This window comes from Kosakonia sp. CFBP8986 (assembly GCF_034044935.1).
Lineage (GTDB): Bacteria > Pseudomonadota > Gammaproteobacteria > Enterobacterales > Enterobacteriaceae > Kosakonia > Kosakonia cowanii.
This window is the reverse complement of record NZ_JAXCXB010000006.1, coordinates 228,978-343,348: the sequence shown is the minus strand read 5'-3', so window position 1 is coordinate 343,348 and position 114,371 is coordinate 228,978. Positions and strand designations below refer to the sequence as shown.

Below are 114,371 nucleotides of genomic sequence, written 5' to 3'. Positions count from 1 at the left end.
GCGATCGACGTAGATAAAGCCGTAGCGTTTTGACATCTGCCCCGTTCCGGCGCTGACCAGATCTATCGGCCCCCAACAGGTGTAACCAAGCAGTTCAACGCCATCTTCAATCGCCTCGCGAACTTCCAGCAGGTGGGCATGAAGATAGTGAATGCGATAGTCATCCTCAATTGAGCCATTCAGCTCCGGCACATCTTTCGCCCCAATGCCGTTCTCCACGATAAAGAGCGGTTTGCGGTAGCGATCGTAAAGTTCGTTGAGCAGAAAACGCAGACCCTTAGGGTCGATCTGCCACCCCCACTCCGACGCAGAGAGAAAGGGGTTGGGGATCATTTTGAGGAGCGTGCCGTGACCGCGTTGATAGAGATCGGGCCTGGCCGCGGCGCAGCTGCTCATGTAATAGCTGAAGGAGATAAAATCGACGGTCTCTTTGAGATCTTCCCTGTCCTGCGGTGTCACACGCAGCGTAATGCCATTTTCACGAAAATAGCGCGCAATCCACGCCGGGTACTCTCCCCGCGCCTGAACATCGCCGAAGAAAAGCCACTCGCGGTTCTCCTGCTGCGCTTGCAAAAGATCCTCTGGTTTACAGCTGATCGGGTAGCGCACCGCCCCCAACAGCATGCAGCCAATCTTCGCCTCCTCGATAATGTCATGACAGGCTTTGACGGCCCGCGCACTGGCGACCAGCTGATGATGAAGCGCCTGATAAATCTCCTGTTTGCTGCGCTCTCCCATCAAACCTGCGCCGGTAAAAGGGGCGTGCAGCGCCATATTGATCTCGTTAAAGGTGAGCCAATATTTCACTTTATGACGATAACGGGTAAACACCGTGCGGGCGTAACGTTCAAAAAGATCGATAACCTGCCGGCTGCTCCAGCCGTCATATTTTTTCACCAGACCAAAGGGCATTTCATAATGTGAAAGGGTGATGAGCGGCTGAATACCATACTGCGCCATCTCATCGAAAAGCCGATCGTAGAACGCCAGCCCCTCTTCGTTCGGCTCCGTTTCATCACCGTTCGGGTATATTCGCGCCCAGGCAATCGAGGTGCGCAGGATGGTAAATCCCATTTCAGCGAAGAGTTTTATGTCCTGCGGGTAACGGTGGTAAAAATCGATGGCGATATCTTTGAGGTTGCCGTTTGTGCCCGGGCGCACTGCAATTTCGCCATCGATTCCCCGAGGTTGCAGATCGGCGGTTGAGACACCTTTCCCCCCCTGATTCCATGCCCCCTCGATCTGGTTGGCGGCGACCGCTCCCCCCCATAAAAACCCGTCGGGAAATACCATTTTCATCGCTTCTCTCTCCTTGTTGTCATAGCGCCTCGACGCGAAACGTCGAACGACAGGCGAAAAAAAACCTGATTCCCTTAACGCCTGGCAGGTATTAAGGGGATCAGGTTTCGCTCGGTTTATCGATGACGATCCGGGTGGACTTTTATAACGAATCCCATTATCTGGCTCAAGCGCTCAAAACGGGAAATGTGATGATAATCAAGGATGACGGGGAGAGGAAAATAACGATAAATTGATGAAGACGCCCATTCGGGCTGCTTCATCAATGCGGGGCTAAAGCGTTAATCTGCTTCTAACGCATCCTGAATCGCATCGGCAAGCGTAGCGACTTCCTGCGAGACATTACGTAAATCCATCTGGCTGCGAATACCGGAATTTGCCGTTGTTGCAGAGACAGCCGCCTTCGAAATTTCCAGTGCTGCCTGTACGGCCAGTAACCGTTTTCTGTTTTCCAGCGCGTCATTACCGGTCGCGCCATCCAGATCAAAATATCCTTCTAACACTGTTTGCTCCTCAGTTTTCATTTCCAGTGGTCGGATATAACACCATCAGGTGCAGCAGGATGCAATCACATCCCTTTAAGATGTGAATAAAAATGCCGCCTGCCGATTAAAGGGGTAAAAAAAAAGCCGCTCGGGAAGAGCGGCGCAGAAACAGTATCAGGGTTAATAGGGGTTAATGATGATAGCTATTCAAATCATAGCGTTATATTAAAAACCTCGCTTAATATTGGGATTTATCCTGGAGGTGCCTGAGCGGCTAAGTTATTAGTTAAGATAATGATATCGAGCTATGCGCAGCAGAATCGTGTATGGTTGCCGGCCATTCATCAGGAAAAAATCTATGTCACAACGCAAAGATGCCAAAAGCCGCCGTAACTACCTCGTAAAATGTTCCTGCCCTCACTGCTCACAACATTCCGAACACAGTTTCTCCCGCGTCCAGAAAGGGGCAATGTTAATGTGCCCGCACTGCAGCAAAATTTTCCATCAAGATAAAAACGCTCTCGCTCAGGCAACAAGCTGAGTGTGCTATCACCTTCGGTGATAGAGATAAGGCCCGCATGGGCGGGCCTTAGCATGTGATTAAAAACGTCACAATTATGCCTGGTGCTCAATCACCTTCTGACTATTCTCAATAGCGATTTTGCGTGGTTTTTCACTCTCGGGGATCTCCTGATAAATGGAGACCTCCAGAATGCCGCTCTCTAATTTCGCGTTGCTCACTTTGGCATGATCGGGCAGCGAGAAGCTCAGGCGGAAATCCGCGCGCCGTATGCCTTTATAGATCCACCCCTGCTCTTCCTCGGAAGCCTCTTCACTGCGCTTACCGGAAATATGCAGGTTGCCGCCTACCGTCTCGATTTCCAGCTCCTCCTCCTTCCAGCCAGGCACGCTGACATGCAACAGGTAGTTGTTGGCATCGACTTTTTTCAGATCGTAGGCAGGCGTCGCCGCCACAGGCGTGTTGCCGGTGAGCTGGCTAAAAAGCGAATCAATACGGTTAAAACGATCGGCAAAAAGCGAATCTGAAAAGCCAGGGAGTGCTGACAAGGTTCTGAGTGCCATAAGTTAACCTCCTGAATAATGAATTCAAAAGCTCAAGTTAAAGGCAAGCCTTGCTTGTCCGCTAATAAAAATAATGCCATCGGCACGTTTTTCAAGAGTGGGTAAAAAAATTTTTTTTGCGGCTGTGCAATGTGCAGAAAAAGCGATGGGGAGAGGAGTACGCGATGCCGGGATCGGCGGGAAAATGGTACGCCCTACAGGGTTCGAACCTGTGACCTACGGCTTAGAAGGCCGTTGCTCTATCCAGCTGAGCTAAGGGCGCATTGCGCGAATGTCACCGCCTTTACGGTGGAAACGCCTGGAATTATACGGTGAGCACCAGGTGAGTCAATGTATTTTAGGCGGGTTGCCTGCGAAGTGAACGCGCCTGCGCGTTTTCCCGGCAATCCGCCAGTTTATGCAGCGTTACGCCTACGTCCCCGCCTTAACCCTGCCCCACTTATTGGGAAATGTCGCAGATGGCTTTAAGTATCTGTACCTGTTTCTGCATGAATCAGATTGTAAAAATGTTGCTCTTAACAGGGCATAAAACAGGACATGCAGCGTGGGTTTGCTGCTGACAAAGCCTCAATGGACAGGGCGTTTTAGCCGAATAATAAAATACGTTGGCGAGGGAAAAATGCGAAAACGTATCCGTAGAGAAAAACATCGCAGCGATAAACCGACACATCGGGTTCTACCTTACCGGGGCGCAACGCCTCCCCTTTTCGATACGCTGGAACAACTGGTTCAGCAACTCAATTTCGCACTGCCGGAATATATGATTAGCCAGACGCTAATCTCTACCGATCACTATCTGAGCTATGCCTGGCGCAGCTGCCTCTTCTCCGGTAAACGCAATGCGGTCTTTCCATCGCTTGAGATGGCAAATCATCAGCTTTGCGAACCCTATCTGTCGCACTTAATTGTCGATATGGAGACTCTGACCACCTCCCGGCTGGAGGCGCTTGAAACCCTGCGGCAGCCCAATTTATGTAATCGCGGTCTGCACATCTATCTCTTAACGTCAAAAGACGATCCGGCGCAAATGAGCTTTCTGCGCGCAGCGGGCCCGTTTCATGTTATTGCCCGCGATCTCTCCGTTGTTCCGTTCCGCCAGGCGCTGTTGGTGCCCCCTGAAAGAAGTATTCACGCTCCGCTCTTTCCGGCCACAGAGTGGAAAATTCTCTCTTCACTGGCGCGAGGATTAACCATGAAACGCATCGCACGACAACTCAACCTTCCCTATCACCGCGTTGTTTACCGACTCAATACCCAACTTAAGCTGCTTGGCCTTCCCGATCGACAAAGTCTTATTCATCTCCTGCATCGTCTGACCCTTAACAGGCATCACCAGACGCTATGAATAAAACCACTCCTCATCTTGCCCTCGGGGTTAAAAGGGAGAAGAACGTACAGCTCGGCAGTTCTTTTTTCACAAGACAATAACAATTCAAACAAATCCTGGAACCAGAGAGAGCGCCTGTCTTTCTCTGGTATCCGCTCTCCACACTGCTTTGCCCACTCAGGCTGCGAATAATGTGCCATTCATCTTCTTAACACGCTGAAAACAATCAGTTTGTTATTTTGTTTTGCTCGCCGTAAAAATGATAATTCACTAAAACAAGAAAAATTGATAACAGATAGATTCAAATATCTTTTATGCGCTTTTATTCTTCAGGATTTCCTGTCGGCAAATAACTCACGCTAACTCATAAGACCTCTCCATACATATTTACCAGGTATAATTGATCTAGCGCATTAACTCGCACGCCATTTCTCTTGCGTTAATACGGAATAGATTATTTCTCCCCTTCGCAGTCTGCGAGGGGAAATAGTCTGGCAGACACCAGGATGCTACCGGTTTTCCCATGAAAATTATCTTCGTCACAGAAAACGTCAACGGCAATTACTCTTCTTAACGTCTGTGGCACACCTGCGTAGACGAGGCATAAAAAACAATCAGAGGCTAAAAAAGATGAAACCGGCTTCCGTCATTATTATGGATGAACATCCTATCGTCAGGATGTCGATAGAAGTTCTGTTACAGAAAAGCCAGAATGTAAAAGTCGTTCTGAAAACAGATGACAGCCGCAGCGCGCTTGATTTTATTCGCGCTAATAAAGTTGATCTGGTTATTCTGGATATTGAATTACCGAAGACTGATGGCTTTACTTTATTGAGAAAAATCAAAGCAGTACGCGAAGACGTCAACGTGCTTTTTCTCTCTTCAAAATCAGAGTCGTTTTATGCCGCACGTGCAATCCGCGCAGGCGCGAATGGTTTCGTCAGTAAAAGAAAAGATCTCAACGATATTTATAATGCGGTAAAGATGATTCTTGCCGGATACTCTTTCTTTCCTTCCGAAACGCTCAATTACATTAATCACCCCGGCAAACGTAAAGGGGAAACGCGGGATATGCCGCTCTCTAATCGCGAAGTCACGGTATTACGCTACCTGGCTAACGGTTTCTCGAACAAAGAGATTGCGGAACAATTGATTCTCAGCAACAAAACCATCAGCGCCCATAAATCAAATATCTTCTCTAAACTAGGCGTTCATACCATCGTTGAGCTGATTGATTATGCCAAGGCCCACGAACTCTTATAAAAAAGGCCGCAACAGGTGCGGCCTTTTATAAACGCTCGCGTTAAAAGAAAGCTTAATAATAATTAATGGTAAACATAGCATCTGATTTAGCAATGCCAGGCGTAGGGTTATTCACCAGCGCAATGTAATTGGCAAAGAACTGCAAAAGCGAATTGCCATTATAATCCACGCTAATTGCCTGGCTGGGAGCCTCAAGATCTAAAGGCGACAGATCGTGGTCGCGCAGTTGGATCGCCACCTGATGCGCCATCTTATCGTCGCTGAGCGCCAGCCATGCAGGATTACTGGCGGCTTTTCCCGAAAAGGTTATCGAAACACTTCCCGGCGGGCACCCCTTCAGTTTCAACGAAAAGGCGACCGGGGTGGTGATACTCCCTGCCATCTGCAACTTCCTGACCGGCCAGCGTCCTAACGAAACGGTTTTGTGGTTATCGCTGCTTTCCACCGCACAACCGGCGTGAATAACCCTCGCGCGCAGTTCAATGTTGCTTTGCGCAGCGGCAACATTGATCCCGTAGCCGAGCAGCAAGAAAAAGTGTAAAAACCGGGGCATTACGGCTCCTTAATTATATTCCACGCGTAAAAATCCGCGGGCGCTGAAGGGCCCCTCTGCCGGTTTCTTGCCGGTAACGCTGACGGGCCAGGCACGAATACCGACCTGTGCCGCAGCATTCTTATCGAGCTGAAGTGGGATCACACTGAAAATATTATTGGGCGTAAAGGGCTGGCCCATCTCATTGGCGACCACAAAGCCCAGATCCGGATTATCTGAGAGCAGAATGTGGTTATCCGACTTTTCCGCTTCGAGCCGCACCGAGATGTACGCCCGGGCGTGAACATTGGTACAGCTGATTGACACCGTTTGACTTTGCGGCGTCACACCGCGTGGGCGATTCCCCGCTCCGGCCTCGCTAAACAGTGCGGCGCGAATATCACCAAAATCAAACTCCACCACCTGCCCGGCATTCACCTCGCAGCGCTGCGGCACTTCCACCACCCCGCCGAGGCTGATGGTATAGACCGGCGTGATCAGCGGATCGTTTACCCCGGTGGTGACGTAAACGGTAAAGAGGGTCTGCTGCGGGATAGTTACCTGGTTCATAAAGCGCTCGGTCACCCGCAGCTTGAGCAGCAGCTGCGAGTCCATCACGCCGAATGGCCGCTGCTTCGCCACATCCTCCTCCTGCCCCATGCGGATATAGTTACCCGGCGGATAAAATTCACCGGCAAAGCTGTCGCGGATGCGCATCGCCGCCTGCAAATGCGGGGAAATTTGTAGATAGTGGTAACCGTGCGCAGTAAATTCCACCGGGAAACGCGTTACGTAACTGCGGTAGGTATGCGTTTGTTGGGTTCCCGCCGGGCAGATTGCCCGTACGCCGATCCACGCTGATTTCTCCGATCGCGTAACCACTTTATTGAGCCGGTTACTGCTGCCATCGAAGCTGTTCGACAAATCATATGTAATATCGGTTGGTGTACCATTGGCGTTGTAACAACTGGCGGCAAAGGCCTGCGTTGCCGCAAGCCATAACACGCCGGCAAAAATCGGTCGCATCGCGTTATCCTTTACTGACACAGTGTGCACTGGCGAGGGTGATGGGCTGCTGCAGGCTGGCTTCTGGCAAGGTATACGGGGCGAAACAGCGTTCGTGATCGCGCTCCCCCCACTGCACCAGTAACTCTCCACGCAGCGGTAATCCGCTTAAAAAGATCTGTCCCTCCTCGCCCACCATGCTGCTGACGCCGCTGCCGCGTTCAGTGACCAGCGAGCCAAAGGGAACCGCGCGGTCTCCGCGCATCACGGTAAGCAGCGCACGCACGCCAATACGGGTCGTGAAACTGGCGCGCACCAACGCGCCCTCGGTGGGGACGACGCTGCCGACATTATTCTCAATATCGGTATGATCGCTGAGCGTCGCCGTATCAAGCGCAATGCGATTTTGGCGATAGACGGTGGCATACGGCACCACAGCGTAACCGCGCCAGTCGGTAGTAATTGCCGGCTGATTTTCAATACGTACCCCCTGCGCGCCCGGCGCTTTTATCAGCACATTGGTATCGCCAAGCGGCTGGGCAAACGTGAGGCCATCGGCATGGGCTACCGCGCCGCCACCGAATTGCCAGTTATAGTCGCGCTGCTGTTTATCGTAGTTGTAGCCGAGATTAAGCCTGCCCCATGCCGCCTGCCAGTGAGCATTGGCACTGCCGTTATAGCCGCGGGAATTACTGCTCCCCTGATTGAGGTTGTAGCTGAGGTTGCCGTCCTCCAGCAGTGTCCCGCCAATGCCGGTCTGCCAGCTGGACTGCCCGCTGCTGCTGCGGTTGAAGTTGGCGCTGGCGTAGACGTTTTGCGCCGCACTGCCGCCCGCCCCCAATCCGAGGGCGCTAAAGGGAACAGAGATATTGAGCGCTGCGATACGTTCCGCCCGCCTGTCGCCGGAAGCGTAGCTCCACGACCACGACAGGGCGTAGCTCATCCCTCGCCAGCCATCGGCATAGCCAAGCTGCAACCAGCGTCGGCTACGCGATTTATCCCAATAGGTTTGCTGCATGCCGGAGATATAGAGCGATCCATAATCGGTCAAGCTATGCGTGACATTGGCCTGCAAGCGCCGCTTTTTGTTCGCGCTTCCCTCTCCTGATGGTTTGACTTCACCGACCGCGTTTTCGCTGGCCGGATACGCCACCTCGTCCAGCGTGTGAAAACCGCGCGTCGAGTAGCGCCATGCCAGAAACTGAAAGTGTGTGCCGAGTTGATTGAGGGAGTTGGCATACATAAAGCGCAGCGACTCGCCCTGCTCTTTGCGAGCGTTGGCAAGGCGGCTGCGCGCATGGGTAAGATCGAGTGAGAGCGCTCCCAGATTGCCCAGATTCACGCCTGCACCGCTGGCAAACGCCGTGTAATCGCTGGCAAGCTGCGTGCCACCGTACAGGGTATAGCCATTTGCCAGCCCCGCCACCATCGTTCCCTGGGTAAAAAAGGGCGAAGCGTACTGACGGTTGCCGCTGCGATAACGCCCGGCGACCACATCATATTTGATACGTCCTTCACGCTGTAGCAGCGGCAGCGTCGAATAGGGGACGCTATAACGCTGTTCGCTGCCATCTTTCTCCTCCAGCACAACGTCAAGATCGCCGCTGGAGGAGGTCGGATTGAGATCGGTGATGGTAAAAGGCCCGGCGGCAACCGTGCTTTGATAGATGACATAGCCATTCTGGCGAATGGTGAGTCTCGCCGGCGTTCGCGCGATGCCGCGCACGGTGGGCGCATAGCCCTGCTGGCTATCGGGGTACATAGCGTCCGCTGAAAAGAGGCGCAGGCCGCGAAAACCAATGCTATCAAACAGTGCATTCTGCGTATTACTGTCCCCCATCACCAGCTCGCTTTTCAGCGGTACAACCGTCCGCTGTAGCCAGCTGGCAATGCTTTCCCAGCGTCGGTTGCCGGTGCCTGCGTTGCGCAACGCCCCACTGTTACGCAGCCGCCAGGGACCATAATTTAGCCCGCTCTGCAGAGCCACAAAATAGCTGTCGCGCTGCGTGCCGTGGTTACCGCTAAAGCTGTAATTTAACAACGCGGCGGGAATGCCTTCATCCCATGATTCCGGCGGGATGTAGTCGCGGGCGTGAAGATGCATTGAGGCCTGCGGCAGGCCGATATCGAGCCGCATAGTTGAAAAGGTAAAGGCAGTTTGTGCCCCGGGGATAGCCTGGCTTATGTCAATACAGTCGCGATCCCGCTGGAGCTTCACCGCAGGGAGTGCAGCCATATTGACGCCAAGGCGCGCTAATAGCGCTTCTGAGAAACAGGGCGTTAACCCGCCCGATGCTTCACCAGCAGCGCTGTTTGCCTCACGCTCAAAGCGGATATCCTGTGTGGTAATAAATTCATCGTTGCGCCAGATATCGACGCGGTAACTGCCCGGGCGCTGAAACCCTTTTTCCAGCAGCGATAAATCAGCGACCGAGCCGGGATCGTCAGATAAGAAAGCCGGATTGAAGTAGCGTTCAGCATAGAGATCCAGCGGGCATAGCGCGGCCAGCATGGGGAGCGCGAACCGGCGCGGAGGATATTTTATGGTCATAAATGTTTACCACTCGCCCGTCTAACGCAGGCTAACCGTTCTTACTGCCGTCACGGCACCGTAGTCATTGACTGTCTGAAAAGTGAGATCGCCCGGGGCATCGGACGGCAACGCCACCTGCGTACTATTTTTTGGCGCAACCATGACGTTGTTTAACTTCCGCTGGTTGATATGCACATTCACCAGCGAAAGATAGTAGGGCGAATTATTGGTGATCTTCAGCGCGTTCCCTTCGCGCGCAAAGCTCAGTGCCGCCGGGGCATCGCTTGCCGAATCGACGAGCATTGAGGGGCGCACAAAGAGCTTAATGCGGGACAAAATCGCCAGATGCAGTACGTTTTTGCCCGCCATGCTCTCCTTATCCACCGAGGGGATCGCTTTGACATTGAGCCAGAACAGCGACTCCCGGTCGCCGGGCAGCGGTGGGCCGACATAAATAATTCGTAACGTATTTTCACTGTTCGGTTCACTAACGAATAATGGCGGGGTAACAGCAAATGTTTTTACTCTCTGCCCCTGCTCATTTTCAACCCATGAATTAATTAAAAAACGGGATTTCTTGTCACTATTATTCACCGCGAGAGAAGTCTGTTTCGCCTCGGCCGGATATATAACACGCGTGGCACCTAAAGAAATCCCACCTTCCGCATTTACGGCACTGGAAATAATAAATATAGCCGCAATACCCATTCGTAATAAATTCTGCATGGTCAACTTTCTTGTAATAAGAATATTCAAGACAAAATAAACAGATGTCCACAAGAACTCATCCCTGAGAGTGTAGCCTCCTGTCCCCCATTCCTTATTCGTACTTCATAATAAACATCGTGTCAGCATTGGCCGAACCCGGCGTTACTTCTGCCGAGGTTGCTTTATAGCGGGCGGCGAAACGCAACGTATTGCTTCCGGTCGCCAGGTTTTGCGCAACAGAGTAAGTTACACCGTCGGGTTTCAGCTTTTGGGAATTACTGTCGAGGATCTCAATAGCCACCCCTTTCGCGCTGGCGCCGCTGTCGCCCGCAGTAAGCGCTAACAACGTCGGATCGACATCATCAGCCTTTCCTGCGAAAGCGACAGACGCCTGCGTGGCAACGCTGCGATCGCAGTCATTTACCGTGAGTGTAAACGGCACCAGAGGCGTCGTATCACCGACATTGCTAAACAAGGTCGTATGATATTGGCCCATGGCAACGGTCTGGGAGTTTGACTGCACGCTAATCGCGCAGGCAAGCTGTACCATTTCACCTTCAAAATGAATATTACCACCCGGAATAATGACTGGCCCGCGGGCCTGCGCTACACCGGATAACAGCATCATGCTAACTGCAAGCGAAATAACTATGGGTCTGGTGTTCATATCATATCCTTATAATTCTTCTGGCGATCTTCATCATCCTGTTGAATTTCGCCGATGACTGAAGGCATTAACTGCCCGAAAGATATTCTCTTCCGTGAAAATATTACGAAGTACTCCTCATTCGTATGCCCCCCTGGTCAAGCAAAACGAATTAAAGTTATGTAATTATCATTATTACTTGCTGCTCTATTAAATTATCCCTGTCGCAAATTTTAAAATAGACACAAATGCTGCATTTCCCCTAAGTGGTTTCTTAAGAAGAGCTAAGAAATAGCCCTGCCATATTTTATTGGAGGCTTATGAAATAGCGGCGAATACCGCATAGACGCAGGCTTAACCTTACGTTTCTTAGGGGTGATGAGTTGTTTCTTTTTTGTTAATTGATGATCAGAACTTTTCGCCTCGTCCAGGCTGGCAAGTGAAATCCGCAAACGGTAACTGACAGCGCGGCGTGCTTCTGACAGAATAGCGCGCATCCCCTTTAGGCAATTTAACAGATGGATCTTCTCTCTGATGGCAGCAAAAATTATTGATGGTAAAACGATTGCGCAGCAGGTGCGCTCTGAGGTTGCTGAAAAAGTTCGTGCCCGCGTTGCCGCCGGTTTTCGCGCGCCCGGTCTGGCCGTCGTTTTGGTTGGCAGCAACCCGGCCTCACAAATTTATGTCGGCAGTAAACGCAAAGCGTGCGAGGAGGTAGGTTTTATCTCCCGCTCTTACGATTTGCCGGAAACCACCAGCGAAGCCGAGCTGCTGGGGCTGATTGATAAGCTTAATGCCGACAGCGCAATCGATGGCATTCTGGTACAGCTGCCACTGCCCGCGGGCATCGACAACGTTAAAGTGCTCGAGCGTATTGCACCCGATAAAGACGTAGACGGCTTTCACCCTTACAATGTCGGACGTCTGTGTCAGCGTGCACCGCGCCTGCGGCCCTGCACGCCGCGTGGGATCGTCACCCTACTTGAGCGTTACAACATCGACACTTTCGGTCTGAACGCCGTGGTGATTGGCGCGTCGAACATTGTTGGCCGCCCGATGAGTATGGAGCTGCTGCTGGCCGGCTGCACCACCACCGTAACGCACCGCTTTACTAAAAACCTGCGCCACCATGTGGAAAACGCCGATCTGCTGATCGTCGCGGTGGGCAAACCGGGCTTTATTCCCGGCGAGTGGATTAAAGAGGGCGCGATTGTTGTCGATGTCGGTATCAACCGGCTGGAAAACGGCAAAGTAGTGGGTGATGTGGTGTTTGAAGAGGCCGCTGCGCGTGCCGCTTACATTACGCCTGTCCCCGGCGGCGTCGGTCCAATGACCGTGGCAACCCTGATCCAGAACACGCTGCAGGCGTGTGAAGAATATCACGATGTAAAAGGCAATTAAGATGGCAACATTTTCCCTTGGTAAACACCCGCACGTTGAGCTGTGCGATCTGCTGAAACTGGAAGGCTGGAGCGAGAGCGGCGCGCAGGCGAAGATCGTTATCGCCGACGGTTATGTGAAGGTCGACGGCGTAGTTGAAACGCGTAAGCGTTGCAAAATTGTCGCCGGGCAAACCGTGACCTTCGACGGACAGAGCGTCACCGTCACCGCGTAACCTCCTGTGCCCGATGGCGCTGCGCTTATCGGGCCTACGATTTCTCCGCTTTCCTTCTGCGGCGAGCCTGCCCGATGGCGCTGCGCTTATCGGGCCTACTATCTCCCTATGCTGATCCGATCCGCGTAGGCCGGATAAGGCGCAGCCGCCATCCGGCAATGCCCACTCAATGCCCCTTCACCGATAACGGTCAATTACCGATCAACCTCAAAGAATCACCAATTCCTCTGGCTGAACACCAAATTTCTGTTGCGGCGTTTTAAGAGTTATCTCACGATAAGTAGAACGTTCTACTAAAACGTTCTACTAACAAAAATAACGCGCAAAATGCGCAACTTCGGGGGAAGTCAGCATGAGTCTGATATCTGGATTTGTTAAATCGCTCTCTAAATTGTCGATGATTGGTCGCGCCTTAATGCTGCCTATCTCGCTGCTACCCGCTGCGGGCCTGTTACTGGCCTTTGGCGATAAATTCCACCTGCCGTTAATGATGAATGCCGGTGGCGTTATCTTTGACAACCTGCCCATGCTCTTCGCCATCGGCTCTGCGGTCGGTCTGGCCTCGGAATCGGGCATAGCCGCCCTCTCTGCGGCGGTCTCGGTATTTATTACCAACATCACCATCGGCACCATGCTCGGCATTACGCCGGAGATGGCCTCCCAGGGCGGCAAATACGCGATGGTGGTCGGCATTCCGACATTACAGATGGGCGTCTTCGGCGGCCTTATCTGCGGTATCCTCGCCGCGTGGTGCTATAACCGCTTCCATACCCTGCAATTGCCCGAGTTTCTTGGCTTCTTCTCCGGTAAGCGTTTTGTCGCCATCGCCACCGCGTTTCTTTCGTTCTTACTCGGTCTGCTGCTGCCCTATGTCTGGCAACATATTCAGGCCGGTATCGATGCGCTGTCGGTAGTGGTCAACGGCGACAACCAGGCGGCATCGACCTTTATCTTCGGTCTGGTCGAACGCGCGCTGATCCCGCTGGGCCTGCACCATATCTGGTACCCCTCTTTCTGGTACTCGTTTGGCGATTACACCACTCAGGCAGGCCAGGTGATCCACGGCGATCAGACAATCTGGTTCAAAATGCTGGAAGAGGGTGTGAAATCCTTCAGCAGCGACAGCTACCACGACGCCGGTAAGTTTATGCAGGGCGAGTTCCCACTGATGCTGTTTGCGCTGCCGGCGGCCTGTCTGGCGATGTACCACGAAGCGCATACGCGCAACAAAAAGATCGCCTTCGGTATTCTCTTCTCCGCCGCGCTGACCTGCTTCCTGACGGGCATCACCGAGCCGGTTGAGTTCACCTTTATCTTTGTGGCCCCGATCCTTTATGTCTTTAACGCCATCATGGCGGGCCTCGCCTATATGTCGATGTACCTGCTGCATGCCCACATCGCCAAATCCTTCTCCGCAGGCTTTATCGACTACCTGTCGTTCGGCATCCTGCCATCGTTTAACGGCTATCAAACCAACTACCTTAACGCAGTGATTGTCGGTATCCCGATGGCGGTGATCTACTACTTCACCTTCCGCTTTGTGATCCGCCGTTTTGATGTCAAAACGCCGGGGCGCACCGACGTAACGGCGACGGCAGATGATAAAACCGACAGCGAGCTGGCCGGTGAAATCATTGGCCTGCTGGGCGGCGAGCAGAATATCGCCTCCGTCGGCTCCTGCATCACCCGTCTGCGTCTGGAAGTAGCAGATAGCAAGAGAGTGGATAAAGATGGGCTGAATAATCTTGGCGCGCGCGGCGTGGTGTTTGTCGGCGACAGCGGCATCCAGGTCATTTTTGGCGCAAGGGCACAATTTATTGCCCAGAGCATGTCCACACAGATCGGCAAAGCATAAGATAACGGCCTGGCACGCACCGGCGTGTCAGGCCCGGCTGAACAGCGTAAACGACAGGGAGCAGCGTTGAAGAAAGTCAGCATTATTGATGTGGCAAAGCACGCGGGCGTCTCCGTTTCCACGGTCTCGCTGGTGCTGCGCCAGAAAGGGAAAATCTCCGACGCGACCATCGAAAAAGTGCAGGTAGCGATTGCCGCACTCGGGTATGTGCATAACGTCGCGGCGGCGAATCTGCGCGCCAACACCTCCAATCTTATCGGTCTTATCCTGCGCGACTTCAGCGACAGCTTCTCAATCAAAGTGATGGCCAGCATCGTACAGGAGCTGGAAAAGCACGGCTTTATGGTCTTTCTCGGCCAGCCGCTGAATGATGGCGAGCACCTCGAGCGCAGCCTGCTCTCCTTTAAACAACAGGGTGTGGCTGGCGTGATTTACCTCTCGTGCGATACGCGATCGCTCACCCTGCCCGCGCAACTGCAACAGTGTGCGCTGCCGCTGGTGGTGGTCTCGCAATCACTGCTGGAGGAGCCCTGCGATCTGGTGATGCGTGATAACCGCCAGGCCGCTGCGCTGGCGACCCGCTACCTGATTGAACGCGGTCATCGCAATATTGCCTATATCGGCGGTATTGAGGGAGATGTGATCCGCCAGCAGCGGCTGCTCGGTTTTCGCCACGCCATGGCGCAGCACGGCCTGGTACTGCGCGACGGCGCGACGCCCGCCTGCCACGGCGACACGGAAGCCGCCAGCCGCGCAACTCGTCAACTGCTGGAACAGCACAACACCATCACCGCCCTGCTCTGCCACTCACCCGATGCGATGATTGGCTCGATAAGCGGCATTCATCACACCGGGCGCACCGTCGGTAAAGATCTCTTTTTGACCCAGCAGGTGGCGCTGGTCGGCTTCGAGGATATGCTGCACATCAATCTCACCTCGCCAGCGTTTACCTACGTCTCCTCCGCCAGTGAAGAGAGCGGTCGCCAGGCCGCCGGGCTGATGATGCGCAAGCTTAAGGAGCCGCAGTTACAGACGCAGCGCATTACCCTCTCCGGGCAGCTCATCGTGCGTGAATCCGCCTGACGCGCAAATCAGGCGTGAAGAGTGCGCGTTTTAGCTATAATCCCTTTTTTCTCAGGGAGATGCTTTATGCCAACTATCGTCACTCACGCTGCTGTCCCGCTCTGTCTCGGGCTTGGGCTCGGCAGTAAAGTCATCCCTCGGGGTTTGCTGCTGGCGGGTATGGGGCTTGCCATGCTGCCGGACGCCGATGTGCTGGCGTTTAAATTCGGCGTTGCCTACGGCGATGTTCTCGGCCACCGCGGTTTTACCCACTCCCTGCTCTTCGCCTTTGTCGTCCCGCTACTGGTCGCCTGGCTCGGCCATAAGCGCTTTAAGGCAAGCCTGACGCGCTGTTGGGCATTTTTAACCCTCTCCCTGCTGTCGCACAGCCTGCTGGACTCCATCACTACCGGCGGGAAAGGGGTTGGCTGGCTCTGGCCCTGGTCTGATGAACGCTTTTTCGCGCCGTGGCAGGTGATAAAAGTCGCGCCATTCGCCCTGTCACGCTATACCACGCCCTACGGGCATCAGGTGATCCTCTCTGAGCTAATGTGGGTATGGCTGCCGGGCGTGGTGGTGATGGGTTTGTTGTGGTGGCGCAGGCGGTAAGGTCGGGCTGTAGAAAGAAAAAACCGCCATCCGGCACAACGCGGATGGCGGCTTCGATAAGCGGACAGCGCGATCGCCTGCCCGTTATGCGGGATTACTTACGGCGCCAGGTGGTGCCCTGCGGGCCATCTTCCAGCACGATGCCCATCTCGTTCAGGCGATCGCGCGCGGCATCGGCCGCCGCCCAGTCCTTCGCTTTACGCGCATCCAGACGCTGCTGAATAAGCTGCTCAATCTCCGCGACTTCGCCGTCATCCGCCTGCGCGCCGCTCTGCAAGAAGAGATCCGGGTTCTGCTCCAGCAGACCCAGCACGCCCGCGAGTTTACGCATATGCGAGGCCAGCGCGTTTGCTGAATGAGCATCTTCCGTTTTCAGGCGGTTCACTTCACGCGCCATATCAAATAGCACCGAGTAGGCTTCCGGCGTGTTGAAGTCATCATCCATCGCTTCAATAAAGCGCGCTTCAAAGGCTTCACCACCCTCAGCCGCAACCGATTCGTCGGTTCCGCGCAGCGCAGTGTAGAGACGCTCAAGCGCCGAGCGGGCCTGCTTGAGGTTCTCTTCGCTGTAATTGAGCTGGCTGCGGTAGTGGCCGGACATCAGGAAGTAGCGAATGGTTTCCGCATCGTAATACTTCAGCACGTCGCGCACGGTAAAGAAGTTACCCAGCGATTTTGACATCTTCTCGCGGTCAACCATCACCATACCGGAGTGCATCCAGTAGTTAACGTACTCGCCATCGTGCGCACAGGTCGACTGGGCGATTTCATTTTCATGGTGCGGGAACATCAGATCCGATCCGCCGCCGTGAATATCAAAATGCGATCCCAGCTGTTTGCAGTTCATCGCCGAACACTCAATGTGCCAGCCCGGACGCCCTTCGCCCCACGGCGACGGCCAGCTCGGCTCGCCCGGCTTGGACATCTTCCACAGCACGAAATCCATCGGGTTGCGCTTGATATCCGCCACTTCGACGCGTGCGCCCGCCTGCAGCTGGTCGAGATCCTGGCGCGAAAGCTGGCCGTAATGCGGATCGCTTGGCACGGAGAACATCACATCGCCATTATCCGCCACATAGGCGTGGCCGCGAGCCAGCAGGCTCTCGGTGATCTCAATGATTTCGTGAATATGGTGCGTCGCGCGCGGTTCGTTATCCGGGCGCAGAATATTGAGTGCGTCAAAATCGGTGTGCATTTCGGCGATCATGCGATCGACCAGCGCAACGAAATCTTCGCCGTTCTCATTGGCACGTTTGATGATCTTATCGTCGATATCGGTGATATTGCGCACATACTTCAGCTTATAGCCGAGGAAGCGCAGATAGCGTGCGACAACGTCAAAGGCGACGAAAGTACGGCCATGACCAATGTGACAGAGATCGTAAACAGTGATACCACACACGTACATGCCGACTTCCCCGGCATGGATAGGTTTGAATTCCTCTTTTTGGCGCGTCAGTGTATTAAAAATTTTTAACATCGAAGATTCCGTGTAGACGTGTGTGGGCGTGAAAACCGTATATATTACCTGTAATTCAAACCCGAAGCAGCTCACTTTGCAAGGTGATCCAGCCTCGCGGTTATGCTATAACAAGCCACTATCTCTGACCCAAACGCGGGTCTACGCACCACTCTATCAGAACAGGATGCAATAATGGTTACTTTCCACACTAATCACGGCGATATCGTAATCAAAACCTTTGATGACAAAGCGCCTGAAACAGTTAAAAACTTCCTGGACTACTGCCGTGAAGGTTTCTACAACAACACGATTTTCCACCGTGTGATCAACGGCTTTATGATTCAGGGCGGCGGTTTTGAACCGGGCATGAATCAGAAAGTCACGAAAGACGCGATCAAAAACGAAGCCAACAACGGGCTGAAAAACACCCGTGGCACGCTGGCAATGGCGCGTACCCAGGCTCCGCACTCCGCAACCGCACAGTTCTTCATCAACGTCGCGGACAACGACTTCCTGAACTTCAGCGGTGAAAACCTGCAGGGTTGGGGCTACTGCGTCTTCGCAGAAGTGGTTGAAGGCATGGACGTGGTCGACAAAATCAAAGCGGTCTCTACCGGTCGCAGCGGCATGCACCAGGACGTTCCGAAAGAAGATGTGATCATCGAAAGCGTGGACGTCAGCGAGTAATTCGTGGCAACACTCTTTATCGCAGATCTGCATCTGCACACGGAAGAACCGGCGATCACCGCCGGTTTTCTCCATTTTTTAGACGGCGTTGCCCGTGAGGCCGATGCGCTCTACATTCTGGGCGATCTGTTCGAAGCCTGGATCGGCGATGACGATCCCAACCCGCTGCACCAGCGCGTCGCAGCCGCCATCCGCGCCCTTGTCGACAGCGGCGTCCCCTGCTATTTCATCCACGGCAACCGCGATTTTTTGCTCGGTAAACGCTTTGCCCGCGAAAGTGGTATGCAGCTTCTCCCGCAGGAAAAAGTGCTTGAGCTGTATGGGCGTAAGGTGCTGATTATGCACGGCGACACGCTCTGTACCGACGATGCTGGCTACCAGGCCTTTCGCGCCAAAGTGCATCAACCGTGGCTGCAAACTCTGTTTCTCGCCCTGCCGCTGTTTATTCGCCACCGCGTGGCGGCAAAAATGCGCGCCGACAGCCGTGCCGCCAACAGCAGCAAATCGCTGGCGATCATGGACGTCAACCAGCAGGCCGTAATTGAGGCGATGGAAAAGCATCGCGTCCAGTGGCTGATCCACGGTCACACGCACCGCCCGGCCGTTCATCAACTGACCGCGAATGAGGCTCCAGCCTTTCGTGCCGTACTCGGTGCCTGGCACAGCGAAGGCTCAATGATCCGCGTCAGTGAAAGCGACGTAGAACTGGTGCAATTCCCCTTCTGAAACCCCAACTGCCTTACCCACGAATCAGGCAAACTTCACTGCGCAACCGTTTTCCTTGCCTTTTTTCCATGCTATTCTCTCTGCCCTCTGAAGTAGTCTGAAGCACACCCACAGGAGTTTTGAGACGCATGTCTTTAAGCAACCAACCGGCGCGCATCGCCATTGTTATGGGTTCTAAAAGCGATTGGGCCACCATGCAATTCGCCGCAGAAATCCTCGATACCCTGAATGTCCCGCACCACGTTGAAATCGTCTCTGCCCACCGTACGCCCGATAAACTGTTTAGCTTTGCTGAACAGGCGGAGCAAAACGGCTTTCAGGTGATTATCGCAGGCGCCGGCGGCGCGGCGCATCTGCCGGGCATGATTGCCGCCAAAACGCTGGTGCCGGTGCTGGGTGTGCCGGTACAAACCGCAGCATTAAGCGGCGTCGACAGCCTCTACTCCATCGTGCAGATGCCGCGCGGTATTCCCGTCGGTACGCTGGCGATTGGTAAAGCGGGCGCGTCAAACGCGGCGCTGCTGGCAGCGCAGATCCTCGCCCAGCACGATGCAGAACTGCATCAGCGCCTGGCCGACTGGCGCCAGGGGCAGACGGATGAAGTGCTGGATAACCCGGATCCACGGGGTGCGGCATGAAACAGGTCTGTATATTAGGCAACGGTCAGCTTGGGCGCATGCTGCGCCAGGCGGGTGAACCGTTAAGCATTGCCGTCTGGCCAGTCGGGCTGGACGATGCGCCGGAAGCGGTGCCGTTTCAGCAGAGCGTGATTACCGCTGAGATTGAGCGCTGGCCAGAAACCGCGTTAACCCGCGAGCTGGCGCGCCATCCGGCGTTTGTGAACCGCGACGTTTTCCCGGTGATCGCCGATCGCTTCACGCAAAAACAGCTGTTCGACAAACTCAACCTCGCTACCGCGCCGTGGCAACTGCTTGCCGATAAAAGCGAGTGGCCAGGCGTGTTTGAGCGCCTGGGCGATCTCGCTATCGTGAAGCGCCGCGTTGGCGGTTATGACGGTCGCGGCCAGTGGCGTTTACGCGCAGCCGATATCGATCAGTTGCCGGATGAGTGCTACGGCGAGTGCATCGTTGAGCAGGGGATCAACTTCTCCGGCGAAGTGTCGCTGGTCGGCGCCCGCGCCCACGATGGCAGCACCGTTTTTTATCCGCTGACCCACAACCTGCATCAGGACGGGATTCTGCGCACCAGCGTGGTCTTCCCGCAGCCGAATGCTAAACAGCAGCAGCAGGCGGAAGCGATGCTGTCGGCGATCATGCATGAGCTGAATTATGTCGGCGTGATGGCGATGGAGTGTTTCGTTACCCCTGGCGGTCTACTGATCAATGAACTGGCACCACGTGTGCACAACAGCGGTCACTGGACGCAAAATGGTGCCTCGATCAGCCAGTTTGAGCTGCATCTGCGCGCGATAGTCGATTTACCCCTGCCGCCGCCGGTGGTCAACAGCCCGTCGGTGATGATCAACCTGATCGGCAGCGATCTTAACTACGACTGGCTGAAGCTGCCGCTGGTGCATCTGCACTGGTATGACAAAGAGGTGCGCGCCGGGCGCAAAGTGGGTCATCTCAACCTGAATGACAGCGATACCGGCCGCCTCAGCGCGACGCTGGAAGCGCTGGTGCCGTTACTGCCCCCCGAATACGCCAGCGGCATTGCCTGGGCGCAGTCGAAGCTGTAAGGGTAACAGCTGCCGGATGGCGGCTTGCGCCTTATCCGGCCTACATTGCATGATGCTGATGGCTTTGTAGGCCTGATAAGCTAAGCGCCATCAGGCAAAATCCCCCTGCCCCCACACCGTAGGCCGGATAAGCGTTAGCGCCATCCGGCAAAATTCCCCCACACCCGACGCATTCCGGCGTAAAATCGGCACCAGTTTTTGCAGAAGGACGCCCGATGAACGACGCCACCGATTATCTCGCCATCCTGCGGGATAACACGCCCCTTATTGATCTCCGCGCCCCGGTTGAATTTGCCAAAGGCGCGATGCCCGCCGCCATCAACCTGCCGCTGATGAACGACAGCGAACGCGCTGCCGTCGGCACCTGCTATAAACGCGACGGTGCAGAAGCCGCGCTCAAGCTCGGCCACAAACTGGTTAACGGCGACACCCGCGAGCAGCGAATTGCGGCGTGGGTTACAGCCCATAAAACCGCGCCACAAGCCCTGCTCTGCTGCGCACGCGGCGGCCAGCGCTCGCATATTGTGCAGCAGTGGCTGCGCGAGCGGCAGATTGACCTGCCGCTGGTCGCAGGAGGCTATAAAGCACTGCGCCAGGCGGCAATTGAGGCGACGCAGGCACGCATTCAGCGCCCGCTACTGCTGGTGGGCGGCTGTACCGGCAGCGGCAAAACCCTGCTGGTGCGCGAGCACCCTAACGGAATCGATCTGGAGGGGCTTGCCCACCACCGTGGTTCCTCGTTTGGCCGTACGGCTAAGGCACAGCACGCGCAGGCGACGTTTGAAAACCACCTGGCGGCCGCGCTGCTAAAAGTGTCGCCACCATTCTGGCTGCTGGAAGATGAAGGCCGGGCGATTGGCGCAAACCATCTGCCCGAAGCCCTGCGCGAGCGCATGGCGCAATCGCCGCTGGTGATTGTCGACGATCCGTTTGAGCTGCGCCTTGAGCGACTGCGCGAGGAGTATTTTGTGCAGACCCTACAGGCTTTTATTGACCGTGACGGTGAAGAGGCAGGATGGGAGACTTATGCGGAGTATCTGCGCCACGGGCTGTTTGCCATTCGCCGCCGGCTCGGTTTACAGCGCTATGAGCAACTGACTGTCCATCTGGAAGCGGCGCTGGCTGAGCAGCGAAGCCGCGGCACCACGGAGGCGCATTTCGCCTGGCTCGCCCCATTGCTGGAGGTCTATTACGATCCGATGTATCGCTACCAGCTGGAGAAACGCGCGCCGATCGTCCATTTTCGCGGCACATTCAAAGAGGTTTCTGCCTGGCTGGCAGCACAGTGAAGCGTGCCGGATGGCGCTAACGCTTATCCGGCCTACATACCGTGACGTCGATGGGTTTGGTAGGCCTGATAAGCGAAGCGCCATCAGGCATATGCCGCACCGTGCCCGATTGCCGGATGGCGGCGGTGCCTTATCCGGCCTACATACCGTGATGCCGATGGGTTTGGTAGGCCTGATAAGCGAAGCGCTATCAGGCATGAGCCGCAACCGTGCCCGATTGCCGGATGGCGGCGGTGCGTTATCCGGCCTACATACCGTGATGCCGATGGGTTTTGTAGGCCTGATAAGCGAAGCGCCATCAGGCATTTACCGCACCGTACCCGATTGCCGGATGGCGGCGGTGCCTTATCCGGCCTACATTTCGTGATGTCGACGGGTTTAGTAGGCCTGATAAGCGTTAGCGCCATCAGGCACATCTCTTTCGGGTCTAATGCCGGTCGCGTTTATCGGCCCGTTTTGCCAGCCAGTCGCCGACGACCTGCACAATCTGCACCAGAATAATCAGCGCCACGACAGTGACGATCATCACCTGGGTTTCATACCGGTAATATCCGAAACGAATCGCAAGGTCGCCGACCCCGCCGCCGCCGACAATCCCCGCCATTGCCGAATAGCCAATCAGGCTAACCAGCGTAATGGTTAAGCCGCGCAGCAGACCAGCGCTGGCTTCCGGCAGCAGCACGGTGCAGATAATGCGCAGCGGGCTGGCACCAAACGCTTCCGCCGCCTCAATAATTCCCTTGTCCACCTCACGCAGCGCGCTGTCCACCAGCCGCGCATAAAAGGCGATAGCCGCCACCGATAACGGCACCGACGCCGCGATAGGCCCAATCGTGTTACCGAGCAGCCACTGCGTCAGCGGCAGGAGCAGCACCAGCAGGATGACAAACGGCACCGAGCGGATAATGTTCACCAGAATGGAACTCAACAGGTAGACGGCACGGTTTTGCCAGAACAGATGCCTGTCGGTAACGAAAATCAGGAAACCGAGCGGCAGGCCGCCGACAATCGCCAGCACCGTTGAGATGCTGAGCATCTGGAATGTTTCGCCAAACGCGAGGCTCAAATCAGCCAGTAAATCATCCACGGATCACCTCCACCTGCGCCGTCCGGCTGTGAATGTACGCCACGGCATCGCTGACTGCCTGCGGGTTCTCCGCCGTCAGTTGTACCACTAAAATGCCCAACGCGCGCTCGCCGATATACTCGATTTTGCCGTGCAGAATATTGACCGCCACGCCGAATTTTACCGCCGCGTCCGAAAGCACCGGCTGCTCGGCAGAGTCGCCGATAAACAGCACCTTCAGCAGCTGGCCTGGCAAATGTTCATGCAGACGCGCGGGCAGTGTCAGGTTGAGAGTGTGCGACACCAGTTGCTGCGTAAACGCGTGCTGCGGATGGGCAAAAATATCGAACACCTCGCCCTCTTCCACCACTTTGCCCGCCGACATCACCGCCACGCGATCGCAGATGGTTTTGATGACATTCATCTCATGGGTGATCAGCACAATGGTGATCCCCATCTGCGCATTAATCTCTTTTAGCAGCGCCAGAATGGTGGCAGAAGTTTCCAGATCCAGCGCGGAAGTCGGCTCATCGCAGAGCAGCACATCCGGGTGGTTAGCGATAGCGCGCGCAATGCCGACGCGCTGCTTCTGCCCGCCGCTAAGCTGCACCGGGTAGCGGTTCGCTTTATCGCTTAAGCCTACCAGCGCGAGGATCTCCGCCACACGTGGCGCAATTTTACTCCGCTCCCACCCCGCGGCCTTCAGGCTGAAGGCGACGTTTTGCGCCACCGTGCGGGTGTGCATCAGGTTGAAGTGCTGGAAAATCATGCCAATGCGCTGGCGCGCCTGGCGCAGCGTCACGCCCTCTAAATCAGAAATGGTGACGCCGTTAATATTGACTCGCCCTTCGCTTGGGCGTTGCAGAGCATTAAGCGTGCGCAGAAGCGTACTTTTGCCCGCGCCGCTGGTACCGACAATGCCGAAAATCTCTCCGGCAGCAATGCGCAGCGAGACCGCCTCGACGGCGCGCGTCGCGCCGCTGCCACCGCGCCCGGCCGGAAAATCGACGCAAACGTTATCTAGTTCAATCATGCCAACCTCAAACGGCAAAAAACAAAAGGCAGGCCGCAGCCTGCCTGATCATCAATCCGCTGTTATTGTTTATCCGCGCTCTGCATCCAGTCGGGTTTCTGGAAAGCGGCAAAGATATTTTTCGGATCGTCGATCACCGCGCGGTAAGCCGGGGATTTCACCACCGTCACGATATCTTTCGCGAAGGGCTTGTCGGCATCTTCACTGCGCACGGCAATGATGTTTTTCAGGTTCTCGTCGAGCTTCTCCTGCTTGATCGCCGAAGCGAGATCCATCCCGGCGGCGACCGCAAAGTTGCCGTTTACCAGCGAGGCGGTAACACCATCGAGCGTACGCGGCAGCTGCGCGGCTTCCAGCGGTTTAAACACCAGCCCTTTCGGGTTGCTGGCGATATCGCGCTCGGAGGCTTTGGTCGGATCGATAGCGTCTTTGATGGTAATCAGCCCCAGCGATTGCAGGAAGCGCAGCCCGCGCGCCAGGTTAGTGGGATCGTTTGAGAGGGTGATGATGTCGCCCTTCTTCAGCTCATCGAGGCTTTTGATTTTGTGCGAGTAAAAACCCATCCCGGCGGTCGGCACGGCGATCAGCTTGCTGAGCTTGAGACCTTTATCGGCGGTGAATTTGTCGAAATAGAGGCTGTGCTGGAAGAGGTTGGCGTCGATGCTGCCGTTAGCCAGCGCCATGTTTGGCTGCACGTAATCGCTGAACTCGCGCACCACAACTTTGTAGCCCTTCTCTTTCAGCGAAGGGGCAATCGCCTGTTTCACCATATCGCCATACGGACCCGGCGCGACGCCGAAAACGATGGTGTGTGGATCGCTGTTGGCCTGCGCGAAAGGCAGACCGCAAACCAGAAGTAGAGCGCCAAAAAGCGCGCGTAAACCGAGACGAGGTCCCATACATTCTCCCTGATGGTAATGATGTGCTGTGTGACGCGGCGTGCAGTGCGTCGCGTTCAGTGTGCGCCTTGTCGATAAGGCCGGGGAATAAGATGGCACAAAGCCAGCGCAGCGGTAATTGAAAAAAATTCAACTTGTCAGGGAGAGGGAGGAGAAATGCCGGATGGCGGCGATGCCTTATCCGGCCTACGCTGGTACATTTCCGTAGGCCTGATAAGCGAAGCGCCATCAGGCATTTATGGCAACCGAGCACAATGCCAGACCGCTTGCCGGATGGCGGCGGTGCCTTATCCGGCCTACGTTGGAACATTTCCGTAGCCCTGATAAGCGAAGCGCCATCAGGCATTTGCAGCAACCGGGCACAATGCCAGACCGCTTGCCGGATGGCGGCGATGCCTTATCCGGCCTACGTTGGCACAGTTCCGTAGGCCTGATAAGCGAAGCGCCATCAGGCATTTGCAGCGTGCTGTGCGGCCTGCGCATCAGAGGCAGGCCGCACAGGTGTCGATTAGAAATCGTAACGCAGACGGACCAGGTTCATATCGCCCAGGTTGTCGGTGCTGGAGGTGAAGACGTGTTCGTAATCAACACGGAAACCATAATCCAGCTGCACGGTTACACCCACGCCATTATCGATACGCTGATAATTACGGCCGCTGGTGAACTCCAGACGGTCACCCATCACGTACGGCTGAATGTATTTCACCGCGTACTGTGCGATCGGGAATTTATACCCGGCAAAATACTCAACGCCCCACGCATCGCCCGCGAAGTAGTTATGCACATCCTTCTTCTTGGTCAGCATAAAGTTTTGATACCAGCCGCCGCCCAGGGAGAAGGTCCAGTTATCTGGGGTCCAGCTCAGCGCGGTGCCGAGGATGTTCTGATCGTAGGTTTTGCTGTCGCCGGTAGAAGGCTGACGCATATCCGCACGAGTGTAGTTCCACGCCGCGCCCCAGGTCAGATCGTCGGTCAGGTGATAATCGAGACCCAGTGAACCGCCGCTCTTACGTTTGTAACGGTTGCCGTCGGTCGCCAGGTAATCATCGCTGAACAGGTAAGAAGCATAGATATCCGCGTCACCCTCGGTTTTCTTATATTTCAGCATTTTGCGTGAACGATAAGAGCCGTCGTAATCGCCTTTGATGCCGTTACCCGGTGCCTGCGCCAGCATGTCGTAGTCCCAGATATCGGTTTTCGCGCCAACCACGTCGTAATAAACGCTGTTCTGCTGACCGAATGTCAGCGTGCCCCAGGTCTGGCTTTTCAGACCGGTGTAGAGCATACGGCGCGTGGTGTTGTGCGCGGTTTCCGCGTAGTGGTTATCCCAGTCGAACAGTTTCGGGATATCAACGCCCAGCTCGTAGTAGCTGACCCAGCTGATGTCATCGAACAGGTAGTAATCCGCTGCGAAACGGAAGCGGGAGCCGCCGTCAAAACCGTTACGTTTAAAGGCGTTTTTGCCATCGTTACCGGTCATATTCTGGAACTGCGGGCGAATCGAGCCGCCGACAGTGAAGTTCAGGCGGCTAAGGGGATCACCCGCCTGCGGGTTTTGTTTCAGAACAGTAATTTCTGCTTGTGCTGTGAAAGACGCCAACGCCACTGCTGCGCCAATGGCTGTCGCCAGGGCGCTTGTTTTTATTTTCATTGTTTTTCCTTGGGAATAGATACAACTAACTGTTAATTAGCGCGGGCATCATAGCTTTTATAAGATTCTGGTGGGCGAAGTTTTTTTAATGTTTTGTGCTACTAAACAACTATCGATTACTTGTTTACACGTTGAAACAGCGCGACACCGATTGAATTATCGGTGCCGCTTTTTCAGGCAGGATTAACCACTAAATTGACGAAACAGCGCTTTGCCTTTTAATAACCGGCTGCCTAACCACCCGCCGCACAGGGAGAGCAGCAGTGCGCCGCAGAGCGGCAGCGTGATCCACAGCCGCCAGTCGGGCTGCCACGGGAAGTCAAACACACGGGTTTGCAGCAGCGCCAGCGCCGTTTCCGCGCCGATAGCGGCAACCAGCCCGGAGACCAGCCCCAGCAGCGCAAACTCACACCACAAGGTGGTGCGCAGCAGCCGTTTGCCCGCCCCCAGCGTGCGGTAGACCACCAGCTCCTGGTGACGCTGACGCATACCGACCTGCACCTGCGCCAGCAGCAGTAGCACGCCGCAGGCGGTAACCAGCACCACCATCACTTCCAGCGCCCGGCTCACCTGCTCCAGCACCTGGCCGACCTGTTTTAAAATCGCGCCAATATCGAGCAGGCTGATGGTCGGAAAGGCGCGGTTAAGCTGCGTTAACATGCCGTTGTTCCCCTCCAGCCGGAAGCTGGTCAGCCAGCTCTGCGGCTGCCCGTCGAGCGCACCCGGCGGGAAGATAAAGAAGAAGTTGGGCCGCAGGCTCTCCCAGTCCACCTTGCGCAGGCTGGAGATCTTTGCGCTGAACGCCTGCGTATCGCCGGTAAAGGTGACCGTATCGCCCAGCTTCAGACCAAGCCGCTCAGCAAGCCCCTCCTCCACCGACACTTCACCCGCTTTTGGCGGCCAGTTGCCTGCGGTAAGCGGGTTGTGATCCGGCCGCTGCTGCTGCCAGGTGAGGTTAAGTTCGCGGTTCAGCGCCTCGTCGGCGTTACCCTCCGTCGACTGGTCGTTAATTTGCGTCATCCTCGCCCGCACAATCGGGTAGAACGCCGCCGGGATCACCTGATGCTCAGCAAGGAAGGTTTTCAGCGGCGCAATCTGCTCCGGGGCGATGTTAATCAGAAAGTAGTTCGGGCTTTCGGCCGGCAACTGCTGCTGCCAGCGATCGAGCAGATCGCCACGCAGCACCAGCAGCATCGCCAGTAACATAAACGAGAGGGAGAAGGCCGATAGCTGGCTCAGCGTCGCCCACGGCTGGCGCAGCAGGCGATTCACCGCCAGACGCAGCGGTAGCGCTTTCAGGGTCAGGCGCTTCAGCACATTGAGCAGCAGCCAGCCGACCACTCCACAGAGCATTGCCAGCACCACCGCCCCCGCCAGCACCGCCCACAGCAGCATGCTGCCGCCCATCAGCCAGGCGAGCAGCAGCACGGTGATAATCGCTACCGCCGGAAGATAGATCTTAAGCGGCCAGACATTCGCCACCGCATCGCGGCGCAGCACCCGCAGCGGCTGCGTCGCCAGCAGCAGACGATAGGGACGCAGCCCCACCAGCAGCGAGATCACCACGATCGCGCCGATGGCCCACAGCCACGGCCAGTAGCTTGCGGGCGGCAGCGCAGCGGGCAACACCGGTTTGAGAAGGAGCATCAGCACCTTTTCAAACAGCAGCCCCAGCGCGCCGCCGGTGATCACCGTCAGCCCAAGCAGCAGCGCCCACTGGCCGACAATCAGCTTTTGCAGCTGTGCGCGACCGGCACCGAGGGTTTTCAGAATCGCCACCAGATCGTAGCGGCTGCGGCAGTAGTGGCTCATCGCCACCGCAACGGCGGCGACTGCCAGCAGCAGCGTCAGCAGCGCCGATAGCAGCAAGAACTGCTGCGAACGCTGTAAGGATTTCCCCAGCGCGCCGTCATCCTGCTCCAGCCCGTACCAGCGCTGATCCGCGCCAAGCTGCGGCAGCAGCCACGTTTCATACTTCTCTAACTGTGCGGGCGTACCCGCAAACTTCACCCGCCAGCTGACGCGGCTGCCCGGCAAGACAGCGCCGGTTTTTGCTACATCAGCGCTGTTCATTAACAGCCGCGGTGCCATCTGAAAGGGGTTAAAGCCGGAATCGGGCTCCTGCGTCACTTCGCCAGCGATGCGCAGCGTGGCGTCGCCCACCTCAATCGTGTCGCCCGGTTTAACACTCAGTAAAGCCATCAGGCGCGGAGCGAGCAGCGCCGTGCCCGGCTGCGGCTTCAGCCCGGCGGGCTGCGTTTCCAGCTCACCATAGAGCGGGTAGCGATTATCCACCGCTTTAACACTCGCCAACTGCGGTGTGTCGCCGGCAAACGTCATGGTGCTGAAGCTCACCTGCTCACTCACTTGCAGGCCGCTTTTACGCGCCTCCTCCAGCCAGCCAGGCGGAATTTCACGCGAGCTGCGCAGGGCGCGGTCGCCGGCCATAAAATCGCGGCTCTGCTGGCTTAAGCCCTTCTCCATGCGATCGCCGATGGTGCCGAGCGCCAGCACGCAGGCCACCGCGAGGCTCAGCGCCATCCAGACAATCAGCAGGGACGGCGAGCGCCATTCGCGCCAGAACCAGCGGGCAATCATGCTTCCTCCCGCAGTTCGCCGTTGACCAGCCGCAGACGCCTGTCACAGCGCGCCGCCAGCTGCGCATCATGGGTCACCAGCAGCAGCGTGGTGCCGTAGTGTTGATTCATGGAGAAGAGCAGGTCAGCGATTTTGTCGCCCGTTTGCCGATCGAGATTGCCGGTCGGCTCATCGGCGAAGAGCACTGCCGGGCGACCGTTGAAAGCGCGGGCCAGCGCCACGCGCTGCTGCTCGCCGCCGGAAAGTTGTGCCGGGAGATGATCGAGGCGTTTGCCCAGCCCCAACTCCTCGAGCAATGCTTTGGCGCTGCTGCGGCTTTCACTGCTCTTCTCGCCACGCAACAGCGCAGGTAGTTCCACGTTTTCCAGCGCGTTAAGGGTCGGGATTAGCATGAAGGATTGAAAAACAAACCCGACATTTTGCGCGCGTAATTGTGCGCGCGCCTCTTCGTCCATTTTGTGTAACGGTTTACCGAGCAGATGCACTTCGCCGCTGCTGCCATCATCCAGCCCGGCGAGGATGGCGAGCAGCGTCGACTTCCCGGAACCGGACTCGCCAATCAGCGCGATGGTTTCAGCTGGTTTGACAACCAGCTCAACTCCGGTAAGGATTGAAAGCTCCTGCTCCCCCTGACCGACGGACTTCTTAAGATGATGAACTTCAACAATGTTTTCCGCTGGCATTTGCCCTTCCTGTTTTTGCTTTTGTTAACCTTTCGCGCCGCGGCGGCGGACACGCTATTGATTCTTGGCGACAGCCTGAGTGCGGGCTATCGGATGGCGGCAACGGCGGCCTGGCCTGCGCTGCTCAATAACAAGTGGCAGCAACAGCCTGTGGTGGTGAACGCCAGTATCAGCGGCGACACCTCGCAGCAGGGCCTGGCGCGCCTGCCCGCGCTGTTAAAAGAGCATAAACCGCGCTGGGTGCTGGTCGAACTCGGCGGCAATGACGGCCTGCGCGGTTTTCCGCCGCAGCAAACGGAACAGACGCTGCGCCAGATTATCCAGACGGTAAAGAGCGCCGATGCGAAGCCGCTGCTGATGCAAATACGGCTGCCCGCCAACTACGGTCGTCGTTATACTGAGGCCTTTGGTGCCATTTACCCGAAGCTTTCCAGCGAGCTGGATGTTCCTCTGCTGCCCTTTTTTATGGAAGAAGTCTATCTGAAACCGCAGTGGATGCAGGATGATGGTATTCACCCCAATCGCGATGCCCAGCCGTTTATTGCCGACTGGATGGCCACGCGACTGGCTCCTTTAGTTAATCACGCCTCCTGAATATTCAGGCGCGTCCCCAGGTAAAGTTATGCAAAAAACGGTCTTAATAACAGGATGTTCCAGCGGTATAGGTCTGGAGAGCGCCCGCGAGCTAAAGCGCCAGGGGTTTCGCGTGCTGGCGGCCTGCCGTAAAGCCGACGATGTGGCGCGGATGGATCAAGAGGGATTCACCGGCGTTTTGCTCGATCTTGATGACGCGGCGAGCGTGGATCGCGCAGCAGATGAAGTGATCGCCCTGACCGGCAATCGCCTCTACGGCCTCTTCAATAACGCCGGTTACGGCGTGTATGGGTCTCTTGACTCCATCAGCCGTGAACAGCTGGAGCAGCAGTTTTCCAGCAACTTTTTCGGCACTCACCAGCTTACGCTGCGTCTGCTCCCGGCTATGTTGCCGCACGGCGAAGGGCGCATTGTGATGACTTCATCGGTGATGGGCCTGATCTCCACGCCCGGTCGCGGTGCCTATGCCGCAAGTAAATATGCGCTGGAAGCCTGGTCCGATGCGCTGCGCATGGAGCTGCGCCACACCGGCATTAAAGTGAGCCTGATTGAGCCTGGCCCCATCCGCACCCGTTTTACCGATAATGTCAACCAGACACAGCGCGATAAACCGGTAGAAAATCCCGGCATCGCCGCGCGCTTTACCCTCGGCCCGGAGGCGGTGGTCGCCAAAGTGCGCCATGCTTTTGAGAGTAAACATCCGAAATTACGCTACCCCGTCACGCTGGTGACCTGGGCGGTCAGCCTGCTGAAACGGCTGCTGCCCGCGCGCATGATGGATAAAATTTTGCACGGATGAGTTGAAGGCGCGTGTCGCGTCCCCATCTCATTCTTACTTGTTTAAACAGAGAAATTGCCATGTCCGTACAGAATATCGTCAATATTACCGAAGCGAACCTGCAACAGGTGCTGGAACAGTCCGTTGCGACCCCGGTGCTGTTCTATTTCTGGTCCGAGCGCAGCCAACACTGTCTGCAATTGACGCCGGTCCTGGAAACGCTGGCCGCGCAGTACAACGGGCAGTTTATTCTGGCGAAAGTGGATTGCGATGCCGAGCAGATGGTCGCTTCGCAGTTTGGCCTGCGCGCCATTCCAACGGTCTATCTCTTCCAGAACGGTCAGCCGGTCGATGGTTTCCAGGGCCCGCAGCCGGAAGAGGCGATCCGCGCCCTGCTCGACAAAGTGCTGCCGCGCGAAGAAGAACTAAAAGCGCAGCAGGCGATGGAGCTGATGCAGGCAGGCAACCACGCGGAGGCGCTGCCGCTGCTGAAAGAGGCGTGGCAGCTCTCTAACCAGCAGAGCGAAATCGGCTTCCTGCTGGCGGAAACGCTGATTGTGTTAAACCGTGCCGACGAAGCGGAAGCGGTGCTGAAAGTGGTGCCATTGCAGGATCAGGACACCCGCTATCAGGGGCTGATCGCGCAGATCGATCTGTTGCGCAAAGCGGCCGATACGCCGGAAATCCAGCAACTGCAACAGCAGGTTGCTGATAACCCGGAGGATGCGGCGCTGGCAACCCAACTGGCGCTGCAACTGCACCAGGTCGGACGCAACGAAGAGGCGCTGGAGCTGCTGTTTAACCACCTGCGTAAAGATCTGGGTGCGGCTAACGGCGACGCGCGCAAAACTCTGCAAGAGATCCTCGCCGCGCTCGGCACCGGTGATGCGCTGGCATCAAAATACCGTCGTCAGCTCTACTCGCTGCTTTACTGATCACCCTGCTAAATTTGGCGATCGGGCTGCTTTCGTCGCCAATTCGGGCTAAGATGGCATCAAATTAAACAGGAGGTTTTTTTTGATGCCAATCGTCATTATCGTTCTTATCGTCGTCGCGCTGGTTATTGTCTTTTCCGGTGTAAAAATTGTCCCCCAGGGCTTCCAGTGGACCGTGGAACGCTTTGGCCGCTTTACCCGCACACTGCAACCGGGTCTTAGCCTTGTCGTGCCGTTTATGGATCGCATTGGTCGCAAGATCAATATGATGGAGCAGGTGCTCGACATCCCTTCCCAGGAGATCATCTCCAAAGATAACGCCAACGTCACCATTGACGCCGTCTGCTTTATTCAGGTTATCGACGCGCCGCGCGCCGCCTATGAGGTGAGCAATCTGGAGCTGGCGATCGTCAACCTGACCATGACCAACATCCGTACCGTGCTCGGCTCAATGGAGCTGGACGAGATGCTCTCCCAGCGTGACAGCATCAACACCCGCCTGCTGCACATTGTCGATGAAGCTACCAACCCGTGGGGCATCAAGGTAACGCGTATTGAGATACGCGATGTGCGCCCGCCGGCGGAGCTGGTCTCCTCAATGAATGCGCAGATGAAAGCGGAGCGTACTAAACGTGCCTACATCCTAGAAGCCGAAGGGATCCGCCAGGCGGAGATCCTGAAAGCCGAAGGGGATAAACAGTCGCAGATCCTGAAAGCTGAAGGTGAACGTCAGTCTGCCTTCCTGCAGGCAGAAGCGCGTGAGCGTTCGGCGGAAGCGGAAGCCCGCGCCACGCAGATGGTTTCTGAAGCGATCGCCTCCGGCGATATCCAGGCGGTGAACTACTTTGTGGCGCAGAAATATACCGAAGCGCTGCAGCAGATCGGCTCCGCCAACAACAGCAAAGTGGTGATGATGCCGCTGGATGCCAGCAGCCTGCTGGGTGCCATCGGCGGTATTGCAGAGCTGGTGAAAGATAGCGCCAACGAGCGTAAAAAATGATCGCCGAACTGCTGCTTGAACATACCTACCTCGCCTGGCTGACGCTGGGTGGGCTGCTGCTCGCCGCCGAAATGCTCGGCGGCAACGGCTATCTGTTATGGAGCGGCATTGCGGCCGTCGCCACCGGTTTGCTGGCGTGGGTCATCCCGTTTAGCTGGGAGTGGCAGGGGGTGCTGTTTGCCCTGCTGACGCTGCTGGCCGCCTGGCTCTGGTGGCTGTGGTTGTCAAAACGCGTAAAACAGCAAAACCCCGCCGACGCCTCGCTTAACCTGCGCGGGCAACAGCTGCTCGGTCGCCGTTTCACGCTCGATAATGCGCTGGTCAACAGTCGCGGACATATGCGCGTGGGCGACAGCTCATGGCCGGTCTGCGCCGATGCCGATCTCGCCGCCGGTACGCGCGTCGAGGTCATCGCCATTGAAGGTATTACGCTGCGTATCACTCCCGTAAGCGACTAACTTAACCCAAGGATCCCGGCTATGGGCCCGCAAAAACAGCTCGCGCTGGGCATCCTGCTCGCGCTTGGCGCCAGCGCATCCGCGCTGGCCTCTTCCGATATTGATGATTGCACATGGGGCAGCCCCGGCTGCTACCTCTCCACGCCGCCGGTTATCGCCATCCATACCGATACCCGCGACAACCTGCTGCGCCTGCTGGGCGACAGCAAAGGGCTCTATCCGCTGCGCCAGCCGATGCCGGCAGATGTTACCCGCAGCCGCAACGTGTACTTCGGCGTGCATCATGATGACGCGCCGCCTGCCGCTGCGACAGAAGCCTCAACGCTTGCCGCCACGCTGCGCCAGCAGATGAATGCGCTGGGCGTCGCGAGCGACAACACGCTGCCGCCCGCCCTGCTGCGCCTGCTTGCCGACGGCAATGACGCGCAAACCGCAACAGCGGTTGATGACGTGGGCAACGACGGTGAAACCCGCTTTGTCTCACAAAACAACGCGACGCTTTCAGCCTTCTTCGCCGCCCTGCTTGAGGATAAATCCCTGACCGCGCCGCAGCGCCAGGCGCTGGCGACCGCGCGTATCGCGGCTAATGAATCTTCGCAGAGTATAGAGGCGATCAGCGCCCTCTCCTTCCCGGAGAATTCAGCGGCGGCGGGTTTTCGTACCTATCTTCAGGCCGCCAATAGCTTCTATGCCGGTGATTATGCCGCCGCCGAGCCGCTTTTCACTTCGCTGACAAAGAGCGCGCAGCCGTGGCTTGCCGAGACGGCGAGTTACATGCTGATGCGTAATGCGCTCAACGCCAGCAGCGAAAACGCCAACGGCGAATATGGCGATTTTGACGTTACGAAAATTGATAAGCCCCACGCTGAGCAGGCGCGAAGCGCGGCGGAAAGTTACCTCAAGCAGTGGCCGCAGGGGCGCTATGCCGCCTCGACCCAGGGGATGCTGCGCCGTATTGACTGGTATCTTCAGCAGTGGGACAGCCTCGCGGTGCGCTATGAAAACGCGCTCTCTGCCTCCACCAGCGGCGATGCGCTGGTGACGCTGATCAATGAGAGCGACAACAAGCTGCTGAGTAAGGATGTTAGCTGGGGAGGCGATGCGTTTGTCAGCGCGCCGAATGCTTCGCTGATGACCTTTATTGCCGCCCTGCGCTGGATGCGCGAATCGCCCTGCCGGGAAAATATGCCCTGTATCGATAACGCCTGGCTTGAGAGCCATAAAGCGGAGTTCGACAAAAACCAGCGCAGCGCGCTGTGGAACTATCTTCAGCTACAACTGGCTTACAGCTCGCAGGATTACGCTGCGGTGGTCAGCGGTATCACCCCGGCAAACGCGCTGGCGGAGCATGACGTTCTCGCTTTTAGCGAACAGGTGCTGTATGGCGATGCGCTGATGGCGCAAAAAGCCTGGCCCGAGGCGCAAAGCCACTGGCTGCGCCTGCTCGATTTAAGCCGTGACGTCGAACAACAGCAGTTGTTACAGGCCAAACTGGCGGCCACGCTGGTGTCGAGTGAGAAGGTTGACGAGATCTTCGCAGCGAAGAGCCGGGTCACTAACCTGCGCTTTCGCTCGCTGGTGCTGAAAACCAAAGCCTCGCGCCCGCTGCTGCTTGCGCAGGCACAAAACGGGCCGAACAGCGAAGAGCGCACGATCGCCCTGCACACCCTGCTGATGCGCGATTTGACCGCCGGAAACTACGCCGACTGGTTACAGGATAAAAAGCTGATTGCCGCCATTACGCCGCCGGTAAAAGATGAGGCATTCTCGGATGTCGATCTGAACGTCTTTAACTGGCAAGGCAGCGATGAGGCGAGCCGCTACACCTGTGCCGCGCTGGATAAGACCGTCACTACGCTGAGCAAGACGCCAACGGATGGGCATGCGCTGAACTGCCTCGGCGAATTCTTCCGCACCACGCAGGCGAGGGTCTCGCTGGGCGCCGATCGCGGCGGCAATGATGCCCTTGACGATGCCACCACAATGAAAGCGCTGCCCGGCGTGCCGCAGCGGCTGGCCGCCTATCAGCAGGTAATTAACGACCCGAAAGCGGAGCCGGAAGATAAGAGCTATGCCCTCTACCGTGCAGTGATGTGTTATGCCCCCTCAGGCTATAACGATTGCGGCGGCGAGGACGTGGAGAAATCGGTGCGCAAAGCCTGGTTCCAGCAACTGAAGAGCCGTTACCCCGGAAGCGTATGGGCCAACGAACTCCGTTACTACTGGTAATTGCGCTTGCTGCCCTGCTCGCTTCATTAAGCCCGGCGAAGGGGCAGGAGCAGGCGTTCTGGCTCTGGTCCGGCGTGCACCCGGGTGAGGCGTTGCGCCAGGCCGACGTGGTCTATCTCCATCAGGGCGAGGTGGTGATCCACGGCGGTAAAGCGGTGTTTGAGCGCAAAGGGCTGCCCGTTAACCGGCTGGTCTTTCCGCGCATCTGGTTGACGGTGCGCTTTGCCACTCTCGACGTGCCGGATACGCTGCTGCTGCGCCTGAACAGCCTGCTGGCGCGCTGGCAGGCGGCGGGAAACGAGGTGGTGGGCTTGCAGATTGATTTCGATGCCGCCACCTGGCGGCTCGATGAGTACGCCCGCTTTCTGCAACGGCTGCGGCACACGCTGCCCGCGCACTATGCGCTGGGGGTAACCGGCCTGCTGGACTGGGCGAAAACCGGCAGCGTGGCCACGCTGAATGCCTTACCGGTGGATGAACTGGTGGTACAGAGCTATCAGGGACGCCGTACGGTGGCGAATTTTACCGATTATCTGCCGGCGCTCGCAGGCCTGCGCATTCCGTTTAAACTGGGCGTCGTGGCGGGCGGGATTTGCGATGAGCAAGAGATTGCGAAGCTTGCCGCCTCGCGCTGGTATCGCGGCACAGTGACCTTTCTGCTTAACCCTTCGCGCGGTGATGACAGCAGCCGGAGAGGTTGTCCATAATCGGGCAGTCCGCACCCTCGTCGCCGGGGCAGGCTTCCGCCAGCGTCAACAACTGGGTGCGCATCGCCTGCAATTCGCTGATATGGCGCTCGATCTCGGCCACTTTCTGTAACGTACGGGCTTTCACATCGGCGCTGTGGCGGGCGGGATCGTTAAACAGATTAACCAGTTCGCCGCACTCCTCAAGGTTAAATCCCACCTGGCGCGCCTGGCGCAGCAGCGTCAGCTCATTGAGATGCTGCTGGTTGTAGCTGCGATAGCCGTTTTCCCCGCGCAAAGGCGGCGTCACCAGCCCCTTCTGCTCATAAAAACGGATCGCTTTACTGGTTAAACCGGTCTTTTTTGCCACATCGCTGATATTCATCATCTTCCCCATCATTTACACAGACTCAGAGGGCGGCAAATAGTGCGACGCCTGTTATGAGGCCGGGAAATAATATTAATCCTTACGATATCGCAAAACAAATATATGCATGTGGTAAATATTTCTATTTGCTCATCTGCCGCTTCGCTATACCATAGCGCGGGATTTTCAAATAATGATAAAAGTTCGACACACAGGAGTTGTTTATGAGTGATATGGCTTTTTGCCGCGGTTGCGGAAAGGAGATACATAAAGAAGCGGTGGCATGCCCGAGCTGCGGTGCGCCACAGAGCACCGCTGGCAAGAAAAGCCGCATCTCCGCTGCGCTGTTCGCCTTCTTCCTTGGCGGCTTCGGCGCGCACAAATTCTATTTAGGTAAACCGGGACAGGGCATTCTTTATCTGCTGTTCTTCTGGACCTGTATTCCGGCAATCATCTCCTTTATCGAATTTATTATTTACCTGTGTAATTCCGACGAAGAATTCGCGCGTAAATATGGCTGAGTATTAACCGCCAAATGATGCCAGACCCCGCTCAATGCGGGGTTTTTTATTTCTGGCGGCGTTTTTTGCCGTGTGAGCTATTTTGTGTAGCCCTGAACTTGACCTTCCCCTCGCGGGAAGGTTTAAGCTTATTGCGTGTTATCAAACGTCTCATCCCTGAGGAGAACGCGTATGTCTCAAACCATAGAGCTAAACCTGGATGGCCTCACCTGCGGCCATTGCGTTAAACGTGTAAAAGAGAGCCTGGAAAAGCGCCCCGACGTTGAGGCGGCCGATGTCACCATCGAGCATGCCCATGTAACGGGCAGCGCCAGCGCCGAAGCGCTTATCGCGACTGTCGAAGAGGCCGGATACGGCGCGAGCGTCAGCCACCCAAAGGCTAAACCGCTGGCAGAGTCATCACTCCCGTCGGAAGCACTGACAGCGGCCACTCCAGAGCTTCCGGCAGCACACGATCTTGATGACAGCCAGCAGCTGTTGATCAACGGCATGAGCTGCGCCAGCTGTGTCTCCCGGGTACAAAAAGCCTTACAGGCGGTTCCGGGCGTCACGCAGGCACGGGTAAACCTGGCGGAGCGTACTGCGCTGGTGATGGGCAGCGCGCCCGCCGCAGAATTGGTCAGCGCCGTTGAGCAGGCGGGCTACGGCGCGGAAGCGATTGAAGATGATATTAAGCGTCGCGAGCGCCAGCAGGAGACGGCGCTCGCTACCCTGAAGCGCTTTCGCTGGCAGGCGATTGTCGCCCTGCTGGTCGGCGTGCCGATCATGCTGTGGGGGATGATCGGCGACAATATGATGGTTACCGAGGTTAACCGCTCGCTGTGGCTCGGCATTGGCGTGCTCACGCTGGCAGTGATGGTGTTTGCCGGTGGGCACTTCTACACCAGCGCGTGGAAAAGCCTGCGTAACGGCACCGCGACGATGGACACGCTGGTTGCCCTTGGTACCGGCGCGGCCTGGCTCTACTCGATGAGCGTCAATATCTGGCCGCAGTGGTTTCCGATGGAAGCCCGTCACCTCTATTACGAAGCCAGTGCGATGATTATCGGTCTGATTAACCTCGGTCATATGCTGGAAGCGCGCGCTCGCCAGCGCTCGTCAAAAGCGCTGGAGCGGCTGCTCGATTTAACCCCGCCAACGGCGCGGGTGGTCACCCCTGAGGGCGAAAAAAACCTCCCGCTGGCCGAAGTGCAGCCGGGCATGACGCTGCGCCTGACCACCGGCGATCGCGTACCGGTGGATGGCGAGATCCGCGACGGCGAGGGGTGGTTTGATGAAGCAATGCTGACCGGCGAGCCGGTGCCGCAGCAAAAAGGTGCGGGCGAGACGATCCACGCTGGCACCGTGGTGCAGGATGGCAGCGTCCTGTTTATCGCCAGCGCCGTGGGCAGCCACACCACGCTGTCGCGCATTATCCGCATGGTGCGCCAGGCACAGAGCAGTAAACCGGAGATTGGCCAGCTTGCCGATCGTATTTCAGCGGTGTTCGTTCCGGTGGTTGTCGCCATCGCCCTGCTGAGCGGTGCCATCTGGTACCTCTTCGGCCCGGCCCCGCAGATTGTCTATACGCTGGTGATCGCTACCACGGTGCTGATTATCGCCTGCCCCTGCGCCCTTGGGCTGGCGACGCCGATGTCGATTATCTCCGGCGTCGGGCGTGCGGCGGAGTTTGGCGTGCTGGTGCGCGATGCCGATGCGCTGCAACGCGCCAGCACCCTCGATACGCTGGTGTTTGATAAAACCGGCACCCTGACGCGCGGCAAACCGGAAGTAGTGAGCATCACCGCGCTGGAGGGGGATGAAACGAGCGCCCTGCGCCTGGCAGCAGCGCTTGAGCAGGGCTCCAGCCACCCGCTGGCGCACGCGATTGTGGAAAAAGCCGCAAGTGATGCGCTGCCGGAAGTGAAGCAGTTCCGCACCCTGCGTGGGCTGGGGGTCAGCGGCGAGATTGACGGGCAGCGCGTGCTGCTCGGCAACCAGGCGCTGCTGGCGGAACAGCAGATCGATACGCGCGCGCTGGATGAGGAGATTGCCGCCCAGGCCAGCCGTGGCGCGACGCCAGTGCTGCTGGCAGTAGAGGGCAAAGCGCGGGCGCTGTTCGCCATTCGCGATCCGCTGCGTGACGACAGCGTGCAGGCACTACAACGCCTGCACCGCGCCGGTTACCGGCTGGTGATGCTGACCGGCGATAACCCGTCGACGGCAAATGCGATTGCCAAAGAGGCGGGCATCGATGAGGTGATTGCCGGCGTATTGCCGGATGGCAAAGCCGAGGCGATCAAACAGCTCCAGCAGCAGGGTCGCCAGGTGGCGATGATTGGTGATGGCATCAACGATGCTCCGGCGCTGGCGCAGGCCGATGTCGGTATTGCGATGGGCGGCGGCAGCGATGTGGCGATTGAAACAGCGGCGATCACGCTGATGCGCCATAGCCTGATGGGTGTGGCCGATGCGCTGGCAATTGCCAACGCCACACTGCGCAATATGAAGCAGAACCTGCTCGGCGCGTTTATCTATAACTCGCTTGGCATCCCGATTGCCGCCGGGATTCTCTGGCCGCTGACCGGCACACTGCTCAACCCGGTGGTAGCCGGAGCAGCAATGGCGCTCTCCTCAATTACCGTGGTGAGTAACGCCAACCGGCTGCTGCGCTTTACCCCGCGCGACTAAGCCCCCGCCCCGCCGCTACCTGTGGCGGGGTTTACACCCTCCCGCTTCGCGCGTTAGCATGCCTTTTTACTCTCAGGAAGCGCGTATGAGCCTGTTTCAACGATTGAAAGCTTTTCTTCTCGCGCTTCGTCAGCGCCGCTACCCCTGGCCTGCATTAGACGTTGAGTTGCCCGGTGACCGGCACCTTCACCTGGTCGGAAGCATTCATATGGGCACCCACGGCATGGCGCCGCTGCCCGCCGCGCTGCTGCAAAAGGTGCGCGAGGCCGATGCACTGATTGTCGAGGCGGATATCGCCGGTTCCGACTCGCCGTTTGCTAACCTTCCTGACGCCGACCCGCTCGACACCCGCCTCAGCCCGGCGCTGCTCGATTCGTTAGAGAGCACGCTGGAGAGCCTGTCGTTAAGCCGTGCGGCATTTGAGACGCGCCCGGCCTGGCACATCGCGCTGGTGCTACAGGCAACGCAGGCGCAGCGGCTCGGGCTGCGTTCCGACTACGGCATTGACTACCAGCTGCTACAAGCCGCACAGCGTTTTAACGTGGCGATCATGGAACTGGAGGGCACCACCAGCCAGCTCGATATTTTGCGCCAGCTGCCGGACGACGGTAGCGAACTGTTGCAGGACACCCTCACCCACTGGCATGAGAATGCGCGCCTGTTACAGGTGATGATGAGCTGGTGGCTGGAGAGCCCGCCGCGTGATGAAAACCTGAGTCTTCCCTCAACCTTCAGCCAGCCGCTGCACGATGTGCTGATGCATCAGCGTAACCGCGCATGGTGCGACTATCTGTTCCGCCTGCCGCCGGGGCGCTATGTGGTGGCCGCAGGCGCGCTGCATCTCTATGGCGACGGCAATCTTCCCTCACTGTTAGCGGAAAAAATGGCCCATTAGCGCAAGATGCTACTATTTTCCCGGGGGGAAGCAGGCGTATGCTTACGGCGTGAAAACGCTTGATAAGAAGGATTATTATGACGCCCGCCGTAAAGTTACTGGAAAAAAATGGCATCGCTTTTCAACTCCACAGCTACGATCACGACCCTAACGAGACCAACTTCGGCGATGAAGTGGTGCGTAAGCTGGGGCTGGATGCCGACAGGGTTTATAAAACGTTGCTGGTGGCGGTCAACGGCGATATGAAGCAGCTGGCCGTGGCGGTGACGCCGGTGGCCGGGATGCTCGATTTGAAAAAGGTCGCCAAAGCGCTGGGCGCGAAAAAAGTCGATATGGCAGATCCAATGGTGGCGCAGCGCACCACCGGCTATCTGGTGGGCGGCATCAGCCCGCTCGGGCAGAAAAAACGCCTGCCGACGCTGATCGATGCGCCCGCACAAACCTTCGACACTATCTATATCTCTGGCGGTAAGCGCGGGCTGGATATTGAACTGGCGGCGAGCGATCTGGCGAAACTGCTGGGTGCGCAATTTGCCGATATCGCCCGCCGTGAGTGAGGCGTTACTGCCAGCTCACTTCGCCTTTCGGTTCGTAAGCATTCACATCCAGCGGTGAGTTGTTCTGGATGAACTCTTTCAGCACTTCAGCGTCGATAAAGCCGGTGTTCACGTACCCGGCTTTATCATCCAGCCGCGGATAACCATCACCGCCGGTGGCGTTGAAGCTCAGGGTCGCCAGACGGTAGCTTTTCGCCTCATCCAGCGGTTCGCCTTTGATCTTCACGTCGCTCAGCTGGCCGCCTTTCGCTACAAAACTGACGTTGGCAAACTGCGGATAGGCGCCGGAATCGGGCTTCATCTGCGCTACTGCTGTCAGGTAATCCAGCAGCTCTTTACCCGTAAGATTGACGTAGGCGACGGTGTTACCAAACGGCTGCACTTTCAGCACATCTTTATAGGTGATATCGCCCGCTTCAATGCTGTCGCGAACGCCGCCGCCGCTCATCACCGCCAGATCCGCGCCGGTGCGCGCCATCTGCGCCGCAAGTAGTACCCGCGCCAGGTTGGTCTGCACAAAGCGCACTTTGCTGCGATCCCCCTCAAGGCGGCCCGTCGTACTACCAATCTTCACTCCCAACTGCGCTTTGCCTTTGTTCTGGAACGGCGTCAGCAGCGAGAGCATCTGCGCGTTTTCGGCAATTTCCGGCGTGTAGAGCACGCGTTCGCTTTTGCCGTTGTCGTAGGTCACTTTCTTCTTCAGGTTGACCGGGATGAGCTGGTAGCGCACCAGTTTCATCTCGCCGTTACGGAACTGGAAATCCGCGCGACCAACGTATTTACCCCACTCATGGGCCTGCACAATCCAGGTGCCGTTTTGCTGATCCGGTGCGCACGGTGTGCCGGGCACATAATCGGCCTGTTTTTTATTCTCCGAGGCCATGCAGACCGGATCCTGTGAGTGACCGCCCACAATCAGCGCCAGCGCCCCTTTCGGCAGGCTGCGCGCCATTTCGACGTCGCCCGGCGCGTTGGAACCATGCTCGCCGTTGTCGTAATGACCCATATGGGTGGTGGCGATAATGACATCCGGTTTTTCATTTTGATTCAGTTCATCAATGACCAGCTTCGCTTCGGCGGCCGGTTGGCGGAACTCGATATCAGTGAAGTACTCCGGGTTGCCGATTTTGGCCGTGTCGTCGGTGGTCAGGCCGATAACGGCAATTTTCAGCCCTTCGCGGTTGAAGATCATCCACGGTTTGAAGAGGCGCTGATTGGTGCTCTTCTGATAGATATTGGCGGAGAGGAAGGGGAACTTCGCCCACTTCTCCTGCTGGCGCAGGACGCTCATCGGGTTATCGAACTCGTGGTTGCCGACCGCCATTGCGTCATAACCAATAAGGTTCATGCCGCGGAAATCGGGCTCGGCATCCTGTAAATCGGACTCCGGTACGCCGGTATTGATGTCACCGCCTGAAAGCAGCAGCACGCTGCCGCCCTGCGCCGCCACCTCTTTGCGAATACCGTCCACCAGCGTCTTCTGCGCCGAGAGGCCATATTCGCCATACTCGCTGCGCCAGAAGTGACCGTGGTGGTCGTTCGTGTGCAGGATGGTGATGTTATAGGTTTTATCCTGCTCGTAAGCCTGCGCCGGCAGGCTTAATGCGCCCAGCGCCGCCAGCAGGCTCACCGTAATACTCTTCTTTAACACGCTCATGCTTCTCTCCCTGACCCCATTGGTGAAAGGAGAAAATACAGCGCTCGTCAATAATAGACAAATAAGTTCTGGTGACTATGACGGGCAGCGTTTATTGCGCGTCACTTTTTATTTCCCGCCTGCCGCTTCATTGTTCATAAAAGAGGCGCAACCGCAATCTTGCAGGCGCGTGAGCGCAACAAGCGTAACGATGCGCGGTTGCATTGCATGAGCAGGCAGAAAGCGCATCTTCCCCTGTTTGCACAGGATGATCACCATATTCGCTCACCATCACGCTGACTTCCCTGCCTTTCTGCTCGGGGAAAGCCCTGGTTTTCTCTGCCATTTATCCTTTAAAACGGCGTTAGCGCACTTAGTTATGTTATGGCAGAGCCGGTTGGCGATTTTTTTCATCCAAATTGCTGTTTTCTTCATAATTCAACAATTATTAACAAACGCGGCCGGCAAAATTGTCATAAACTGTAACTCAGCTATCGGTCGACGACCGTGGGATCCACGCATCAACGAAAGGAGACGGAATGCATCACGCCACACCGCTTATTACCACCATTGTCGGCGGGCTTGTGCTCGCTTTTATCCTCGGCATGATTGCCAACAAACTGCGCATTTCCCCTCTGGTGGGTTACTTATTAGCGGGCGTGTTATCGGGGCCGTTTACGCCAGGTTTTGTGGCGGACACCAAACTGGCACCTGAACTCGCAGAGCTGGGCGTGATACTGCTGATGTTCGGCGTCGGCCTGCACTTCTCCCTGAAGGATTTGATGGCGGTAAAGGCCATCGCCATTCCCGGCGCGATCGCACAGATAGCCGTGGCGACGCTGCTGGGTATGGCGCTCTCTGCCGGGCTTGGCTGGTCGCTGATGACCGGCATCGTCTTTGGTCTCTGTCTCTCGACCGCCAGTACCGTGGTGCTGCTGCGCGCCCTTGAGGAGCGACAACTGGTGGATAGCCAGCGCGGGCAGATAGCTATCGGCTGGCTGATCGTTGAAGACCTGGTGATGGTGTTAACGCTGGTGCTGCTGCCCGCAGTAGCAGGCATGATGGAGAAAGGCGATGTTGGCCTTGCCTCGCTGGCGGTGGATATGGGTATCACCATCGGTAAAGTGGTGGCCTTTATCGCCATTATGATGCTGGTTGGCCGCCGCCTGGTGCCGTGGATCATGGCGCGCAGCGCCGCAACCGGCTCCCGCGAGCTGTTTACCCTTTCGGTGCTGGCGCTGGCGCTCGGCATCGCCTTCGGCGCGGTTGAGCTGTTTGATGTCTCCTTCGCCCTCGGTGCCTTCTTCGCCGGCATGGTGCTTAATGAGTCCGAGCTGAGCCACCGTGCGGCCCACGACACGCTGCCGCTGCGCGATGCCTTTGCGGTGCTCTTCTTCGTCTCCGTCGGCATGCTGTTCGATCCGATGATCCTTGTCGATCAGCCGCTGGCGGTGCTGGCAACGCTGGCAATTATTGTCTTTGGTAAATCGGCGGCGGCTTTTCTGCTGGTGCGCATGTTTGGCCACTCGCCGCGTACCGCATTAACCATCGCCGCCAGCCTCGCGCAGATTGGTGAGTTCGCCTTTATTCTTGCAGGGCTGGGGATGGCGCTGGATCTGCTACCGCAGGAGGGGCAAAACCTGGTGCTGGCAGGGGCGATCCTGTCGATTATGCTCAACCCAATCCTCTTTACGATCCTCGAGAAGTATCTCGATAAGACCGAGACGCTAGAGGAGCAGACGCTGGAAGAGGCGACGGAAGATGAGAAGCAGATCCCGGTTGATATCTGCAACCATGCGCTGCTGGTCGGCTTTGGCCGCGTCGGCAGCCTGCTCGGCGAGAAGCTGATTGCCCAGGGCATTCCGCTGGTGGTGATTGAAACCTCCCGCACGCGGGTGGATGAGCTGCGCGAGCGCGGTGTCCGCGCGGTGCTGGGCAACGCGGCGAATGAAGAGATTATGAATCTGGCGCATCTGGATTGCGCCCGCTGGCTGCTGTTGACCATTCCGAACGGCTATGAAGCGGGTGAGATTGTCGCCACCGCGCGCGAGAAGTGCCCGAACATCGAGATTATCGCCCGCGCCCATTATGACGATGAGGTGGATTACATCAGCGAACGCGGTGCAAACCAGGTGGTGATGGGTGAGCGCGAGATCGCCAACACGATGTTGAATATTTTGGCGAATACGCCAGCGGGAAATGAAGCCGCGGAAACCGCGTAGGCCGGATAAGCGGTTGCGCGCCATCAGGCAATGGGTGCGGCACCCTTGCCGGATGGCGGCTTCGCCTTATCCGGCCTACCAAAACGAGCCTACAGCCACACCGATATTGCTTTTACCAGCGGTCTCGCAGCGAGGGGGTTGTGTCCCCGCTGAAATCGGCGAACCGAAGCGTGAATGACAAGGTCTGGACGCCATGGATGGCGGACAGAGGCGAACCGAGACAGGATGTCGAGTCGAGCCGGCCGCAGTCAGGCACGCGGGAGGTGAGCGCAGTGCGCAGCACCGATTTCCTCGCGGGGCCGCGGGGATTGACAAGGGGGGAGCGGTCCCCCCCTTGTCCCGTTCACCGCATAAGAGGTCAATGAAACCCCACCACGTATGGTGAACGGAACCCTTCCACCGAGGCAACATGCCGCACCCATTGCCGGATGGCGCTAGCGCTTATCCGGCCTACGCCGTTTCAGCGGGCTCCGTTTTTGTAGGCCGGATAAGGCGAAGCCGCCATCCGGCAATCGGTGCCGCGGTGATAATGCCGGATGGCGCGTAACCGCTTATCCGGCCTACGCCGTTTCAGCAGATTCGTTACTGGCCTTATCCTTACCGCTCCCAGTACGCCTCTTCGAGGCTATCTTCCCGCTCCGGCAGGCCGCGGGTTAAGCGCGGGGAGTGCTGGTTCAGCACCTGGTAACTGACGCGGTTCGCGTATTTGCATACCTGCGCCAGCGACGAGTAGGTCAGCCAGCTGAAGTTATGCTTACTGGAGTTTGGCACGTTGTTACGGTGATAGTTATTAGCGGTAATATCATGCAGCAGCGCCGCCAGCGCGCCATCGCCTGCGCCGTTAGTGTTCATGATCTTCTCCGGCCCGCCCATATAGGGGGCGATATGGGAGTAGATGCGCAGCGGATGCTCGCAATCCTTATGGCGGATCGCACGGCTAAACTCATACTGGTTAAATTCGGCAATCGCGCCCGGCAGCAGCGGGTGCTGGGTTTTGCGCTTCGCCTCATCTTCGGTAAAGCCCGCCATATATAAGCCGACCGGCCCGGCGGTGCAGAGCACCAGATCGACCCAGTCCAGCGCTTTATCCGCCGCCATCAGCGGATCGCTCTCACCGGTCAGGGCGTGCCCCTCCTCTTCATTCATCGCCAGAATCGAGACGTTCTCTTTAAGGAAGTCGCGCCACCACGGCACATTGTCGGCGATAACGTATTTGGTACCCAGCGTCAGCACCACCGGCACATTGTGCTTTTTGGCATAGGCCACCGCCTGCATGGTCGCCTCCGGCATCGGCTCGCCGGGCTTACAGCGCACTAAATAGGAGGAGAGCACCAGCGCGGAGGCACCAGCAATCACCTCTTCAGGAATACTTTCCGGGCGCAGCTGGTTCATATGACCGGGGCTGATGGCGAAGGTGCGCTCACCGCTGTCGCTGACCAGCGTAAAGCAGCGGCCAATTGCCCCCTCAACGCCCTGCAGGTAGTTAAGATCGGTACGGCTGGAGGTGTTGCAGAGGTAACGGTAAGCGTAACCGCCGATTTGCACGTTGTCACACATCACGCCCAGCAGCACCGAGCGGTCATCGGCCAACACCGAGTAGTTGTGCAGGGTGTTGCCAATGGTGCCGCCGGCAAACTGGTGGGTAATCAGGTTATTGCTCACCAGCTCCTGATAGAGCGCTTCGGCGACATCATCGGCGATCACCAGCGAATGGCCCGCACTGAGGCCGAAACGTGCGATAAACGCATCATCCACTTTCGCTTCGATATCCACCAGCGTCTGGTCGATGCCGACCACCCAGCTGGTGCCGGTTTCGCTCTCAGGCTGGATTTGCTGCAATAAGGGGTCGCGGGCGTTGACGGGGAAATAGTGTTTGGACTTACGTTTACCGGGAAATTTCATCTTTGTGCTACGTGCAATACATTCGGGCCGTGCATGGTATCACACTCGGCCCGCGCAGCGATCAGCGATATTTGGCCGTTAAGTTGACCATCATCTCAATATGTTCCGGTGAATCATTCAACGCAGGAATGTATTCATACTTTTCACCCCCGGCTTCGAGGAAGAACTCGCGGTTCTGCACAGCGATCTCCTCCAGCGTCTCCAGGCAGTCGGCGGCAAAGCCCGGTGACATCACCTGAATATGCTTCACGCCCTTCTCACCGAGCATTTTCAGCGTCTCATCGGTGTAAGGCGTCAGCCACGGCTCGCGGCCAAAGCGCGACTGGAAGGTCATCATCACCTTTTCCGGCGGCAGGTCGAGAGCGGAAACCAGCTCACGGGTGGTATCGCGGCAGCGCTGCGGGTAGTCATCCCCCTGCGAGGCGTAACGCTGTGGAATACCGTGGTAGGAGAGCAGGAGCAGATCCGGTTCGCCATGCTGCGCAAATGAGGCGCGCACGCTGTTCGCTAACGCCGCGATGTAGTCTGCGTTATCAGCGTAGTCGCGAATAAAGGAGATGCCGGGGATAAAACGTTTTTTGCCGAGAATACGCGCCAGCTCATCCCAGACGGCGGCAACCGTCGAGCAGGAGTATTGCGGGTAGAGCGTGAGCACAACGATATGTTCCACACCCTGCGCCATCAGCGCCTCGACGGCGCTCTCCAGCGACGGTGAACCGTAGCTCATGCCGAGCGCAACAGGCACATCCGGCAAGCGAGCGGCTAACGCCTTTTCCTGCCTGCGGCTGTAGACCATTAATGGTGAGCCCTCTTCCATCCAGACGGATTTATAGAGTTTCGCCACGCGGGGAGAACGAATAGGCAGGATCACGCCGCGTAACAGCGGCCACCACAGCAAGCGGGGCGTATCGACCACGCGTCTGTCGCTTAAGAACTGCCGCAGATACCGTTTAACGGCCTGGGGGGTGGGTGCATCGGGGGTGCCGAGATTGGCCAACAAAATGCCCGTTTTTGCCTGACTCATTCGCGCCTCTTAACCATTTAACTGGTTGATTATTGTAGCCGAAAAGCGGGTAAACGGAACCAATTGCTGTGATTGATAGTTTCCCCCGACACATAGCCGGGGGAAATGGAAATTACCCGAGGATTTTTTCCAGTTCAGCGCGTACGTCGCTAACCGCTTTGGTGCCGTCAACTTTAACGTACTGGGTGTTACCCGCTTCCGCTTCTTTCTGATAGTAACCAATCAGCGGAGCCGTCAGCTGATGGTATTCGACCAGGCGCTTACGCACGGTCTCTTCCTGATCGTCTTTACGGGTGGTCAGCTCGTCGCCGGTCACATCATCTTTCCCTTCCTCTTTCGGCGGGTTGTATTTGATGTGGTAAACGCGGCCAGAGGCGGCGTGAACGCGACGACCGACGATGCGATCGACAATCAGCTCGTCCGGTACGGCGAATTCCAGCACGAAATCGACGTTGATGCCGGCTTCTTTCATCGCATCCGCCTGCGGAATGGTGCGCGGGAAACCGTCCAGCAGGAAGCCGTTGCGGCAATCTTCCTGGGCGATACGCTCTTTCACCAGCGCAATAACCAGTTCGTCGGTGACCAGCTTGCCGGCGTCCATGATATCTTTCGCCTGTTTACCCAGCTCGCTGCCGGATTTTACTGCGGCACGCAGCATGTCACCCGTAGAGATTTGCGGAATACCGTATTTCTCCATGATGAACTGCGCCTGAGTTCCTTTACCTGCGCCCGGAGCGCCCAGCAGAATAATACGCATTGCGAAAATCCCCTCAAATGTTGGTTCAATTTTTCAAAAGCGCTAAAAGATACCATCAAGAGGAGGCAGGCTCAAGAAAGGCGCGGACGCTGAAACGGTAATGCTACCTTTTTCTTAAACGGCAAAAGCGGGAATAAAAAAGGGAGGCGCGGTGGCCTCCCTGGTGCAGCTTACGAAACCAGCAGCTGGTTCATACGGCGAATAAACTGGTTTGGATCTTCCAGCGTACCGCGTTCGGCGAACAGCGCCTGGTCCAGCAGCAGCTCAACCCACTGGTTAAACTGCCCTTCGTCCTGGGTATCCGCCGCGCGTTTCACCAGCGCGTGATCCGGGTTCAGTTCGAAGATGTATTTCACTTCCGGTGCGCTCTGGCCAGCCGCGGCAAACAGCTTCGCCATCTGCGTGCTCATCTCATCAGCATCGGTCACCACAACGGCCGGAGTATCGGTCAGACGGTGAGTCAGACGCACCTCTTTCACGCGCTCACCAAGCAGGGTTTTCACGCGCTCAACAAACGGCTCCAGCGCTTTTTCCGCTTCTTTGGTGGACTCATCCACTTCGTCAGCCAGCTTGTCCAGCGAGGCATCGGCTTTCGCTACAGACTGGAACGGCTTACCGTCGAACTCGGTCAGGTAGCTCATCATCCACTCATCAATGCGGTCGGAAAGCAGCAGCACTTCGATGCCTTTCTTACGCAGCAGCTCAAGGTGCGGGCTGCTCTTCGCCGCGGCGTAGCTGTCGGCGGTGATGAAGTAGATCTTCTCCTGACCCTCTTTCATGCGCGAGACGTACTCTTCCAGCGACACGGTCTGTGCGGAGGAGTCGTTGTGCGTGGAGGCGAAACGCAGCAGTTTGGCGATGGTTTCCAGGTTGCCGCTGTCTTCGCCGGTCCCCTCTTTCAGCACCAGGCCGAACTGCTGCCAGAAGGTCTGGTATTTTTCCGCGTCATCCTTCGCCAGTTTTTCCAGCATCTGCAGCACGCGTTTGGTCAGCGCAGTGCGCAGGCTGCGGGTAACGCTGCTGTCCTGCAGAATTTCACGGGAGACGTTGAGCGGCAGATCGTTGGAGTCGACCAGCCCGCGCACGAAACGCAGGTAGTTCGGCATAAACTGCTCAGCTTCATCCATGATAAAGACGCGCTGAACGTAGAGTTTCAGGCCGTGCTTGTGATCGCGGTTCCACATATCCCACGGTGCCTGCGACGGGATATAGAGCAGGCTGGTGTACTCCTGCTTCCCTTCAACGCGGTTATGGCTCCAGATCAGCGGATCGCTGTAATCATGGGAGATATGTTTGTAGAACTCGTTGTACTCGTCATCTTTGATTTCAGACTTGTTACGCGTCCACAGCGCCTGTGCCTTGTTGATCTTCTCCCAGGTGACAACGGTTTCGCCGTCTTTCTCTTCCTGTTTTTCGATCTCAACCGGCAGCGCGATATGGTCGGAGTATTTGCTGATGATGGAGCGTACGCGCCAGTCGTTGAGGAAATCATCTTCCCCTTCGCGCAGATGCAGGGTGATCTCGGTACCGCGATCGGCTTTGGTGATATCAGCAACGGTGTATTCGCCCGCGCCTTCCGATTCCCAGAAGACACCGTTTTCCGCGCTTTCGCCCGCCGCGCGGGTGCGCACGGTCACTTTGTCGGCAACGATAAATGCCGAGTAGAAACCAACGCCAAACTGGCCAATCAGCTGGCTATCTTTCGCCTGATCGGAACCCATCGATTCGAGGAAGGCTTTGGTGCCGGATTTGGCAATCGTCCCCAGATGGTCGATCACTTCATCGCGGTTCATACCGATACCGTTATCGGCGATGGTCAGGGTACGTTTCTCTTTGTCGAAGGAGACGCGCACGCGCAGGTCGCCGTCGCCTTCATAGAGATCGGGTTTAGAGAGCGCGCGGAAACGCAGTTTATCCGCCGCATCCGAGGCGTTGGAGATAAGCTCACGCAGGAAGATTTCTTTGTTGGAATAAAGAGAGTGAATCATCAAATGCAGAAGCTGTTTTACTTCTGACTGGAAGCCACGTGTTTCTTGTCCTTTCATTGGGAAAACCTCAACAATGCCATTTACAAGGTGGAAAAAGCGTTGAGGGAGAAGTGGGGATAACGGCGGGGAATTTCAAGCGGAGGCAAAAATTTCTGCCCCCGTCTGGTTAAAAACGAATCTTGTGACGCCCGGCGAGAGAGTGGGAAAGCGTGGTGCCATCCACCATCTCCAGCTCGCCGCCCACCGGCACGCCGTGGGCGATACGGCTGGCTTCCACGCCATATTGCCCGCACAACTCGGCAATATAGTTAGCGGTCGCCTCCCCTTCCACCGTCGGGTTGGTGGCGAGGATCACCTCCTGAATCTTTTCGGACTCAAGGCGCTGCTCCAGCCGGTCGAGACCGATATCATCCGGCCCGATACCGTCCAGCGGCGACAGGTGCCCCATCAGCACAAAGTAGCGACCGGAAAACTGACCGGTTTGCTCAATGGCGTAGATGTCCGCCGGGCTTTCCACCACGCAGATTTGACCGTTTTCCTGACGTCGCGGGTTGGTGCAGATGTTACACACCTCCTGCTCGGTAAAGGTGCGGCAATCCGCGCAGTGACCAATCTCCGACATCGCCCGGGTAAGCGCCTGCGCGAGGCGCATGCCGCCGCTGCGATCCCGCTGCAGCAGCGTAAATGCCATGCGCTGCGCCGACTTCGGGCCAACACCCGGCAGGCAGCGCAACGCTTCCATAAGCTGCGTTAACAGCGGACTGGTCTGCATCAGAACGGCATCTTAAAGCCTGGCGGCAGGGACATACCGGAAGAGACAGAGGCCATCTTATCTTTCTGCGTCTCTTCAATGCGGCGTGCAGCATCGTTGAATGCAGCGGCGACCAGATCTTCCAGCATCTCTTTGTCGTCTTCGAGCAGGCTCGGATCGATCTCCACGCGACGGCAGTTATGCGCGCCGTTGATGGTCACTTTCACCAGACCCGCGCCTGATTCGCCGGTCACTTCCAGCTGCGCGATCTCTTCCTGCACTTTCTGCATCTTTTCTTGCATCTGCTGGGCCTGTTTCATCAGGTTACCCAGACCGCCTTTTCCAAACATAGGCTTCTCTCTTTAGCTGTGGTGACTCACCAGGGTGATAAGTCACATTCAGGGTTGAAAACGGGAAGTATCGCTCTTCCTGTCAAAGGGGGCGGATACTCTCTTCATCCAGATCCGCATCGAAAAAGCGCTGCAGGGTCTGGATATTGCTATCCGCAATAATCGACTCGCGCGCCTGCGCGAGCTTCTCTTCATAGATGGCCTGACGCCACTCCAGCGGCGTACGCACCGCCGGATTATCATCTTCAATAATAGTCAGTTCAACCGTCGAACCGTGCAATTCGCTAAGCGCCTCGCCGAGCGTCTTCACCGCGCCGGGCGAATGGAGATGGCGCTGGGCGCTGCGAAGGTGCAGACAGATGCGCGCGCCATCCTGCTCTTTCCAGGCATTCAGCGCCACCTGCTCGACCAGTTTAGGCAATTTCAGCAGACTCACCTCTTTTGCCCACGCGTCGCGCTCGATCGCCTCTTCTGCCAGCTTCTTCGCCAGCTCCGGCGTTTTCTCGTGCTCAAGCGCCTTTTTCAGCGCTTTTGGCGTGGCGATGACCTCTTTTACCGTCTCAACGACGGTGGTCGCTTTCCAGCGATAGGCCTCTTTTTTCACCGGCTTGTTGTCGGCCGTTGCCGCCGCCGGGCGGGACTGTACGCGCTCGGTGACAGAGGCGAGCCTCTCCAGCGCGGCGTTACTCACCGGCCGCGCGCGGGTTGCGGCTGCCGGTTCACTCTTTTTTGCTTTGTCTGCTCCCTGCGCCTGCTGCAGCTGTCTGCGCGCCGCCAGCACCTGGCTGGTAGAGGGCGGCAGCGAAACATCTTGCTGGGGCGCGGACTGCGCCTGCGGTGCAGGAGCGACCTGCTGCGGCGACATCACCGCCGTCGGCGCGACCGGCGCAAACGAGGCCTGCTGCACCTCTGGCGCAGGCAACGGCGCGCGCGGATGGAACGCCAGCGCGCGCAGTAGGGTCATCTCAACGCCCATCCGTCTGTCGGGCGCGAAGGGTAACTCTTTGCGGCCAATCAGCAGCGTCTGGTAGTAGAGCTGAATATCGGCAGGCGGTACGGTGCGCGCGAGTTCACGCAGACGGTGCTCCACCGACGCCATATCGCTGCCGAGTGCCGCCGGGGTGAGCTGAACCATGGCGATGCGGTGCAGCAGGCTCTGCATCTCCAGCAGCAGCGCGTCCCACTCGACGCCACGCGAGGCGGCATCATGAACCAGCGCCATTGCCCGCTCGCCGTTGGCAGCAATCACCGCTTCCACCAGGGAGAGCGCCTGATCGTCATTCAGCGTGCCGAGCATGGCGCTGACTACCGCAGCGGAAAGCTGGCCGTTGCCGCTGGCGATCGCCTGATCGGTCAGGCTCAGGGCATCACGCAGGCTGCCGTCGGCGGCGCGCGCCAGCAGTTGCAGCGCGCGCGGCTCAGATTCGATCTTCTCGTCAGCGAGAATATGTTCAAGCTGGGTGCGGATCTGATCGACATCCAGCGCTTTAAGATGGAACTGCAGGCAGCGGGACAGGATCGTCACCGGCAGTTTTTGCGGATCGGTGGTCGCCAGCAGGAATTTAACGTGCGCGGGCGGCTCTTCAAGGGTTTTCAACAACGCGTTGAAGCTGTGACGCGAGAGCATGTGCACTTCGTCAATCAGATAGACTTTGAAGCGGCCACGCGCCGGCGCGTACTGGACGTTGTCCAGCAGATCGCGGGTATCTTCCACTTTGGTACGCGACGCGGCGTCGATCTCAATCAGATCGACAAAGCGGCCCTGCTCGATTTCACGGCAGTTATCGCAGACACCGCACGGTGTCGCCGTAATGCCGGTTTCGCAGTTAAGCCCCTTCGCCAGCAAACGGGCAATAGAGGTTTTTCCGACGCCGCGGGTGCCGGAGAACAGATACGCATGATGAATGCGTCCTGATGTTAAGCCGTTCGCCAGTGCGGTCAGCACATGCTCCTGGCCGACGACGTCAGCAAAAGTTTGCGGTCGCCATTTTCGGGCTAAGACCTGATAACTCATTGGCAGGCTCTGAAACGCTGGAAGGTGGATTCACGAGGGGTAATGCTAACACAGCATCGGCTGAGAATGCACTTCATCCCTCAGGTGTGAGGGATGAAGGTACGCGGGATCAATGCCCCGGGAACGAGACCAGGCTGTAGCTAGTAACACCCTGTTTTTTCAGGCGCTCTTCGCCGCCCAGGTCGAACAGATTAATAATGAACGCCGCGTCGGTAACCTCGCCACCCAGACGGCGGATCAGTTTCACCGTCGCTTCGATGGTACCGCCGGTTGCCAGCAGATCGTCGACCACCAGTACGGTGTCGCCAGCCTGGATCGCATCAACATGGATCTCTAACTGATCGGTGCCATACTCCAGCTCATAACTCTCGCTGATAGTTTCACGTGGCAATTTACGCGGCTTACGTACCGGCACAAAGCCAACGCCGAGGCCTAACGCCACCGGCGCGCCGAACAGGAAGCCACGCGCTTCGGTACCAACAACTTTAGTGATCCCGGCGTTTTTGTAACGCTCAACCAGCAGTTCAATGCTGAGGGCGTACGCCTTCGGGTCTTCCAGCAAACTGGTGACATCACGGAACAGGATGCCCGGCTTCGGGTAATCCTGAATGCTTTTGATGCTGTTTTTGAGAAATTCAAGCTGCTGCGCAGTCGCTGTCATGGATATTTGCCTGATAGAAACGGTATTACTCACGGGACGTATGATAACGGCTCAATTGGCCCCTGGTTAAGCTTTAACCAGTCGACCCCGTGCTCGAAAACGCTCGAATTTACTGGCAGTGAGCGAGAATTGCAACTGCCATCGCAGCGCATTAGGTTTTTTGTTGCTTTGCATCAACCACCGGTATCCGCCACAGGAAAATCAGCAGACACGCGAGGATGATCAGCAGCAAAACGCGCACCCACATCATCTTCACAAAATAGAGCGAAACCGCGAAGGTCAGAAGCGTAATAACTATCGCACGCGGCTTTGCGCCGGGCGGCATGGCGCGATACTGCTGCCAGTGCCGCAGATAGCCGCCAAACCAGGAGCGGTAGAGCAGCCAGTGATGAAAACGCGGCGACGAGCGGGCAAAACACCAGGCGGCCAGCAGAATAAAAGGTGTGGTCGGTAAAACGGGCAGAACGACACCCAACGTGCCAAGCACTACCGCCAGCCAGCCAATGATGATTAAAATAGTGCGTTGCATAGTGCTAATCGTTGCCGGAATAAGCGGCTAATGTACCATAATCGCCGTGAAAAAGAGGGAATGAGAGATGAAAAGCGACGCGCTTTTAGAGAGGCTGGAGCAGCAACTCGCCCGGTTACGCCAGCAGGCCGCGCCGCTGGCGGATCACTTCACCGTCAGCGCCCGTTTTGATCGCCATCTTTTTCAGACAAAAGATACGCGCATGCGTGCTTATCTTAATGAGACCGATAAAAACCTGGCGGCGCTGCGCGAGACCGTGGCGCGCAACCATCTGCCGCAGGCGCTCTGGCTTGCGGAGCATTTAACCGCGCAAATCGCCGCGCTGACGCGGGAGAGCGCCGTCTGGCCGCTGCGCCAGTGGGATCACGCCTCGCCCGGCATTACGCGCTGGCAGCGGCGGCGCTTGCAGCATCAGGAGTATGAGCGCCGCCTGCAGGCGATGAAAAATGAGCGTAACGTATGTTTAGCGTCGGTCACCACTCTCGCCGAGCAGCAGAAACTGCATAAAGAGGTGGAAGCATTGGATGTCCGGCTCGGCCGCTGTCGCAAAGCGCTGGAGAACATTGAGCGCGTGCTGGCGCGTTTAACCCGTTAACCAAGGAGAGAAGATGTCGCTGGAAAATGCCCCGGATGAGGTCAAGCTGGCGGTCGATCTGATCATGCTGCTTGAACAGCATGAGATCGCACCCGATCTGGTGTTAAAAGCGCTGGAGATTGTCAAACGGGATTTTGAACAGAAGCAGTTACAGCCGGCAGCCCCCCTTCCCTGAGGAAGAGGGGCTAACCATTACGGAGCTTCAGGAGTCGGATCGTCGCCCTTTATCTCGCGCTTCACTTCCGTTAACGCATCACCCTTCTCATTGCGCAGGTGCACTTCGAGCTGGTTAAAGGCGATATTGATGTCGTTTTCCCGGCACATGCGATCGATGGTGCGGTTAAGCTCATCCACCGTATAGCTGCGATCGCGCAGTTCACGCACATAGAGACGCAGCTCGTGATCCAGCGTGCTCGGCCCGAAGGTGGTAAAGAAGACCGCCGGTTCCGGGTCGTGCATCACTTTCGGGTGATCCATCGCCGCTTTCAGCAGCACCTTCTTCACTTTCTCCAGATCGGAGCCATAGGCCACGCCGATACGGATCACCACGCGGGTGATGGTATCGGAGAGCGACCAGTTGATCAGCCGCTCGGTCACAAAGGCCTTGTTCGGGATAATCACCTCTTTGCGATCGAAGTCGGTGATGGTCGTCGCACGAATACGGATCTTGCTTACCGTACCGGAGAAGGTACCGATGGTGACGGTATCGCCGATACGCACCGGGCGCTCAAACAGGATAATCAGACCGGAGACAAAGTTACCGAAGATCTCCTGCAACCCGAAGCCGAGACCGACCGACAACGCCGCCGCCAGCCACTGCAACTTATCCCACGAGACGCCAAGGGATCCGAAGACCGTTAGCGCTCCAACCGCGATAATGACGTAGTTCAGAATAGTGGTGACGGCGTAGGAGGAGCCCTGGCGCATATTGAGCCGCGACAGGACTAACACTTCCAGCAGACCCGGCAAGTTGCGGATCAGCGCCCAGGCCACCACAAAGGCGATAATCGCAAACAGCAGGCTGCCGAGGGTGACGCTCTTGGTCACCGCCGCCCCCGCTTCGGTGCTGTTGTAGTGCCACAGCGTAATGCTGTCGAGGTAGGCAAACACAGTGATCAAGTCTGACCAAATCGCCCAGAAGACCACGCCAAACAGCGCCACCATCACCAGCATGGTGATGCGCAGTGTCTGCTGGTTAACCTGCTCCAGCGCAATGGTCGGCTCTTCCGGCGGCTCGGCGCCTTCCGCGCCCTCTTTCACCATATTCTGACGACGTGCCAGCGCACGGCGATAGGCAATACGCCGCGCCGCCACGCTCAAACCGCGCAGCACCGTCTGGTAGAGCAGGTTCCAGATAATCACCAGATAGACGGTTTCAATCCAGCGTCCGGCAAGGCGCAGCGTGGTATAGAAGTAGCCGGTAGCGGTCAGCACCATTAAGGCAATCGGCACGATCGCCAGCACCGTGACGGTGACCAGGCGCAGCGCATGCGACTCTTTATCGTGCCAGCTTTCGCGGAACATCGGCCACACCAGCGCGGTGATCACCAGCAGGTTCAGCAGAATGACAAACTGCCCGAGCACGTCATCCATCAGATGCAGCGGCGACAGCTCCGCAACCACTGACCAGAAGTGGAGCGGCAGCAGCGCGAGGCTGATGCGTACAATCTGCCGCCGCCAGTGGCTGGTCAGTTGCGCCGGCATGCCAAAGTGATTAACGGCGACGCCCTCTTTTTCCAGCACTTTCCAGCACAGGCCAAAGACCAGCCAGAAGAGCGCCAGCTTCTTACTGAACGCCCACAGCAGCTCGCTGATATTAAGCTGCATGGTCAGCAGAATCAGCCCCGCCGCCAGAATAAGCAGGCAGATCGGCAAGGCGCGGATCAGATCGATGAGGATCGCTTTTGGCGTATGCAACTGGCTGTCGCTGCGTAGCTGTCCGACCTGCTCTGCCAGCTTGACCTGGTAGTTTTTCAACCAGCGCAGACGCCAGCGGATCAGCCCGGCAATCAGCAGCAGCGGCAGCCCGGCGAGAAACGCGATCGCCACCGCCGGCAATGCTTTTTCCCAGTTGACGGTGATGTGGGTGCCTTTGACCTCATCGCGCAGCGTTTGCGGGAAGGCTTTGAACCACTCCCAGTCCATCGGCTTGTTGCTGTTCACCCAGAAAATTTGCTGGGTCAGGATCTCTTGCAGGCTTTTCGACACGCTCATCAACTGCTGCTGATTGACCTGCAGGTTAATGGCCATCATTAGCTGGTTACCGAGCTGCTTGTTCAACTGATCGAGCAACTCACGGCGCATATCGACCACCTGCAGCAGCGCGTCGTGTACTTCGTCGTTGACTTCGCTCTGGTGGCCCTCTTCCAGTTTGGCGACGAAGTTCTCGTTCTGGAACAGCGCGTCACGCTTCTGGTTGATGTCGAACTGCTCCAGACGCAGATCCGCAATGCGGTTGGTCATATCCTCAAGCTCATCGGCTGAGGGCAGCGTTTGTTGTTGCTGATAGAGGATGCGCGACAGCAGCAGGCTCCCCTTCAGCACCGAAATTTGTTCTTTAATATTGCGCTCGGATTGCAGCGCACGGTCGAGCCAGTTCTTCACTTTGATATTCTGCTGCACCAGCGCGTTGCCGCTTTCGGTGGCTTCAATCAGCTTCTGGCTCAGCTGGTGGTTAATCTCCAGCTCCTGGCTTACCAGCGGGTTCGCCTGAATGCGCGCGGTATCATCCGGCGTTACCGCTTCCTGCGCCGTTTTTTCTGTCAGCGTCAGGCGTTTGCTGTTAACCGCTTCCTGCAATAACTGAAGCTGGTGTTCGAGGCGGTTACTGTTTGCGGTGACGTAATCCCGCTGCTTTTGCAGCGTATCCTGCAAGGTGGTATTGCCTTCAAGACTTTTGCGCAGCTGTTCAATCTGCGCATTGAGCAGGGTTTGCTGAGCCTGTAACAGCGTTTGCTGCGTCGGGCGCAACGCCCCTTCGCCGGCGAGCGTGCCGTTCAGACGGTTGCGGATCTGCTGCAACTGCTGCGAGGCGCTGTACATCGCATTCTGTACGCGCTCTGGCTGCGTCTGCAGCGACACCAGCTGGCTGTTGTAGTTGGAGAGATCGTTCTGCGCGGTTTGCAGATCTTCAAGCAGTTGCGAAACGCGGGACTCCAGTTGACGAAGCGAGAGCGTGGCAAGGGTTTTGCGCGTCTCCTCATCGCTGTCTTTATCATTAAGCGCGTTGAGAGCATCGGTAGCCTGACGCAGCTGTTCCGGCGCCTGCGCCACTTTCTGCTTCAGCAGCGCGGTCTCCTGCTTGACGCGGTCGATTTTATCCAGCGTATCAAGAGTCTCATTGAGATCCTGAATAACCAGCTTCTCCTGCGCGGAGTGATCTTTTTGTTTATTGAGTGCGTCGAGCTGATTCTGCACTTCGCTGCGCGAAGGCAAATCACTTCCGCTCTGTGCGGACGCCGCCAGGCTTGAGAAGCTGATAAAAATAAGAAACAGTGCGGCGGCAAATGCTGCGAACGGGTTAGGTGTGCGATTGGTGTGCAACATAATTTGAGCGATCGTTGTCTGTTCGGGAAAGCGGCCGGAGTGGCCACGCGCGAAGAATATCACGCGTGCAGACAACTACCTAGAAGAGTGAGCGGCCTCCAGGAGAAATCCTGGCGGCCTGCTTATGCCTTGAGAGCCGGCGTGTCGTCGCGCAGCGTCGGGCAGAACTGGCACATCTCCAGCAGGATGGCGACGTAAGCGCGCGCCTCTTTTTTCAGATCGAAAGATTGCGGCGCAAAGAGCCAGTTTTCCATAATTCCGGAGACATAGGCGCGCATCAGCACCGCAACACGGCGGGTTAAAAGATTGGCGGGCAATAATTTCGCCTGAATGCATTCGGTGAGCGTCGTTTCGATGCGGTCATAACTTTCCAGGCATAAATCGCGCTGCGCCTCCTGCACCACCGCCATCTCGCCGACAAACTCGCATTTATGGAAGATGATCTCCATCATCAGCCGACGCCGCTCTTCAACAACCGTGGCTTCAAGAATATAAACCAATATTTCTCTTAATACTGAGAGTGGATCGCCAGGGAATTTTGCCCGATACTCAGTTTCAAGATCTCCAATACTGGATTCCGACAGTTCCCAAATTTCACTAAACAAATCTGACTTGTTTTTGAAATGCCAGTAAATCGCGCCGCGAGTTACTCCTGCCGCCTGCGCAATTTCAGCCAGCGAAGTTGATGAAACGCCCTGCCGGGAAAACAGCCGCATGGCGACATCAAGAATGTGTTGTCGCGTCTCAAGCGCCTGTTGTTTGGTTTTTCGTGCCATATGTCGGTGAATTTACAGGAGTCAGATTTACATACATTTGTGAATGTTTGTACCATAGCACGACCATAATATAAACGCAGCAATGGGTTTTTGGGCCTTTGATCCATTGATCAATTTGAAATCGGACACTCGAGGTTTACTTATGAACATAAACAGAGGGCTAACGCCTCTGGCGGTCGTTCTGATGCTTTCGGGCAGCTTAGCGCTTACAGGATGTGACGATAAACCTGCACAGCAGCAGCAGGGAGCCGGCCAGGCGCCGGAAGTCGGCGTGGTAACAGTGAAAGCGGCACCTCTGCAGATCACCACCGAGCTGCCGGGTCGCACCACTGCATATCGCATTGCTGAAGTCCGTCCGCAGGTTAGCGGCATTATTTTGAAGCGCAACTTTACCGAAGGCAGTGACGTCGAAGCGGGTGTCTCGCTCTATCAAATTGATCCGGCGACCTATCAGGCCGCCTACGACAGTGCGAAAGGTGATTTAGCCAAAGCGCAGGCAGCGGCGAATATCGCGCAGATGACCCTGAACCGTTATAAGAAACTGTTGGGCACCAAGTACATCAGCCAACAGGATTATGATACGGCGCAGGCAGACGCGCAGCAGGCAAACGCCTCGGTTATCGCCGCGAAAGCTGCGGTCGAGAACGCGCGCATCAACCTGGCTTACACCAAAGTCACCTCCCCAATTAGCGGCCGCACCGGTACCTCTACCGTTACCGAAGGTGCGCTGGTGCAGAGCGGGCAGACCACTGCGCTGACCACCGTGCAGCAGCTTGACCCGATCTACGTCGATGTCACCCAGTCCAGCAATGATTTCCTGCGCCTCAAGCAGGAGATGGCTAACGGCTCGCTGAAGCAGGATAACGGCAAAGCGAAAGTGGAGCTGGTGACCAACGACGGCATGAAGTATGACCAGTCCGGTACCCTTGAGTTCTCTGGCGTAACCGTCGATCAGACCACCGGTTCAATCACCCTGCGCGCCGTGTTCCCGAACCCGGACCACACGCTGCTGCCGGGCATGTTCGTGCGCGCCAAGCTGGAAGAAGGGGTTAACCCGAACGCCCTGCTGGTTCCGCAACAGGGTGTGACCCGTACGCCGCGCGGTGACGCAACGGCGATGGTGGTAGGTGAAGGCGACAAAGTTGAAATCCGCAATATCACCGCGACCCAGGCCATTGGCGACAAGTGGCTGGTTACCGATGGCCTGAAAAGCGGCGATCGCGTGATCATCGAAGGGTTACAAAAAGTCAAACCTGGCGTGCAGGTCAAGGCCCAGGAAGTGACATCTGACAAGAAAGAGCAAGCCCAGGCCAACGGCCAGTCAGAGCAACCGAAGTCTTAACTTAAACAGGAGCCGTTAAGACATGGCTAAGTTTTTTATCGATCGCCCCATATTTGCGTGGGTTATCGCGATTATCATCATGCTGGCGGGGGCGCTATCGATCCTCAAATTGCCGGTGGCGCAGTATCCAACGATTGCGCCACCTGCGGTTCAGATCACCGCTTCTTATCCAGGTGCTGATGCGAAAACGGTGCAGGACACCGTAACGCAGGTTATCGAACAGAACATGAACGGTATCGATAACCTCCTTTATATGTCCTCCACCAGTGACTCCTCTGGTACGGTCCAGATCACCATCACCTTTGATTCCGGTACTGATGCGGATATCGCGCAGGTTCAGGTGCAGAACAAACTGCAGCTGGCGATGCCGCTTCTGCCGCAGGAAGTGCAGCAACAGGGCGTGAGCGTTGAGAAATCTTCCAGTAGCTTCCTGATGGTGCTCGGTATGATCAGTACCGACGGCTCAATGAAGCAGGAAGATATTGCCGACTATGTGGGCGCGACCATTAAAGATCCGGTCAGCCGTACTACCGGCGTGGGTGACGTTCAGCTGTTCGGCGCGCAGTATGCGATGCGTATCTGGATGGACCCGAACAAGCTCAATAACTTCCAGCTGACGCCAGTCGACGTGATCACGGCTATTAAAGCGCAGAACGCCCAGGTCGCGGCCGGGCAGTTGGGCGGTACGCCGCCGGTGAAAGGGCAGCAGCTGAACGCCTCGATCATCGCGCAGACCCGTCTCACCTCGACCGACGAGTTTGGCAAAATTCTGCTGAAAGTGAACAGCGATGGTTCGCAGGTTCGCCTGCGCGACGTGGCGAAGATTGAACTGGGCGGCGAAAGCTACGACGTTGTCGCACGCTACAACGGTCAACCGGCGGCAGGTCTGGGTATCAAACTGGCGACCGGTGCTAACGCACTGGATACCGCAGAAGCGGTACGCGCGACCATTGCCGGTCTCGAACCTTTCTTCCCGCACGGCCTGAAAGTGGTTTACCCGTACGACACCACCCCGTTCGTTAAGATCTCCATTAACGAAGTGGTTAAAACGCTGGTTGAAGCGATCGTACTGGTCTTCCTGGTCATGTATCTGTTCCTACAGAACTTCCGCGCGACGCTGATCCCGACCATTGCGGTGCCGGTGGTGCTGCTGGGTACCTTCGCCATTCTTAACGCCTTTGGCTACTCGATAAACACCCTCACCATGTTTGGTATGGTGCTGGCGATAGGCCTGTTGGTGGATGATGCCATCGTGGTGGTGGAGAACGTCGAACGTGTGATGATGGAAGAGGGTCTGCCGCCAAAAGAGGCAACCCGGCGTTCGATGGATCAGATTCAGGGCGCGCTGGTCGGTATTGCGCTGGTGCTGTCGGCGGTATTTATTCCGATGGCCTTCTTCGGCGGCTCTACCGGCGCAATCTATCGTCAGTTCTCCATTACCATTGTTTCCGCGATGGTGCTGTCGGTGATTGTAGCGTTGATCCTGACGCCGGCACTCTGTGCCACCATGCTGAAACCGGTCGCCAAAGGCGATCACGGCGAGCATAAAAAAGGCTTCTTCGGCTGGTTTAACCGCATGTTCGATAAGAGCACGCATCACTACACCGACAGCGTGGGCAATATCCTGCGCAGCACCGGTCGTTATCTGCTGCTCTATATTGTTATCGTTGCGGGCATGGCGGTGCTGTTTGTCCGTCTGCCGAGTTCGTTCCTGCCTGATGAAGACCAGGGCGTGTTTCTGACCATGGCCCAGTTGCCTGCCGGCGCGACGCAAGAGCGTACGCAGAAGGTGCTGGACGAAGTGACGAAATACTACCTGGAGAATGAGAAAGCCAACGTTAACTCGGTCTTTACCGTTAACGGCTTCGGCTTCTCGGGCCGCGGGCAGAACACCGGTCTGGCGTTCGTCTCCCTGAAAAACTGGGATGAGCGTGCGGGTGAGGAGAACAAAGTGCCGGCGATTGCAGGTCGTGCCAGCGCGCACTTCTCGCAGATTAAAGATGCGATGGTCTTCGCCTTTAACCTGCCGGCAATTGTTGAACTGGGTACCGCGACCGGCTTCGACTTCCAGCTGATTGACCAGGCTAACCTCGGTCACGATAAGTTAACGCAGGCGCGTAACCAGCTGTTTGGCGAGATTGCGCAGCATCCGGATCTGCTGGTGGGTGTGCGTCCGAACGGTCTGGAAGATACGCCGCAGTTCAAGATCGATATCGATCAGGAGAAAGCGCAGGCGCTGGGCGTGTCGATTAGCGACATCAACACCACGCTGGGCGCAGCCTGGGGCGGCAGCTACGTGAACGACTTTATCGACCGCGGTCGTGTGAAGAAGGTTTACGTTATGTCGCAGGCGCAATACCGCATGCTGCCAAACGATATTGGCAACTGGTATGTGCGCGCAACGGATGGTCAGATGGTGCCCTTCTCCGCGTTCTCCACTACTCACTGGGAGTATGGCTCACCGCGTCTGGAGCGTTACAACGGTCTGCCGTCAATGGAACTGCTGGGCCAGGCTGCACCGGGCCGCAGTACCGGTGAAGCGATGGATCTGATGGAGCAGCTGGCAAGTAAATTGCCAACCGGTATCGGGTTTGACTGGACCGGCATGTCCTATCAGGAACGCCTCTCCGGCAACCAGGCACCGGCGCTGTACGCCATTTCGCTGATCGTCGTCTTCCTCTGTCTGGCGGCGCTCTATGAGAGCTGGTCGATTCCGTTCTCGGTGATGCTGGTGGTTCCGCTTGGCGTTATCGGTGCCCTGCTCGCGGCGACGTTCCGCGGTCTTGGCAACGACGTTTACTTCCAGGTGGGCCTGCTGACAACCATTGGCTTGTCGGCGAAGAACGCGATACTTATCGTCGAATTCGCCAAAGATCTGATGGATAAAGAGGGCAAAGGGCTGATTGAAGCGACGCTTGAGGCGGTCCGTATGCGTCTGCGTCCGATTCTGATGACCTCGCTGGCGTTTATCCTTGGGGTACTGCCGCTGGTTATCAGTACCGGTGCGGGCTCCGGCGCGCAGAACGCCGTCGGTACTGGCGTAATGGGCGGGATGATCACCGCGACCGTGCTGGCCATCTTCTTTGTTCCGGTATTCTTTGTGGTGGTTCGCCGCCGCTTCAGCCGCCGCAACGACGATGTTGAACACAGCCACAAGGTTGAACAGCACTGATCCTCTCTGCTGATATAAGAAAAGGCCGCGCATAGCGGCCTTTTTCTTTTTTACATCGTTGTGCTTTCCAACTCATCGGATCATTAAATACGTTATTGTTTAACTGATTAATTTATGCGTTAGCATTAAGGCATATAATCACTGTGTATTTGCGAATGTGCTATATTTTCCAGTAATAATCTTAATTTCTCTTAATATTACTTTAAGTCAGAAAAATCCTGGCAGAAAAATATTCTTATAAGCGGAATAATCGGACTCATGCTAACTTAATGAATTGTAAGGCAGTCCGCTGACTTACTTAGCCTGATGAGACGATTCGCATCGCTACTTTTCTCTGTGCCGCGCCGCTTTTTCCGCAGGAAAAGATATTATTTGTAATTTTTCGTGATAGCTCAATGAAATCCTATTCATAGTGGCTTATAGTTATATCAACGAACATAAATCAGCATATGTCTCTGGTCAGAGCAGAAGTTCCCATCCTGAATCAGCCTTTGGTTAGTAAAAAAATTACCACTCAGAAGGGGATGCGTTATGGACGAATACTCGCCGAAAAGGCATGATATTGCGCAGCTTAAATTTCTCTGCGAATCGTTGCACCAGGAGTGCCTCGCCAATCTGGAAGAGAGCCATCATGGATGGGTTAACGATCCCACATCAGCCATCAACCTGCAGTTAAATGAGCTGATTGAGCATATTGCAACCTTCGCGCTGAATTATAAAATTAAGCACGACAAAGATAATAAACTGATTGAATTGATCGACGAATACCTTGATGACACGTTTATGTTGTTCAGCAGTTACGGTATTAATACACACGACTTACAGAAATGGCGTAAAACAGGCGGTAAGCTGTTTCGCAGTTTCGACAATGTAAGCAAGGCTAATCCAGTAAGTCACTCTTGTTAATTTTTCAACACTAAGGTGAAGACATGTCCGAAAAACCATTAACAAAAATTGATTATTTGATGCGTTTAAGGCGCTGCCAATCAATTGATACGCTCGAACGCGTTATTGAAAAAAATAAATACGAACTGACCGACGATGAGCTTACGGTGTTTTATTCAGCGGCCGATCATCGTCTGGCTGAACTGACCATGAATAAGCTTTATGACAAAATCCCCTCGTCGGTGTGGAAATTTGTTCGCTAATTCTTCTCAATGTTAAGAGATGTTATTTCTGCCACAGTCAATCGTTCAACCTCCGTACCAGGTACACTCTAAAAAATGAATGATGAAAAACAGAAAATGATCGCCGGTCTTCCCTACCGGGCGGGCGACGACACTCTGCGCGCCGATCGGCTGCGCGCGCGGCAGCTGCTGCACCGTTACAATCACTCCAGCCCCGATGAAAAAGCAGAACGTAAAGCGATTCTTGCCGATCTGCTCGGGCAGAGCGAAGGGGCTTATATCGAGCCCACTTTCCGCTGCGACTACGGTTACAATATTTTTCTTGGCGAAAGCTTTTACGCTAATTTCGATTGCGTAATGCTGGATGTCTGCCCGATTCATATTGGCGATAACTGCATGCTGGCCCCGGGCGTTCATATCTATACGGCGACGCACCCGCTTGATGCTGTCGAGCGAAACAGTGGCGTGGAATATGGTAAGCCGGTCACGATTGGTCACAATGTGTGGATTGGCGGACGCGCGGTGATTAATCCGGGCGTTACCATCGGCGATAATGCAGTGATTGCCTCCGGCGCGGTGGTGGTGAAAGATGTACCTGCCAATGTGGTCGTCGGCGGCAACCCGGCACGTATTATCAAACATCTGACCGAAGCAACCGTTTAGTAACTGTTATCTTTTTTTGTGGCAAAACTGTTACTTTTTTCACACTGGACGGCAACTTAAAATAGCGTGTCCACCTGCAAATCAGTATCAATAAAGGCCCAAGATGACAGAAATACAGCGGCTGCTCACCGAAACGATTGAAGAGATCAACCAGCGCGAGAAACGGGACAACCGACCGCGCTTCAGCATCAGTTTTATTCGCAACCATCCGGGTCTGTTTATCGGCATGTATCTCGCCTTCTTTGCGACCCTGGCGGTGATGCTGCTGTCCGACACCCTTATCGGCTCCGTCTGGCTGCTGGTGGTGCTTTTCATCGTCCTGAACGGTTTCTTCTTCTTTGATGTTTACCCGCGTTATCGCTTTGAAGATATCGACGTGCTCGACTTCCGCGTCTGCTACAACGGCGAGTGGTATAACACCCGCTTTGTGCCGCAAAGCCTGATCGACGCCATTATGCAGTCGCCGAAAGTCAGCGCTGAAGAGAAATCTCAGCTGGAAAAGATGATCACGCGTAAGGGCGATCTGTCGTTTTATGACATTTACACCCTCACCCGCCCGGCCTCTGCGCAACCCACTGCGTCTGTGGCTCAGCACTCTGCCGGTTAAGCAGGCATGCTGCCGCGCGTAGCAGCGCGGCACGCTCCTTTCCTCCCTCTTTTTCAGGAATATCTCTCCTTTGCGATTTGTGGTCTGATAAAAACCGACCGCCACCCGCCTTCTCAAGGAGAAACGATGACTCAGCTGAATCAATATCAACAACCTGTCGGCGAAGCCCTGCCCGACTGGCAGCCCCGCCCTTTTCCGCAACGTCTCACTTTTGAAGGCCGTTTCTGCCGCCTTGAACCGCTTAACGTCGATCATGCTGCCGCGCTGTTTCAGGCGCACCAGCAGGCGCCGGATAACCGAAGCTGGACCTGGCTCACCCGCGAGCCGGAACAAAACGAAGCGGAGTATCTGCACTGGGTTGAGAGCAACTGTGCGCTGCGCGATCCCATCCATTTTGCGGTGATCGATCTGCGCACCGGCAAACCGGTCGGCAGCCTGGCGCTGATGCGTATTGATACGGAGAATGGGGTGATGGAGGTAGGACACGTGCATTTTTCGCCGCTGCTCAGCCGCACGCCTGCGTCGACGGAAGCGCACTGGCTGTTAATGCGTTATGCCTTTAGCACGCTCGGCTATCGCCGCTATGAGTGGAAGTGCCACAGCCTGAATGAACCGTCGCGCCAGGCGGCACTGCGGTTAGGTTTTCAGTTTGAGGGGCGCTTTCGCCAGGCGATGGTGCGTAAAGGGCATAACCGCGATACGGACTGGTTTTCGATTATTGATGGCGAGTGGCCCGCCGTTGACCAGGCGCTGCAACGCTGGCTTGCCGCCGATAACTTTACCCCCGACGGCAAGCAGCGCGCTTCGCTGGCATCGCTTCGCGCTTAACGTCTCTTCTTCTTACCCTGCACCGCTTTAAAGCGCGGGTTCGATTTGCAAATCACATAGATACGCCCCTTGCGCCGGACAATCTGGCAGTCAGGGTGGCGTTGCTTTGCGCTGCGCAATGAATTGAGTACCTGCATGGTTTACGCCTTCTTATCGTTAAAGAACCGGCCATAGCGCTGCTGGAACCGCGCCGCGCTGCCTTCACTGGAGATCACTTTCTGCTTATCGGTGTAGTAAGGGTGCGACGCAGACGAGACCTCAATGGTGATATAGGGATATTTCACCCCTTCAAGCTCAATTTCCCGATCCGTTCGGATGGTCGAACCCACTTTGAAGTATTCGTTGGCGCTGGTGTCGTGAAACACCACGGTGCGGTAATGGGGATGGATATCAGGTCGCATAATTTACTCATCTGTTTTGTTATAACATAACAAAAGTCTATCGGAGATGTGTCGCCATTTCAAGCAGCGCGCGTTATGCGTTTTTCGCAAAAGCACATGATCCTGCGCGGTCATAAATTAGAAAAGAAGGTTATTGGTTCAATTTTCTCGCCTGAGGCAAGCTGAGTTAAACCCGCTAACAGGAGACGATCATGCGTTGTTGTTGCCGCCCAACCCCGAACCTGACACATCCCCCTTTATCGACTATTTGCGGAGAAAACAGTGAACGCAGCCACCTTACCGGTTCTCGATCTCGCCCGTTATACCAGCAGCGCTGAACGCGATGCCTTCCTCGCCGACCTGCGCCACGCCGCGCGCGACATCGGCTTTTTCTACCTGATTAACCACGGCGTCGATGACGCTTTACAGAATGCCGTGCAGCGTGAAGCGCGCCGCTTTTTCGCCCTCACCGAGGCGCAAAAAGAGCAGGTAGCGATGATCCACTCGCCCCACTTTCGCGGCTACAACCGCGCCGCATCGGAGATCACCCGCGGCCAGCCAGACTGGCGTGAACAGTTCGATATCGGCGCCGAGCGCCCGGCGCTGTTACTGAGCGACAGCGATCCGCGCTGGCGGCGGTTACAGGGGCCGAATTTATGGCCAGACGCCTTACCGACGCTGAAGCCGGCCCTGCTCAACTGGCAGCGTGCCATGACATCGATGGCGCTGCGCCTGCTGCGCGCCTTTGCCGAAGCGCTACAACTTCCCGCCGATGCGTTCGACACGCTGTATGGCAGCAAGCCTAACGAGCACATCAAACTGATCCGCTATCCCGGCCAGCACGCCACGCAGAGCGCGCAGGGCGTCGGGGCGCATAAAGATTCCGGTTTCCTCAGTTTCCTGCTGCAGGATGAGCAAAAAGGGTTACAGGTCGAGGTCGCACCCGATCGCTGGATCGACGCCGCGCCGCGGGCTGGCAGCTTCGTGGTCAATATCGGCGAACTGCTTGAGCTGGCGACCAACGGCTATCTGCGCGCCACGGTGCACCGGGTGGTTTCCCCGCCAGCGGATCGCGAGCGCCTCTCCATCGCCTTTTTCCTCGGCGCGCAGCTGGAAGCCAATGTGCCGCTCTATACCCTTCCCCCTCATCTGGCAGAGGAGGCGCGCGGGCCGGAGAGCGATCCGCTCAACCCGCTTCTGCGTGATGTGGGCTGGAACTACCTGAAAGGCCGCCTGCGATCCCACCCGGACGTGGCGGAACGCTACTACCGCGATGTGCTGCGCAGCCGCACAGAACAGCTGATCGCCTGACGCTAACTACAAGGAAAAGACCATGAAATATGTCGCATTGACGCTGGCAGGTGCCGCACTGTCTCTCTCGCTGGCGGGCTTCGCCGCCCAGGCTGCTCCCTTACGTGTCGCCGCCGATCCGGTGCCGCACGCCGAGATCCTTAACTACATTAAAACCCTCGATCCGAAACTCGATCTGCAAGTTGTCGAACTGAGCAACGGCGCGAATGCCAACGAACTGCTGGCAAATGGCGACGTCGACGCCAACTACTTCCAGCACCTGCCCTACCTGAAAGATCAGGAGAAGGTACTTGGCAAGCCGTTTGCCGTGGCGGCAACGGTGCATATTGAGCCGCTGGGCATCTACTCGCGCAAATACAAAAACTTTACCTCGCTGCCGGATAACGCCACCATTGCCGTGCCCAATAACCCCACCAACCTCAGCCGTGCGCTGTTTCTGCTGCAAAGCCAGGGGTTGATAAAACTCGACGCTAAATTTACCGATCCGGCCACCACCCAGGCGACGCCGAAAAACATCGCTGAAAATCCTAAGCACCTGAAGATCCTTGAGATCGAATCACCGCAGATCCCGCGCTCGCTGGATGATGTCGATTTGGCAGTGATCAACGGCAACTATGCGCTGGAAGCGGGGCTAACGCCGGCAAAAGATGCGCTGGGGCTGGAGAGTGCGGATCATAACCCCTACGCCAATATTCTGGTCACCACGCCACAGCTTGCCAACGATCCGCGCATCAACGCGCTGGCGAAAGATCTCACCTCACCGCAGGTGGCCGAGTTTATTCGCAAGCGTTATCACGGTTCGGTGATCCCGGTCGCGCCGCAGTCATGATTGCCATCGAAGGGCTGAGTAAAATCTATGCCGGAACAGGCCGACCGGCATTAAAGGATCTCTCGCTGCACGTACCGAAGGGGGCGATCTACGGCATCCTTGGGCGCAGCGGTGCGGGAAAAAGCACGCTGATCCGCTGCCTTAATCTGCTGGAGCGGCCCACGGCGGGCCGCATTATCGTAGACGGCTGCGACATCACCCGGCTTGATAACGCCGGGCTGCGCGCGCACCGCCTGCGTACCGGCATGATTTTCCAGCACTTCAACCTTCTTCATGCCCGCACGGTGGCGCAAAACATCGCCGTGCCGCTGGAGATTGCCGACGTGCCGAAAGCGCAGCGCCAGTCACGCATCGAAGAGTTGCTGTGGCTGGTGGGGTTGAGCGATAAAGCGCACGCTTACCCCTCGCAGCTTTCCGGCGGGCAGAAACAGCGCGTCGGCATCGCCCGCGCGCTGGCTACCCGACCGCAGGTGCTGCTGTGCGATGAAGCGACCAGCGCCCTCGATCCGCAAACCACCGCCTCGGTGCTGTCGCTGCTGGCGGATATCAACCAGAAGCTCAATCTGACGATTGTGCTGATCACCCATGAGCTGGAGGTGGTGAAAACCCTCTGCGATCACGCGGCGCTGCTGGAGGATGGCGAGCTGATTGAGGATGGAAAAATCGCCGATCTGCTGATGACACCACGGTCGAAGCTGCGCCAGTCGCTGTTACACGATCCGCAAAGCGAGCAGGCGTTTCTTGCCCGCCACGGTTTTAACGGGAGGCCATTATGCGTGGTGGCATGAGCTGGGACGAACTCTGGCCGCTGCTGGTGAACGGCACGCTGGAGACGCTCTATATGGTCGGGCTGGCGGCGCTCTTTACGGTGCTGATTGGCCTGCCGCTTGGCGTGCTGTTATTTATCTCGCGCCGCAATGGCCTGGCACCGATGCCGACGCTGAATGCCGTACTCGGCAGCATCGTCAATGTCGGCCGCTCGCTGCCCTTTATTGTGCTGCTGATTGCGCTGATCCCCTTCACCCGCCTGTTGATTGGCACCACGCTGGGCAGCACGGCGGCGATTGTGCCAATCACCATTGGTGCTTTTCCCTTCTTTGCGCGCTTAACGGAAAACGCCCTTGATGAGGTGGAGTATGGCCGTATCGAAGCGATCCTCTCGATGGGCGGCAATCTGTGGCATGTGATTGGCAAAGCGCTGCTGCCCGAAGCGCTCCCCTCGCTGCTGGCGGGTATTACGCTGACGGTGGTGATGCTGATTGGTTTCTCATCGATGGCAGGAGTTATTGGCGGCGGCGGGTTGGGCGATCTTGCCATCCGTTATGGTTATCAACGCTTTAACGACCAGGTGATGGTCGGGACGGTGGTGATTCTGGTGGTGCTGGTGCAGGGCGTGCAGATGGCAGGAGAGAGGCTGGTGCGCCGCCTGGCGCACCGCCGTTAAGCTTATTGTTTCGCCTCTTTCGCCAGCAGCAGCGTGGTGAGCGCAAAGGAGAGCACCAGCGCAATCGCCACGCCGGAGAGCGCAAAGATAAAGTAGGGGCCAATGTAGGCCGGCAGGCTGAAGATGCTCGACAAAATATAGCCGTAGAGCCGCACGCCGAAGAAGGCGATAAACGCCGAGGCCAGCGAGCTGGCAACGGTGGCGGCAATAAAGGCTTTTTTGTAGCGCGTTAAGACACCAAACAAGGCCGGTTCGGTAATGCCGAGCAGCGCTGAAATGGCTGCCGACAAGCTGACGCTCTTCTCCTGGCGATCTTTACTCAAGCGCCAGATGGCAAAGGTTGAACCGGCAATTGCCATATTGGCCATAAACATCATCGGCATCAGCATGTCATACCCGCGATCGCTGAAGTTTTGCAGCGCAATCGGCGTCATGGCGTGGTGCATGCCGGTGAGGATCGCCACCGGGCGAATCGCCCCCACCACCAGCCCGGCGAAACTTGCCGAAATACTGAACAGCCCTTCAATAAACAGCGCCAGCCCTTTGCCGAGCCAGATGCCGATGGGGCCAATCACCACCAGCGCCGCCAGCGCACCGAGGAACAGCGTCAATGTTGGCGTAAAGACGGTCTTCAGCACCTCCGGCATAATGCTGTCCACCCAGCGATGGATATAGCTGAGCGCCAGCACCGAGAAGATCACCGGGATCACGCTTGCCGAGTAGTTAAAGACGGAAACCGGGATGGCGTTAAGCAGCCAGAAGGCGCTGACTGCCCCCTCCTGATGCGCTGCCAGCGCTTTCGCCGCCTCGATAAGCGAGGGGTACATCAGACAGGCCGCGACCGCTGCCGCCAAATATTCATTGGTCTTGAATATTTTTGCCGCCGAGACCGCAAGGAAAAAGGGCAGGAAGTAGAAGACGCCGCTGGCAATCAGATCGATGACGATCACCGTATCGCTTTTCGCCGAGATGACGTTGAGGGCAATCAACCCGGCCAGCAGCCCCTTGATCATCCCCGCCCCGGCAATGGCGGGCACAATCGGCCCAAAGACGCCGGAGACCGTATCCATAAACAGCGACACCAGACTTTTGCGCCCCTTCTCTTTCGCAGCCGGTGCTGCCGGCGCGTTGCCGAGGGCGGCGAGAAGTTGCTCGTACCAACTGTTGACCTGCGGGCCAATCACGATCTGGAACTGATCGCTTTGCAGCTGCGCGCCCAGCACGCCGGGCACTTTTTTAATCTCCGCCTGCTCCACTTTATTGTCATCCACCAGCGAGAAGCGCAGGCGCGTCATACAGTGCCAGACGTTATGAATATTATCCCGCCCGCCCACCAGGCGAATAATATTGGTGATGGCTTCTTGCGTGCCCATAAAAACTCCTGCCGGATGCGTTGTTGTTTTGATCATTGCTATCAAGGGTAGAGAAATGCAGGAAGCAAAACAAACCAATAAAATATGAAATCCGTCACACTTTGCTGCTATCAAGCATTCATTAACGCAACAAAGCGCAAATTGGTCTGGTTTTTAATTACATTAAGAGGGGAAAGCTGACCAAAATATTTATTCGAAAAAAGCGTTTACCTCGCGGCGAAATTAGGGTGAAGATAGTGGCCATTCCCCGCTTATATTTCGCTGTAAAGGAGTTCCCGTGACGCCAACGCTTATCCAGAATATCGACTGTTTTATTACCCGCCCCGACAGGCATAACCTGGTCGTCGTGCGGGTAACAACCGATAAAGGTGTCATCGGCCATGGCTGTGCGACCTTTCAGCAGCGCCCGCTGGCGGTCAAAACGGTGGTGGATGAGTACCTGAAGCCGCTGCTGATTGGTCGTGATGCCAATAACATTGAAGATCTGTGGCAGATGATGAGCGTCAACGCCTACTGGCGTAACGGCCCGATCCTTAATAACGCCATCTCCGGTGTTGATATGGCACTGTGGGATATCAAAGGCCAGCTCGCCGGAATGCCGCTCTATCAGCTATTGGGCGGGAAGTCCCGCGATGCCATCGCCGCCTACAGCCACGCCAGCGGTGAAACCCTCGACGAACTCTTCGTCTCGGTCGATAAGCTTGTGGCGCAGGGGTATCGCCATGTGCGATGTCAGCTCGGTTTTTACGGCGGTACGCCTTCGCAGCTGCAAACGCCGGACAACCCGACGCCGGGCGCCTATTTTGACCAGCAGGAGTATATGCGCAACACCGTCGCCATGTTTAAAGCGCTGCGCGAGAAGTATGGCGACAGCCTGCATATTCTGCATGACGTGCATGAGCGCCTCTTCCCGCAGCAGGCGGTGCAACTGGCGAAGCAGCTGGAACCCTGGCAGCCCTACTTTATTGAAGATATTCTGCCGCCCGCGCAGAGCGGCTGGCTCGATCAGGTGCGCCAGCACAGCAGCGCGCCGCTGGCGATGGGCGAGCTGTTTAACAACCCGGCGGAGTGGCACGATCTGATTGTGAACCGCCGCATCGACTTTATCCGCTGCCATATCTCGCAGCTTGGCGGCATCACCCCGGCGCTGAAGCTGGCGGTGCTCTGTCAGGCCTTCGGCGTGCGCCTGGCCTGGCATGGCCCGGGCGATATGACGCCCATCGCGGTGGCGGTCAATACCCATCTCAATATCCATCTGCATAACGCCGCGATTCAGGAGTATATCCCGCGCTCCGCCACCACGGATGCGGTCTTCCCTGGCGCGCCGCAGGTGAAAGCAGGCTTTGTCTATGCGCCGGAAAAACCGGGCATCGGCGTTGGGTTTAATGAAGAGGAGGCGCGCGCCTGGCCCGTCACTTACCGCCCCCATGAGTGGACGCAGAGCCGCCTCACCGACGGCACCATGCACACGCCGTAATTCAGCCGCCGCCCTGGCGGAAGGTCAGGTTTTCGCGGTTATGCGGGATGACATAGGTACAGCTGTAGTTGATATCGATAATGTCGCTGATCTCGTAGACCTGGCCGCCTTCGAGAATGCCGCGGTTGCTGATGTGCATCGCCGGGCTGCCCTTTTTACAGCCGAGCAGCGCGGCCTGCTCGCGGCTGACGTTCACCGCGCGGTAGGTGGTGAGCAGATGGGAAATTTGATACCCCTTGCTTAATACATATTGTTGAAGTGAGCGCTCAATCACCTGCTGATTGAGATCGGCAAACCCCTCCACCGGCATACGGGAAATCTCAATCTGCACCGCCTGCTCATCGACAAAGCGCAGGCGGCAAAACTGCCAGATAAAGCTCTCATCGCTCAGGCCAAAGATCTGCTGCTCGTCGCGGTTCGGCCGCTTCTTATGCAGGCTTACCATGCGAAAGCGGATCTGATCGAAACGCTTCTCGGTGATCGAGTTGTAGACCAGCGGGTTGTTGCGCGCCTGCTCATTAATCCAGATGCCGGAGCCCTGCACAATGCGCACCACGCCGATGCTGGCAAGCTTCTCCAGCGCCTGGCGGATGGTGAAGCGCGACACGCCATACTCCTGCGCCAGCTGCCGCTCCGGGGGGAGTTTGCGCGGGCCTGGCGCACTGTTCTGGTAAATTTTGCTGAGCAGATCCTGCGTGACGAACTCTTTTTTCTTCATCCACCCCTTCCCCACGCGAACCGCCACCGGCGCATGTTATAGCCACAGACCGGTAAAGATACCCGATGTCGTGCGGGAACAACATGCCCGGCGCGGAACCGGCGTCTACGCCTGCTGCCAGCGCAAGCGGTAACGCACCCGCTCCTGCTGCAAAATAAACTCCGGCGAGACGCTCGGGCTCCAGGAGTCATCCCCGCCGACGCCCATATGGAAGGCGTCGAGATGCAGCCAGCAGCCCGCCTCTTCGCGCAGCAGATGGTGGTGCGTCGTCTCCCGCAGTTGGATGTCGCTGTAGCAGCCGAGGGAGAAGTGGAACTGCCCCTCCAGCTGATGCGCGCCACACTGCAACAGCCGGGTGTCGCAGCGCAGGCCATTTTCGCCGGGGAAGATATAGGGCGTATGCAGCGCCGCCAGCGGCTGTGTCCAGCGCCCCTGGCAGGCCGAGAGTTTACGGTCAGGGTAGTTTTCATGGGGGCCAAGACCGAGCCAGCTCACCTCTGCCGGGCGCTCAGCCAACTGGCACACCAGCCCGATGCGCGCAGGCGGCGGAATATCATTTGCCACCACCACCTCAATATCGGCCTGTAACCCGTCGGTCCTATCAATCCGCCACGTTTTCTCGCTGATAAAGGCGCTTTTCCCGGCACCGATCCAGCGGTGAATCGTGCGCAGCGTCACCTGTTGTGCGCTCTCCTGCACCTCAAAGCTCAACAGCTCGGCGTGAAGATCGTACATTCCCGCCGCTTTCCAGCGCTCCACCCAGGCATTGGGATCGATGCGCGTCACTTCACTGACGCCGATATCGTTATCGAGCGGTGCGCGGGTAAAACAGTCGGTCACCGGTGTCAGCAGCGTCTCCTGCCCGTCGCGCCACCACTGCACCAGATCTCCGCGTTGGCGGCAGAAGGCCCAGCGCTGGTTGCCCTGCGTAACGGTGTAGGTTTCATTACTGACCTCGAGCGTCGGTCGCTCGCCCTGTTCACCAGGCGCCGCAAAATAGAGTGGTGCAGGTAAGCGCCACTGATCCCAGGCACAGCGATGCCAGGCCGCAGACCAGGCCGTCGCCTCGCGCTGATAAACCTCAACGTTAAGCCACACTTCGCCCGGCGCAGCGGTCAGCTCCGGCAAATCCAGCGCAATCTGCACCTTGCCCTGCGGGGCAATGACTAGCGCGGTTTCGCCCTGCGCCAGCACCTCGCCGTCGCGCTCGACGCGCCAGCGCAGCACTTCGTTATCGCTGGTGCGGAACAGGTATTCGCTGGTCACTTCCATAGTTAGCGGTGAAGAGCTAAGCAGAGAGAACTGGAAGAACTGCTGCGCGCGCTGCGCTTCGAACAGCGCCGGGTGCGGGGTGCGATCCGGGAAAACCAGCCCGTTCATGCAGAACTGTCGGTCATTCGGCGTATCGCCAAAATCACCGCCGTAGGCCCAGAAGGGCTGCCCGTCTTCGCCAATTTTTGTCAGTGCCTGGTCAACCCAGTCCCAGACAAAGCCGCCCTGCAAACGCGGCGCGGCGCGAAACGCCTGCCAGTATTTGGCGAAACCGCCAAAGCTGTTGCCCATCGCATGGGCATATTCACAGAGGATCAGCGGCCGGGTCTCCTCCGGCAGGCCAATCCACTTTTTGATCGACCACTTCGGTACCTGCGGAAAAGGTTGATCCTGGTCGACGCGGGCATACATCGGGCAGATGATATCCGTCGCTGCGGTGTTCGCCCCGCCCCCTTCGTACTGTACCGGGCGCGTTGGATCGGTGCTCTTCAGCCAGCGGTAAAGCGCATCGTGATTCGCGCCATGCCCGGACTCATTGCCCAGCGACCAGATGATGATCGACGGATGGTTGCGGTCGCGCTGCACCATGCGCGTCACGCGCTCGCTCATCGCTGGCAGCCAGCGCGGATCATCCGCCAGGCGGCTCATCGGCACCATGCCATGCGTTTCAATGTTGGCCTCATCCACCACATAGAGACCGTAGCGATCGCAGAGGCGATACCAGAGCGGGTGGTTAGGATAGTGGGAGCAGCGCACGGTGTTGAAGTTGTGCTGCTTCATCAGCTCAATATCGCGCCGCATGGTCGCTTCATCGACCGCCTGGCCGTGCTCCGGGTGGTGCTCGTGGCGGTTAACGCCGCGGATCAGCAGCGGCTGGCCGTTCAGTTTCAATAAGCCCTGATGGATCTCAACGTGGCGGAAGCCGACATCGCAGGCTTCAACTTCCACGCAGTTGCCCTCTTCATCGCAAAGCGTCAGCGTCAGGCGATAGAGGTTCGGCGTCTCCGCGCTCCAGAGCAGCGGCGACTCAACTGGCAACGTCAGGCTCAGGCGCTCCGCCCAGCTGCCGCGCTCATCGACCACCGCGCTGCCGGGCGTCTGTTCGCCAGAGGCAATCTTTTCGCCATTGTGCCACAGCACCGCCGTCACGCGCGATCCGGCAAACTCGCCTGCCAGTTCCACCGCCACCTGCACGCTTGCGCGGGTAAACTCCGCGTTGAGCGCAGTGGTGTAGTGGTAATCGGCAATGTGCAGCGCCGGTTTATGTTGCAGCGAGACGTCGCGGAAGATGCCGCTCATGCGCCACATATCCTGATCTTCGAGATAACTGCCGTCGCACCAGCGCAGCACCATCACCGCCAGACGGTTTTCGCCTGCACGCAGCACCGCGCTGAGATCGAACTCCGCTGGCAGGCGGCTATCCTGCGAATAACCGACCCACTGCCCGTTGCACCAGAGATGGAAAGCAGAGTTAACGCCGTCGAACACAATCCGCGTCTGCCCCTCGGCGATCGCCTCAGCGTCTACCTCAAATGTGAGCGAGTAACAACCGGTTGGGTTCTGCTGCGGAACAAACGGCGGGTTAACGGGGATCGGATAGGTCACATTGGTATAGATCGGCGTATCGAAGCCCTGCATCTGCCAGTTGGAGGGCACCGGCATTGCCACAGCATCGGCGCAATCGTGCGCCAGCCACTGCTCAGGCACCGCTTCCGGCGAGGCGAAAAAACTAAATTGCCACAGGCCGTTCAACGAGCGATGCGAGGGTGATTCCGCTTCATCCCGCGCGGCGGTTTCATCGCGCCAGCTGCGCATTGGGGCATGTGCCGCCAGGCGATGCCACTGGGTGACAACCGGATTTTCCCAGTCGCGACGGGAGAGTAATGAAGCAAGGGTAGATGGCATAACAACCTCTTTTGCGAAGCGCTCACAATTTTTAGCACAATGGCGCAAACCGGGCCGCAGGTAAAGGCGCAGAGCGGCTGAAAGCGAAGAGGATCACAAAAGCTTAGCGGCGATTGAGTAAAGCCACCTGCTCCGCCAGCTGTTGCAGACGCCGGGCCAGCGCTTCACCGCTCTCTTTTTGCTGCGACAGCGGTGCGCTGGAGTAGCGCCCGACCAGAGTGACCGGCAGGCGTATCTGGCAAAAGCCGTCGCCCTGCGCCTGGTTATCCAGCAGCCAGTCAACGCTACGCGTGCCCGCCTCTTTGAACGCCTGTCGCACGGTGGTGAGCGGTGGCGAAAACCAGGCACTGTCGTCGGTATCGTCATAACCAACCACCGAGATCTGCTCCGGGACGGCAATGCCTTTTGCCGCGCAGGCGCGCAGTACGCCAAGCGCCATCTGATCGTTTGCCACCAGCACCGCCTGCGGTAGTTGCGGCCCGGCGAGTAAGCGCTGCGCTTTTTCAAACCCGGAGGCCGCGCTCCAGTCGCCGTGCGCGCAGGCGAAGGGAGACAGCTTTGCTTCCTCCAGCGCCGCCAGCCAGCCGCTAAAGCGTGCGCGTGCCGAAACCGAGCTCTCCGGCCCGCCGAGCAGCGCAATGCGCTGGTGCCCCAACGCCCGCAGGTGCTCAACCCCAAGGCGCGCGCCCTGAGCGGCATCAAACACCAGGCTGTTGACCGACGCCGTGTCGCTGACATCGAGAAACAGCACCGGCACCGGTGCAGCCTGCGCCGCCAGCTGCTGCGCCAGCGCATCGTCGAGCGGGACGTTAATCAGCACCCCCTCCACCCTCTGCGCCAGCAATTCCTGCAGCGCCGCCGCGCAGCTCTGCTCATCGTGCTGTTCAACCATCGAAATCATCACGCTGGCTCCCGCCTGCCCGGCGCGGCTCTTGACCGCCGAGGCAATTTGCGACGGTGCATGCAGCGCCAGATCGGTGGTCACTAAGCCAAGGGTTTTGCTGCGTTTGCCCGCCAGCTGCTGCGCGCCGCGGTTGGGCACATAGTGGAGCGCCGCCATCGCCGCCTGCACCTTTTCACGGGTGCGCGCAGAGACATGGGCCGCATCGTTGATCACGCGGGAGACGGTCTGGTAAGAGACGCCGGCATGGCGGGCGACATCATAGAGAGTGATGGTTTTCATAAGCTTCCGGGCCACTGCGAATTTTAGGCAGTATACCCGCTTCATCGCCCGTTGCCTGCGCGCGGTTACGGGAAGCAAAAAGAAATAACGACGAGCCACAAACGGCTCGCCGTAAACATCATCCTTAATGCTTATTGAGATGGTTGCTGTTATTATTTTAACCATCATCACACTTTTATTTGCAATTAAAATGATGGTTTCATGACAAGTGTGTTACTGCTGGCGGGGAATAGGGAATCCTTTCAGTGAAATAATAAAGCTGTTCCCTTCTTTTTTTATTTTCGCACCAGCGTCACACCAGTCCGATGCAATGCGAAAGAACTCATCTGTGCCAATATTCCAGTCCAGACGAACTTGTTTGACGAACCCTGAGCGCAGCAGCTCGCACGCTTCACGGTAACTGTGGGCGATGGAAAGCAGTTGTTGGTTCATTTTCTCTTCTTCAGAAGTTTGCGTAGTGCTTTGATTTCTTTGGTTGTAAGTGGCGTTGCGCTCTCTTCTTCCGTGTGCTGGCTGTCGACCTCTTCCTCTGATACGCTCTCCTCTTCCACCGCCTCAAACGCCAGCAGCAGAAGCTTTTGCGTTGCCGAGCCTAAATTCTCATTGTTGACTTCAGCATAATGGCGAAGTTTCTCTTTTAACGCTTCATCAATTCTTACGTTTAATACAGCGCTGGTCATGATTATCCCTTCTGGTGTGAATAAACACGCTAATTAATACACGAACTTAGGTAGCCGATCCACAAATATATTTCAGAAATATAACAAGCCGAAATACCCCATAAATAATTTGCACGAGAAAGATGACATAAATATTAAATTAATATTTCATTATTATGACAATTTTAATATATGGGTGAGAAATTACTTAGAAGAGATAAATAATTGACAGCCCGGGTGGGCTGTCGGCGCGGGGCTCAGCCGTACAGGCGGTTCCAGTCGTCGCGGGTGATCTCCCACAACTCGGTCTCTAACTCGCCCGCCACATAGTGGCCTGGCTGGCGGCGAACCAGCCGCATACCGCTGCTGTGCGAAATCTTTCTCGACCGCTCGTTAGCCACCGCTTTTGGCGCGCGCAGCACCTCGCGCTTCAGGCCATTGAACCAGTAATCGGTCACTGCGTGGCACGCTTCGCGCATATAGCCCTGCCCCTGCCACTCCGGTGCCAGCCAGAAACCACGGTTGTTATCAGGCGTGTTCATCAGGCAGATAACGCCCATTAACTCGCGCTCATCCTCTTTACGACGCAGCGTCCAGAACCAGCCTTCACCGGCGCGGCTCGCCGCCAGCGCGACGTTATCAACATAGTGCTGCGCGGCACCTTCCGGGTAGGGCCACGGCACGCTGGCAATCAGGTAACGCACGATCTCCCAGCGCGGAAAAATGCGCTGGATCTGCTCAGCATCGGCAGATACCAGCGGTAGCAGGCGTAATCTTTCGGTCTCCAGAATGGGTGTGGTCATAGGCTCTCTCCCTTCAGGCCGAAAGCGTCGGCCTGTGATAACTCAGCATCCCTTAACTTCATCTGCCTGTAAACCTGACAAAAATGGCTAAGCGGCAGGTTTTACTTCTGCGACGGGAACGGGGCGCGGTGCGAAGCGAAACCACGGCAGGCAGAGCTGGATCAGCGGGCCGATGGTCAGCGCATAGAGCACCGTGCCGACGCCGAGCGTGCCGCCCAGCAGCCAGCCAATCAGCAGCACCGACAGCTCAATCACGGTACGGATGCTGCGCACCGACCAGCCCGTGCGCGCATGTACCCCGGTCATCAACCCGTCGCGCGGGCCGGAGCCAAACCCGGCACCGATATACATCGCCGTGGCAATCGCATTAACCACGATGGCGCCCGCCAGCAGCCCGCTGCGCGGCAGTATGTCACTCAGCGTCGGGATGACGGAGAGCGCGGCATCGGCTGCCAGGCCTAACACCACCACATTACTGATGGTGCCAAGCCCGGGGCGCTGGCGCAGCGGGATCCACAGCAGCAGCACCAGCGCGCCGGTGGCGATCATCACCGTGCCGATATCCAGCGCCAGCAGTTTCGCCACGCCAAGGTGAAAGACATTCCACGGATCGGCACCGAGATCGGCGCGCACAAACATGGCGGTAGAGAGGCCGTAAAGGGATAACCCGAAATAGAGTTGCAGTAATCGACGCAGCATAGATCTTCTCCGTTTGGACAGGCTTCCATCTTCCCCGTAAATGGACTTATGATTAATGTCCAGTTTTCAGATAGTGGACTGCTTATGTCATCCCGTCGTTTTGGTAGCCAGTCGTTGCTGCGCCTGTTAGGCCACTGGCAACAATCGTCTTCCCGCACACCGCTCTGGCGTCAGCTTGCCGATGCGCTGCGCTTGTTGATCCTCGACGGTAGGCTGGCGCTGGATACCCGTCTGCCCGGCGAGCGGGAGCTGGCGACCACGCTCTCGGTGAGCCGCACGACGATTGCCAGCGCGCTGGCGCACCTGCGCGAGGAGGGCTATCTGGAGAGCCGTCACGGCAGCGGCTCGCGGGTGATCCTGCCCGATAACCGCGCCATACCGACGCGCAGCACTGCTGGCGCGGCGCTCGATCTCTCCACCGCCGCGCTCAGCGCCGGGCCGGAGATTCACCAGGCCTATAGCCACGCCTTAACGGCAATCGCTCCCTATCTTACGCGTACCGGGTATGGTCAGCTCGGCGTGCTGGCGCTGCGCGAAGCGATTGCCGCACGCTATACCGCGCGCGGTTTACCGACCCATGTCGATGAAGTGATGGTGGTGAATGGCGCGCTGAGCGGGCTGGCGCTGGTGTTGCGTATGCTGACCGGGCCTGGCGATCGCGTGGTGGTCGATCACCCCACCTACCCGCTGGCGATTGCGGCGATTCAGGGGGCGTCGTGCAGGCCGGTTGGCGTCTCGCTGCCACAGCGCGGCTGGGACACCGACGGTTTTGCCGCCACGCTGGCGCAGACCGCGCCACGCCTTGCCTACCTGATGCCCGATTATCACAATCCGACCGGGCGCTGCATGGACAGCGCAACGCGGGAAGCGATCGCCGCCATTGCGGCCCGCACACGTACTACGCTGGTGGTGGATGAGACGATGGTTGATCTCTGGTACGAAAACGCGCCCCCGCCGCCGCTTGCCGCATTTGATAAAAGCGATACGGTTATTACACTCGGCTCGGCGGGGAAAACCTTCTGGGGCGGTTTACGGCTGGGGTGGGTTCGCGCCTCGGCGCGCACCATCGCCCACCTGGCGCAGACGCGCGACTCGCTGGAGCTGGGAACACCGCTGCTGGAACAGCTGGCAACGCAGTGGCTGATGGCGAATGAAAACGACTTTCTGCCAGCGCGCAGGGCGATGCTGCAAGCGCGCCGCGACCGCTGCGGCGAACTCATGGCGGATCTCTTCCCCGCGTGGCATTTTCAGCCGCCGGAGGGCGGGTTGTCTTACTGGGTCGAGCTGCCCGACCGGCTGGCGACGGCTTTTGCCGCGCGCGCGGAAACCGAGGGCATTCATCTCGGTGCCGGCACGCGTTTCGGCCTCGACGGCGCGTTCGAGCGCAATCTGCGCATCCCCTTCGCGCTGGAGTCAACGGTGCTTGAGGATGCGCTGCTGCGCATAAAACCGCTGTGGCACGCGCTCAATCCGGCGGCCCCGTCGTTTAAGCGCAGCGTAGTGTAAGCATCAGGAAGCGGGCGGCGTCAGCGGGGCGAGCGCCTCGCTTTTCACCCAACCAGTGGTGCTTTTACCCTCGTCACTCACATACTCGACTTGCGTCCATTCGCCCTGAGCTTGCAGCACGCCGACCACATCATCCTGCACGACAAACGCTTTTCGCCTCGTCTTCTCTTCAGGTTGACGATAGAAGTAGAGCCGCTCGGCGCGCACCTGCGCCATCGACTGCCAGTCGGTATCGCGGGTTTTACTCAATCCCAGACCATCATTGATCAGCGGCAGCATAGCGTTAACGCAGCCGTCATGGGACTGCCCGCCGGGCACGGTGAGCGTCACGCCGTCGGCTGTTGCCGCAAGGTGCCCCGGCAGCACGGCAGTGGACCAGGAGGTGATTTTCGCCTCGCCCTTTGCCGACACCTCTCCCGCCAGCGCAAAGGCGCAGGTGCGCGTCACGCCAACACCGAGGGTTTCGCTGTAGTAACCGCTGATCTTGCCCTGCGGCGAGACCGCAAGCTGCAGCGCTTCATAAATCCCGGAGTGCAGCGTGGCAGCCATACCGGATGTGGAAACAAGGAGTGTTAGTAAAATTAACGATTTACGCATAGTACTGAGCCTCAGGGCGATAAGTGCAGCGATTTTACACGCTTGCGCGCCCCTCCCGGTATCACCAAAAAAGGCTATGGTTGAGAGTATCGTTCCAGGCTGGAGAAGTGAGATGAGTGAGAAAAAACGGGCGCAGTGCCACTGCGGTGCGGTGGTGTTTAACGTGACGCTGCTCGACGGCTTTAACAACGCGCGGCGCTGCAACTGCTCCTACTGCCGGATGCGCGGCGCGGTGGCGGTCACCGCGCCGCTGTCAGGCATTGATATTCTTCAGGGCAGAGAGAAGCTGACCGAGTACCGCTTTAACACAGGGGTCGCCGTCCACTTCTTCTGCTCGGTGTGCGGCATCTACACCTTCCATCAGCGCCGCTCTAACCCCGATCAATATGGCGTTAACGCGGCCTGCATTGAAGGCGTATCGCCTTTCGATTTCGCCGAAATCCCGGTCTCCGAAGGGGTGAATCACCCTTCAGATGGGGGCGCTCACAGCGGCGTTGCCGGGTATCTGCGCTATACCCCCGCCGGGAAGTGAAGCGGCTTACCTACTCCCGCAGCCACCAGCCGCACTCATAAGGTCTGAGTGTGCCGGTGGTGAGCAGCTGCGCGCCATCCGCGTAGTTGCCATAGAGCAGACGCCAGCCCGCCTCACGGGGCAGACACGCCTCATTCAGCGCCAGCGGCTCGCCGCTGAGGTTGGCAATCACCCGCAGGGTTTGCGCCTCATCGTCCCGCTGGTAGCACCAGCATGCGGGCGAATCGGGGTCGAGATCCTGATAGTCGCCAAAGGTGAGCACCGGCAGGTTTTTGCGCAGCGCGATCAGTTCCCGGTAGGTGTGCAGCACAGAATCGCTATCCGCCATCTCACTGACCACGTTGATCTGCCGGTAGTTATCCGCCACGTCAATCCAGCTTTCGCCGTCGGTAAAACCGGCGTTCTCGCTGTCATCCCACTGCACCGGCGTTCTGCCGTTATCGCGGGATTTGTGCGCCAGCACCGCCAGCACATCCTTTTCATCCTGATGCAGGCGCAGGATTTTGAACATATTCAGGCTTTCGACATCGCGGTATTGATCGATGCGGCTGAAGTGCGGATTGGTCATGCCAATCTCTTCACCCTGGTAGATATAGGGCGTGCCCTGCATGCCGTGCAGCACCATCGCCAGCATTTTCGCCGAGACGGTGCGCAGCGCCCCATCATCCCCCAGCCGGGAAACGATGCGCGGCTGATCGTGGTTACACCAGAAGAGCGCGTTCCACGCCAGGTTGTGCATCCCGCGCTGCCATTCGGCGAAGATCCGCTTTAGTGCCACCCGATCCGGCGGCGCAAGCCGCCACTTCTCACCCTGCGGATAGTCGATTTTCAGGTGGTGGAAGTTAAAGGTCATCGACAGCTCTTTGCCATCCAGCCGCGCATAGCGCTGGCAGTGCTCAAGCCGGGTGGATGACATTTCGCCCACCGTCATCAACCCGCGCGGCTGAAAGACATCGCGGCTCATCTCTTCGAGGAAGTCGTGAATCGCCGGGCCATCGGTGTAGAAGCGGCGACCATCACCCTCATCGTCATCCGGCAAATCGGGGTGTTTGGAGACCAGGTTGATGACATCCAGACGCAGCCCGTCCACGCCTTTATCCGCCCAGAAGTGGCAGACCGCTTTCAGGGCATTGCGCACTTCCGGGTTCTCCCAGTTGAGATCCGCCTGCTGGGCTGAGAAGGAGTGCAGATAGTACTGCTGCGTCTCCTCATGCCAGCACCAGGCGCTGCCGCCAAACTTGGAGTGCCAGTTATTGGGCAGCCGCCCCTCTTTGCCGTCACGCCAGATATAGAAGTTGCGCCACGGGCTGTTACGGTCGCTGGCAGCGGCTTTGAACCACGCATGCTCCGTGGAGGTATGGTTAAACACCATATCCATCACCACCTTGATGCCGCGCTGATGGGCGGCGTCAACCAGCGCCTCAAAATCCGCCATGGTGCCAAACAGCGGATCGATGGCGTAGTAATCCGCCACGTCATAGCCGTTATCCACCTGCGGCGAGAGGTAAACCGGCGTCAGCCAGATGGCGCTTACGCCGAGCCACTGGAGGTAATCAAGGCGACGCACAATGCCCTGAAGATCGCCGAGGCCATTGCCGGTACTGTCCTGAAAACTGCGCGGGTAGATCTGGTAAATCACGCCGTTTTGCCACCACGGAACATTACGTTTGCTCATTGCGTCGATCCCTTTTTCACACCACCAGCAGCTTGCCCGCCGCCTGCTTACGTTTATAGATAACCGTGGTCAGCACGAGCGGGATCACAATCGCCACCAGCATCGCCAGACCATAAATCGACCAGTACTGGGTTTTCACCGAGAGGATCGCCGGTAAGCCGCCGACGCCAATACCGTTCGCCATCACGCCGGTTAGCCCGCAAATCAGCCCGGCGCAGGCACCGCCGACCATGCCGCAGAGCATCGGGAAGCGATACTTCATATTGATGCCGTACATCGCCGGTTCCGTCACGCCGAGATAAGCCGAGATGGCGGCAGGCACTGAGATCTCCCGTTCATTAACCTTCTTGCTCACGAGGATAATGCCGACGACTGCGGAACCCTGTGCAATGTTGGAGAGGGCGATAATCGGCCAGACCGGCGTGCCGCCGAGGTTCTGGATCAGCTGCAGGTCGACCGCCAGCGTAGTCTGGTGCACACCGGTGATCACCAGCGGCGCATAGAGGAAGCCAAACAGCGCGGAGCCAATCGGCGCAAACGGCCCGGTCATCAGATGGCTGACGCCCCAGGCGATGCCGTTACCGACCACACGGCCGAACGGCCCGATGATGGTATGCGCGAGGAACACCGCAATCAGCAGCGAGAGCACCGGCACCACCACCAGCGTCAGGTAATCCGGCACGATGCGTTTAAGCTTCAGCTCAATCCACGCCAGCGTCAGGCCAGCCAGAATCGACGGAATAACCTGCGACTGGTAGCCCACTTTATCGATGGAGAACCAGCCAAAGTTCCACACTCCCGGCGTCTGCTGCCCGAGCAGATAGGCGTTCATCAGCTGCGGAGAGACCAGCGTAATCCCCAGCACGATGCCGAGGATCGGCGTGCCGCCCATCTTCTTCACCACCGACCAGCAGATACCGACCGGAATGTAGAAGAAGATCGCCTCGCCAATCAGCCATAAGAAGTCGTAGATGCTTTTCCACACCGGCGACGCTTCGGTGAGCGGCGCGTCGTTGAACAGTGGCAAATCGCCAATCAGGTTGCGGAAACCGAGGATCAGACCGCCGCTGATCAGCGCCGGCAGCAGCGGAAAGAAGATCTCCGCAAAGTGCGAGATGAGACTCTCATGCCACTTCATATTCTGCCGCGCCACGCGCTTGGCGCTCTCTTTGTCGGTGCCGCTCACCTGCGTATGTTGCAACAGCAGTTGATACCAGTCGCCGACATCGGTGCCAATCACCACCTGAAACTGCCCGGCGTTGGTAAAGCAGCCCTTCACCATCGGCAGTTTTTCAATCTCGGCGGGTTTGGCTTTTTTCGGATCGTTAAGCACAAAACGTAAACGGGTAATACAGTGACTGACGGTAGCAACGTTCTCTTTGCCGCCGACCAATTCAATAAGTTTATCAATATCCTGGGGGTTACTTTTTATCGCCATCTTTTCTCTTCCAGCAGGTTTTGATGAGTGAGCTGTTGTTATTACAGCTTTTCGTAAAAACTCTTACTCTGAACCGAGCGATAGAGACCATAGCGGCAACCTATACATCCTCCTAGTTGGAACGTTCCAATTTTAGCAGGCGATCACAAAATAAACGGTGCAGCGCAGCGGCACAGAGAGGTGCCTTAGGGGATTCATTAATGCTAGTATCGCCGGGTCCGATCTTCAGGAGGCCCGTGCGGGAATGAGTGATAAAAAGCTAACGTTAAACGACATCGCCAAACTGTGCGGCGTCGGAAAGTCCACGGTCTCGCTGGTAATTAACAACAGCGATAAAGTGAAGAAAGCGACCCGTGAACGCGTTGAAGCGATTATCAAAGAGCAGGGTTACACGCCATCGAAAACCGCCCAGGCGCTGCGCTCGCAGCGGGAAAAGATCATCGGTGTGATCGTCACACGTCTTGATTCCGCCTCGGAAAATCAGGCCATTCGCGCCATCCTTCCACAGATATACCAGCATGAGTACGATGCGATTTTAATGGAGAGCCTGCTCGATCCCACCCTGCTTGCCGCGCACCTTAACGTGCTGGCGCAGCGCAATGTCGAAGGGGTGATTCTGTTCGGTTTTTCCGGCGTCGATAAGAGCCTGGTAAAAGGGTGGAAAGATAAGCTGGTGCTCATCTCCAGCGCCCTGCCGGAGGTGGCGTCGGTAGTCTACGATAACGTCGGCGCGGTCAATGTGCTGATGGAGAAGATGCGCGACGCGGGCCATCGCAGCGTCTCCTATATCGGTGTCACCACTAACGATCCGACCACCGGGAATATCCGTTACCAAACCTACCTTGAGCGATGTGCAGCGTTTGGCATGACGCCGCACGCGGCGCTCGGCGATCTGAGCTATCAGAGCGGTTACGACCTGGCGAAAGGGTTGCTTACCGCCGAGAGCGGCGCGCTGATTTGCGCCTCTGACACCATCGCCATGGGCGCGATTAAATACATTCAGCAGCAGGGGTGGAAGATTAAAGTCGGCAGCATTGGCAGCACGCCGCTGATGACCTTCCTGCAACCCGATGTGCTGAGCGTCAAAATGGGCTATCAGCAGGCGGGGCTGAAAGCCTCGCAGCTGCTGCTGGAGATGCTGCACGGAACGCGTACGCAAGAGCATATTGTTATCCCCTGCACCTTCCAGTAACGCCCAACGGAAAATGACGCCTTCGTCAGACGAAAGCGTCACTCGCCTGGCCTTAACGGTAGACCAGCCCGCCATCAATCAGGATCGCCTGACCGGTTACGTAGTCGGAATCCGGCCCGGCGAGGTAGGCCACCAGCCCGGCCACATCTTCCGGCGTCTCCGCGCGGCCCAGCGCAATACCCTCAACATATTTCTTGTAGGTTTCACCCAGCGGCGCGCCGGTGATATCGGAGAAACGGCGGTCAATCTCCTCCCACATGCCGGTGCCGACAATGCCCGGGCAGTAAGCGTTAACGGTGATGCCGCGGCTGGCATACTCTTTTGCCGCCGTCTGGGTTAAGGCGCGAACGGCGAATTTGGTCGCCGAGTAGACGCCCAGCAGCGCGAAGCCATCATGTCCGGCAATCGAGCAGGCGTTAATGATCTTCCCCTTCTGCTGACGGTCGATAAATTTCTTCGCCGCCGCCTGGATGCCCCACAATGTCCCCTGTACGTTGATGCGCATAATGCGATCCACCTCTTCCGGGGTGACATCGGCAAGCGGCTGCACCTGCGCGATACCGGCGTTATTGACGATAATGTCAAAGCCGCCCAGCGCCTCTTCCGCGTGATCGATCGCCGCATAAACCTGGTCGCGCTGCGAAATATCAGCAACAAAAGTCGCCACTTTACGACCCAGCGCCTGCACCTCTTTCGCCACGGCTTCAAGGTTGGCGGCGTTCATATCCACCAGCATCAGCGACGCCCCCTCTTTCGCAAGGCGAAGCGCAATCCCACGTCCAATTCCCTGGCCTGCGCCGGTTACCAGCGCCACTTTATTATCAATTGTCATGCTTTCTCTCTTATGGTTTGAGTTACAACTGCGCCGCAACAGGCTGTCGCGGCAAACTTCACTACCTATTCATTGGTGCAGCGCGCGCCTGTCGGCGGCGAGGATCGCTTCATGCATCGCTTCAGAAAGGGTTGGATGGGCAAAGATCACCTCGTGCAGGCTCTCCTCCGTTGCCTCCAGCGTATGGGCAATGCCAAACCCCTGAATCTGCTCCGTCACGTCGCTGCCCACCATATGCGCACCCAGCAGCTCGCCGCTCTGCGCATCAAACAGGGTTTTGACAAAGCCCTGCGGTTCGCCAAGCGCCAGCGCTTTACCGTTGGCCTGATAGGGGAAAACGCCGACGCGGATTTCCCGCCCGCTGGCACGCGCGCGCGCTTCGGTTAAACCGAGGCTGGCCACCTGCGGCCGGGTGTAGGTGCAGCGGGGAATAAAATCAGGGCTGACGGGTGCCGCGACGGGCAGCCCGGCGAGCGCCTCGATGCAGCGCACGCCCTCATAGCTCGCTTTGTGCGCAAGGCACGGTGCGCCCGCGACATCGCCGATGGCGTAGAGGCCGAAGACGTTGGTGCGACCGCGATCGTCGACCTGAATAAAGCCGCGCGCCATCTCAACGCCGAGCGCCTCAAGACCAAGGTTTTCAATATTCGGCTGAATACCGGCGGCGCAGAGCACACGATCGACCTCCAGCGTCTGCTCGCCGTCGGCAGTTTTCAGCAGGCAACTGACGCGATCGCCATTGACCGTCGCCGAGCGGATCTGCGCCCCGGTGAAGATCTGCATTCCGCGCTTCGCAAACTGCTGCTGCACCTGTGCCGAGACATCACGATCCTCCAGCGGCAGGATCTGATCCGCCAGCTCCACCAGCGTCACGTCACAGCCGAGATCGTTATAGAGACTGGCGAACTCCGCGCCGATGGCACCGGAGCCGATCACCAGCAGCGAGCGCGGCAGCGCGGCGGGGTTGAGCGCCTCGAAGTAGGTCCAGATATGGCTTTTATCCGGTTCAATACCCGCTAGCGCGCGCGGACGCGCCCCGGTCGCCAGAATGATGTGATCGGCGCGGAACTCCTGCTCGCCGCCGTCAATACCGCGCACCGCCACCCGCCCCTTCTCCAGCAGGCGGCCTTCGCCGTTGATCACCGTGACGTTGTGCTTTTTCAGCAGGAAGGCGACGCCGTCGGTCAGCCGCTGCGACACCGAGCGGCTGTACTCCACCAGACGGCGGATCTCAAAAGCGATCTCGCCGACGCTAAACCCCAGTTGATCGGCATGGCGCATGGCATGCCCGACCTCAGCGCCGTGCAGCATCGCTTTGGTCGGGATGCAGCCCCAGTTAAGGCAGATGCCGCCAAGGTGTGTCTTCTCCACCAGCGCGGTGCGCAAGCCTAACTGCCCGGCGCGGATGGCGGCGACGTAGCCGCCCGGCCCGCCGCCGATAATCAGCACATCAAAGCTGTTATTCACCGCGCGCCTCCTCAACCAGCATCAAAGAAGGCGTTTCGATAGCGCGTTGCAGATGCTGCATAAAGGTCGCGCCGACCGCGCCATCAATCACCCGGTGATCGCACGACAGCGAGAGCGTCAGCCGCTCGCGCGCCACGATCTGCCCTTCATGCACCACCGCACGGGATTCCGCCGCCCCCACCGCCAGAATCGCGCACTGGGGCGGGTTGATAATGGCGTCGAACTGGCGGATGCCGAACATGCCGAGATTGGAGATGCAGAAGGTGCCGCCCTGAAAATCCTCGGCTTTCAGCGTGCCCGCTTTGGTGCGCGTCACCAGCTCATGCAGTTGCCGGGAGATGGCACCGACTGTTTTACGGTTCGCTTCGCGCAAAATTGGCGTATAGAGCCCACCGGGCAGCGCCACAGCGATGGCAATATCGGCGGTGTGAAAACGGCGAATGGTCTGCGATGCCTCGTCATACTGCACGTTCATCTCCGGCACGCTCATCAGCGCCTGGGCGCAGGCTTTCACCAGCAGATCGTTGAGCGTCACTTTGAGCGACGGCAGCGCGCTGTTCACTTCCCGGCGCAGCGCCTGAATACGCGTCAGATCGACCTCGCTGACGAGGCGAAAGTGGGGCGCGTTGCGTTTGGACTCCTGCAAACGGCTGGCGATAGTGCGCCGCATCGCCGAGAGCGGCTGGCTGTCGTAGGTCGCGCGCTCCTCAACCGCTTCTGCTGTTCGTGCAACGCTCTTCTCACCGCTGCCGCGCAGCGCGGCTAACGCTTCCACATCGACGCGGCTGACGCGCCCGGCGGATCCTGAGCGGCGGCAGTCATGAAGGTTAATCCCCAGCTGGCTTGCCAGACGGCGCGCGATGGGTGTTGCCGGGATCTGGCTATCATCCTGGGTGGTGTGGCGCGGCTTTGCTTTTACCGCCGCGCGCGGCTGCAACTCGGCGCTGCTGCCGCCTGCGGTAATGGCTGCCTGCAGATCGCCGACGGAGATACGCCCGTCGCGACCAGAGCCGCTCACCTTACTCAGGTCGATGCCCTGCTTTTTCGCCAGACGCAGGGCATGCGATGTGGCATTCACCTGCGTCTCATCAGTTTCACCGCGCAGCGCCGCCGGGATCGCATCCTGCGCGGCGGGTTTTGCCGGTGCAGGGGCTGAAGGTTCAGATGAGGTTGTCGCTGCTGGCGCGGGTGTCGATGGCGCGGTTTCTGCCGCAGGTTGCGGCGCACCGCTGTTAAGGGTGGCGGCAAAAGCGTCGAGTTCGCTGTCGCTTACCTGCTCATCGGCCACCAGCGCCAGCACCGCGCCAACCGGCAGCGTATCGCCCGGCTGAGCCAGCACCCGGCGCAGTACGCCGTCCCACGGCGCTTCCAGCACGTTGGTTATCTTGCTGGTTTCAATTTCACAAATATCCTGCCCCTGGCTGAAGGCGCTCCCCTCTTTAATCAGCCACTGAGCCAGCGTCCCCTCTTCCATCGAGAGCCCCCATTTGGGGATCTCCAGCGTGCGGATTGTGCTCATGGTTACGCCTCCATCAGTTGTCGAACGGCGGCCTCAATGCGATCCACATCAGGGATCCAGAGTTTTTCCAGCGCGGGCGAGAAGGGAACCGGGGTGTGCGGCGGGGTAATTAACACGATCGGCGCTTTCAGGAAGTGGAACGCCTGCGAGGCGATCAGCGCCGCCACATCATGGGCGAAGCCGAAGCGCGCGGCGGACTCATCGACAATCACCACCCGTCCAGTAGAAGCAACGGATTCGAGAATGCCCTCCTCGTCCAGCGGCGACACGGTACGCGGATCGACCACCTCAACGGAGATACCCTCTTTCAGCAGTTTGTCCGCCACCTGGTTGGCTTTATGCACCATCGCCGAGAGGGCAATAATGGTGACATCCTCCCCTTCGCGGGTGTAGTTGGCCTGGCCCAGCGGTACGGTATAGCTCTCGTCCGGCACCTCGCCTTTCATGTCGTAGAGCATCTTGTGTTCGCAGAAGACCACCGGATCGTCGTCGCGAATCGACTGGATCAGCAGCCCTTTGGCGTCATAGGGCGATGAGGGCACTACCACTTTCAGCCCCGGCGTGGTGGCGAAAATGTTGTAGGGGGACTGGGAATGCTGGGCGGCCGCCGAAAAACCAGCACCGATCATGCCGCGCACCACCAGCGGCGCTTTCGCCTTGCCGCCGAACATATAGCGGAATTTCGCCGCCTGGTTGTAGAGCGCATCGTGGCTGACGCCGAAGAAATCCATAAACATCAGCTCCGCCACCGGGCGTAAGCCGGTGACCGCCGCGCCAGCAGCCATGCCGATAATCGCTGATTCAGTGATTGGCGTATCGATCACCCGTTCCGAGCCAAACTGGGTCCACAGCCCTTTAGTAACGCCGAGCACGCCGCCGAAGGCCTCCACTTTCGCCTCTTCCGGCGCGTTGCCGCCGTGGCCGCCGCGCAGATCTTCACCGATCAGCACCACGCTTTCGTCGCGCGCCATCTCTTGCGCCAGCGCGTCGCGGATCGCTTCGCGGTAAGTTTTGATTGTCATGACGGGCTCCTCAGTAAGAGACGTAAACGTCGGTCAGCAGGCTTTCCGCCACCGGGTAGCCGGCGGCGCGGGCTTTGATCACCGCATCGTCGACCTGGGCTTTCACTTCGGCGTCAATCGCCTCCAGCGCCTCGCGCGTGAGCTTTTCTGCCGTTTTGCTGGTGAAGATTTTCAGCGGATCGTGATCGGCGCGCAGGCGCTCAATCTCCCCTTCCCCACGATAAAGCCCCGGATCGCCCTCAAAGTGGCCGTGCCAGCGGAACGCTTTCGCCTCAATCACGCTCGGCCCGCCGCCTTCACGGGCGCGCTTCACGGCTTCAGCCGTCGCTTCATAAACAGCAAAGAAATCGGTGCCATCTACAGTGACGGCAGGCAGGCCAAACCCGGCGGTGCGCCCGGCGATATCGCGGCCGCCAACGGCGTAGTTATGGCCGGTCGCTTCACCGTAACCGTTGTTTTCAAAGACGAAGATGGCGGGCAGTTGCAGCACCACCGCCATGTTGATGGCTTCAAACACCAGCCCCTGGTTGGAGCCGCCGTCACCGGTAAATGAGACGGCAACGCCGCCGTTATTACGGGTTTTCGCGGTCAGCGCCGCGCCAATCACCAGCGGCGGCGCGCCGCCGACAATGGCGTTCGCGCCGAGCATCCCTTTCGAGAGATCGGCAATGTGCATCGAGCCGCCCTTGCCACGGCACAGACCGGCATCTTTGCCGAAAATCTCCGCCATCATCGCGTGGATGTCGCACCCTTTGGCGATGCAGTGGCCGTGCCCGCGGTGGGTGGAACCGATGTAATCCGTCTGCTGTAAGTTCTCGCAGACACCGACGGCGATAGCCTCCTCGCCGGTATACAGGTGGATGAATCCGGGAATGTCACCGCTGGTGTTTTCAGTGTGCAGGCGCTCCTCGAATTCACGTATTTCACGCATTTTGCGATAAGCCTTTAACAGCTGTTGTGTGTTCAGCTCCATAGCTCCGTCCTCAGGTTGTATACCCGCGAGCGCCAGCACGGCGACCGGCAGGGGTTGCGGAAGTGGGGTTACTCTATAAGCGGGTCTTAAGGGGGGATAACCCCCCAATTGGGGGGGAGAGCGGGACTAAAAGAGATAAATGCGATAAGGGTCAAGTTCTGGCAGGTTACAGGCGGGTGTCAGTTACTTACACTTAGCAGCGACTTTTGTGAACAGGGGCAGGCTCGTATGAAATCGTTGACCTCAACAGACTCTCTGCTTGCGGCCAGCTATCGCGAGGAACCTTTCCGCTTCACGCGCCGGCTGCCGCTGATCCTCACCAAATTAACCCCGCCCCGCTCGCCGGGCGTGCTGCTTGAGCGTGACCGCCTGCTGGCCAGGCTGGATGAAGCCGCCGATGGTGCGCTGACGCTTATCTGCGCCGCGGCCGGTTCCGGGAAAACAACGTTGCTGGCGCAGTGGTATCGCCGTCGCCGGGAGCAAGGTGACGCCATCGGCTGGCTGAGCCTTGAAGAGGATGAGAACGATCCGGCGCAGTTTGCGCGCTACCTGGTCACCGCCCTGAAGCCGCTCTACAGCGGCTGGGGCGAGGCGCTCGAACCCTTTTTGCAGGGCGATATGACGCCGGATCTCTCGGTGCTGCTGGCGGAGCTGACCAACCAGCTGCACTGCTGCCCGCACCCGGTGTGGCTGATCCTTGATGATTACCACGCCCTGACCCACCCCGCGCTGCACGAGGGCATAAGCTGGCTTATCAATCACGCGCCCGATTCGCTACACCTGATCATTGGCAGCCGTTTTCGCCCGCCGCTGGCGCTGAGCCGCCTGGCGCTACAGGATGCGCTCAAGGAACTGCACGACGAGGATCTGCGTTTCACTCTCGCCGAAGCGCAGGACTACCTCAGCGACGCCGCGCGTACGGCGATCCCCGTCGCGCAGGATGTTCAGCGGCTGATGCTGGCCACAGAGGGCTGGGTGGCCGGGATCAAGATCGCCGCGCTGGCACCGGACTGGCACCACGATCCGCAGCGCTTTCTGGCGCGTATTCCTTCCGGTTCACGCACCCTGGCGCGCTATCTCGATGAGGTGATCTTTACCCCGCTGCCGGAGGCGGTGGTCGATTTTCTGCTGCAAACCGCGATTCTCAACCGCCTCACCCCGGCGCTGTGCGATGCGCTGACCGGACGCGAGGACGGCGAAGCGATGCTCGGCTGGATCCAGCAGCATAATCTCTTTATCACCGCGCTGGATGAGCACGGCGGCTGGTTTCGCTACCACCACCTGATGCGCGACGCGCTGCTGGCCCGCTTGCAGCAGAGCGAACCGGCGCGCATGCGGCAGCTGCATGAGCGCGCCAGCAACTGGTTTGCCGGGCAGCAACTCTGGGCCGAGGCGGTGCGCCACGCGCTGGCGGCAGGGAAAAGCGGCGCACGGCATGCCGAAGCCAGCGCGCAGTCCCTCGCCGAAGAGGGGGATATCGACACGCTGGTGCGCTGGATGCACTTTCTGCCGCTGACGCCCGATCCGTCGCGCATTGATTTGCAGCTCAATCTCGCCTGGGCGCTGGCGCACCACTTCCGCTTCCAGGCTTCGCGCGAACTCCTCGACGGCATTGATGCGATGACGCATGACGCCGCGCTGACGCACAGTGTGCGGGTCAAGCTGCGGGTGGTGCGGGCGATTTGTGAAGCCTTCGCCGAGAACATTGAACTCAGCGTGGCGCTGGTGGAGCCGCTGCTGGCGGAGATCCCCTGCGGTGATCGCTGGGTGGATGGGCTGGTGTGCAACATTCTCAGCTACTGCCACCTCGTTAATGCCCGGCCGGGGCAGGCGCTGGCGGTGCAGAGCCGGTTGCCAGAACTGAAGGTGGCAAACCGCAATCTGTTTGTTGATGTCTGGCGCGCTTTTGTCATCGCCCAGGCCCATTTACGCCAGGGCAATCTGGCTGATGCAAAACGGGTGGCGGCGCAGACGCTACAGGCCGCCGAGGCGCAAACCGGCAGCAACTCCAGCAGCGGCGCAACGCTGGCACCGATTCTGGCGGAGGTCGCCTGGGAGCGCAACGAGCGGCAGGATATTGACGCGCTGCTGGCGCTGCGCCTTGAGATGATCGAGACCTTTTGCCCGCCGGAGGGGCTGAGCCGCTGCTTTATCGTGCTCTCACGCCAGGCGGCGCTCAACGGCCAGCTTGCGGAGGCGAAACGGCTTCTCACCTATGGCGGCGAGCTGACGCGCCAGCGCCAGTGGCTGCGCGCGCAGGCGGCGCTGCTGGCGGAAACGGTTGAACTGCATCTGCGTGATGAGGCGCTCTCCCCTGCCCTGGAGACGCTGGACACGCTCCGGCAGTTGCACAGTGAAGATGCTGAAAACGGAGCGATCGGCTTTTATCGGCGGGTCAGCGAAAGCCGCATCGCCCTTGCCGAGGGCCATGCCCATCAGGCCGCCGCTGCCTTTGCAGTGCTGGCCGACGAGCAGCAGCAGCGCGGCGAAGCGCGCTCTGCCCTGCGCTTACGTCTGGCGCAGGCCGCCGCCCTCTGGCATGCCGGGGCGTATCAACAGGCGGGTATGGTCTTCACCTCGCCGCTGCAACAGGCGCTTGAGCAAGGTTTACTGCGCAGCCTGCTCGATCTCGGTGCGGTGCTGGTGGGGCTGCTCGACGAGCTGCTTGCCCGCCAGACAACGCCGGAGGCGCTCCGGCAACAGGCTGCAACTCTGCGACAGCAGGCGGTGGAACGGTTTGGTTTACCGCCGAAACGGCACGATGAGGCGGAAGAGACGCGCTATCTCACCGAGCGTGAGCAGCAGACGCTTGAGCTTATCGCCAGCGGTCACTCGAACAAGGAGATTGCCCGCGTGCTGGGGATTTCGGCGGAGACGGTCAAATGGCACTTAAAACAGATGTATGAGAAGTTGCAGGTCAGCAGCCGGATGCAGGCGGTAAACCAGGCGCGGGAGTGGAAGTTACTGAAAGTGGAGTAGTGCGGCGCGCTGCGTAACAGCGGCTGAAATGGGTGGGGGCCCTGCCAGCTACATCCCGGCACACACGTCCTTTGCCCTGGCTGCTTCCTTCCGGACCTGACCTGGTGAACAAAGTAGCATTGCGGGAGAACCAACAGGGCCCCCATTGAGAGCGAAGGTTGATAACCAACGCGCTGGCGCATTATCCCCATCCGGCAGGGCAATTGCAACCCATAGGCTGACGGATGCTGGTTTCTTGCGCAATCGCCCCTTCACAGGGGGTAAATCGCTGTTTATTCTGCCCCCTTCTCTGCTCAGGAGCATGTGATGGATACGCAAGACTCTTTTCCCCGCCGGGTTTGGCAAATCGTCGCCGCCATTCCGGAGGGTTATGTCACTACCTATGGCGAGGTGGCGAAACTGGCCGGTTCGCCGCGCGCAGCACGCCAGGTCGGCGGCGTGTTAAAGCGCTTACCGGAGGGCAGCACGTTGCCGTGGCATCGGGTGGTGAATCGCTATGGGGCTATTTCGCTGAGCGGGCCGGATCTACAAAGGCAGCGTCAGGCACTGCTGGCAGAGGGCGTGGTGGTGTCGGGAAGTGGCGAGATTGATTTGAACAAGTATCGCTGGCGCTATGCGTAGCTCCTCCCCCGCAGGAGAGGAGCAAAACGCACACAGATTAGTACTGGGTCGGCGCCGGAGTGGCGTTAGACGGGGTGACCTGCGTTGGTGAGGTCGACGGTACGGTGTTCGGCGTACCACCGCTCTGCTGCAGCGGAACCGCGGTCTGCTGGACCGGAACCAGTGTCAGGTCGACTTTGGTGCCGCCCTGGTTGATAACCGGCTTAACCGAGTCGGTGATAAACACCATCTTGTTGTCGACGGTGATCGCTGCACTCAGCAGGATACGCGCGTTCGGCTGGATGTCGGCCGGGTTAAACGGCAGGACATAGCTGTATGGCGGCTGTTTACCATCGGTGCGCACTGCTTTCTGCGCCAGCACTTTCGACGGCGCGTTGGCCTGGGTGGCATCAGAAACGGTAACGGTTAACACCGCATCCGGCGGCAGCGCCACTTTCTGACGGATCCAGACCGTACCGGTCACGCTTGGCTGAGCAATCGCCGCTTTATTCGTGGCGGACGGCGCATTGGGATTAGGTGCCGGCGTTGGAATATCGCCGCCTTTTTGGGCGCACGCCGATAACGCGACTGCGACTGCTAAACCACTTAACATGGGCACGAGTTTCATTGATCTCTCCTTATCTTCAATGCACCTGCAGGCGCAGCGCCTGCCAGATGTGTGTGGCTAAACCTTCGTAACCTGAACAAGTGTGGCACATATACCCGATATATTCCTGTAAACACCTATTCATTCAGATTATTGCACCCATCGGACCACTCCATTTTCCAGGTTATACTCAGGCAATATATGCTACGTCAGCCGCTATTTATTTGAGGAATTGTATGAGTCAGGCGCTATCTAATCTGCTGGCATTATTGAATCTGGAAAAAATTGAAGAGGGGCTGTTCCGTGGGCAGAGCGAAGATTTAGGTCTGCGCCAGGTCTTTGGCGGCCAGGTGGTTGGGCAGGCGCTCTATGCGGCGAAAGAGACCGTTCCGGCAGACCGCCTGGTGCACTCTTTCCACAGCTACTTTTTGCGCCCCGGCGATAGCCAAAAACCGATTGTTTATGACGTGGAAGTGCTGCGCGACGGCAACAGCTTCAGCGCTCGCCGCGTGGCAGCGGTGCAGAACGGCAAACCGATTTTCTATATGACCGCCTCCTTCCAGGCACCGGAGCCGGGCTATGAGCATCAAAAAACGATGCCCGCCGCGCCCGCGCCGGACTCGCTCAAATCGGAAACGGAGATCGCCCGCGATCTCTCGCACCTGCTGCCGCCCGGCGTGAAAGAGAAGTTTCTCAGCGACAAGCCGCTGGAGATCCGCCCGGTCGAGTTCCATAACCCGCTGAAGGGCCATGTGGCCGATCCGGTGCGTCAGGTGTGGATCCGCGCCAACGGCGTGCTGGATGAAGATTTCCGCATCCACCAATATCTGCTTGGCTACGCCTCGGACTTTAACTTCCTGCCGGTGGCGCTGCAGCCGCACGGTGTTGGCTTCCTGGAGCGCGGCATGCAGGTGGCGACTATCGACCACTCAATGTGGTTCCACCGCCCGTTCAATATGAATGACTGGCTGCTCTACAGCGTGGAGAGCACCTCCGCCTCCAGCGCCCGCGGCTTTGTGCGCGGCGAATTCTATACCCAGGATGGCGTGCTGGTGGCCTCCAGCGTGCAGGAAGGGGTAATGCGTAACCGCAACTAAGCCGGTTGTGTTACCGCCAAAAGAAAAGCCTCCGTACGCGGAGGCTTTTTTATGCTCAGGAGATACTCAACTTATCAGGCGTTGTAGGCGTTTTCGCCGTGGCTGTTGACGTCCAGCCCTTCGCGCTCTTGCTCTTCCGGTACGCGCAGGCCAACCGTCATATCCGCCAGTTTGTAGCCGATAAAGGCGACTACCGCAGACCAGACAATGGTGATGCCCACGCTCTCCAGCTGCACCAGCACCTGATGGCCCATGGTGACGCCGGAGGCGAAGCCTACGCCGCCGAGGGAGGTGGAGGCGAAGATGCCCGTCAGGATACAGCCGATAATGCCGCACACGCCGTGAACGCCGAAGACATCGCACGGATCATCGACGCGCAGCATACGTTTCAGCGCCGTCACGCCCCACAGACCCGCCAGACCGCACACCAGACCGACAATCAGCGCGCCGCCGACACCGACATAACCACACGCCGGGGTGATACCCACCAGGCCAGCAATCGCACCGGAGCAGGCACCGAGCAGCGAAGGCTTACCGCGCATTGCCCACTCGCCAAACACCCAGGAGAGGATCGCGGCGGCAGTGGCGACCACGGTGTTCACAAAGGCCAGCGCGGCGATTTCGTTGGCGCTGCTCGCCGAACCGGCGTTGAAGCCAAACCAGCCAACATAGAGGATCGCAGTACCGATAAAGACCATCGGCAGGTTGTGCGGTTTAAACGCCTCTTTGCCAAAGCCGACGCGTTTGCCAATTAAGTACGCACCCACCAGGCCTGCAATCGCGGCGTTAATGTGCACCACCGTACCGCCGGCAAAGTCGAGCGCGCCGTGGGTTACCAGCAGACCGCCACCCCATACCATGTGCGCAATCGGCACATAGGAGAGCGTCATCCACACCACCACAAAGATCAGCACCGCAGAGAAGCGAATACGCTCGGCGAGCGCGCCGACGATAAGCCCCACGGTGATGCAGGCGAAGGAGCCCTGGAAGGCGACATGGATGTATTGATAGATGCTGCCCATTACATCAGTGAGGGCGATATTTTTCAGCATCACCCAGTTGAAGCTGCCGAAGAAGCTGTTGCCTTCGCTGAAGGCGAGCGAGTAGCCGTAGACCACCCAGAGAATGCAGACCAGCGCGAAGGTAACCGCCACCTGGGTCAGCATTGAGAGCACGTTTTTGCCACGGATCAGGCCGCCGTAAAAGAGCGCGATGCCCGGAATGGACATAAACAGCACCAGCGCGGTGCAAATCATCATAAAACCGTTATCAGCTTTATCCGCAACGGCCGGCGCGGCAAGCGCCAGGCCCGGCAGCAAAGCCAGCGAGGCAAGGGTAGCTTTTACTGTTTTCATTCTCATTTTTCCGATCCCTATCACTGTGTGTCAGCTATTACAGCGCCGCTTCGTCGGCTTCGCCGGTACGAATACGGATCACGCGTTCGAGTTCGGCAACGAAAATTTTGCCGTCGCCAATTTTTCCGGTGTAGGCCGCTTTACTGATGATATCGATCACCTCATCAAGCTGATCGTCGGCGATCGCCACGTCGATTTTTACTTTTGGCAGGAAGTTGACGCTGTATTCCGCACCGCGGTAAAGCTCGGCATGCCCCTTCTGACGGCCAAAACCTTTTACTTCCGTCACGGTCAGCCCCTGAATACCAATCGAAGAGAGCGCTTCACGCACATCTTCAAGTTTGAATGGCTTAATCACCACGGTTACCAGCTTCATAGATTCCCCTCACTCGACATTCGCAAATGGACGCAGCCAACATGAGGGAGGTATTGCAAGGGGTGTGCCAGAAATGTGAAGGCGCGCGTTTTCGCGCAATAAAGAGACAAAGCCAGAAGCGGTGATGGGCGGCGCAAGCGCACTGATGATGCAGAAGCGGCGGGAAAAAGAAAAACGCACCATGACAGTGCATGGTGCGTTACATTTTTGCACCACCAGGCGCAGGTGCGCGCAGGGTGCTTAATTTTGGTGCATCAGGCGCTGAGCGACTCTTCCCGCGTGCTGGCCGCCAGCTCTTCACCCGCTAACTGCAGCTGGTACATCTGGTAGTAGCGCCCTTTCGCCGCCAGCAGCTGCTGATGGGTACCGCGCTCAACCGCCTGTCCGCGGTGCAGCACCAGGATGGTTTCCGCTTCGACAATGGTTGATAAGCGGTGGGCAATCACCACCAGCGTGGTCTTCTCGCGGATCGCCGCCAGCGCCTGCTGGATCGCCTGCTCGGTGCCGGAGTCAATATTCGCCGTCGCTTCATCCAGGATCAGGATCTGCGGGGCATCAACCAGCACGCGCGCCAGCGCCAGCAGCTGTTTCTGCCCGACGGAGAGATTATTCCCCTGCTCGCCAAGGCGGGTGTAGATGCCTTCACTCAGGGTGCGCGCCAGGTCGGCAAGCTGGACGATCTCAAGCGCTTTCCAGACGCGCTCTTCGCTGATATCCCGCCCAAGCGTGACGTTGGCGAAGAAGCTGTCGGCCAGCACCACCGGATCCTGCTGCACCATCGCGACGCCTTTGCGCAGCGCGCTGTGGCCTAGCGTGGCAAGCGGGCGACCGTCGAGGCGGATCTCCCCTTTGGTTAACGGGTAGTAGCCCATCAGCAGGCTGGCGAGGGTACTTTTACCGCTGCCGGTATGGCCGACCAGCGCGACAAAGCTGCGCGGCTCAACATGCAGGGAGATATCCTGCAACACCAGTTGATCTTCGCGGTAGGCGAAGGAGAGGTTTTCAATGTCGATCGCCCCGCTGTGTAGCGGCGTCTCGTCATCGCCGTAGTTCTGGCGCGGTCGATCCATCAGTTCGAAGACGCGCTCACCGGCGACCACCGCCTGTTGCAGCATCGACTGCTGGGTCGTCAGCTCAATCAGCGGCTCGTTAAGGCGGCCAAGGTAGCTGATAAAGGCGTAAAGCACCCCAACCTCCACCGTGCCGACGGTTGAGAAGCCAAACAGCATCAGCAGGCCGCAGAGCACCAGCGCCGAAAAGAGGCTCAGCAGTGGGCGCAGCAGGAAGCCATCGAGGCGCAGGGTTTGCATCCGAGCGAAGTAGTGCGAGCGGCTCGCTTCGCTCATGCGCTCGCCGAAGCGCGCCTGCTGGCGGAACTGCTGGATCACGCTCATGCCGTTGATGATTTCGTTAAAGCCGTCGTTGATATCGGCAAGGTAGGCGCGCATGCGCCGCACAATCGGCGTGCTGAAACGCTGATAGATCAGCATCACGATAATCACCGCCGGGAAGATGCCCATCGCTACCAGCGCCATACGCCAGTCGAGGCTGAACATCGCCACCAGCATCGCACCAATCAGCGCCGCGCTGCGCAACACGGTGGCGACCACCGTTACGTAGAGATCGCGGATCACTTCGGTGTCATTGGTCACGCGCGAGATAATCTGCCCTACCGGCTGGGTGTCGAAGGCGCTGAGCGGCTGGCGCAGCGCGGCATCCATTACATCGGTACGCAGCTGTTGCACCACGCCGACCGCCGCCTGGTTAAAGAGCAGCGCCTGGGCGTAGTGCAGCCCCGCCGCCAGCAGTTGCAGGCCAACATAAGCCGCCGCCAGCCCGGCGATTAGCGCAAGCGGCAGGTAGCTCTTCGCCACCATATTATCGATAAAGTAGCTGATCAGCGCTGGGCCGGAGACTTCGGCAATTGCCGCCACCCACAGCATCAGCACTGCTTTACTGAGCGGCTTGCGCCACGGTTTACCGTAGACCAGCAGACGTTTCAGCGTTGGCCACTGACGAGAGAAGTTACGCATCCCCGGCCTCCTGCGGATGGTCGTCCAGCGCCGCTTCCAGCTGCTGATACCGGTACATGTCGCGATACCAGCCTGGCTGGCGCGCGAGCTGCTCATGTTGGCCGCGCTGGGCGATATGGCCATGTTGCATAACGATAATCTCACTGGCTTCCGTCAGCGCCGACAGGCGATGCGCGCTGATAATTACGGTGCGCCCTTCGCCCCACTGGCGCAGGTTGTGCAAAATCTGGTGTTCGGTGCGCCCATCCACCGCGGAGAGGGCGTCATCAAGAATAAGGATTTCGGCATTCAGCAGCAGCGCACGAGCGATGGAGATACGCTGTTTCTGCCCGCCGGAGAGCATCACGCCGCGCTCGCCCACTTCGGTGTCGTAGCCCTGCGGAAGCCGCAGAATGTCGTCATGGACGCTGGCAAGCTTCGCCACATGCTCAATCTCCTCCTGCGTTGCACCGGGCCTGCCAAGGGCAATGTTATGGCCGATGGTGTCGGAGAAGAGAAACGGCGTCTGGTTGACGACAGCAAGGCGGCTGCGCCAGCTATCCAGCTTCAGCTGCGTCAGCGGCATATCGTGGAAGCGAATATCGCCCGCGTCGACATCAAAATGGCGCTGAATCAACGCCAGCAGCGTACTTTTCCCCGCGCCGGTCGGGCCGCAGATGCCGAGCATCTGGCCCGGCTCAAGGGTCGCGCTGACGTTGGTCAGCGCCGCGCTGTCGGTTTGCGGATAGTGAAACGCTTTGATGGAGAGCGTTAAGGTGCCGCGCTCGGCGGGCACGGTTTCCGTGCCGTCGTTCACCACCGGCGCTTCCGCCAGCATATCGCGGATGCGGCTATAGGCCGCGCTGCCGCGCTCGACGATGTTAAACATCCACGCCAGCGCCAGCATTGGCCAGATCATCAGCCCAAGATACATGGCAAAACTGGTCAGCTCGCCGAGGGTCAGCGAACCATGCACCACCATCCAGCTGCCGCCGCCAATCGCCAGCATGTTTGCCATGCCGATAGCGATATAGATAGTTGGATCAAAGCGCGCATCGACACGCGCCACGCGCATGTTTTTCGCGCCGGTATCCGCCGCTTCGCTGCCAAAGAGCGCCGACTGGCGATCTTCCAGGCCGAAGGCTTTGATCATGCGGATGCTGGTCATGCTCTCCTGGGTGCGATCGTTTAACGCGGAGAAGGCCGCCTGCGCGGCTTTAAAGCGGCTGTGCAGCTGATCGCCGTAGCGCTTGATCACCAGCGCCATAATCGGCATCGGCAATAACGACAGCAGGGTTAGCTGCCAGCTGATTTGGGTTGCCATCACGATCAGCACTACGCAGCCCATCACCAGCGAGTCGACCAGCGTTAACACCCCTTCCCCGGCGGCGAACACTACGCGATCCACATCATTGGTGGCGCGCGCCATTAAATCGCCGGTGCGGTGGCGCAGATAAAATTCCGGGTGCTGGCGGCTGAGCTGGCGGTAGAAATCCTCGCGCAGTTCGACGGCGAGCTGATAGGAGGCTCCGAAGAGCCAGACGCGCCAGACATAGCGCAGCAGATAGGTGACGACGGCAATCGCCACCAGCGCTGCTACCCACATCCACACCTGCTGATGGGTAAACTGCTTCTGGGTGACGCCATCCACCACAATCCCCACCACTTTTGGCGGGATCAGCTGCAAGATAGCAATAATGATAAGTAAGGCGACGGCGCCGAGGTAGCGCTGCCACTCCCGACGAAAATACCAGCCTAACTGAGCAAATAATCGCACGCGGTTACATCCTGAACGTGAATTGCCGACGGTCGGTTAACCGCCGGAAGGGTTATTCAATGGGCAAAGCCGTGGTGTATTTTATCTGTTCCATGGCGAAGCTGGAGGTGACATCCGAAAGCCCCGGCACGCTGTTGACCAGCTTCTTATAGAAGTCATCGTAGCGTTTCATATCCGCCACCTGGACGCGCAGCAGGTAATCGTACTCGCCAGCCATACGCCAAAAGCCTAGCACTTCCGGGAGCTGTGTCACTTCGCTAACGAAGCGGTTATACCAGTCGCTGCTGTGATGCTGGGTTTTGATCAGCACAAATGCCGTCAGCCCCAGCCCGAGCTTTTCCGCATCCAGCACCGCCACGCGGCGCAGTAAGATACCGTCATCTTCCAGTTTTTTCAGCCGTTTCCAGCATGGAGTGGTGGTCAGATTAACGGCATCAGCCAGCGCCTGCAAAGAGAGCGAACAATCCTGCTGCAACAGTGCGAGCAGCTTACGGTCAATTTTATCTAACATCCCCTACTCCGCTAGAAAATTTTTCTCCAAATAGTCTATCGCAAAGGCGAAATGGCAACCTTTTTTTCTTCAGCTTTCGCTAGACTGGGCACAAAATGACAAACGGAACAGCATCATGAACAACAGCTGGGTCAAATACGCGATTAATGAAATCAATGCCGACGCGCAGCGCTCTGCGGATACCCACCTTATCCGCCTGACGCTGACGGGTTTTCCGGGTATCAACCTCTATTTAAAAGATGAAAGCACGCATCCCACCGGCAGCCTGAAGCACCGCCTTGCACGCTCGCTGTTTCTCTACGGCTTGTGCAATGGCTGGATCAAGGAAGGCACCACGATTATTGAAGCCTCGTCCGGTTCGACCGCCATCTCAGAGGCGTGGTTTGCGCGCCTGCTCGGGCTGCCCTTTATCGCCGTGATGCCTTACTGCACGGCGAAACGCAAAGTGGAGCAGATCGAGTTTTACGGCGGCCGCTGCCACTTTGTTGATAGCGCCTGCGAGATCTACGCCGAATCCGAGCGGCTGGCGAAAGAGCTGAACGGTCACTATATGGATCAGTTCACCTTCGCCGAGCGCGCAACGGACTGGCGCGGCAATAACAACATTGCCGACAGCATTTTCCGCCAGATGAAAAATGAGCCGCATCCGGTGCCGGAAGCGATTGTGATGAGCGCCGGAACGGGTGGCACCTCGGCAACCATTGGCCGCTATATTCGCTGCCAGGGTTATGACACGCGCCTGGTGGTGGTTGACCCGGAAAACTCCGTCTTCTTTGATTACTGGCAGCAGCGCGACAGCACGCTGCGCAGCCCGATCGGCAGCAAAATCGAAGGCATTGGCCGCCCGCGCGTTGAGCCGTCGTTTATTGCCGATGTGGTCGATGAGATGCTGCGCGTGCCGGATACCGCCAGCGTCGCCACCGCCCAGTGGCTGGAGACACAGCTTGGCCGCAAAGTGGGTGCCTCTACCGGCACCAATATGTGGGGCGCGCTACAACTTGCGGCGCAGATGCGCGACGAAGGGCGCACTGGCTCGATCGTTACCCTGCTGTGCGACAGCGGCGAGCGCTATCTTGAAACCTACTACAACCCGCAATGGGTGGCGGCGAACCTCGGCGATATCGAACCGTGGAAAGCGCAGATCGCCCTGCTTACCTCAGCGCAATAGCGACGGGCAAAAAAAAGCCGGGTTTTATTAATAAAACCCGGCTTGCTGGCAATATCTTTTCATTCGGGGGAATAAGGAAGATGTGGAGTGTCCAGCCAGTGTGTCAAAAAGTGCGACACCGCCTGATTACGGCAGTGCCCGATAACCGGTAAATGCGGCAGCGCCGCGCGCAGTTGCGGCATGGCGTTGCCCATGATCATGCCGTAGCCGACGCTCTCTAACATCTCTCTGTCATTCATCGCATCGCCAAACGCCATACACTCTTGCAGCGTCAATCCTAACGAGGCGCTGAGTACTTCCAGCGCGGCGCCTTTGTTGCAGCCGACCGGCAGAACCTCAAGACAGTCCATCGCCGCAAAGCAGATATGCGCCTGCGCGCCAATCTGCTCATCAAGCTGCTGTTGCAAGCGGCAGAGATCGTCGTGATCGCCGACAAAACTGATCTTGGCAACGTCACAGGCGGGCAGGCGTTTAAGATCGGTGATCTGATAGCTAAAGTCGCTGAAGAGATGCGCCTGCAGCGCCTCCGGCATGGGTTTATCGGTGAGCCAGCCGGAATCATTAAACACATGCAGCGAAGCATCGGTCTCCCAACGACCATGCAGCACGCGCTCGACCACCTGCGGGGAGAGATCCTGGCGATGGAGTAGCTCGCCCTCTATGGAGTGGATGCGCGTGCCGTTGCCGGTGATGAGAAAAGCATCCAGCCCGATATGCTGCACAACGCGCTGCATCTCCAGCGCGTGCCGACCGGTGGCGAAGGCCAGCGTAATTTCCCGTTCATGTAAACGTCGTAGCGCCGCCAGCGTTTGATCGCCCAAACGATGGTCGGGCATAAGCAGGGTGCCGTCCATATCAAAAGCGGCCAGACGCGCCATGATCTACTCTCCAGTTCTGATGCCGTTAGGTTGTGTTTCAGTATTGCGTGAGATATACGGAAGTAATAGTGAATAGATAGAAATTATTGTTCCGGGTTATGAGATTACTTAACCGCCTTAACCAATTTCAGCGCCTCTGGTCACCCTCTGCCGGTGAGGATCAGGCGGTGAGCATTAGCGAGCTGGCTCTGCGCTGCTACTGCAGCGAACGCCATATGCGCACCCTGCTGCGCCAGATGCAGGCCGCCGGTTGGTTAACGTGGCAGGCGCAGTCCGGGCGCGGTAAACGCGGCGCGCTGCATTTCTGCGTCACGCCGGAGCGGCTGCGGCGCGAGATGCTGGAGCAGGCACTGACGGCCGGGCAGCAGCACAATGCGCTGGCGCTCGCTGAACTTGATCCTGCGGATCTGCGCGCGCTGCTCAACCCCTATCTCGGCGGGCTGTGGCAGAACGAGACGCCGACGCTGCGCATTCCTTACTACCGCCCGCTGGAGCCGCTGGCACCAGGCTTTCTCGCTGGCCGCGCGGAGCAGCACCTTGCCGGACAGATCTTTAGCGGGCTGACACGCTTTATCAGCCGCAGCGCGTTGCCGCAGAGCGACCTGGCGCACCACTGGGAGAGCAGCGAGGATGGCCTGTGCTGGCGTTTTCACCTTCACGCTACCCTGCACTGGCACAATGGCGATACGGTCACCGCCACGCAGTTGCATCAGCAGCTTGTCGCCCTGCTTGAGTTGCCGGCGCTACGGACGCTTTTCGCCAGCGTTGAGCGCATTACGCTCACCCATCCGTGGTGCATTACCTTTCAGTTGCATCGTCCCGATTACTGGCTGGCGCACCGGCTGGCGAGCTACGGCAGCCGCCTCGCGCACCCCGCTCATCCGCAGATTGGCACCGGGCCGTTTCGCCTTGTCGCCTTCAGCGATGAACTGGTGCGCCTTGAGAGCCACGACCACTACCATCTAGGCCACCCGCTGCTGAAAGCGGTTGAGTACTGGATTGCGCCGCAGCTTTTTGATGAGGATTTAGGCACCAGCTGCCGCCATCCGGTGCAGATTGCCATCGGCGAGCCGGAGGAGTTGCGCCACTTGCAACCGGTGAGTAACAGCATCAGCCTCGGTTTTTGCTATCTCGCCCTGCGCCCCGGCGCGCGGCTAAGCCCGGCGCAGGCGCGCCGTCTGGTGCAGATTATTCATCACACCTCGCTTTTACAGACGCTGCCGCTGGATGAGGGGCTGATTACCCCGAGCCGGGAGTTACTGCCCGGCTGGCATATTCCCGGCTGGCCTGAAGAAAACGTCGCCTTGCCGGCGAAACTAACGCTTATCTACCACCTGCCGGTGGAGTTGCACACCATGGCGCAGCAGCTGAAAGCCTCTCTGGGCATGCTCGGCTGCGAGCTGACGGTGATTTTTCACGACGGTAAACGCTGGGAAGGGTGTCGCGAACTGGCGGCGGCAGATCTGGTGATGGGGGACAGGCTGATTGGCGAAGCGCCGGAGTACACCCTTGAGCAGTGGCTGCGCTGCGATCCGCTGTGGCCGAACCTGCTCGGCAGTGCGCAGTTCGCGCATCTGCAGACAACGCTGGATGCGGTGCAGCGCCAGGCCGACGAGCGGGCGCGTATTGCGGCGTTAAAAGCGCTCTTTGACAGGTTGATGGACGAGGCGCTGCTGACGCCGCTCTTTAATTACCACTACCGCATTAGCGCGCCGCCGGGCGTTGAGGGGATCGAGGTCAATCGCCGCGGCTGGTTTGAGTTTACCGAGGCGTGGCTTCCGGCCCCGTCGCCGTGAAGAAGCTGGTCGCTGCCTGACTCACGCGCTACCATACCTTTTTTGTGTAAATGTCAGGAATAATTATGAAACGTGCCGTTGTCGTCTTCAGTGGCGGACAAGACTCCACGACCTGCCTGGTGCAGGCGTTACAGCAGTATGATGAAGTCCATTGCGTGACGTTTGATTATGGGCAGCGCCATCGCGCTGAGATCGACGTCGCACGCGAACTGGCGCAAAAGCTGGGCGCACGGGCGCATAAAGTGCTGGATGTGACGCTGCTTAACGAACTGGCCGTGAGCAGCCTGACGCGCGACAGCATTCCGGTGCCGGATTATGAAGAGAGCGCGGACGGTATTCCGAACACCTTTGTTCCCGGGCGCAATATTCTCTTTCTGACGCTGGCGGCGGTATACGCTTACCAGGTGCAGGCAGAAGCGGTGATCACTGGCGTGTGTGAGACCGATTTTTCCGGCTACCCGGACTGCCGCGACGAATTTGTGAAGGCGCTTAACCACGCGGTTAGCCTCGGTCTGGCGAAGGATATCCGTTTTGAAACACCGCTAATGTGGATCGATAAAGCCCAAACCTGGGCGCTGGCGGATTACTGGGGCGCGCTCGATATGGTGCGCAGCGAAACCCTGACCTGCTACAACGGCATCAAAGGGGATGGTTGCGGCCACTGCGCGGCGTGTCATTTGCGCGCCAACGGGTTGCAGCAGTACCTTGCCGATAAAGCCTCAGTATTGAGCTCAATGAAAGCAAAAACCGGATTGAAATAAGCCCGGCCAATAAACCCGCACCAATCCAGTAGGCCGGATAAGCGGTACGCGTCATCCGGCATTATCTCCGCGGTACATTTGCCGGATGGCGGCTTCGCCTTATCCGGCCTACAAAAGCGAGCCCACAGCGAAACCGTCTTTGCTTTTATCTGCAATATGAAAGCGAGGGTGTTGTGTCCCCGCTGAAATCGGCGAACCGAAGCGGGAATGACAAGGTCTGGACGCCATGGATGGCGGACAGAGGCGAACCGAGACATGGACGAGTTCCAGAATGGAACGAGTAAGTCGAGTCGAGCCGGCCGCCGTCAGGCTCGCGGGAGGTGAGCGCAGTGCGAAGCACCGATTTCCTCGCGGGGCCGCGGGGATTGACAAGGGGAGCGCGGCCGCTCCCCTTGTCCCGTTCACCGCACCAGTGAGAAAAATATTCCGCCGCACGCATGGTGAACGGAACAATACCACCAAAGCCATATGCCAGGCCGTTTGCCGGATGGCGCGTTCCGCTTATCCGGCCTACAGAGTTTCTTAATCCCGCTCCCCAATCATTATCTCCAGCTTCTCCCGCAACTCCCCCTCCAGCGCCAGCGCTTTCTGGGTTTTCAGATCGATGCAGACAAAAGTCACCAGCGCATCGGCAACCACCTGCCCTTCCGGCTCTAATGTCACCACCTGGCTTAACACGCCGCTTTTGCCGTTAATCTGCTGGACATGGCTGGTGACCGTAAGCAGGTCGCCGAGCACCGCCGGACGGCGATAATTGATATTGATGTTAACCACCACAAAAGCGATGTTGTGGGCGGTCATCCATTGAAAACTCTCGTGATGCTCCAGCCCATCCCAGCGCGCTTCCTCAAGAAATTCGAGATAGCGGGCGTTGTTTACATGCTGGTAGACATCAAGGTGGAATCCACGAACTTTTATTTGGGTCTGCATAGCGCGTTAACCTTTACTGTTTATAGTTATAGAGACAGAGGCCATACTGGTATGACCTCCTAATTCTGGCAAAAATTAGCGACTACGCAAGCAGCTTACAGTTTCAGGTTTACCAGATTGCGCTCCACCAGCTTGCCGCCCATGCCCGGCACCTGTTTTAAATCCTCAACGCTCTTAAACGGCCCATACTCTTCGCGATAGCTGACGATCGCCTGCGCCTTCTTAAGGCCAACGCCCTTCAGCGCCTTTGATAACTCTTCCGCCGTCGCGCTGTTGATGCTGACTTTAACGCCCTCTTCTTCTTCCTGCGCGGGCTTTGCCGCCTCCTGCCCTTTGGTGTGAGAAGCCGGTGCCGCGGCGTGTGCCGCCGGTGGTTTTGCACCGCTTGCGGGCGCGGCAAGCGTGGCAGAACTGAATGCCGCACACGTAAACGCCAGGGGCAGTAAAAGGGATTTGACTCCATGTTTCATGCTGTTATCTCCGTTGTGTTAACTCGCAGCGGAGCATAACCAGGGCAGAAAATGTCTACAAAGGGCAAACAGCAGAAATGGAAAAGGCCGCGAAAGCGGCCTTTGTGTATTGCAGAGCGTTACCTTTTTTTGGGAGAAGCTTCCCGTTACTGCTGCTGTTCTGAGGTATCGCCCAGTTTGATTTTGGCTTCTTTGCGCAGGTTGCTCATCAGCGCTTCAAAGGCGATTTGCGCGTTATTCTGCGTCACGCCCTGCATCATCGCTTTCTTCTGCGCCTCCGGCATTTCGCCTGCTTTCACTTCGTCCAGCGCTATGATCACAACATTACGCTGCTGATCGGTGGTGCTGCCGTAGGAGGGTTTATCCTTCGCCGGCAGTGGCAGGTTAAAGGCGGCTGTTGCAACCGGATCCTGTCCGAGGCGCGCGAGGGTTTTCGCTTCGCCGAAGCTCAGACCAGCGGCTTTCATCGCGTCGTCGCCTTTGCCCGCTTTCAGCGCTTCAACCAGTTTGTCAGCATCCAGCTTCGCCTGCTGCTCAGCTTTATCATGCTTAACGATATCCGTGACCTGCGCTTTCACTTCCGCCAGCGGCTTAATCGCTTCCGCTTTATGGTCGGTAACACGCAATACGAACGCGCGATCGCCATCAACGGTGATGATATCGGAGTTGTTGCCAGGCGAGCCGTTCTGACCTACCAGACCGCCGTTGAAAATCGCATCGCTCACCGGTTTGAAGTTCAGCTCTTCCGGCAGGTTGTCGCGGGTAAACCACTCGGTCTGCACCGCTTTGGTACCTGAAACCTGTTCAGCACCGGCCAGAGATTCGTTATCGTTGGTTGCCGCTTCGCTCACTTTACGCTGCAGCGCGAACCAGGCATCCAGCGCATTTTCATGCTTCACTTTCGCCGCCAGTTCATCGCGTACTTCGTTCAGTGGTTTGACAACGGCAGGCTGAATATCATCCAGACGCGCCACCAGGTAGCCAACGGAGGATTTAATCGGGCCTGAGAGCTGGCCTTTCTCTTTCAGACCGGCGTTTTTCAGTTCGTCCGGGGTGGTGGACTCTTCCAGCCAGCCCATGTCACCGCCGTTACGGGCAGAGATGATGTCGGCGGATTTCGCCTTCGCCAGGGCAGCAAAGTCAGCGCCTTTTTTCAGCTCGTCGATCACCGCTTTCGCTTCATCTTCCGTTTTGGTCTGGATGACGCTGTAACGATTACGCTGCGGCTGAGTGAACTGATCCTTGTGCTCGTCGTAGTAAGCCTGAATCTGTGCGTCGGTGGCGTTTTCCTGCATCGCTGCCGCATCAAGCTTGATGTAGCTTACGCGGAACTGCTCCGGCGCAATAAAACGGCTCTTGTTCTGGTCGTAATAGCTGGCGATCTCGTCATCGCTGACCGTCTGTTTTGCTGCCAGCGCGTTCACATCAATCACCGCCTGGCGCACGACGCGCTGCTGGGATACCAGCGCCGCCAGCTCGTCGGTCTCGCCTTTGAGCATAAAATCGGTGCCGGCAACGGCGTTGATCAGTTGCTGAGAGATAAGCTGGTTGCGCAGCGCCTGCGCATATTGATCGGCGCTCATGCCCATACGGTTAACGAGGGCGTTGAAGCGGTTATTATCGAACTTGCCGTCAGACTTGAAAGCATCGGTAGAGAAGATAGCGTTTTTGACCTGCTCATCGCTGATATCGAGGCCAAGCTTCTTCGCGTATTGATCCAGCAGAGCTTCATCAATCATGCGATTGAGCACCTGCTGGCGTACGGATTTCATATAGTTTTCATTTGCGGCCAGCTCCGAGAACTGGTCACCCAGCTTCTCCGCCATACGGTTGCGTTCGCTGGTTACCGCATTTTCAAACTGCGCACGGCCAATTTCCTGGCCATTAACTTTTGCGGCGTAATTATTGTTACCGCCAATCAGGTAGTTACCCACGCCAGTCAAAATGAATGACACGATAATCAAACCCAGAATGATCTTGAGCACGACGTGATTCGCCGCCGCGCGTAAATTGTCCATCATGGTGTAACAACACTCCGCTGTAGGTGACTGTAGATCTCAGGCAGCGCACGAGGCCCGCTGCATGTAAGCGCGTATTTTGACAAGAAAACGGTGCAATTGTTAGCCCGCATCGCGCATAAACTCGCAGAAATTGATTTTGCGAAAATAAAAAAGGCACACCTCGCGATGTGCCCTTGTATGTTGCCACCCTCCCCGCGTGGGGAAAGTCCTTAGTTCACGGCGTCTTTCAGCG

106 protein-coding genes, 1 tRNA gene, 1 other RNA gene and 1 other annotated feature (2 of these 109 cut by a window edge) are annotated in these 114,371 nt (G+C 57.8%); of the genes, 49 read left to right on the top strand and 59 right to left on the bottom strand.

Translation table 11 applies throughout. The features are described 5' to 3' along the window. Together SOM48_RS16400 and SOM48_RS16395 are read right to left on the bottom strand one after the other, a co-directional pair. Window positions 1–1,299, bottom strand: the 5' portion of a protein-coding gene (locus SOM48_RS16400; protein ID WP_313276723.1) for a glycoside hydrolase family 1 protein. 105 nt of this gene lie to the left of the window's left edge; 1,299 of the gene's 1,404 nt are visible here — the first part of the coding sequence; the start codon lies at window positions 1,297–1,299; the stop codon falls past the left edge of the window. A gap of 281 nt (window positions 1,300–1,580) precedes the next feature. Next, window positions 1,581–1,802 carry a hypothetical protein gene (locus tag SOM48_RS16395; RefSeq protein ID WP_023479079.1) on the bottom strand — a complete coding sequence of 74 codons (222 nt, stop codon included), beginning with the start codon at window positions 1,800–1,802 and terminating at the stop codon, window positions 1,581–1,583. Between the two features lie 289 nt (window positions 1,803–2,091). Here SOM48_RS16395 and SOM48_RS16390 point away from each other — a divergent pair, with 289 nt between their 5' ends. After that, on the top strand, window positions 2,092–2,325 hold the full coding sequence (locus tag SOM48_RS16390; protein WP_308810495.1) for a YnfU family zinc-binding protein: 234 nt from the start codon (window positions 2,092–2,094) through the stop codon (window positions 2,323–2,325). A 74-nt stretch (window positions 2,326–2,399) separates the two neighbouring features. On the opposite strand, the gene SOM48_RS16385 is transcribed toward SOM48_RS16390, so the two are convergent. Further along, the gene (locus SOM48_RS16385; protein WP_023479051.1) at window positions 2,400–2,867 is read right to left on the bottom strand and encodes an Hsp20 family protein; all 468 of its coding nucleotides are present in this window, start codon (window positions 2,865–2,867) and stop codon (window positions 2,400–2,402) included. 185 nt (window positions 2,868–3,052) lie between these two features. Beyond that, window positions 3,053–3,129 (bottom strand) — tRNA-Arg (locus SOM48_RS16380). A gap of 357 nt (window positions 3,130–3,486) precedes the next feature. On the opposite strand from SOM48_RS16380, the gene fimY reads away from it, so the two are divergent. Together fimY and fimZ are read left to right on the top strand one after the other, a co-directional pair. After that, window positions 3,487–4,212, top strand: coding sequence for a fimbria biosynthesis regulator FimY (gene fimY, locus SOM48_RS16375; protein WP_042717839.1), 726 nt, complete (start codon window positions 3,487–3,489; stop codon window positions 4,210–4,212). Between the two features lie 612 nt (window positions 4,213–4,824). Beyond that, window positions 4,825–5,457, top strand: coding sequence for a fimbria biosynthesis transcriptional regulator FimZ (gene fimZ / locus SOM48_RS16370; protein WP_042717797.1), 633 nt, complete (start codon window positions 4,825–4,827; stop codon window positions 5,455–5,457). Between the two features lie 52 nt (window positions 5,458–5,509). Here the strand turns inward: fimZ and sfmF are convergent, their stop codons facing one another. The 5 genes from sfmF to fimA all read right to left on the bottom strand — a co-directional run bounded on the left by sfmF (window position 5,510) and on the right by fimA (window position 10,902). Beyond that, window positions 5,510–6,010, bottom strand: a complete 501-nt coding sequence (sfmF, locus tag SOM48_RS16365) for a fimbria assembly protein (protein ID WP_139569103.1) — start codon at window positions 6,008–6,010, stop codon at window positions 5,510–5,512. A 9-nt stretch (window positions 6,011–6,019) separates the two neighbouring features. Further along, the gene (gene fimH, locus SOM48_RS16360; RefSeq protein WP_054804543.1) at window positions 6,020–7,015 is read right to left on the bottom strand and encodes a type 1 fimbria D-mannose specific adhesin FimH; all 996 of its coding nucleotides are present in this window, start codon (window positions 7,013–7,015) and stop codon (window positions 6,020–6,022) included. Between the two features lie 4 nt (window positions 7,016–7,019). Next, entirely contained in the window at window positions 7,020–9,545 is a 2,526-nt protein-coding gene (fimD, locus tag SOM48_RS16355) for an outer membrane usher protein FimD (protein ID WP_320512323.1), read from the bottom strand. Window positions 9,546–9,566: 21 nt separating this feature from the next. Next, window positions 9,567–10,253 carry a type 1 fimbria chaperone FimC gene (fimC, locus tag SOM48_RS16350; RefSeq protein WP_320512322.1) on the bottom strand — a complete coding sequence of 229 codons (687 nt, stop codon included), beginning with the start codon at window positions 10,251–10,253 and terminating at the stop codon, window positions 9,567–9,569. Between the two features lie 94 nt (window positions 10,254–10,347). Beyond that, window positions 10,348–10,902: a type 1 fimbrial major subunit FimA gene (gene fimA, locus SOM48_RS16345; RefSeq protein WP_054804542.1), complete on the bottom strand. Its 555-nt coding sequence runs from the start codon at window positions 10,900–10,902 to the stop codon at window positions 10,348–10,350. A 513-nt stretch (window positions 10,903–11,415) separates the two neighbouring features. Here fimA and folD point away from each other — a divergent pair. The 5 genes from folD to SOM48_RS16320 all read left to right on the top strand — a co-directional run bounded on the left by folD (window position 11,416) and on the right by SOM48_RS16320 (window position 16,022). Next, the gene (folD, locus tag SOM48_RS16340; RefSeq protein WP_042717786.1) at window positions 11,416–12,282 is read left to right on the top strand and encodes a bifunctional methylenetetrahydrofolate dehydrogenase/methenyltetrahydrofolate cyclohydrolase FolD; all 867 of its coding nucleotides are present in this window, start codon (window positions 11,416–11,418) and stop codon (window positions 12,280–12,282) included. Between the two features lies 1 nt (window position 12,283). After that, a complete protein-coding gene (gene ybcJ / locus SOM48_RS16335; RefSeq protein ID WP_023479056.1) occupies window positions 12,284–12,496 on the top strand; it encodes a ribosome-associated protein YbcJ in 213 nt (70 codons plus the stop codon). Between the two features lie 352 nt (window positions 12,497–12,848). Beyond that, a complete protein-coding gene (locus SOM48_RS16330) occupies window positions 12,849–14,351 on the top strand; it encodes a PTS transporter subunit EIIC (RefSeq protein WP_128483459.1) in 1,503 nt (500 codons plus the stop codon). Between the two features lie 66 nt (window positions 14,352–14,417). Further along, on the top strand, window positions 14,418–15,434 hold the full coding sequence (locus SOM48_RS16325; RefSeq protein ID WP_023479039.1) for a substrate-binding domain-containing protein: 1,017 nt from the start codon (window positions 14,418–14,420) through the stop codon (window positions 15,432–15,434). Between the two features lie 66 nt (window positions 15,435–15,500). Then, complete coding sequence (locus SOM48_RS16320) at window positions 15,501–16,022, top strand: metal-dependent hydrolase (RefSeq protein ID WP_054804661.1); 522 nt, start codon at window positions 15,501–15,503, stop codon at window positions 16,020–16,022. A 94-nt stretch (window positions 16,023–16,116) separates the two neighbouring features. Here SOM48_RS16320 and cysS read toward each other — a convergent pair whose 3' ends face one another. Continuing rightward, window positions 16,117–17,502, bottom strand: coding sequence for a cysteine--tRNA ligase (gene cysS / locus SOM48_RS16315; RefSeq protein ID WP_054804662.1), 1,386 nt, complete (start codon window positions 17,500–17,502; stop codon window positions 16,117–16,119). Window positions 17,503–17,676: 174 nt separating this feature from the next. On the opposite strand from cysS, the gene ppiB reads away from it, so the two are divergent. The 6 genes from ppiB to SOM48_RS16285 all read left to right on the top strand — a co-directional run bounded on the left by ppiB (window position 17,677) and on the right by SOM48_RS16285 (window position 22,252). Beyond that, on the top strand, window positions 17,677–18,171 hold the full coding sequence (gene ppiB / locus SOM48_RS16310) for a peptidylprolyl isomerase B (protein ID WP_023479044.1): 495 nt from the start codon (window positions 17,677–17,679) through the stop codon (window positions 18,169–18,171). A gap of 3 nt (window positions 18,172–18,174) precedes the next feature. After that, window positions 18,175–18,897 (top strand): UDP-2,3-diacylglucosamine diphosphatase, encoded by a 723-nt coding sequence (gene lpxH, locus SOM48_RS16305; protein ID WP_288883001.1) that lies wholly within the window; start codon window positions 18,175–18,177, stop codon window positions 18,895–18,897. Between the two features lie 128 nt (window positions 18,898–19,025). Beyond that, complete coding sequence (gene purE, locus SOM48_RS16300; RefSeq protein WP_094419569.1) at window positions 19,026–19,535, top strand: 5-(carboxyamino)imidazole ribonucleotide mutase; 510 nt, start codon at window positions 19,026–19,028, stop codon at window positions 19,533–19,535. Then, the gene (gene purK / locus SOM48_RS16295) at window positions 19,532–20,596 is read left to right on the top strand and encodes a 5-(carboxyamino)imidazole ribonucleotide synthase (RefSeq protein ID WP_128483463.1); all 1,065 of its coding nucleotides are present in this window, start codon (window positions 19,532–19,534) and stop codon (window positions 20,594–20,596) included. Before purE ends, purK begins: the two co-directional genes overlap by 4 nt. Window positions 20,597–20,811: 215 nt before the next feature. Then, window positions 20,812–21,885, top strand: coding sequence for a tRNA 2-selenouridine(34) synthase MnmH (gene mnmH / locus SOM48_RS16290; protein ID WP_320512321.1), 1,074 nt, complete (start codon window positions 20,812–20,814; stop codon window positions 21,883–21,885). Window positions 21,886–22,042: 157 nt separating this feature from the next. Beyond that, complete coding sequence (locus SOM48_RS16285; RefSeq protein ID WP_320512320.1) at window positions 22,043–22,252, top strand: hypothetical protein; 210 nt, start codon at window positions 22,043–22,045, stop codon at window positions 22,250–22,252. Window positions 22,253–22,312: 60 nt separating this feature from the next. On the opposite strand, the gene SOM48_RS16280 is transcribed toward SOM48_RS16285, so the two are convergent. From SOM48_RS16280 to ybbA, 6 genes are all read right to left on the bottom strand, one after another. After that, window positions 22,313–22,972 carry a methionine ABC transporter permease gene (locus SOM48_RS16280; RefSeq protein ID WP_023479087.1) on the bottom strand — a complete coding sequence of 220 codons (660 nt, stop codon included), beginning with the start codon at window positions 22,970–22,972 and terminating at the stop codon, window positions 22,313–22,315. Then, the gene (sfbB, locus tag SOM48_RS16275; RefSeq protein ID WP_320512319.1) at window positions 22,965–23,984 is read right to left on the bottom strand and encodes a virulence-associated ABC transporter ATP-binding protein SfbB; all 1,020 of its coding nucleotides are present in this window, start codon (window positions 23,982–23,984) and stop codon (window positions 22,965–22,967) included. Before sfbB ends, SOM48_RS16280 begins: the two co-directional genes overlap by 8 nt. A 62-nt stretch (window positions 23,985–24,046) precedes the next feature. After that, a complete protein-coding gene (locus tag SOM48_RS16270; RefSeq protein WP_320512318.1) occupies window positions 24,047–24,883 on the bottom strand; it encodes a MetQ/NlpA family ABC transporter substrate-binding protein in 837 nt (278 codons plus the stop codon). A gap of 508 nt (window positions 24,884–25,391) precedes the next feature. Next, window positions 25,392–26,534, bottom strand: coding sequence for a porin (locus tag SOM48_RS16265; RefSeq protein ID WP_128483466.1), 1,143 nt, complete (start codon window positions 26,532–26,534; stop codon window positions 25,392–25,394). A gap of 183 nt (window positions 26,535–26,717) precedes the next feature. Next, complete coding sequence (ybbP, locus tag SOM48_RS16260; RefSeq protein ID WP_320512317.1) at window positions 26,718–29,132, bottom strand: putative ABC transporter permease subunit YbbP; 2,415 nt, start codon at window positions 29,130–29,132, stop codon at window positions 26,718–26,720. Beyond that, on the bottom strand, window positions 29,129–29,815 hold the full coding sequence (gene ybbA, locus SOM48_RS16255) for a putative ABC transporter ATP-binding protein YbbA (RefSeq protein WP_023479090.1): 687 nt from the start codon (window positions 29,813–29,815) through the stop codon (window positions 29,129–29,131). The genes ybbP and ybbA overlap by 4 nt, the downstream gene beginning before the upstream one ends. On the opposite strand from ybbA, the gene tesA reads away from it, so the two are divergent. The 7 genes from tesA (at window position 29,786) to SOM48_RS16220 (ending at window position 36,516) form a co-directional block, all read left to right on the top strand. Next, the gene (tesA, locus tag SOM48_RS16250) at window positions 29,786–30,409 is read left to right on the top strand and encodes a multifunctional acyl-CoA thioesterase I/protease I/lysophospholipase L1 (protein ID WP_164483652.1); all 624 of its coding nucleotides are present in this window, start codon (window positions 29,786–29,788) and stop codon (window positions 30,407–30,409) included. The two genes, ybbA and tesA, sit on opposite strands and share 30 nt — an antisense overlap. Before the next feature lie 28 nt (window positions 30,410–30,437). Further along, window positions 30,438–31,208, top strand: a complete 771-nt coding sequence (locus SOM48_RS16245; protein ID WP_289746336.1) for an SDR family oxidoreductase — start codon at window positions 30,438–30,440, stop codon at window positions 31,206–31,208. 59 nt (window positions 31,209–31,267) lie between these two features. After that, the gene (locus SOM48_RS16240; protein ID WP_054804535.1) at window positions 31,268–32,122 is read left to right on the top strand and encodes a thioredoxin family protein; all 855 of its coding nucleotides are present in this window, start codon (window positions 31,268–31,270) and stop codon (window positions 32,120–32,122) included. Between the two features lie 85 nt (window positions 32,123–32,207). Then, window positions 32,208–33,122, top strand: coding sequence for an SPFH domain-containing protein (locus SOM48_RS16235; protein WP_023479088.1), 915 nt, complete (start codon window positions 32,208–32,210; stop codon window positions 33,120–33,122). Then, complete coding sequence (locus tag SOM48_RS16230) at window positions 33,119–33,580, top strand: NfeD family protein (RefSeq protein WP_128483472.1); 462 nt, start codon at window positions 33,119–33,121, stop codon at window positions 33,578–33,580. Before SOM48_RS16235 ends, SOM48_RS16230 begins: the two co-directional genes overlap by 4 nt. Before the next feature lie 21 nt (window positions 33,581–33,601). Then, window positions 33,602–35,809, top strand: coding sequence for a PA5441 family protein (locus tag SOM48_RS16225; RefSeq protein WP_320512316.1), 2,208 nt, complete (start codon window positions 33,602–33,604; stop codon window positions 35,807–35,809). Further along, complete coding sequence (locus tag SOM48_RS16220) at window positions 35,779–36,516, top strand: DUF3142 domain-containing protein (protein ID WP_320512315.1); 738 nt, start codon at window positions 35,779–35,781, stop codon at window positions 36,514–36,516. The genes SOM48_RS16225 and SOM48_RS16220 overlap by 31 nt, the downstream gene beginning before the upstream one ends. On the opposite strand, the gene cueR is transcribed toward SOM48_RS16220, so the two are convergent. Next, window positions 36,470–36,880, bottom strand: coding sequence for a Cu(I)-responsive transcriptional regulator (cueR, locus tag SOM48_RS16215; protein ID WP_023479078.1), 411 nt, complete (start codon window positions 36,878–36,880; stop codon window positions 36,470–36,472). The genes SOM48_RS16220 and cueR overlap by 47 nt on opposite strands. A 206-nt stretch (window positions 36,881–37,086) precedes the next feature. Between cueR and SOM48_RS16210 the strand changes: the two genes are divergently transcribed. From SOM48_RS16210 to ybaK, 4 genes are all read left to right on the top strand, one after another. Next, on the top strand, window positions 37,087–37,383 hold the full coding sequence (locus SOM48_RS16210; RefSeq protein WP_023479055.1) for a TM2 domain-containing protein: 297 nt from the start codon (window positions 37,087–37,089) through the stop codon (window positions 37,381–37,383). Window positions 37,384–37,554: 171 nt separating this feature from the next. Next, window positions 37,555–40,053, top strand: coding sequence for a copper-exporting P-type ATPase CopA (gene copA / locus SOM48_RS16205; protein ID WP_313162608.1), 2,499 nt, complete (start codon window positions 37,555–37,557; stop codon window positions 40,051–40,053). Between the two features lie 85 nt (window positions 40,054–40,138). Further along, the gene (locus SOM48_RS16200) at window positions 40,139–40,948 is read left to right on the top strand and encodes a TraB/GumN family protein (RefSeq protein ID WP_312201114.1); all 810 of its coding nucleotides are present in this window, start codon (window positions 40,139–40,141) and stop codon (window positions 40,946–40,948) included. Between the two features lie 77 nt (window positions 40,949–41,025). Continuing rightward, window positions 41,026–41,505, top strand: coding sequence for a Cys-tRNA(Pro)/Cys-tRNA(Cys) deacylase YbaK (gene ybaK, locus SOM48_RS16195; RefSeq protein WP_023479038.1), 480 nt, complete (start codon window positions 41,026–41,028; stop codon window positions 41,503–41,505). 4 nt (window positions 41,506–41,509) lie between these two features. On the opposite strand, the gene ushA is transcribed toward ybaK, so the two are convergent. Then, window positions 41,510–43,162: a bifunctional UDP-sugar hydrolase/5'-nucleotidase UshA gene (gene ushA / locus SOM48_RS16190; RefSeq protein ID WP_320512314.1), complete on the bottom strand. Its 1,653-nt coding sequence runs from the start codon at window positions 43,160–43,162 to the stop codon at window positions 41,510–41,512. A 518-nt stretch (window positions 43,163–43,680) separates the two neighbouring features. On the opposite strand from ushA, the gene ybaL reads away from it, so the two are divergent. Further along, a complete protein-coding gene (gene ybaL, locus SOM48_RS16185; RefSeq protein WP_054804529.1) occupies window positions 43,681–45,363 on the top strand; it encodes a YbaL family putative K(+) efflux transporter in 1,683 nt (560 codons plus the stop codon). 597 nt (window positions 45,364–45,960) lie between these two features. Here the strand turns inward: ybaL and SOM48_RS16180 are convergent. The 9 genes from SOM48_RS16180 to SOM48_RS16140 form a co-directional block, all read right to left on the bottom strand. Then, a complete protein-coding gene (locus SOM48_RS16180; RefSeq protein ID WP_023478263.1) occupies window positions 45,961–47,265 on the bottom strand; it encodes an inosine/guanosine kinase in 1,305 nt (434 codons plus the stop codon). A 61-nt stretch (window positions 47,266–47,326) separates the two neighbouring features. Continuing rightward, window positions 47,327–48,289 (bottom strand): ferrochelatase, encoded by a 963-nt coding sequence (gene hemH / locus SOM48_RS16175; RefSeq protein ID WP_023478268.1) that lies wholly within the window; start codon window positions 48,287–48,289, stop codon window positions 47,327–47,329. Window positions 48,290–48,401: 112 nt separating this feature from the next. After that, window positions 48,402–49,046, bottom strand: a complete 645-nt coding sequence (gene adk / locus SOM48_RS16170) for an adenylate kinase (protein WP_023478294.1) — start codon at window positions 49,044–49,046, stop codon at window positions 48,402–48,404. A gap of 170 nt (window positions 49,047–49,216) precedes the next feature. Beyond that, window positions 49,217–51,091: a molecular chaperone HtpG gene (htpG, locus tag SOM48_RS16165; protein ID WP_094419554.1), complete on the bottom strand. Its 1,875-nt coding sequence runs from the start codon at window positions 51,089–51,091 to the stop codon at window positions 49,217–49,219. Window positions 51,092–51,200: 109 nt separating this feature from the next. Further along, a complete protein-coding gene (gene recR / locus SOM48_RS16160) occupies window positions 51,201–51,806 on the bottom strand; it encodes a recombination mediator RecR (RefSeq protein ID WP_023478251.1) in 606 nt (201 codons plus the stop codon). Beyond that, the gene (locus SOM48_RS16155) at window positions 51,806–52,135 is read right to left on the bottom strand and encodes a YbaB/EbfC family nucleoid-associated protein (protein WP_313354614.1); all 330 of its coding nucleotides are present in this window, start codon (window positions 52,133–52,135) and stop codon (window positions 51,806–51,808) included. Before SOM48_RS16155 ends, recR begins: the two co-directional genes overlap by 1 nt. A gap of 82 nt (window positions 52,136–52,217) precedes the next feature. Beyond that, a complete protein-coding gene (dnaX, locus tag SOM48_RS16150) occupies window positions 52,218–54,149 on the bottom strand; it encodes a DNA polymerase III subunit gamma/tau (protein ID WP_076769500.1) in 1,932 nt (643 codons plus the stop codon). Further along, window positions 52,821–52,885, bottom strand: a sequence feature (DnaX frameshifting element). (Overlaps the previous gene by 65 nt.) Before the next feature lie 109 nt (window positions 54,150–54,258). Then, on the bottom strand, window positions 54,259–54,810 hold the full coding sequence (gene apt, locus SOM48_RS16145; protein WP_023478292.1) for an adenine phosphoribosyltransferase: 552 nt from the start codon (window positions 54,808–54,810) through the stop codon (window positions 54,259–54,261). Between the two features lie 151 nt (window positions 54,811–54,961). Beyond that, a complete protein-coding gene (locus SOM48_RS16140) occupies window positions 54,962–55,339 on the bottom strand; it encodes a DUF454 family protein (protein ID WP_042717622.1) in 378 nt (125 codons plus the stop codon). Between the two features lie 67 nt (window positions 55,340–55,406). Here SOM48_RS16140 and priC point away from each other — a divergent pair, with 67 nt between their 5' ends. Further along, window positions 55,407–55,934 carry a primosomal replication protein N'' gene (gene priC / locus SOM48_RS16135; protein WP_320512313.1) on the top strand — a complete coding sequence of 176 codons (528 nt, stop codon included), beginning with the start codon at window positions 55,407–55,409 and terminating at the stop codon, window positions 55,932–55,934. 13 nt (window positions 55,935–55,947) lie between these two features. After that, window positions 55,948–56,109 (top strand): pleiotropic regulatory protein RsmS, encoded by a 162-nt coding sequence (rsmS, locus tag SOM48_RS16130; RefSeq protein WP_023478300.1) that lies wholly within the window; start codon window positions 55,948–55,950, stop codon window positions 56,107–56,109. Between the two features lie 17 nt (window positions 56,110–56,126). Here rsmS and mscK read toward each other — a convergent pair whose 3' ends face one another. Together mscK and acrR are read right to left on the bottom strand one after the other, a co-directional pair. Continuing rightward, window positions 56,127–59,480: a mechanosensitive channel MscK gene (gene mscK, locus SOM48_RS16125; RefSeq protein WP_320512312.1), complete on the bottom strand. Its 3,354-nt coding sequence runs from the start codon at window positions 59,478–59,480 to the stop codon at window positions 56,127–56,129. Between the two features lie 122 nt (window positions 59,481–59,602). Next, the gene (acrR, locus tag SOM48_RS16120) at window positions 59,603–60,256 is read right to left on the bottom strand and encodes a multidrug efflux transporter transcriptional repressor AcrR (protein ID WP_076769499.1); all 654 of its coding nucleotides are present in this window, start codon (window positions 60,254–60,256) and stop codon (window positions 59,603–59,605) included. A 142-nt stretch (window positions 60,257–60,398) separates the two neighbouring features. On the opposite strand from acrR, the gene acrA reads away from it, so the two are divergent. The 7 genes from acrA to SOM48_RS16085 all read left to right on the top strand — a co-directional run bounded on the left by acrA (window position 60,399) and on the right by SOM48_RS16085 (window position 67,995). Further along, window positions 60,399–61,598 carry a multidrug efflux RND transporter periplasmic adaptor subunit AcrA gene (acrA, locus tag SOM48_RS16115; protein WP_023478291.1) on the top strand — a complete coding sequence of 400 codons (1,200 nt, stop codon included), beginning with the start codon at window positions 60,399–60,401 and terminating at the stop codon, window positions 61,596–61,598. Window positions 61,599–61,620: 22 nt separating this feature from the next. Next, window positions 61,621–64,770: a multidrug efflux RND transporter permease subunit AcrB gene (gene acrB, locus SOM48_RS16110; protein WP_076769497.1), complete on the top strand. Its 3,150-nt coding sequence runs from the start codon at window positions 61,621–61,623 to the stop codon at window positions 64,768–64,770. 531 nt (window positions 64,771–65,301) lie between these two features. Continuing rightward, window positions 65,302–65,676 carry an Hha toxicity modulator TomB gene (tomB, locus tag SOM48_RS16105; RefSeq protein ID WP_023478264.1) on the top strand — a complete coding sequence of 125 codons (375 nt, stop codon included), beginning with the start codon at window positions 65,302–65,304 and terminating at the stop codon, window positions 65,674–65,676. A gap of 23 nt (window positions 65,677–65,699) precedes the next feature. After that, on the top strand, window positions 65,700–65,918 hold the full coding sequence (locus SOM48_RS16100; RefSeq protein ID WP_023478287.1) for an HHA domain-containing protein: 219 nt from the start codon (window positions 65,700–65,702) through the stop codon (window positions 65,916–65,918). A 75-nt stretch (window positions 65,919–65,993) separates the two neighbouring features. Further along, complete coding sequence (maa, locus tag SOM48_RS16095) at window positions 65,994–66,560, top strand: maltose O-acetyltransferase (protein ID WP_076769496.1); 567 nt, start codon at window positions 65,994–65,996, stop codon at window positions 66,558–66,560. 103 nt (window positions 66,561–66,663) lie between these two features. Next, window positions 66,664–67,167 (top strand): YlaC family protein, encoded by a 504-nt coding sequence (locus SOM48_RS16090; RefSeq protein ID WP_288882673.1) that lies wholly within the window; start codon window positions 66,664–66,666, stop codon window positions 67,165–67,167. Between the two features lie 126 nt (window positions 67,168–67,293). Next, on the top strand, window positions 67,294–67,995 hold the full coding sequence (locus SOM48_RS16085; RefSeq protein ID WP_076769495.1) for a GNAT family N-acetyltransferase: 702 nt from the start codon (window positions 67,294–67,296) through the stop codon (window positions 67,993–67,995). Here the strand turns inward: SOM48_RS16085 and ykgO are convergent. Continuing rightward, window positions 67,992–68,132, bottom strand: a complete 141-nt coding sequence (gene ykgO / locus SOM48_RS16080; RefSeq protein ID WP_023478279.1) for a type B 50S ribosomal protein L36 — start codon at window positions 68,130–68,132, stop codon at window positions 67,992–67,994. The genes SOM48_RS16085 and ykgO overlap by 4 nt on opposite strands. A 3-nt stretch (window positions 68,133–68,135) precedes the next feature. Beyond that, on the bottom strand, window positions 68,136–68,396 hold the full coding sequence (locus tag SOM48_RS16075; protein ID WP_320512311.1) for a type B 50S ribosomal protein L31: 261 nt from the start codon (window positions 68,394–68,396) through the stop codon (window positions 68,136–68,138). A gap of 261 nt (window positions 68,397–68,657) precedes the next feature. Between SOM48_RS16075 and SOM48_RS16070 the strand changes: the two genes are divergently transcribed. Genes SOM48_RS16070 through SOM48_RS16055 form a run of 4 tightly spaced genes read left to right on the top strand, consistent with a single transcriptional unit; the run spans window position 68,658 to window position 71,959 of the window. Continuing rightward, complete coding sequence (locus SOM48_RS16070; RefSeq protein ID WP_320512310.1) at window positions 68,658–69,686, top strand: isopenicillin N synthase family dioxygenase; 1,029 nt, start codon at window positions 68,658–68,660, stop codon at window positions 69,684–69,686. 22 nt (window positions 69,687–69,708) lie between these two features. Next, window positions 69,709–70,515 (top strand): MetQ/NlpA family ABC transporter substrate-binding protein, encoded by an 807-nt coding sequence (locus SOM48_RS16065; RefSeq protein ID WP_128483486.1) that lies wholly within the window; start codon window positions 69,709–69,711, stop codon window positions 70,513–70,515. Beyond that, entirely contained in the window at window positions 70,512–71,303 is a 792-nt protein-coding gene (locus tag SOM48_RS16060) for a methionine ABC transporter ATP-binding protein (protein WP_320512309.1), read from the top strand. The genes SOM48_RS16065 and SOM48_RS16060 overlap by 4 nt, the downstream gene beginning before the upstream one ends. Continuing rightward, complete coding sequence (locus SOM48_RS16055; RefSeq protein ID WP_164896969.1) at window positions 71,300–71,959, top strand: methionine ABC transporter permease; 660 nt, start codon at window positions 71,300–71,302, stop codon at window positions 71,957–71,959. Before SOM48_RS16060 ends, SOM48_RS16055 begins: the two co-directional genes overlap by 4 nt. A gap of 2 nt (window positions 71,960–71,961) precedes the next feature. Here SOM48_RS16055 and SOM48_RS16050 read toward each other — a convergent pair whose 3' ends face one another. Continuing rightward, window positions 71,962–73,332, bottom strand: coding sequence for a PTS transporter subunit EIIC (locus SOM48_RS16050; RefSeq protein WP_076769492.1), 1,371 nt, complete (start codon window positions 73,330–73,332; stop codon window positions 71,962–71,964). 277 nt (window positions 73,333–73,609) lie between these two features. On the opposite strand from SOM48_RS16050, the gene SOM48_RS16045 reads away from it, so the two are divergent. Then, on the top strand, window positions 73,610–74,809 hold the full coding sequence (locus SOM48_RS16045) for an enolase C-terminal domain-like protein (RefSeq protein WP_288882662.1): 1,200 nt from the start codon (window positions 73,610–73,612) through the stop codon (window positions 74,807–74,809). Between the two features lies 1 nt (window position 74,810). Here the strand turns inward: SOM48_RS16045 and SOM48_RS16040 are convergent, their stop codons facing one another. The 7 genes from SOM48_RS16040 to yczE all read right to left on the bottom strand — a co-directional run bounded on the left by SOM48_RS16040 (window position 74,811) and on the right by yczE (window position 82,048). Continuing rightward, window positions 74,811–75,527, bottom strand: a complete 717-nt coding sequence (locus SOM48_RS16040; RefSeq protein ID WP_042712883.1) for a GntR family transcriptional regulator — start codon at window positions 75,525–75,527, stop codon at window positions 74,811–74,813. Between the two features lie 105 nt (window positions 75,528–75,632). After that, window positions 75,633–78,704, bottom strand: coding sequence for a beta-galactosidase (locus tag SOM48_RS16035; RefSeq protein WP_320512308.1), 3,072 nt, complete (start codon window positions 78,702–78,704; stop codon window positions 75,633–75,635). A gap of 103 nt (window positions 78,705–78,807) precedes the next feature. Beyond that, window positions 78,808–79,887, bottom strand: coding sequence for a LacI family DNA-binding transcriptional regulator (locus SOM48_RS16030; protein WP_128483492.1), 1,080 nt, complete (start codon window positions 79,885–79,887; stop codon window positions 78,808–78,810). A gap of 213 nt (window positions 79,888–80,100) precedes the next feature. Further along, entirely contained in the window at window positions 80,101–80,319 is a 219-nt protein-coding gene (locus SOM48_RS16025; RefSeq protein WP_023478265.1) for a hypothetical protein, read from the bottom strand. Then, window positions 80,316–80,567, bottom strand: a complete 252-nt coding sequence (locus SOM48_RS16020) for a hypothetical protein (RefSeq protein WP_023478273.1) — start codon at window positions 80,565–80,567, stop codon at window positions 80,316–80,318. Before SOM48_RS16020 ends, SOM48_RS16025 begins: the two co-directional genes overlap by 4 nt. A 236-nt stretch (window positions 80,568–80,803) precedes the next feature. Then, window positions 80,804–81,349, bottom strand: a complete 546-nt coding sequence (locus SOM48_RS16015; protein ID WP_128483493.1) for a GNAT family N-acetyltransferase — start codon at window positions 81,347–81,349, stop codon at window positions 80,804–80,806. 87 nt (window positions 81,350–81,436) lie between these two features. Next, entirely contained in the window at window positions 81,437–82,048 is a 612-nt protein-coding gene (gene yczE, locus SOM48_RS16010; protein WP_083699384.1) for a membrane protein YczE, read from the bottom strand. 84 nt (window positions 82,049–82,132) lie between these two features. On the opposite strand from yczE, the gene yczR reads away from it, so the two are divergent. Then, window positions 82,133–83,554, top strand: coding sequence for a MocR-like transcription factor YczR (gene yczR, locus SOM48_RS16005; RefSeq protein WP_076769487.1), 1,422 nt, complete (start codon window positions 82,133–82,135; stop codon window positions 83,552–83,554). Window positions 83,555–83,557: 3 nt separating this feature from the next. Here the strand turns inward: yczR and SOM48_RS16000 are convergent, their stop codons facing one another. Further along, window positions 83,558–84,151, bottom strand: a complete 594-nt coding sequence (locus tag SOM48_RS16000; RefSeq protein WP_128483495.1) for a hypothetical protein — start codon at window positions 84,149–84,151, stop codon at window positions 83,558–83,560. Window positions 84,152–84,263: 112 nt separating this feature from the next. Between SOM48_RS16000 and SOM48_RS15995 the strand changes: the two genes are divergently transcribed. After that, window positions 84,264–84,683 (top strand): GFA family protein, encoded by a 420-nt coding sequence (locus SOM48_RS15995; protein WP_319551564.1) that lies wholly within the window; start codon window positions 84,264–84,266, stop codon window positions 84,681–84,683. A 10-nt stretch (window positions 84,684–84,693) separates the two neighbouring features. Here the strand turns inward: SOM48_RS15995 and treC are convergent, their stop codons facing one another. Then, on the bottom strand, window positions 84,694–86,358 hold the full coding sequence (gene treC / locus SOM48_RS15990) for an alpha,alpha-phosphotrehalase (RefSeq protein ID WP_128483496.1): 1,665 nt from the start codon (window positions 86,356–86,358) through the stop codon (window positions 84,694–84,696). A 16-nt stretch (window positions 86,359–86,374) separates the two neighbouring features. After that, complete coding sequence (gene treB, locus SOM48_RS15985; RefSeq protein ID WP_320512307.1) at window positions 86,375–87,796, bottom strand: PTS trehalose transporter subunit IIBC; 1,422 nt, start codon at window positions 87,794–87,796, stop codon at window positions 86,375–86,377. Between the two features lie 244 nt (window positions 87,797–88,040). On the opposite strand from treB, the gene treR reads away from it, so the two are divergent. Continuing rightward, window positions 88,041–88,988, top strand: coding sequence for a trehalose operon repressor TreR (gene treR, locus SOM48_RS15980; RefSeq protein ID WP_315081186.1), 948 nt, complete (start codon window positions 88,041–88,043; stop codon window positions 88,986–88,988). Between the two features lie 52 nt (window positions 88,989–89,040). Here treR and SOM48_RS15975 read toward each other — a convergent pair whose 3' ends face one another. The 5 genes from SOM48_RS15975 to SOM48_RS15955 all read right to left on the bottom strand — a co-directional run bounded on the left by SOM48_RS15975 (window position 89,041) and on the right by SOM48_RS15955 (window position 94,801). After that, the gene (locus SOM48_RS15975) at window positions 89,041–89,820 is read right to left on the bottom strand and encodes an acetoin reductase (protein WP_042717102.1); all 780 of its coding nucleotides are present in this window, start codon (window positions 89,818–89,820) and stop codon (window positions 89,041–89,043) included. A 69-nt stretch (window positions 89,821–89,889) separates the two neighbouring features. Further along, window positions 89,890–91,287, bottom strand: coding sequence for a dihydrolipoyl dehydrogenase (gene lpdA, locus SOM48_RS15970; RefSeq protein WP_320512306.1), 1,398 nt, complete (start codon window positions 91,285–91,287; stop codon window positions 89,890–89,892). After that, entirely contained in the window at window positions 91,280–92,806 is a 1,527-nt protein-coding gene (locus SOM48_RS15965; RefSeq protein WP_320512305.1) for a 2-oxo acid dehydrogenase subunit E2, read from the bottom strand. Before SOM48_RS15965 ends, lpdA begins: the two co-directional genes overlap by 8 nt. Window positions 92,807–92,808: 2 nt before the next feature. Continuing rightward, the gene (locus tag SOM48_RS15960; RefSeq protein WP_023478297.1) at window positions 92,809–93,828 is read right to left on the bottom strand and encodes an alpha-ketoacid dehydrogenase subunit beta; all 1,020 of its coding nucleotides are present in this window, start codon (window positions 93,826–93,828) and stop codon (window positions 92,809–92,811) included. A 10-nt stretch (window positions 93,829–93,838) separates the two neighbouring features. After that, window positions 93,839–94,801, bottom strand: a complete 963-nt coding sequence (locus SOM48_RS15955; RefSeq protein WP_320512304.1) for a thiamine pyrophosphate-dependent dehydrogenase E1 component subunit alpha — start codon at window positions 94,799–94,801, stop codon at window positions 93,839–93,841. A gap of 228 nt (window positions 94,802–95,029) precedes the next feature. Here SOM48_RS15955 and SOM48_RS15950 point away from each other — a divergent pair, with 228 nt between their 5' ends. Beyond that, window positions 95,030–97,780: a winged helix-turn-helix domain-containing protein gene (locus SOM48_RS15950; RefSeq protein ID WP_320512303.1), complete on the top strand. Its 2,751-nt coding sequence runs from the start codon at window positions 95,030–95,032 to the stop codon at window positions 97,778–97,780. A 39-nt stretch (window positions 97,781–97,819) separates the two neighbouring features. Here SOM48_RS15950 and ffs read toward each other — a convergent pair. Then, an RNA gene (ffs, locus tag SOM48_RS15945) (signal recognition particle sRNA small type) lies at window positions 97,820–97,916 on the bottom strand. 170 nt (window positions 97,917–98,086) lie between these two features. Between ffs and SOM48_RS15940 the strand changes: the two genes are divergently transcribed. Continuing rightward, window positions 98,087–98,401 carry an MGMT family protein gene (locus SOM48_RS15940; RefSeq protein ID WP_312479875.1) on the top strand — a complete coding sequence of 105 codons (315 nt, stop codon included), beginning with the start codon at window positions 98,087–98,089 and terminating at the stop codon, window positions 98,399–98,401. A gap of 37 nt (window positions 98,402–98,438) precedes the next feature. On the opposite strand, the gene SOM48_RS15935 is transcribed toward SOM48_RS15940, so the two are convergent. Continuing rightward, a complete protein-coding gene (locus tag SOM48_RS15935; RefSeq protein WP_023478266.1) occupies window positions 98,439–99,008 on the bottom strand; it encodes a YbaY family lipoprotein in 570 nt (189 codons plus the stop codon). Between the two features lie 215 nt (window positions 99,009–99,223). Here SOM48_RS15935 and tesB point away from each other — a divergent pair, with 215 nt between their 5' ends. Then, entirely contained in the window at window positions 99,224–100,084 is an 861-nt protein-coding gene (gene tesB, locus SOM48_RS15930) for an acyl-CoA thioesterase II (RefSeq protein ID WP_023478293.1), read from the top strand. 74 nt (window positions 100,085–100,158) lie between these two features. On the opposite strand, the gene amtB is transcribed toward tesB, so the two are convergent. The 5 genes from amtB to SOM48_RS15905 all read right to left on the bottom strand — a co-directional run bounded on the left by amtB (window position 100,159) and on the right by SOM48_RS15905 (window position 106,115). Beyond that, on the bottom strand, window positions 100,159–101,445 hold the full coding sequence (amtB, locus tag SOM48_RS15925; protein ID WP_320512302.1) for an ammonium transporter AmtB: 1,287 nt from the start codon (window positions 101,443–101,445) through the stop codon (window positions 100,159–100,161). Between the two features lie 31 nt (window positions 101,446–101,476). Next, window positions 101,477–101,815: a P-II family nitrogen regulator gene (glnK, locus tag SOM48_RS15920; protein ID WP_023478250.1), complete on the bottom strand. Its 339-nt coding sequence runs from the start codon at window positions 101,813–101,815 to the stop codon at window positions 101,477–101,479. 254 nt (window positions 101,816–102,069) lie between these two features. Beyond that, window positions 102,070–103,848 (bottom strand): SmdB family multidrug efflux ABC transporter permease/ATP-binding protein, encoded by a 1,779-nt coding sequence (locus SOM48_RS15915; RefSeq protein ID WP_054804468.1) that lies wholly within the window; start codon window positions 103,846–103,848, stop codon window positions 102,070–102,072. After that, window positions 103,841–105,604 (bottom strand): SmdA family multidrug ABC transporter permease/ATP-binding protein, encoded by a 1,764-nt coding sequence (locus SOM48_RS15910; protein WP_313162655.1) that lies wholly within the window; start codon window positions 105,602–105,604, stop codon window positions 103,841–103,843. The genes SOM48_RS15915 and SOM48_RS15910 overlap by 8 nt, the downstream gene beginning before the upstream one ends. 52 nt (window positions 105,605–105,656) lie before the next feature. Continuing rightward, window positions 105,657–106,115 (bottom strand): Lrp/AsnC family transcriptional regulator, encoded by a 459-nt coding sequence (locus SOM48_RS15905; RefSeq protein ID WP_023478271.1) that lies wholly within the window; start codon window positions 106,113–106,115, stop codon window positions 105,657–105,659. A gap of 115 nt (window positions 106,116–106,230) precedes the next feature. Between SOM48_RS15905 and SOM48_RS15900 the strand changes: the two genes are divergently transcribed. Then, window positions 106,231–107,283 carry a PLP-dependent cysteine synthase family protein gene (locus SOM48_RS15900; RefSeq protein WP_320512301.1) on the top strand — a complete coding sequence of 351 codons (1,053 nt, stop codon included), beginning with the start codon at window positions 106,231–106,233 and terminating at the stop codon, window positions 107,281–107,283. A 59-nt stretch (window positions 107,284–107,342) separates the two neighbouring features. Here the strand turns inward: SOM48_RS15900 and cof are convergent, their stop codons facing one another. Beyond that, entirely contained in the window at window positions 107,343–108,161 is an 819-nt protein-coding gene (gene cof, locus SOM48_RS15895) for an HMP-PP phosphatase (RefSeq protein ID WP_054804470.1), read from the bottom strand. A gap of 98 nt (window positions 108,162–108,259) precedes the next feature. Here cof and SOM48_RS15890 point away from each other — a divergent pair, with 98 nt between their 5' ends. Together SOM48_RS15890 and queC are read left to right on the top strand one after the other, a co-directional pair. Beyond that, the gene (locus SOM48_RS15890) at window positions 108,260–109,957 is read left to right on the top strand and encodes an SgrR family transcriptional regulator (protein WP_312479878.1); all 1,698 of its coding nucleotides are present in this window, start codon (window positions 108,260–108,262) and stop codon (window positions 109,955–109,957) included. 65 nt (window positions 109,958–110,022) lie between these two features. Then, a complete protein-coding gene (gene queC, locus SOM48_RS15885) occupies window positions 110,023–110,718 on the top strand; it encodes a 7-cyano-7-deazaguanine synthase QueC (protein WP_312479879.1) in 696 nt (231 codons plus the stop codon). Window positions 110,719–111,240: 522 nt separating this feature from the next. Here queC and SOM48_RS15880 read toward each other — a convergent pair. From SOM48_RS15880 to hupB, 4 genes are all read right to left on the bottom strand, one after another. After that, window positions 111,241–111,648: a YbgC/FadM family acyl-CoA thioesterase gene (locus SOM48_RS15880; RefSeq protein ID WP_128483507.1), complete on the bottom strand. Its 408-nt coding sequence runs from the start codon at window positions 111,646–111,648 to the stop codon at window positions 111,241–111,243. Between the two features lie 95 nt (window positions 111,649–111,743). Next, window positions 111,744–112,118: a ComEA family DNA-binding protein gene (locus tag SOM48_RS15875; protein ID WP_288882584.1), complete on the bottom strand. Its 375-nt coding sequence runs from the start codon at window positions 112,116–112,118 to the stop codon at window positions 111,744–111,746. A 146-nt stretch (window positions 112,119–112,264) separates the two neighbouring features. Continuing rightward, window positions 112,265–114,139, bottom strand: a complete 1,875-nt coding sequence (gene ppiD / locus SOM48_RS15870; RefSeq protein ID WP_054804406.1) for a peptidylprolyl isomerase — start codon at window positions 114,137–114,139, stop codon at window positions 112,265–112,267. A gap of 209 nt (window positions 114,140–114,348) precedes the next feature. After that, window positions 114,349–114,371 carry the final stretch of a nucleoid-associated protein HU-beta gene (hupB, locus tag SOM48_RS15865; RefSeq protein WP_010428111.1) on the bottom strand. Its footprint extends 250 nt past the window's final position, so the window shows 23 of its 273 coding nt (coding positions 251–273); its start codon lies beyond the right edge, outside the window; it ends in the stop codon at window positions 114,349–114,351.

Coding starts and splice junctions, on each gene's coding strand:
- SOM48_RS16390 (WP_308810495.1), top strand. CDS start 2,092: ATGCGCAGCAGAATCGTGTATGGTTGCCGGCCATTCATCAGGAAAAAA.
- SOM48_RS16385 (WP_023479051.1), bottom strand. CDS start 2,867: ATGGCACTCAGAACCTTGTCAGCACTCCCTGGCTTTTCAGATTCGCTT.
- fimY (WP_042717839.1), top strand. CDS start 3,487: ATGCGAAAACGTATCCGTAGAGAAAAACATCGCAGCGATAAACCGACA.
- fimZ (WP_042717797.1), top strand. CDS start 4,825: ATGAAACCGGCTTCCGTCATTATTATGGATGAACATCCTATCGTCAGG.
- sfmF (WP_139569103.1), bottom strand. CDS start 6,010: ATGCCCCGGTTTTTACACTTTTTCTTGCTGCTCGGCTACGGGATCAAT.
- fimH (WP_054804543.1), bottom strand. CDS start 7,015: ATGCGACCGATTTTTGCCGGCGTGTTATGGCTTGCGGCAACGCAGGCC.
- fimD (WP_320512323.1), bottom strand. CDS start 9,545: ATGACCATAAAATATCCTCCGCGCCGGTTCGCGCTCCCCATGCTGGCC.
- fimC (WP_320512322.1), bottom strand. CDS start 10,253: ATGCAGAATTTATTACGAATGGGTATTGCGGCTATATTTATTATTTCC.
- fimA (WP_054804542.1), bottom strand. CDS start 10,902: ATGAACACCAGACCCATAGTTATTTCGCTTGCAGTTAGCATGATGCTG.
- folD (WP_042717786.1), top strand. CDS start 11,416: ATGGCAGCAAAAATTATTGATGGTAAAACGATTGCGCAGCAGGTGCGC.
- ybcJ (WP_023479056.1), top strand. CDS start 12,284: ATGGCAACATTTTCCCTTGGTAAACACCCGCACGTTGAGCTGTGCGAT.
- SOM48_RS16330 (WP_128483459.1), top strand. CDS start 12,849: ATGAGTCTGATATCTGGATTTGTTAAATCGCTCTCTAAATTGTCGATG.
- SOM48_RS16320 (WP_054804661.1), top strand. CDS start 15,501: ATGCCAACTATCGTCACTCACGCTGCTGTCCCGCTCTGTCTCGGGCTT.
- cysS (WP_054804662.1), bottom strand. CDS start 17,502: ATGTTAAAAATTTTTAATACACTGACGCGCCAAAAAGAGGAATTCAAA.
- ppiB (WP_023479044.1), top strand. CDS start 17,677: ATGGTTACTTTCCACACTAATCACGGCGATATCGTAATCAAAACCTTT.
- purE (WP_094419569.1), top strand. CDS start 19,026: ATGTCTTTAAGCAACCAACCGGCGCGCATCGCCATTGTTATGGGTTCT.
- purK (WP_128483463.1), top strand. CDS start 19,532: ATGAAACAGGTCTGTATATTAGGCAACGGTCAGCTTGGGCGCATGCTG.
- mnmH (WP_320512321.1), top strand. CDS start 20,812: ATGAACGACGCCACCGATTATCTCGCCATCCTGCGGGATAACACGCCC.
- SOM48_RS16285 (WP_320512320.1), top strand. CDS start 22,043: ATGGGTTTGGTAGGCCTGATAAGCGAAGCGCTATCAGGCATGAGCCGC.
- sfbB (WP_320512319.1), bottom strand. CDS start 23,984: ATGATTGAACTAGATAACGTTTGCGTCGATTTTCCGGCCGGGCGCGGT.
- SOM48_RS16270 (WP_320512318.1), bottom strand. CDS start 24,883: ATGGGACCTCGTCTCGGTTTACGCGCGCTTTTTGGCGCTCTACTTCTG.
- SOM48_RS16265 (WP_128483466.1), bottom strand. CDS start 26,534: ATGAAAATAAAAACAAGCGCCCTGGCGACAGCCATTGGCGCAGCAGTG.
- ybbP (WP_320512317.1), bottom strand. CDS start 29,132: ATGATTGCCCGCTGGTTCTGGCGCGAATGGCGCTCGCCGTCCCTGCTG.
- tesA (WP_164483652.1), top strand. CDS start 29,786: ATGAACTTCAACAATGTTTTCCGCTGGCATTTGCCCTTCCTGTTTTTG.
- ybbA (WP_023479090.1), bottom strand. CDS start 29,815: ATGCCAGCGGAAAACATTGTTGAAGTTCATCATCTTAAGAAGTCCGTC.
- SOM48_RS16245 (WP_289746336.1), top strand. CDS start 30,438: ATGCAAAAAACGGTCTTAATAACAGGATGTTCCAGCGGTATAGGTCTG.
- SOM48_RS16240 (WP_054804535.1), top strand. CDS start 31,268: ATGTCCGTACAGAATATCGTCAATATTACCGAAGCGAACCTGCAACAG.
- SOM48_RS16235 (WP_023479088.1), top strand. CDS start 32,208: ATGCCAATCGTCATTATCGTTCTTATCGTCGTCGCGCTGGTTATTGTC.
- SOM48_RS16230 (WP_128483472.1), top strand. CDS start 33,119: ATGATCGCCGAACTGCTGCTTGAACATACCTACCTCGCCTGGCTGACG.
- SOM48_RS16225 (WP_320512316.1), top strand. CDS start 33,602: ATGGGCCCGCAAAAACAGCTCGCGCTGGGCATCCTGCTCGCGCTTGGC.
- SOM48_RS16220 (WP_320512315.1), top strand. CDS start 35,779: ATGGGCCAACGAACTCCGTTACTACTGGTAATTGCGCTTGCTGCCCTG.
- cueR (WP_023479078.1), bottom strand. CDS start 36,880: ATGAATATCAGCGATGTGGCAAAAAAGACCGGTTTAACCAGTAAAGCG.
- SOM48_RS16210 (WP_023479055.1), top strand. CDS start 37,087: ATGAGTGATATGGCTTTTTGCCGCGGTTGCGGAAAGGAGATACATAAA.
- copA (WP_313162608.1), top strand. CDS start 37,555: ATGTCTCAAACCATAGAGCTAAACCTGGATGGCCTCACCTGCGGCCAT.
- SOM48_RS16200 (WP_312201114.1), top strand. CDS start 40,139: ATGAGCCTGTTTCAACGATTGAAAGCTTTTCTTCTCGCGCTTCGTCAG.
- ybaK (WP_023479038.1), top strand. CDS start 41,026: ATGACGCCCGCCGTAAAGTTACTGGAAAAAAATGGCATCGCTTTTCAA.
- ushA (WP_320512314.1), bottom strand. CDS start 43,162: ATGAGCGTGTTAAAGAAGAGTATTACGGTGAGCCTGCTGGCGGCGCTG.
- ybaL (WP_054804529.1), top strand. CDS start 43,681: ATGCATCACGCCACACCGCTTATTACCACCATTGTCGGCGGGCTTGTG.
- SOM48_RS16180 (WP_023478263.1), bottom strand. CDS start 47,265: ATGAAATTTCCCGGTAAACGTAAGTCCAAACACTATTTCCCCGTCAAC.
- hemH (WP_023478268.1), bottom strand. CDS start 48,289: ATGAGTCAGGCAAAAACGGGCATTTTGTTGGCCAATCTCGGCACCCCC.
- adk (WP_023478294.1), bottom strand. CDS start 49,046: ATGCGTATTATTCTGCTGGGCGCTCCGGGCGCAGGTAAAGGAACTCAG.
- htpG (WP_094419554.1), bottom strand. CDS start 51,091: ATGAAAGGACAAGAAACACGTGGCTTCCAGTCAGAAGTAAAACAGCTT.
- recR (WP_023478251.1), bottom strand. CDS start 51,806: ATGCAGACCAGTCCGCTGTTAACGCAGCTTATGGAAGCGTTGCGCTGC.
- SOM48_RS16155 (WP_313354614.1), bottom strand. CDS start 52,135: ATGTTTGGAAAAGGCGGTCTGGGTAACCTGATGAAACAGGCCCAGCAG.
- dnaX (WP_076769500.1), bottom strand. CDS start 54,149: ATGAGTTATCAGGTCTTAGCCCGAAAATGGCGACCGCAAACTTTTGCT.
- apt (WP_023478292.1), bottom strand. CDS start 54,810: ATGACAGCGACTGCGCAGCAGCTTGAATTTCTCAAAAACAGCATCAAA.
- SOM48_RS16140 (WP_042717622.1), bottom strand. CDS start 55,339: ATGCAACGCACTATTTTAATCATCATTGGCTGGCTGGCGGTAGTGCTT.
- priC (WP_320512313.1), top strand. CDS start 55,407: ATGAAAAGCGACGCGCTTTTAGAGAGGCTGGAGCAGCAACTCGCCCGG.
- rsmS (WP_023478300.1), top strand. CDS start 55,948: ATGTCGCTGGAAAATGCCCCGGATGAGGTCAAGCTGGCGGTCGATCTG.
- mscK (WP_320512312.1), bottom strand. CDS start 59,480: ATGTTGCACACCAATCGCACACCTAACCCGTTCGCAGCATTTGCCGCC.
- acrR (WP_076769499.1), bottom strand. CDS start 60,256: ATGGCACGAAAAACCAAACAACAGGCGCTTGAGACGCGACAACACATT.
- acrA (WP_023478291.1), top strand. CDS start 60,399: ATGAACATAAACAGAGGGCTAACGCCTCTGGCGGTCGTTCTGATGCTT.
- acrB (WP_076769497.1), top strand. CDS start 61,621: ATGGCTAAGTTTTTTATCGATCGCCCCATATTTGCGTGGGTTATCGCG.
- tomB (WP_023478264.1), top strand. CDS start 65,302: ATGGACGAATACTCGCCGAAAAGGCATGATATTGCGCAGCTTAAATTT.
- SOM48_RS16100 (WP_023478287.1), top strand. CDS start 65,700: ATGTCCGAAAAACCATTAACAAAAATTGATTATTTGATGCGTTTAAGG.
- maa (WP_076769496.1), top strand. CDS start 65,994: ATGAATGATGAAAAACAGAAAATGATCGCCGGTCTTCCCTACCGGGCG.
- SOM48_RS16090 (WP_288882673.1), top strand. CDS start 66,664: ATGACAGAAATACAGCGGCTGCTCACCGAAACGATTGAAGAGATCAAC.
- SOM48_RS16085 (WP_076769495.1), top strand. CDS start 67,294: ATGACTCAGCTGAATCAATATCAACAACCTGTCGGCGAAGCCCTGCCC.
- ykgO (WP_023478279.1), bottom strand. CDS start 68,132: ATGCAGGTACTCAATTCATTGCGCAGCGCAAAGCAACGCCACCCTGAC.
- SOM48_RS16075 (WP_320512311.1), bottom strand. CDS start 68,396: ATGCGACCTGATATCCATCCCCATTACCGCACCGTGGTGTTTCACGAC.
- SOM48_RS16065 (WP_128483486.1), top strand. CDS start 69,709: ATGAAATATGTCGCATTGACGCTGGCAGGTGCCGCACTGTCTCTCTCG.
- SOM48_RS16060 (WP_320512309.1), top strand. CDS start 70,512: ATGATTGCCATCGAAGGGCTGAGTAAAATCTATGCCGGAACAGGCCGA.
- SOM48_RS16055 (WP_164896969.1), top strand. CDS start 71,300: ATGAGCTGGGACGAACTCTGGCCGCTGCTGGTGAACGGCACGCTGGAG.
- SOM48_RS16050 (WP_076769492.1), bottom strand. CDS start 73,332: ATGGGCACGCAAGAAGCCATCACCAATATTATTCGCCTGGTGGGCGGG.
- SOM48_RS16040 (WP_042712883.1), bottom strand. CDS start 75,527: ATGAAGAAAAAAGAGTTCGTCACGCAGGATCTGCTCAGCAAAATTTAC.
- SOM48_RS16035 (WP_320512308.1), bottom strand. CDS start 78,704: ATGCCATCTACCCTTGCTTCATTACTCTCCCGTCGCGACTGGGAAAAT.
- SOM48_RS16030 (WP_128483492.1), bottom strand. CDS start 79,887: ATGAAAACCATCACTCTCTATGATGTCGCCCGCCATGCCGGCGTCTCT.
- SOM48_RS16025 (WP_023478265.1), bottom strand. CDS start 80,319: ATGAACCAACAACTGCTTTCCATCGCCCACAGTTACCGTGAAGCGTGC.
- SOM48_RS16020 (WP_023478273.1), bottom strand. CDS start 80,567: ATGACCAGCGCTGTATTAAACGTAAGAATTGATGAAGCGTTAAAAGAG.
- SOM48_RS16015 (WP_128483493.1), bottom strand. CDS start 81,349: ATGACCACACCCATTCTGGAGACCGAAAGATTACGCCTGCTACCGCTG.
- yczE (WP_083699384.1), bottom strand. CDS start 82,048: ATGCTGCGTCGATTACTGCAACTCTATTTCGGGTTATCCCTTTACGGC.
- yczR (WP_076769487.1), top strand. CDS start 82,133: ATGTCATCCCGTCGTTTTGGTAGCCAGTCGTTGCTGCGCCTGTTAGGC.
- SOM48_RS16000 (WP_128483495.1), bottom strand. CDS start 84,151: ATGCGTAAATCGTTAATTTTACTAACACTCCTTGTTTCCACATCCGGT.
- SOM48_RS15995 (WP_319551564.1), top strand. CDS start 84,264: ATGAGTGAGAAAAAACGGGCGCAGTGCCACTGCGGTGCGGTGGTGTTT.
- treC (WP_128483496.1), bottom strand. CDS start 86,358: ATGAGCAAACGTAATGTTCCGTGGTGGCAAAACGGCGTGATTTACCAG.
- treB (WP_320512307.1), bottom strand. CDS start 87,796: ATGGCGATAAAAAGTAACCCCCAGGATATTGATAAACTTATTGAATTG.
- treR (WP_315081186.1), top strand. CDS start 88,041: ATGAGTGATAAAAAGCTAACGTTAAACGACATCGCCAAACTGTGCGGC.
- SOM48_RS15975 (WP_042717102.1), bottom strand. CDS start 89,820: ATGACAATTGATAATAAAGTGGCGCTGGTAACCGGCGCAGGCCAGGGA.
- SOM48_RS15965 (WP_320512305.1), bottom strand. CDS start 92,806: ATGAGCACAATCCGCACGCTGGAGATCCCCAAATGGGGGCTCTCGATG.
- SOM48_RS15960 (WP_023478297.1), bottom strand. CDS start 93,828: ATGACAATCAAAACTTACCGCGAAGCGATCCGCGACGCGCTGGCGCAA.
- SOM48_RS15955 (WP_320512304.1), bottom strand. CDS start 94,801: ATGGAGCTGAACACACAACAGCTGTTAAAGGCTTATCGCAAAATGCGT.
- SOM48_RS15950 (WP_320512303.1), top strand. CDS start 95,030: ATGAAATCGTTGACCTCAACAGACTCTCTGCTTGCGGCCAGCTATCGC.
- SOM48_RS15940 (WP_312479875.1), top strand. CDS start 98,087: ATGGATACGCAAGACTCTTTTCCCCGCCGGGTTTGGCAAATCGTCGCC.
- SOM48_RS15935 (WP_023478266.1), bottom strand. CDS start 99,008: ATGAAACTCGTGCCCATGTTAAGTGGTTTAGCAGTCGCAGTCGCGTTA.
- tesB (WP_023478293.1), top strand. CDS start 99,224: ATGAGTCAGGCGCTATCTAATCTGCTGGCATTATTGAATCTGGAAAAA.
- amtB (WP_320512302.1), bottom strand. CDS start 101,445: ATGAGAATGAAAACAGTAAAAGCTACCCTTGCCTCGCTGGCTTTGCTG.
- glnK (WP_023478250.1), bottom strand. CDS start 101,815: ATGAAGCTGGTAACCGTGGTGATTAAGCCATTCAAACTTGAAGATGTG.
- SOM48_RS15915 (WP_054804468.1), bottom strand. CDS start 103,848: ATGCGTAACTTCTCTCGTCAGTGGCCAACGCTGAAACGTCTGCTGGTC.
- SOM48_RS15905 (WP_023478271.1), bottom strand. CDS start 106,115: ATGTTAGATAAAATTGACCGTAAGCTGCTCGCACTGTTGCAGCAGGAT.
- SOM48_RS15900 (WP_320512301.1), top strand. CDS start 106,231: ATGAACAACAGCTGGGTCAAATACGCGATTAATGAAATCAATGCCGAC.
- cof (WP_054804470.1), bottom strand. CDS start 108,161: ATGGCGCGTCTGGCCGCTTTTGATATGGACGGCACCCTGCTTATGCCC.
- SOM48_RS15890 (WP_312479878.1), top strand. CDS start 108,260: ATGAGATTACTTAACCGCCTTAACCAATTTCAGCGCCTCTGGTCACCC.
- queC (WP_312479879.1), top strand. CDS start 110,023: ATGAAACGTGCCGTTGTCGTCTTCAGTGGCGGACAAGACTCCACGACC.
- SOM48_RS15880 (WP_128483507.1), bottom strand. CDS start 111,648: ATGCAGACCCAAATAAAAGTTCGTGGATTCCACCTTGATGTCTACCAG.
- SOM48_RS15875 (WP_288882584.1), bottom strand. CDS start 112,118: ATGAAACATGGAGTCAAATCCCTTTTACTGCCCCTGGCGTTTACGTGT.
- ppiD (WP_054804406.1), bottom strand. CDS start 114,139: ATGATGGACAATTTACGCGCGGCGGCGAATCACGTCGTGCTCAAGATC.